109 protein-coding genes, 1 tRNA gene and 3 pseudogenes (2 of these 113 running past the window's edge) are annotated in these 111,511 nt (G+C 66.2%); 60 read left to right on the top strand and 53 right to left on the bottom strand.

Annotated elements, in window-relative coordinates; translation table 11 throughout:
* The 8 genes and pseudogenes from B0920_RS23295 to B0920_RS23330 all read right to left on the bottom strand — a co-directional run.
* A protein-coding gene (locus B0920_RS23295; RefSeq protein ID WP_078035085.1) for a LysR family transcriptional regulator crosses the window boundary here: on the bottom strand, positions 1–718 show its 5' portion. 188 nt of this gene lie to the left of the window's left edge; the window shows 718 of its 906 coding nt (coding positions 1–718); it begins with the start codon at positions 716–718; its stop codon lies beyond the left edge, outside the window.
* A 349-nt stretch (positions 719–1,067) separates the two neighbouring features.
* A pseudogene (locus B0920_RS23300) lies at positions 1,068–1,832 on the bottom strand (N-acetylmuramoyl-L-alanine amidase); the annotation flags it as partial.
* An 18-nt stretch (positions 1,833–1,850) separates the two neighbouring features.
* Positions 1,851–2,783, bottom strand: a complete 933-nt coding sequence (locus B0920_RS23305) for an N-acetylglucosamine kinase (RefSeq protein WP_078035332.1) — start codon at positions 2,781–2,783, stop codon at positions 1,851–1,853.
* A gap of 75 nt (positions 2,784–2,858) precedes the next feature.
* Positions 2,859–4,475 (bottom strand): glycoside hydrolase family 10 protein, encoded by a 1,617-nt coding sequence (locus tag B0920_RS23310; RefSeq protein WP_078035087.1) that lies wholly within the window; start codon positions 4,473–4,475, stop codon positions 2,859–2,861.
* Positions 4,476–4,498: 23 nt separating this feature from the next.
* A complete protein-coding gene (locus B0920_RS23315; protein ID WP_078035088.1) occupies positions 4,499–5,641 on the bottom strand; it encodes an acyltransferase family protein in 1,143 nt (380 codons plus the stop codon).
* 16 nt (positions 5,642–5,657) lie between these two features.
* Positions 5,658–6,935: an MFS transporter gene (locus B0920_RS23320; RefSeq protein ID WP_078035089.1), complete on the bottom strand. Its 1,278-nt coding sequence runs from the start codon at positions 6,933–6,935 to the stop codon at positions 5,658–5,660.
* A gap of 49 nt (positions 6,936–6,984) precedes the next feature.
* Positions 6,985–7,863, bottom strand: coding sequence for an N-acetylmuramic acid 6-phosphate etherase (locus B0920_RS23325; protein ID WP_078035090.1), 879 nt, complete (start codon positions 7,861–7,863; stop codon positions 6,985–6,987).
* A gap of 126 nt (positions 7,864–7,989) precedes the next feature.
* A complete protein-coding gene (locus tag B0920_RS23330) occupies positions 7,990–8,730 on the bottom strand; it encodes a GntR family transcriptional regulator (protein ID WP_078035333.1) in 741 nt (246 codons plus the stop codon).
* A 220-nt stretch (positions 8,731–8,950) separates the two neighbouring features.
* Between B0920_RS23330 and B0920_RS23335 the strand changes: the two genes are divergently transcribed.
* Together B0920_RS23335 and B0920_RS23340 are read left to right on the top strand one after the other, a co-directional pair.
* Positions 8,951–10,291, top strand: coding sequence for a serine hydrolase (locus tag B0920_RS23335; protein WP_229455917.1), 1,341 nt, complete (start codon positions 8,951–8,953; stop codon positions 10,289–10,291).
* Positions 10,292–10,394: 103 nt separating this feature from the next.
* Positions 10,395–11,633: a D-amino acid dehydrogenase gene (locus B0920_RS23340; RefSeq protein ID WP_078035092.1), complete on the top strand. Its 1,239-nt coding sequence runs from the start codon at positions 10,395–10,397 to the stop codon at positions 11,631–11,633.
* Between the two features lie 33 nt (positions 11,634–11,666).
* On the opposite strand, the gene B0920_RS23345 is transcribed toward B0920_RS23340, so the two are convergent.
* Positions 11,667–11,981, bottom strand: coding sequence for a DNA-binding transcriptional regulator (locus B0920_RS23345; protein WP_078035093.1), 315 nt, complete (start codon positions 11,979–11,981; stop codon positions 11,667–11,669).
* A gap of 302 nt (positions 11,982–12,283) precedes the next feature.
* Between B0920_RS23345 and B0920_RS23350 the strand changes: the two genes are divergently transcribed.
* From B0920_RS23350 to B0920_RS23395, 10 genes are all read left to right on the top strand, one after another.
* A complete protein-coding gene (locus tag B0920_RS23350) occupies positions 12,284–12,730 on the top strand; it encodes a YchJ family protein (protein ID WP_078035094.1) in 447 nt (148 codons plus the stop codon).
* Positions 12,731–12,753: 23 nt separating this feature from the next.
* Positions 12,754–14,361: a carboxyl transferase domain-containing protein gene (locus tag B0920_RS23355; protein WP_078035095.1), complete on the top strand. Its 1,608-nt coding sequence runs from the start codon at positions 12,754–12,756 to the stop codon at positions 14,359–14,361.
* Positions 14,362–14,371: 10 nt separating this feature from the next.
* Positions 14,372–15,157, top strand: a complete 786-nt coding sequence (locus B0920_RS23360; RefSeq protein ID WP_078035096.1) for an enoyl-CoA hydratase/isomerase family protein — start codon at positions 14,372–14,374, stop codon at positions 15,155–15,157.
* Positions 15,158–15,169: 12 nt separating this feature from the next.
* Positions 15,170–16,510 carry an adenosylmethionine--8-amino-7-oxononanoate transaminase gene (gene bioA, locus B0920_RS23365; protein ID WP_078035334.1) on the top strand — a complete coding sequence of 447 codons (1,341 nt, stop codon included), beginning with the start codon at positions 15,170–15,172 and terminating at the stop codon, positions 16,508–16,510.
* 7 nt (positions 16,511–16,517) lie between these two features.
* Positions 16,518–17,705, top strand: coding sequence for an 8-amino-7-oxononanoate synthase (gene bioF, locus B0920_RS23370; protein ID WP_078035097.1), 1,188 nt, complete (start codon positions 16,518–16,520; stop codon positions 17,703–17,705).
* On the top strand, positions 17,702–18,526 hold the full coding sequence (gene bioD, locus B0920_RS23375; RefSeq protein ID WP_078035098.1) for a dethiobiotin synthase: 825 nt from the start codon (positions 17,702–17,704) through the stop codon (positions 18,524–18,526). Before bioF ends, bioD begins: the two co-directional genes overlap by 4 nt.
* A gap of 21 nt (positions 18,527–18,547) precedes the next feature.
* A complete protein-coding gene (gene bioB / locus B0920_RS23380; RefSeq protein ID WP_078035335.1) occupies positions 18,548–19,573 on the top strand; it encodes a biotin synthase BioB in 1,026 nt (341 codons plus the stop codon).
* A gap of 85 nt (positions 19,574–19,658) precedes the next feature.
* Positions 19,659–21,680 (top strand): acetyl/propionyl/methylcrotonyl-CoA carboxylase subunit alpha, encoded by a 2,022-nt coding sequence (locus B0920_RS23385; protein ID WP_078035099.1) that lies wholly within the window; start codon positions 19,659–19,661, stop codon positions 21,678–21,680.
* A gap of 26 nt (positions 21,681–21,706) precedes the next feature.
* Positions 21,707–22,636: a glyoxylate/hydroxypyruvate reductase A gene (locus B0920_RS23390; RefSeq protein ID WP_078035100.1), complete on the top strand. Its 930-nt coding sequence runs from the start codon at positions 21,707–21,709 to the stop codon at positions 22,634–22,636.
* A 1-nt stretch (position 22,637) separates the two neighbouring features.
* Positions 22,638–23,558 (top strand): hydroxymethylglutaryl-CoA lyase, encoded by a 921-nt coding sequence (locus tag B0920_RS23395; RefSeq protein WP_078035101.1) that lies wholly within the window; start codon positions 22,638–22,640, stop codon positions 23,556–23,558.
* 104 nt (positions 23,559–23,662) lie between these two features.
* Here B0920_RS23395 and B0920_RS23400 read toward each other — a convergent pair.
* Positions 23,663–23,739, bottom strand: a tRNA-Pro gene (locus B0920_RS23400).
* A 163-nt stretch (positions 23,740–23,902) separates the two neighbouring features.
* On the opposite strand from B0920_RS23400, the gene B0920_RS23405 reads away from it, so the two are divergent.
* Complete coding sequence (locus B0920_RS23405; protein ID WP_078035102.1) at positions 23,903–24,457, top strand: hypothetical protein; 555 nt, start codon at positions 23,903–23,905, stop codon at positions 24,455–24,457.
* A 12-nt stretch (positions 24,458–24,469) separates the two neighbouring features.
* Here B0920_RS23405 and B0920_RS23410 read toward each other — a convergent pair whose 3' ends face one another.
* Positions 24,470–25,189, bottom strand: a complete 720-nt coding sequence (locus B0920_RS23410) for a hypothetical protein (RefSeq protein WP_078035103.1) — start codon at positions 25,187–25,189, stop codon at positions 24,470–24,472.
* Positions 25,186–26,052, bottom strand: a complete 867-nt coding sequence (locus B0920_RS23415; RefSeq protein WP_078035104.1) for an alpha/beta fold hydrolase — start codon at positions 26,050–26,052, stop codon at positions 25,186–25,188. Before B0920_RS23415 ends, B0920_RS23410 begins: the two co-directional genes overlap by 4 nt.
* Positions 26,053–26,258: 206 nt before the next feature.
* Here B0920_RS23415 and B0920_RS23420 point away from each other — a divergent pair, with 206 nt between their 5' ends.
* Positions 26,259–27,212: a GlxA family transcriptional regulator gene (locus B0920_RS23420; protein ID WP_078035105.1), complete on the top strand. Its 954-nt coding sequence runs from the start codon at positions 26,259–26,261 to the stop codon at positions 27,210–27,212.
* A gap of 14 nt (positions 27,213–27,226) precedes the next feature.
* Here the strand turns inward: B0920_RS23420 and rsmI are convergent, their stop codons facing one another.
* Positions 27,227–28,132 (bottom strand): 16S rRNA (cytidine(1402)-2'-O)-methyltransferase, encoded by a 906-nt coding sequence (rsmI, locus tag B0920_RS23425; protein WP_078035106.1) that lies wholly within the window; start codon positions 28,130–28,132, stop codon positions 27,227–27,229.
* A gap of 14 nt (positions 28,133–28,146) precedes the next feature.
* Here rsmI and B0920_RS23430 point away from each other — a divergent pair, with 14 nt between their 5' ends.
* The 5 genes from B0920_RS23430 (at position 28,147) to B0920_RS23450 (ending at position 31,691) form a co-directional block, all read left to right on the top strand.
* A complete protein-coding gene (locus B0920_RS23430) occupies positions 28,147–29,436 on the top strand; it encodes a penicillin-binding protein activator (RefSeq protein WP_078035107.1) in 1,290 nt (429 codons plus the stop codon).
* Position 29,437: 1 nt separating this feature from the next.
* Complete coding sequence (locus B0920_RS23435) at positions 29,438–29,803, top strand: YraN family protein (RefSeq protein ID WP_078035108.1); 366 nt, start codon at positions 29,438–29,440, stop codon at positions 29,801–29,803.
* A 63-nt stretch (positions 29,804–29,866) separates the two neighbouring features.
* Entirely contained in the window at positions 29,867–30,463 is a 597-nt protein-coding gene (locus tag B0920_RS23440) for a phosphoheptose isomerase (RefSeq protein WP_078035109.1), read from the top strand.
* The gene (locus B0920_RS23445; RefSeq protein ID WP_078035110.1) at positions 30,456–31,097 is read left to right on the top strand and encodes a BON domain-containing protein; all 642 of its coding nucleotides are present in this window, start codon (positions 30,456–30,458) and stop codon (positions 31,095–31,097) included. The genes B0920_RS23440 and B0920_RS23445 overlap by 8 nt, the downstream gene beginning before the upstream one ends.
* A gap of 75 nt (positions 31,098–31,172) precedes the next feature.
* Positions 31,173–31,691 (top strand): TlpA disulfide reductase family protein, encoded by a 519-nt coding sequence (locus tag B0920_RS23450; RefSeq protein ID WP_078035111.1) that lies wholly within the window; start codon positions 31,173–31,175, stop codon positions 31,689–31,691.
* Between the two features lie 10 nt (positions 31,692–31,701).
* Here the strand turns inward: B0920_RS23450 and B0920_RS23455 are convergent, their stop codons facing one another.
* Complete coding sequence (locus tag B0920_RS23455; RefSeq protein WP_143745892.1) at positions 31,702–32,124, bottom strand: PaaI family thioesterase; 423 nt, start codon at positions 32,122–32,124, stop codon at positions 31,702–31,704.
* A 231-nt stretch (positions 32,125–32,355) separates the two neighbouring features.
* Positions 32,356–34,344 (bottom strand): helicase-related protein, encoded by a 1,989-nt coding sequence (locus tag B0920_RS23460; RefSeq protein WP_078035113.1) that lies wholly within the window; start codon positions 34,342–34,344, stop codon positions 32,356–32,358.
* A 187-nt stretch (positions 34,345–34,531) separates the two neighbouring features.
* On the opposite strand from B0920_RS23460, the gene B0920_RS23465 reads away from it, so the two are divergent.
* Positions 34,532–35,407, top strand: coding sequence for an alpha/beta fold hydrolase (locus tag B0920_RS23465; protein WP_229455920.1), 876 nt, complete (start codon positions 34,532–34,534; stop codon positions 35,405–35,407).
* Between the two features lie 42 nt (positions 35,408–35,449).
* Here the strand turns inward: B0920_RS23465 and lipA are convergent, their stop codons facing one another.
* From lipA to B0920_RS23500, 7 genes are all read right to left on the bottom strand, one after another.
* Complete coding sequence (gene lipA, locus B0920_RS23470; protein ID WP_078035115.1) at positions 35,450–36,448, bottom strand: lipoyl synthase; 999 nt, start codon at positions 36,446–36,448, stop codon at positions 35,450–35,452.
* A 24-nt stretch (positions 36,449–36,472) separates the two neighbouring features.
* On the bottom strand, positions 36,473–37,177 hold the full coding sequence (gene lipB / locus B0920_RS23475; RefSeq protein ID WP_078035116.1) for a lipoyl(octanoyl) transferase LipB: 705 nt from the start codon (positions 37,175–37,177) through the stop codon (positions 36,473–36,475).
* Between the two features lie 81 nt (positions 37,178–37,258).
* On the bottom strand, positions 37,259–37,525 hold the full coding sequence (locus tag B0920_RS23480) for a DUF493 family protein (protein WP_179119273.1): 267 nt from the start codon (positions 37,523–37,525) through the stop codon (positions 37,259–37,261).
* A gap of 251 nt (positions 37,526–37,776) precedes the next feature.
* Positions 37,777–39,768 (bottom strand): FecR family protein, encoded by a 1,992-nt coding sequence (locus B0920_RS23485; protein ID WP_078035118.1) that lies wholly within the window; start codon positions 39,766–39,768, stop codon positions 37,777–37,779.
* 148 nt (positions 39,769–39,916) lie between these two features.
* Complete coding sequence (locus B0920_RS23490; RefSeq protein ID WP_078035119.1) at positions 39,917–40,561, bottom strand: LysE family transporter; 645 nt, start codon at positions 40,559–40,561, stop codon at positions 39,917–39,919.
* Between the two features lie 108 nt (positions 40,562–40,669).
* Positions 40,670–40,954, bottom strand: coding sequence for an HU family DNA-binding protein (locus tag B0920_RS23495; protein WP_078035120.1), 285 nt, complete (start codon positions 40,952–40,954; stop codon positions 40,670–40,672).
* A gap of 77 nt (positions 40,955–41,031) precedes the next feature.
* Entirely contained in the window at positions 41,032–41,244 is a 213-nt protein-coding gene (locus B0920_RS23500) for a BrnA antitoxin family protein (protein WP_229455922.1), read from the bottom strand.
* A gap of 199 nt (positions 41,245–41,443) precedes the next feature.
* Between B0920_RS23500 and B0920_RS23505 the strand changes: the two genes are divergently transcribed.
* On the top strand, positions 41,444–42,379 hold the full coding sequence (locus B0920_RS23505) for a DUF808 domain-containing protein (RefSeq protein ID WP_078035121.1): 936 nt from the start codon (positions 41,444–41,446) through the stop codon (positions 42,377–42,379).
* Positions 42,380–42,389: 10 nt separating this feature from the next.
* On the opposite strand, the gene B0920_RS23510 is transcribed toward B0920_RS23505, so the two are convergent.
* Complete coding sequence (locus tag B0920_RS23510) at positions 42,390–42,899, bottom strand: hypothetical protein (RefSeq protein ID WP_078035122.1); 510 nt, start codon at positions 42,897–42,899, stop codon at positions 42,390–42,392.
* A gap of 16 nt (positions 42,900–42,915) precedes the next feature.
* Complete coding sequence (locus tag B0920_RS23515; protein ID WP_078035123.1) at positions 42,916–43,392, bottom strand: hypothetical protein; 477 nt, start codon at positions 43,390–43,392, stop codon at positions 42,916–42,918.
* A 39-nt stretch (positions 43,393–43,431) separates the two neighbouring features.
* Here B0920_RS23515 and B0920_RS23520 point away from each other — a divergent pair, with 39 nt between their 5' ends.
* Genes B0920_RS23520 through B0920_RS23530 form a run of 3 tightly spaced genes read left to right on the top strand, consistent with a single transcriptional unit; the run spans position 43,432 to position 46,241 of the window.
* On the top strand, positions 43,432–44,721 hold the full coding sequence (locus tag B0920_RS23520; RefSeq protein ID WP_078035124.1) for an SDR family oxidoreductase: 1,290 nt from the start codon (positions 43,432–43,434) through the stop codon (positions 44,719–44,721).
* Positions 44,721–45,185 carry a DUF2269 domain-containing protein gene (locus B0920_RS23525; protein ID WP_078035125.1) on the top strand — a complete coding sequence of 155 codons (465 nt, stop codon included), beginning with the start codon at positions 44,721–44,723 and terminating at the stop codon, positions 45,183–45,185. The genes B0920_RS23520 and B0920_RS23525 overlap by 1 nt, the downstream gene beginning before the upstream one ends.
* 30 nt (positions 45,186–45,215) lie before the next feature.
* On the top strand, positions 45,216–46,241 hold the full coding sequence (locus B0920_RS23530; RefSeq protein ID WP_078035126.1) for an NAD(P)-dependent alcohol dehydrogenase: 1,026 nt from the start codon (positions 45,216–45,218) through the stop codon (positions 46,239–46,241).
* Here B0920_RS23530 and B0920_RS23535 read toward each other — a convergent pair.
* The 4 genes from B0920_RS23535 to B0920_RS23550 all read right to left on the bottom strand — a co-directional run bounded on the left by B0920_RS23535 (position 46,238) and on the right by B0920_RS23550 (position 48,513).
* Positions 46,238–47,008, bottom strand: a complete 771-nt coding sequence (locus B0920_RS23535) for a glutaminyl-peptide cyclotransferase (protein WP_078035127.1) — start codon at positions 47,006–47,008, stop codon at positions 46,238–46,240. The two genes, B0920_RS23530 and B0920_RS23535, sit on opposite strands and share 4 nt — an antisense overlap.
* 45 nt (positions 47,009–47,053) lie before the next feature.
* A complete protein-coding gene (locus B0920_RS23540) occupies positions 47,054–47,533 on the bottom strand; it encodes a DUF6644 family protein (RefSeq protein ID WP_078035128.1) in 480 nt (159 codons plus the stop codon).
* Positions 47,533–47,871, bottom strand: coding sequence for a DUF6152 family protein (locus B0920_RS23545; protein WP_078035129.1), 339 nt, complete (start codon positions 47,869–47,871; stop codon positions 47,533–47,535). Before B0920_RS23545 ends, B0920_RS23540 begins: the two co-directional genes overlap by 1 nt.
* 72 nt (positions 47,872–47,943) lie before the next feature.
* Complete coding sequence (locus B0920_RS23550; protein ID WP_078035130.1) at positions 47,944–48,513, bottom strand: histidine phosphatase family protein; 570 nt, start codon at positions 48,511–48,513, stop codon at positions 47,944–47,946.
* A 131-nt stretch (positions 48,514–48,644) separates the two neighbouring features.
* Here B0920_RS23550 and B0920_RS23555 point away from each other — a divergent pair, with 131 nt between their 5' ends.
* Positions 48,645–49,124 (top strand): GNAT family N-acetyltransferase, encoded by a 480-nt coding sequence (locus B0920_RS23555; RefSeq protein ID WP_078035131.1) that lies wholly within the window; start codon positions 48,645–48,647, stop codon positions 49,122–49,124.
* Positions 49,125–49,137: 13 nt separating this feature from the next.
* Here the strand turns inward: B0920_RS23555 and B0920_RS23560 are convergent, their stop codons facing one another.
* From B0920_RS23560 to B0920_RS23575, 4 genes are all read right to left on the bottom strand, one after another.
* On the bottom strand, positions 49,138–49,899 hold the full coding sequence (locus B0920_RS23560; RefSeq protein ID WP_078035132.1) for an SDR family oxidoreductase: 762 nt from the start codon (positions 49,897–49,899) through the stop codon (positions 49,138–49,140).
* A gap of 117 nt (positions 49,900–50,016) precedes the next feature.
* Positions 50,017–50,832 carry an SDR family oxidoreductase gene (locus B0920_RS23565; RefSeq protein WP_078035133.1) on the bottom strand — a complete coding sequence of 272 codons (816 nt, stop codon included), beginning with the start codon at positions 50,830–50,832 and terminating at the stop codon, positions 50,017–50,019.
* 510 nt (positions 50,833–51,342) lie between these two features.
* Positions 51,343–51,996 carry an oxygen-insensitive NAD(P)H nitroreductase gene (gene nfsB / locus B0920_RS23570; protein WP_078035134.1) on the bottom strand — a complete coding sequence of 218 codons (654 nt, stop codon included), beginning with the start codon at positions 51,994–51,996 and terminating at the stop codon, positions 51,343–51,345.
* A 47-nt stretch (positions 51,997–52,043) separates the two neighbouring features.
* Positions 52,044–53,051: a zinc-binding alcohol dehydrogenase family protein gene (locus B0920_RS23575; protein ID WP_078035135.1), complete on the bottom strand. Its 1,008-nt coding sequence runs from the start codon at positions 53,049–53,051 to the stop codon at positions 52,044–52,046.
* Positions 53,052–53,256: 205 nt separating this feature from the next.
* On the opposite strand from B0920_RS23575, the gene B0920_RS23580 reads away from it, so the two are divergent.
* Entirely contained in the window at positions 53,257–54,186 is a 930-nt protein-coding gene (locus B0920_RS23580; RefSeq protein WP_078035136.1) for a LysR family transcriptional regulator, read from the top strand.
* On the opposite strand, the gene B0920_RS23585 is transcribed toward B0920_RS23580, so the two are convergent.
* Positions 54,187–54,801, bottom strand: coding sequence for a LysE/ArgO family amino acid transporter (locus tag B0920_RS23585; protein WP_179119274.1), 615 nt, complete (start codon positions 54,799–54,801; stop codon positions 54,187–54,189). It abuts the gene before it with no gap.
* Positions 54,802–54,896: 95 nt separating this feature from the next.
* Here B0920_RS23585 and B0920_RS23590 point away from each other — a divergent pair, with 95 nt between their 5' ends.
* The gene (locus B0920_RS23590) at positions 54,897–55,790 is read left to right on the top strand and encodes a LysR family transcriptional regulator ArgP (RefSeq protein ID WP_078035137.1); all 894 of its coding nucleotides are present in this window, start codon (positions 54,897–54,899) and stop codon (positions 55,788–55,790) included.
* Positions 55,791–55,794: 4 nt separating this feature from the next.
* On the opposite strand, the gene B0920_RS23595 is transcribed toward B0920_RS23590, so the two are convergent.
* From B0920_RS23595 to B0920_RS23605, 3 genes are all read right to left on the bottom strand, one after another.
* Positions 55,795–56,190: a hypothetical protein gene (locus B0920_RS23595; RefSeq protein ID WP_078035138.1), complete on the bottom strand. Its 396-nt coding sequence runs from the start codon at positions 56,188–56,190 to the stop codon at positions 55,795–55,797.
* Positions 56,191–56,425: 235 nt separating this feature from the next.
* Complete coding sequence (locus B0920_RS23600) at positions 56,426–58,699, bottom strand: PhoX family phosphatase (RefSeq protein ID WP_078035139.1); 2,274 nt, start codon at positions 58,697–58,699, stop codon at positions 56,426–56,428.
* A gap of 97 nt (positions 58,700–58,796) precedes the next feature.
* Positions 58,797–59,705: a LysR family transcriptional regulator gene (locus tag B0920_RS23605; RefSeq protein ID WP_078035140.1), complete on the bottom strand. Its 909-nt coding sequence runs from the start codon at positions 59,703–59,705 to the stop codon at positions 58,797–58,799.
* Between the two features lie 100 nt (positions 59,706–59,805).
* Here B0920_RS23605 and B0920_RS23610 point away from each other — a divergent pair, with 100 nt between their 5' ends.
* Both B0920_RS23610 and B0920_RS26365 read left to right on the top strand, forming a co-directional pair.
* Positions 59,806–60,630, top strand: coding sequence for an SDR family oxidoreductase (locus B0920_RS23610; RefSeq protein WP_078035141.1), 825 nt, complete (start codon positions 59,806–59,808; stop codon positions 60,628–60,630).
* 237 nt (positions 60,631–60,867) lie between these two features.
* A pseudogene (locus B0920_RS26365) lies at positions 60,868–61,188 on the top strand (DUF2726 domain-containing protein); the annotation flags it as partial.
* A 45-nt stretch (positions 61,189–61,233) separates the two neighbouring features.
* On the opposite strand, the gene B0920_RS23620 reads toward B0920_RS26365, so the two are convergent.
* From B0920_RS23620 to tssE, 5 genes are all read right to left on the bottom strand, one after another.
* Complete coding sequence (locus B0920_RS23620; protein WP_218669410.1) at positions 61,234–61,581, bottom strand: YnfA family protein; 348 nt, start codon at positions 61,579–61,581, stop codon at positions 61,234–61,236.
* A 69-nt stretch (positions 61,582–61,650) separates the two neighbouring features.
* Entirely contained in the window at positions 61,651–62,055 is a 405-nt protein-coding gene (locus tag B0920_RS23625; RefSeq protein WP_078035143.1) for a DUF2750 domain-containing protein, read from the bottom strand.
* A 124-nt stretch (positions 62,056–62,179) separates the two neighbouring features.
* Positions 62,180–63,250 (bottom strand): type VI secretion system baseplate subunit TssG, encoded by a 1,071-nt coding sequence (gene tssG, locus B0920_RS23630; RefSeq protein WP_078035144.1) that lies wholly within the window; start codon positions 63,248–63,250, stop codon positions 62,180–62,182.
* Positions 63,214–65,058, bottom strand: coding sequence for a type VI secretion system baseplate subunit TssF (gene tssF, locus B0920_RS23635; RefSeq protein ID WP_078035145.1), 1,845 nt, complete (start codon positions 65,056–65,058; stop codon positions 63,214–63,216). Before tssF ends, tssG begins: the two co-directional genes overlap by 37 nt.
* Positions 65,059–65,060: 2 nt before the next feature.
* Positions 65,061–65,576: a type VI secretion system baseplate subunit TssE gene (gene tssE, locus B0920_RS23640; protein WP_078035146.1), complete on the bottom strand. Its 516-nt coding sequence runs from the start codon at positions 65,574–65,576 to the stop codon at positions 65,061–65,063.
* Positions 65,577–65,709: 133 nt separating this feature from the next.
* Here tssE and tssK point away from each other — a divergent pair, with 133 nt between their 5' ends.
* Complete coding sequence (gene tssK / locus B0920_RS23645; RefSeq protein ID WP_078035339.1) at positions 65,710–67,044, top strand: type VI secretion system baseplate subunit TssK; 1,335 nt, start codon at positions 65,710–65,712, stop codon at positions 67,042–67,044.
* An 81-nt stretch (positions 67,045–67,125) separates the two neighbouring features.
* Entirely contained in the window at positions 67,126–68,661 is a 1,536-nt protein-coding gene (locus B0920_RS23650) for a hypothetical protein (protein ID WP_078035147.1), read from the top strand.
* A 22-nt stretch (positions 68,662–68,683) separates the two neighbouring features.
* On the opposite strand, the gene B0920_RS23655 is transcribed toward B0920_RS23650, so the two are convergent.
* The 3 genes from B0920_RS23655 to B0920_RS23665 form a co-directional block, all read right to left on the bottom strand.
* Positions 68,684–70,015 carry an alginate export family protein gene (locus tag B0920_RS23655; RefSeq protein ID WP_179119275.1) on the bottom strand — a complete coding sequence of 444 codons (1,332 nt, stop codon included), beginning with the start codon at positions 70,013–70,015 and terminating at the stop codon, positions 68,684–68,686.
* Between the two features lie 29 nt (positions 70,016–70,044).
* Entirely contained in the window at positions 70,045–71,850 is a 1,806-nt protein-coding gene (locus tag B0920_RS23660) for an amidohydrolase (protein WP_218669411.1), read from the bottom strand.
* Positions 71,851–72,161: 311 nt separating this feature from the next.
* Positions 72,162–72,566 (bottom strand): GFA family protein, encoded by a 405-nt coding sequence (locus B0920_RS23665; RefSeq protein ID WP_078035150.1) that lies wholly within the window; start codon positions 72,564–72,566, stop codon positions 72,162–72,164.
* A gap of 644 nt (positions 72,567–73,210) precedes the next feature.
* On the opposite strand from B0920_RS23665, the pseudogene B0920_RS23670 reads away from it, so the two are divergent.
* Positions 73,211–74,827 (top strand): annotated as a pseudogene (locus tag B0920_RS23670) (CocE/NonD family hydrolase); the annotation flags it as partial.
* A gap of 195 nt (positions 74,828–75,022) precedes the next feature.
* Positions 75,023–75,598: a DNA-3-methyladenine glycosylase I gene (locus B0920_RS23675; protein ID WP_078035152.1), complete on the top strand. Its 576-nt coding sequence runs from the start codon at positions 75,023–75,025 to the stop codon at positions 75,596–75,598.
* A 74-nt stretch (positions 75,599–75,672) separates the two neighbouring features.
* Here B0920_RS23675 and glmS read toward each other — a convergent pair whose 3' ends face one another.
* Complete coding sequence (gene glmS / locus B0920_RS23680; protein WP_078035153.1) at positions 75,673–77,502, bottom strand: glutamine--fructose-6-phosphate transaminase (isomerizing); 1,830 nt, start codon at positions 77,500–77,502, stop codon at positions 75,673–75,675.
* Between the two features lie 161 nt (positions 77,503–77,663).
* Here glmS and B0920_RS23685 point away from each other — a divergent pair, with 161 nt between their 5' ends.
* Positions 77,664–78,134: an Lrp/AsnC family transcriptional regulator gene (locus B0920_RS23685; RefSeq protein WP_078035154.1), complete on the top strand. Its 471-nt coding sequence runs from the start codon at positions 77,664–77,666 to the stop codon at positions 78,132–78,134.
* A gap of 165 nt (positions 78,135–78,299) precedes the next feature.
* On the opposite strand, the gene glmU is transcribed toward B0920_RS23685, so the two are convergent.
* On the bottom strand, positions 78,300–79,676 hold the full coding sequence (gene glmU, locus B0920_RS23690) for a bifunctional UDP-N-acetylglucosamine diphosphorylase/glucosamine-1-phosphate N-acetyltransferase GlmU (protein WP_078035155.1): 1,377 nt from the start codon (positions 79,674–79,676) through the stop codon (positions 78,300–78,302).
* A gap of 25 nt (positions 79,677–79,701) precedes the next feature.
* Between glmU and B0920_RS23695 the strand changes: the two genes are divergently transcribed.
* From B0920_RS23695 to B0920_RS23710, 4 genes are all read left to right on the top strand, one after another.
* Positions 79,702–80,595 (top strand): DUF6279 family lipoprotein, encoded by an 894-nt coding sequence (locus B0920_RS23695; RefSeq protein WP_078035156.1) that lies wholly within the window; start codon positions 79,702–79,704, stop codon positions 80,593–80,595.
* 41 nt (positions 80,596–80,636) lie between these two features.
* Entirely contained in the window at positions 80,637–81,293 is a 657-nt protein-coding gene (gene rsmD, locus B0920_RS23700) for a 16S rRNA (guanine(966)-N(2))-methyltransferase RsmD (protein WP_078035157.1), read from the top strand.
* A gap of 106 nt (positions 81,294–81,399) precedes the next feature.
* A complete protein-coding gene (coaD, locus tag B0920_RS23705) occupies positions 81,400–81,900 on the top strand; it encodes a pantetheine-phosphate adenylyltransferase (RefSeq protein WP_078035158.1) in 501 nt (166 codons plus the stop codon).
* 20 nt (positions 81,901–81,920) lie between these two features.
* On the top strand, positions 81,921–82,208 hold the full coding sequence (locus B0920_RS23710) for a YfhL family 4Fe-4S dicluster ferredoxin (protein ID WP_078035159.1): 288 nt from the start codon (positions 81,921–81,923) through the stop codon (positions 82,206–82,208).
* A gap of 1 nt (position 82,209) precedes the next feature.
* On the opposite strand, the gene B0920_RS23715 is transcribed toward B0920_RS23710, so the two are convergent.
* A complete protein-coding gene (locus tag B0920_RS23715; protein ID WP_078035160.1) occupies positions 82,210–82,431 on the bottom strand; it encodes a ChaB family protein in 222 nt (73 codons plus the stop codon).
* A gap of 59 nt (positions 82,432–82,490) precedes the next feature.
* On the opposite strand from B0920_RS23715, the gene B0920_RS23720 reads away from it, so the two are divergent.
* Complete coding sequence (locus B0920_RS23720) at positions 82,491–83,003, top strand: DUF1003 domain-containing protein (RefSeq protein WP_179119277.1); 513 nt, start codon at positions 82,491–82,493, stop codon at positions 83,001–83,003.
* 552 nt (positions 83,004–83,555) lie between these two features.
* On the opposite strand, the gene B0920_RS23725 is transcribed toward B0920_RS23720, so the two are convergent.
* On the bottom strand, positions 83,556–83,840 hold the full coding sequence (locus B0920_RS23725; protein ID WP_078035162.1) for a hypothetical protein: 285 nt from the start codon (positions 83,838–83,840) through the stop codon (positions 83,556–83,558).
* 141 nt (positions 83,841–83,981) lie between these two features.
* On the opposite strand from B0920_RS23725, the gene B0920_RS23730 reads away from it, so the two are divergent.
* Positions 83,982–84,938 (top strand): LysR family transcriptional regulator, encoded by a 957-nt coding sequence (locus B0920_RS23730; RefSeq protein WP_078035163.1) that lies wholly within the window; start codon positions 83,982–83,984, stop codon positions 84,936–84,938.
* A 36-nt stretch (positions 84,939–84,974) separates the two neighbouring features.
* Here B0920_RS23730 and B0920_RS23735 read toward each other — a convergent pair whose 3' ends face one another.
* Complete coding sequence (locus tag B0920_RS23735) at positions 84,975–85,430, bottom strand: Lrp/AsnC ligand binding domain-containing protein (protein ID WP_005664065.1); 456 nt, start codon at positions 85,428–85,430, stop codon at positions 84,975–84,977.
* 216 nt (positions 85,431–85,646) lie between these two features.
* Here B0920_RS23735 and putA point away from each other — a divergent pair, with 216 nt between their 5' ends.
* Both putA and ald read left to right on the top strand, forming a co-directional pair.
* Positions 85,647–89,291, top strand: a complete 3,645-nt coding sequence (gene putA / locus B0920_RS23740) for a trifunctional transcriptional regulator/proline dehydrogenase/L-glutamate gamma-semialdehyde dehydrogenase (RefSeq protein ID WP_078035164.1) — start codon at positions 85,647–85,649, stop codon at positions 89,289–89,291.
* Between the two features lie 129 nt (positions 89,292–89,420).
* Positions 89,421–90,536: an alanine dehydrogenase gene (ald, locus tag B0920_RS23745; RefSeq protein WP_078035165.1), complete on the top strand. Its 1,116-nt coding sequence runs from the start codon at positions 89,421–89,423 to the stop codon at positions 90,534–90,536.
* Here the strand turns inward: ald and B0920_RS23750 are convergent.
* The 3 genes from B0920_RS23750 to B0920_RS25815 all read right to left on the bottom strand — a co-directional run bounded on the left by B0920_RS23750 (position 90,506) and on the right by B0920_RS25815 (position 92,190).
* Positions 90,506–91,300, bottom strand: a complete 795-nt coding sequence (locus B0920_RS23750; RefSeq protein WP_078035166.1) for a 5'-methylthioadenosine/adenosylhomocysteine nucleosidase — start codon at positions 91,298–91,300, stop codon at positions 90,506–90,508. The two genes, ald and B0920_RS23750, sit on opposite strands and share 31 nt — an antisense overlap.
* 9 nt (positions 91,301–91,309) lie before the next feature.
* Complete coding sequence (aac(6'), locus tag B0920_RS23755) at positions 91,310–91,768, bottom strand: aminoglycoside 6'-N-acetyltransferase (protein WP_078035167.1); 459 nt, start codon at positions 91,766–91,768, stop codon at positions 91,310–91,312.
* 215 nt (positions 91,769–91,983) lie between these two features.
* Complete coding sequence (locus B0920_RS25815; protein WP_143745894.1) at positions 91,984–92,190, bottom strand: hypothetical protein; 207 nt, start codon at positions 92,188–92,190, stop codon at positions 91,984–91,986.
* A gap of 856 nt (positions 92,191–93,046) precedes the next feature.
* Here B0920_RS25815 and B0920_RS23760 point away from each other — a divergent pair.
* The 7 genes from B0920_RS23760 to B0920_RS23790 all read left to right on the top strand — a co-directional run bounded on the left by B0920_RS23760 (position 93,047) and on the right by B0920_RS23790 (position 100,409).
* Positions 93,047–94,672 carry a GMC family oxidoreductase gene (locus B0920_RS23760; RefSeq protein ID WP_078035168.1) on the top strand — a complete coding sequence of 542 codons (1,626 nt, stop codon included), beginning with the start codon at positions 93,047–93,049 and terminating at the stop codon, positions 94,670–94,672.
* A gap of 163 nt (positions 94,673–94,835) precedes the next feature.
* A complete protein-coding gene (locus B0920_RS23765; protein ID WP_078035169.1) occupies positions 94,836–95,606 on the top strand; it encodes an ABC transporter ATP-binding protein in 771 nt (256 codons plus the stop codon).
* Complete coding sequence (locus tag B0920_RS23770) at positions 95,606–96,313, top strand: ABC transporter ATP-binding protein (protein ID WP_078035170.1); 708 nt, start codon at positions 95,606–95,608, stop codon at positions 96,311–96,313. The genes B0920_RS23765 and B0920_RS23770 overlap by 1 nt, the downstream gene beginning before the upstream one ends.
* Positions 96,314–96,333: 20 nt before the next feature.
* Positions 96,334–97,542 (top strand): ABC transporter substrate-binding protein, encoded by a 1,209-nt coding sequence (locus B0920_RS23775; protein ID WP_078035171.1) that lies wholly within the window; start codon positions 96,334–96,336, stop codon positions 97,540–97,542.
* 118 nt (positions 97,543–97,660) lie between these two features.
* Positions 97,661–98,545 carry a branched-chain amino acid ABC transporter permease gene (locus B0920_RS23780; protein ID WP_078035172.1) on the top strand — a complete coding sequence of 295 codons (885 nt, stop codon included), beginning with the start codon at positions 97,661–97,663 and terminating at the stop codon, positions 98,543–98,545.
* 10 nt (positions 98,546–98,555) lie between these two features.
* Positions 98,556–99,536, top strand: coding sequence for a branched-chain amino acid ABC transporter permease (locus B0920_RS23785; RefSeq protein WP_078035173.1), 981 nt, complete (start codon positions 98,556–98,558; stop codon positions 99,534–99,536).
* Positions 99,537–99,569: 33 nt separating this feature from the next.
* Entirely contained in the window at positions 99,570–100,409 is an 840-nt protein-coding gene (locus tag B0920_RS23790) for an alpha/beta fold hydrolase (protein WP_078035174.1), read from the top strand.
* Here B0920_RS23790 and B0920_RS23795 read toward each other — a convergent pair.
* The gene (locus B0920_RS23795) at positions 100,391–101,548 is read right to left on the bottom strand and encodes an iron-containing alcohol dehydrogenase (RefSeq protein WP_078035175.1); all 1,158 of its coding nucleotides are present in this window, start codon (positions 101,546–101,548) and stop codon (positions 100,391–100,393) included. The two genes, B0920_RS23790 and B0920_RS23795, sit on opposite strands and share 19 nt — an antisense overlap.
* A 125-nt stretch (positions 101,549–101,673) precedes the next feature.
* On the opposite strand from B0920_RS23795, the gene B0920_RS23800 reads away from it, so the two are divergent.
* The 11 genes from B0920_RS23800 to atpA form a co-directional block, all read left to right on the top strand.
* Positions 101,674–102,444 carry a TSUP family transporter gene (locus tag B0920_RS23800; protein ID WP_078035176.1) on the top strand — a complete coding sequence of 257 codons (771 nt, stop codon included), beginning with the start codon at positions 101,674–101,676 and terminating at the stop codon, positions 102,442–102,444.
* Between the two features lie 192 nt (positions 102,445–102,636).
* Positions 102,637–104,568: a tRNA uridine-5-carboxymethylaminomethyl(34) synthesis enzyme MnmG gene (mnmG, locus tag B0920_RS23805; RefSeq protein WP_078035177.1), complete on the top strand. Its 1,932-nt coding sequence runs from the start codon at positions 102,637–102,639 to the stop codon at positions 104,566–104,568.
* Entirely contained in the window at positions 104,565–105,212 is a 648-nt protein-coding gene (rsmG, locus tag B0920_RS23810) for a 16S rRNA (guanine(527)-N(7))-methyltransferase RsmG (protein ID WP_078035178.1), read from the top strand. Before mnmG ends, rsmG begins: the two co-directional genes overlap by 4 nt.
* Positions 105,213–105,334: 122 nt before the next feature.
* Positions 105,335–106,105: a ParA family protein gene (locus B0920_RS23815; protein ID WP_078035179.1), complete on the top strand. Its 771-nt coding sequence runs from the start codon at positions 105,335–105,337 to the stop codon at positions 106,103–106,105.
* 20 nt (positions 106,106–106,125) lie between these two features.
* On the top strand, positions 106,126–107,001 hold the full coding sequence (locus tag B0920_RS23820; protein WP_078035180.1) for a ParB/RepB/Spo0J family partition protein: 876 nt from the start codon (positions 106,126–106,128) through the stop codon (positions 106,999–107,001).
* A 365-nt stretch (positions 107,002–107,366) separates the two neighbouring features.
* Positions 107,367–107,705 (top strand): ATP synthase subunit I, encoded by a 339-nt coding sequence (locus B0920_RS23825; protein ID WP_078035181.1) that lies wholly within the window; start codon positions 107,367–107,369, stop codon positions 107,703–107,705.
* A gap of 1 nt (position 107,706) precedes the next feature.
* Complete coding sequence (gene atpB / locus B0920_RS23830; protein ID WP_078035182.1) at positions 107,707–108,540, top strand: F0F1 ATP synthase subunit A; 834 nt, start codon at positions 107,707–107,709, stop codon at positions 108,538–108,540.
* 85 nt (positions 108,541–108,625) lie between these two features.
* The gene (atpE, locus tag B0920_RS23835; protein WP_078035183.1) at positions 108,626–108,868 is read left to right on the top strand and encodes a F0F1 ATP synthase subunit C; all 243 of its coding nucleotides are present in this window, start codon (positions 108,626–108,628) and stop codon (positions 108,866–108,868) included.
* Between the two features lie 78 nt (positions 108,869–108,946).
* Positions 108,947–109,417: a F0F1 ATP synthase subunit B gene (locus tag B0920_RS23840; protein ID WP_078035184.1), complete on the top strand. Its 471-nt coding sequence runs from the start codon at positions 108,947–108,949 to the stop codon at positions 109,415–109,417.
* Between the two features lie 2 nt (positions 109,418–109,419).
* Positions 109,420–109,953, top strand: a complete 534-nt coding sequence (locus B0920_RS23845; RefSeq protein WP_078035185.1) for a F0F1 ATP synthase subunit delta — start codon at positions 109,420–109,422, stop codon at positions 109,951–109,953.
* 69 nt (positions 109,954–110,022) lie between these two features.
* Positions 110,023–111,511, top strand: the 5' portion of a protein-coding gene (gene atpA / locus B0920_RS23850) for a F0F1 ATP synthase subunit alpha (protein ID WP_078035186.1). It continues 53 nt past the right edge of the window; 1,489 of the gene's 1,542 nt are visible here — the first part of the coding sequence; its start codon is at positions 110,023–110,025; its stop codon lies beyond the right edge, outside the window.

Raw genomic sequence — 111,511 nt, forward strand, 5'->3', positions numbered from 1 at the left:
CCGCGGTGCCGGCGCCCGCTTCCACCAGCGAGCGCGCGATCTGGTAGGTCTGCACCACGGTATTGAAGACCGGATGCACGTCCTGGGACTCGCAGGCCGAGACCACCATCTCGCCCAGCGGGTCGCCGTCGGCCAGGCCGATCAGCTCTCCGCTCAGGCCGTCGGCCGAGATCGGCCGCCTGCATTCTTCCTCGCTCCAGGTGCCGGCCGGCGCCATCACGGTCAGCTTGCCGTGGGCGATCGGCTCGGCCACGATGCCGGGGTGGCGCGGGTCCTGCAGCGACAGCGCCAGGTCGGCTTCGCCCAGGCGCAGCACGTTCACGATCTCGCTGGTGTGGTGGGTGGCGAGCTCGCAGCGCGCCTTCGGGAAGTCGCGCCGCCACAGGGTCATGGCCTCCGGCAGGACGCTGATCGCGATGGTCGGGGTCGACACCAGGCGCACGGTTTCCACCGCGCGGCCCTTGAGGCTGGCGGCCAGGCGGCGGATGCCCTGCAGGTCGCGGTTCAGCTTCTCGGTTTCGGCGAACAGGCGGTGGGCTTCCGGTTTCGGATACAGCTTGCCGCGCACGCGCTCGAACAGCGGCATCCCGAGCTGCAGCTCGGCGTGCTGGAGCACCTTGGTCACCGCCGGCTGGGAAATGTGGAGAACCTGGGCGGCACCGCTGATGGTGCCGACCTGCATGATGGCGTGGAATACTTCGATATGACGCAGGCGCATCGCTAATCCTTCTGTGAAAGCTTCCGCGGCGGGCGCGGAATTCCCGAAGGATACAGCGAAAACGGGCGCCGGGCGACCGTCACGGCGTGTTCACGATCGCCGGGCCGGCCGGCGTCTGCGCTGCGGGCGCCGGCGTTGGCGCAGGCGCCGGTGCAGGCACTGGAGGCGGTGGCGGCGCGGCCGGCGCGGGGGCGGTCTCGGGCACCGGCAGGACCGGGGTCGTCGGCGCGGGCGCGGCCGGTGGCGGCACCTGCGGCGCCGGCGCGGTGATCGGCGCGGATGCGGGCGCGGGCGCCGTCAGGACCGGCTGCGGCGGCGGCACCGGCAGCGGCGCATTGGCCGGCGTGGTCAGCACCTCGAGCAGGGTCGCGGTCTCGGCGTCCGGGTTGCCGGAAAAGTCCGCCGGGCGGTATTTCATCTGGAAGGCGCCGAGCGTGGTGCGGGTGGCCTCGTCCAGCACGCCGGTCTGGGGCAGCGCGAAGCCGTGCGCCACGAGTTTGCGCTGGAACCAGGCGACGTCGGGCAGCCAGGCGTCGAAGACCGGGCGCACCGCCGCCACGCGCGCCGCGTCCGGCCACTTGACCAGGCCTTCCTGGGCCAGGCGCGCCCAGGGGAAGAGCGGACCCGGGTCCTGCTTGCGCAGCGGTGCGATGTCGCTGTGGCCGACCACGTTTTCCGGCGCGATGCCGTGGCGCTGGACGATGTCCTTCACCAGCGGCACCAGGGCGTCGACCTGGGCTTGCGGGAAAGGCGCGTAGACGCGGCCGTTGGGGGTGTCCTTCCAGCCGGCGTTGACGATCTCGATGCCGATCGAGCTGTTGTTCAGCTGGGTGTAGTTCTTCCAGCTCGACACGCCCGCATGGTAGGCCGAGCGGTTCTCGTCCACCAGGCGGTAGACCACCGGCTGCGGATCGTCGGTGAGCAGGTAGTGAGCGCTCACCTGTTGCTCGGTCAGGATCTTCAGCGAGGCCGGCTTGTCGGCCACGGTGTAGTGCAGCACCAGGAAACGCACGCGGCTCGACTGGCCCTTGGCGGTGTAGCTGGTGTCATAGCGCGGGCCGGTGGCGCAACCGGCCAGCAGCAGGAGGGTCAGGGCGGCGATCGAAGTCTTCATTGTCATTCTTCTCTGGGGTTAGTCGATCCCGGGCAGCGGGCCGGCCGCCAGCCTTGCGGCCGCGTAGTGGGCGCGCTGGCCGGTCTGGCTCAGGGGGGTGCCGGGCGGCAGGGCGGCGCGCATGGTCTCGACGATCACCGGGTGCAGCTCGGCGGCGCGGCCGGTGAGCGCCACCGGGCGCGGGCCGAAGCGGCGGATCAGGGCCAGAGCCAGGCGCGCCAGCTCGCTGCCCGCTTCGCGCAGGATGGCGGCGGCGGCCGGGTCGCGCTCGGCGCTGGCGGCGACGGCCAGCGCAAGCTTGCCGATCTCGCCGCGTTCGCGGTGGTAGATGAACTGGCGCGAGAACGACCAGTCGCTGCCGCCGATGTGCTGGAACACCGCCTGGGCCATGGGCGAGGATTCCCACGCGCCGGGATGCTCGTCCTCGTTGCGCCAGATGTGGCGCAGGGCCTGGCGCGCGATCCAGAAACCGCCGCCGCCGTCGTCCAGCACCACGCCGCGCCCGCCGGCGCGGTGCAGCACGCCGCCTTCGTCGATGAAGGCGCCGATCGAGCCGGTGCCGGCGTAGACCACATAGCCTTCGCCGGGACTGAAGCTGGCCAGGTAGGCGATCTCGATGTCGTTGCACAGCGTGATCGCGCCCGATTCGATGCCGAGGAAGCCCGCCAGCCAGCGCGCCAGCTGCTCGCCCTCGCCGCCGAAGCCGGTCAGGCCGGCCCGCACCGCCACCGGGCGGCCGTGTTCGAGCACGGCCTGGGCCATGCCGGCGAAGGTGGCGCGCACCGCGCCGCGGCCTTCGCTGCTGGCCATCTGCAGGGCCGACAGGCCGTCCACCGTGCCTTCGGCGACGATGCGGCCGCCCGGCGCGGCCAGGGCCCAGCGGGTCTGGGTGCCGCCCGCGTCGATGCCCAGGCCCAGGCCCTCGTGTGTGGTCGTGTTCGTGGTCTGCATGGCGTTCAAGTTTACTCCTCCGTCACGCTGGCGCGAATGAATGCTGGCGGGAAATGCATGAGCCAGGGTTATGCGTCACGACTTGCCCCACACCCGCAGGCGCTCGCTCTCGATGCCGAGGCGGTCGACCGCGCTCACGAACACCAGGTTGGCGGCGCCCAGGCGGTCGTCGTCGGGGATGCTCCAGTCCACGCGCGCGGCCGGGACCACCGCGAAGCGCCACTCCTCGCCGTGGCGGGCCCAGATCGCGTACAGGGCGTTGGCCTGGCCGGCCTTGAGCTTGAGCTGGAGCGCCTTGCCGCGGCGCTCGGCCGCCACCTGCGGCAGGCCGGGCGCGCCGCTGCCGAGCCAGGGCGTGGCCGGCACCAGGGCCGGGCCCGTGTAGCGGGTGGCGCGCAGCTGGTCAGCGATGCCTTTGCGGTTCTGCATCAGGGCGATCATGCTGAAGTGGACGTGGCCGGTGGCCTGGGGCCGCGCACGGGTCACGCTGATCTGGTTCAGCACCTCTTCCGGCTGGTAGTCGCGGGTGGGCGCGCCGATGCGGCTGGTGTACAGGCCCGGCCACATGTGGCGGCCCATGGTGTTCTGCGAGATCCAGTAGTCGAGCAGCACGTCGTAGGCCTGGCCGGCCTGGGACAGCGGCCAGTAGAGCTGGGGCGTGAAGTAGTCGAGCCAGCCCTTCTGCAGCCACAGTTCTGCGTCCGCGTACAGCTTGTCGTACTGCGAGAAGCCGGTGATGCCGGGCGGGCGGCGGTCCGGGCGGCCCAGGCCGAAGGGGCTGATGCCGAAGCGCACCCAGCTCTTCTCGCGGTGGATGCCCTGGTAGATGTTTTCGATCAGGCGGTTGACGTTGTCGCGGCGCCATGAGGCGCGATCGAGCTTGCCGCCGCCGGCCAGGTAACGCTCCCAGGCCGGGCCGTCCGGGAAATCGAGTTCGGTCTTGCCGGTCTTGCCGTCCAGCGCCGCCTGGTTGCCCGCCACTTCGGGCGTGGCTTCGATCGGGTAGGGATAGAAGTAGTCGTCGATGTGCACGCCGTCGATGTCGTAGCGGCGCACCACGTCCAGGATCACGTCCAGGGTCTGCTGCGAGGCCGCTTCCTCGGCCGGGTCCATCCACATGAACTTGCCGTAGCGCTTGACCGCCTCCGGCTTGCTGTTGGTGATGTGGTTGGGCGCGGCCGGCGAACGGGCGCCGTCGTGGCGCGCGCGATAGGGGTTGAACCAGGCGTGCAGCTCGAGGCCGCGGGCGTGGGCCTGCTCGACCCAGAACTTGAGCGGGTCGTACCAGGGCTGGGGGGCCTTGCCCTGGGCGCCGGTGAGGTATTCGGACCACGGCTCGATCTTGGAGGCGTAGATGGCGTCGGCCGAGGGGCGCACCTGGAGCACGATGGCGTTCAGGTTCATGGCCTTGGCGCGGTCGAGGATGGCCACGGCTTCGGCCTGCTGCTGGGCGGCGCCCAGGTTTTGCTTGCTGGGCCAGTCGATGTTGGCCACCGTCGAGACCCAGGCGGCGCGGAATTCGCGCGGGGCCGGCGGCGGCTGCTCGCCGCCCAGGGCCACCGCGCCGTCCGGAAGCGCGCCGGCCGAGGAGGCGCTGGGCTGGGTGGTGCAGGCGGTCATCAGGCCGCCGAGGGCCAGGGCGCCGGCCACGCCGGCAAGCGCGAAGGCGCGTTTTTTCAGGTCAGGCTGCAAAAGCGGCTCCTATATTCTTCTCGTTAGACTTTGACGAACCAGCGCCGCCGCCACATGAACCAGGCGATCCCGAACATGCAGGCGTTGAAGGCGATGGCGTACAACAATGAGGTGTTGACCGCGCCGATGGGCAGCGCCGCGATCGGCGCGTACAGGCTGCGGCCCAGCGACACCTGGCTGCCGTCGGGCTGGGCCAGCTTGATAAAGCCCAGCATCTTGGCGACGAAGCCGGAGAACGCGAAGATGAACAGCGCATTCATCCCGTAGATCAGGAAGGGCTTGCTCCAGGCGGCGGCGCGCGCGCGCAGCGCGGGGTGGGGGTTGGCGTCCAGCAGCCAGTAGCTGGCGCCGAAGGCGAGCAGCGCCCAGCCGGTCATCAGGAAGCAGTATGACGGCGTCCACAGGCTTTTATTGATCGGCATGAGGACGGCGTCCAGGGTCGAGCCCAGCGCCAGGCACGCCAAGCCGCCCAGCATCAGCCACACCACCTGTTCGCCGCGCGGCAGCGCCGACAGGAGCAGGCGCCCGGCCAGCACGCCGAACAGCTGGCTGCACAGGGCCGGCAGGGTGCTGAGCAAGCCTTCCGGGTCCCAGGTCTTGGCCTGCACCCAGAGGTGGCCGTCGAGCAGCATGCGGTCGATATAAGCGCCGAGGTCCTTGCCCGGCTCCAGCACGCCGGCGCCGACGCCGGGCACCGGCACGCACAACATCAGCAGGCTGTAGAGCGTGAGCAGGATGGCGATCGCCGCCGCTTGCCCGCGCCAGCCGAGGTAGACCACCAGCGGCGCGGCCAGCAGGGTGCACAGGGCGATCCGCTGCAGCACGCCGGGGATGCGCACGGTGTCGAAGTCGAAGCGCGGGATCAGATTGAGGGCGAAGCCGATCAGGAAGATGATCGCGGCGCGCACGGCCAGCTTGCGCAGCAGGCGCGGCTTGTCGGCGCCGGCGGCGGCCAGGCGGCCCAGCGACAGGGCCATCGCGACCCCGCCGATGAACAGGAAGAAGGGGAAGATGGTGTCGGTGAAGGTCCAGCCGTGCCAGGCGGCGTGGGCCAGCTGCGGATACAGGTTGGCCCAGTCGCCCGGATTATTCACGAGCACCATCGCGGCGATGGTGAAGCCGCGGAAGGCGTCGAGGGAAGTCAGGCGCAGCGGGGCGTCGTTCATGTCCTTCGCGGTCCGCTTACTTCTTGCCGAACTCGGGATCGATCTTCACCAGGGCCGCCATGATGAAGGCCGGGATGGTGGCCAGGCAGGTCCAGATGAAGAAGTTCTTGTAGCCCAGGTACTCCTGCAGGTCGCCGCTCCACATGCCGGGCACCATCATGCCTAGGGCCATCAGGCCGGTGCAGATCGCGTAGTGGGCGGTCTTGTGTGCGCCGTCCGAGACCATGATCATGTACATCAGCATGGCGGTGAAGCCGAAGCCGTAGCCGAACTGCTCGATCGCCAGGAACACCGAGACCGTGGCCAGGTCGGTGGGCTGGGCCTGGGACAGGTAGACGAATACCAGGTCCGGCAGGTGCACGGCGAACACCATCAGCCACAGGCAGCGCTTCAGGCCCAGGCGCGAGATCAGCCAGCCGCCGGCCAGGCCGCCCAGGGTCAGGGCGATGATGCCGACCGTGCCGTAGGCGATGCCGTATTGCGCGGTGGTGAGGCCCAGGCCGCCCTCGCTCACCGGGTCCTTCAGGAAGGGCGCGACCAGCTTGAGGAGCTGGGCTTCGCCCAGGCGGAAGGTGAGGATGAAACCGAGGATCAGCCAGATGTCGCGCTTGCCGAAGAAGGCGCCGAAGGTGCCGAAGAAGTCGCGCAGCGGATTGCTCGACGAGGGCGCAGGCTTGTCGCTCTCGGGCACAGGCAGGATGAACTGGTGCCAGGCGAAGGCCGCGGCGAATAGGCCGGCCAGCACGAAGAACACGATCGACCAGGCCTGGTGCACGTCGCCCATGCTCACCGCCAGGTAACCCGCCAGCACCACCAGCGGGCCCTGGCCGGCCAGGGTGGCCAGGCGGTAGAAGGTCGAGCGCACGCCCACGAAGGCGGCCTGCTGCTGCTGGCGCAGGCCGAGCATGTAGAAGCCGTCGGCCGAGATGTCATGGGTGGCGGAGCTGAAGGCCATCAGCCACATCACCGCCAGGCTGACCGCGAAGAAGGCCGGCAGGTGCAGCACCAGCCCCACGGCCAGCAGCGAAGCCGCCACCACCAGCTGCAGCAGCACGGTCCAGCGGCGCTTGGTGCCGAACATGTCGACCACGGGCGACCACAGGGGCTTGATCACCCAGGGTAGGTAGAGCAGGCTGGTATAGAAGGCGATGTCGGAGTTCGACACCCCCATGTCCTTGTACATGATGACCGACAGGCTCATCGCCACCACGTAGGGGATGGCCTGGGCGAAGTACAGGGAGGGTACCCACAGCCAGGGACTGCGCCCGGCGGAATTCACTTGCGAAGTTTGCATGACTCTTTCGTGTGCCGGGCCGGAAAAGCGAGGGAGCGGACGGCGCCGCTCAGGCAAGCGCCTGGCGCACGCTGCCGTGCGCCGCTTCCAGCAGCGCTTGCGCCTGCTCGACACTGGTTTGTTTGGACAAGGCCACGATCGCGGTCTTGACGTGGAACCCGCACTGCTCCAGCACCGCGCGCGCGGCATCCTCGTCGGCGCCGGTGGCGAAGGAGGTCAGGCGGATCGCACGCCGCACCAGCTTGGCGTTGGTAGCCTTCAAGTCTACCATCAGGTTGCCGTAGACCTTGTTCAAACGCACCATCAGGGCGCTGGAGAAGGTGTTCAGGGCGATCTTCTGCGAGGTGCCCGCCTTCAGGCGGGTGCTGCCGGAGATGACTTCGGGGCCGGTATCCAGCGTCACGCCGATCTCGGCCTCAAGCGCCACCGGGGCGTCGGTGTTGTTGGCGAAGCCGACCGTCAGCGCGCCGGCGACGCGCGCGGCGCGCAGGGCGCCCAGCACGTAGGGGGTGCCGCCCGAGGCCGCGATCAGGAGCACCACGTCGTCCGGACCCACGTTCACGCTCGCCAGGTCGGCCGCGCCCTGCGCGAGGTCGTCCTCGGCGCCTTCGACCGCCACGAACATGGCGTCGCTGCCGCCGGCCAGCAGCGCCACCGCGCGGCCGTGCGGCCAGGAGAAGGTCGGATACAGCTCGACGCTGTCCAGCACGCCCAGGCGGCCCGAGGTGCCGGCGCCCACGTAGACCAGGCGGCCGCCCGCTTCCATGCGCGGCAGCGCGGCGTCGACCGCGCGCGCGATGGCGGGTGCGGCGGCGCGCACGGCGTTCACGGCATGGATCTGGTCGTCGACGAAGACGCCGACCAGATCGTCGGTGGCGTACTGGTCGAGGGCGGCGTGGGCCTGGGAGGGGGATTCGGTTTTCAGCATGGCTCGCTCTGGATGATTCTTGCGCAGTAATCGATAAAACCAGTGTAGTACCAATTCGGCGAGCGATCTTATGAAAGGATCGGCTGCCGTCATGCCAAAAGGTTATGCGGAGCGGCTGGGAGAACCCTAGACCGCCCGTCTCAACTCGGCCACGAAGTCGTAATGGTCGCTGCGGCAGTAGGAGTGGGTCAGCTCGACCGGTTCGCCCGATTCGAGGTAGCCGACCCGGGTGATGAACAGCACCGCCCTGCCCTCCGGGATGTCGAGGCGGGCCGCCAGTTCGCCGGAGGCGTTCATGGCGCGGATGTGCTGCAGCGCGCGCACCGGCATGTGGCCAGTCTTGGCCAGGTGGGCGTAGAGCGAGGCCGTCACGCCCTCGGGGCGTGGCAGCACGCTGGCCGGGATCACGCTCACCTCGTAGGCCATCGGCATCTCGTCCGCCAGGCGCAGGCGCTCCAGGCGCGCCACCCGGGCGCCCGGCGAGAGGCCGAGCGAGAGCTGCTCGTCGGCGTCGGCCAGCACCACCTCGCGCCGCAGCCAGTGCGAGCCGGGGCGAAAGCCCCGCTGCTGCAGCTGCTCCGAAAAGCTCGACAGGTTGGACAGCGGCTGCTCGATGCGCGGCGCGATGTAGTTGCCCGAGCCGCGCCGGCGCACCACCAGGCCCTGCTCGACCAGCTGGTCGATGGCCTTGCGCGCGGTGACGCGCGAGACGTCGAGCTGTTCGGACAGGGTGCGTTCGGAGGGCAGGGCCTGGTCGGCCTGGTAGCGGCCATCGCGCACGTCCTGCGCCAGCTTGCGCGCCAGCTGCATATAGAGCGGCGAATTGTCGTTCAGGTCGACCTGGAAGCCGGTGCCTGTTGTCATCATGTTCATGCGGGGAGTGTAGCGCCTGCGTCCGGGGAAGAACCAGCCTGCGCCATGAAAAAATCTTGTCGTCGCATGCGGCGCGGTTATGAGCATACCACTTGATGCCAATACAAAACGGTTATGCCCCTCTGATCGCTATTCATTTGGCAAGGATTCCAGCCAGTCCGTATGCTCATCCGACAAGGGACATCACGCGCACGAAGAGAGGACGGGAGAAAACATGAACCAGGTCAGGCGATCCATGCTGGGAATGGTGTTGCTGGGCGCGGCGCAGCCGCTGTTCGCGGCCCCGGCGCAGGCCGGCGCGCCGCTCGCGCCGGGCGCCAGGCGGCGCCTGGACGCCGAGCTGGCCGCGGTGCTGGAGGATCCGGCCATGCGCCTGGCCAGCCTATCGGTGCTGGCGATCCGCGCCGGCCAGCCGGTCTACGAGGCCGCCTTCGGACGCCGCTTCATCGGCGCGAACGGCCTGCCGGACCGCCCGGCCACGCCGGACACCCTGTACCGCATCGCCTCGGTCTCCAAGATGATGACCACGCTGGGCCTGATGCGCCTGGTCGAGGACGGCAAGCTCGATCTCGACGCCGACGTCTCCGGCTACCTCGGTTTCCCCCTGCGTAACCCGCATTTCCCGCAGCAGCCGATCAGCCTGCGCCTGCTGCTCACCCATACCTCCTCGCTGCGCGACGACGCCGGCTATTCCTGGCCCAACGCCACCGCCCTGAAGGACGTGCTGGTTCCGGGCGCGCCCCTGTACGGCGAGGGCCGCATGTGGTCGGGCAAGGCCGCGCCGGGCGAGTACTTCAGCTACTGCAACCTGGCCTGGGGCGTGATCGGCACCGTGATGGAAAAGGTCAGCGGCGAGCGCTTCAACGCCCTCATGCAGCGCCTGCTGTTCCAGCCGCTCGGCATCGAGGCCGGCTACCACCCGTCCGAACTGGCGCCCGCCGCCCTCGGCCGGCTCGCGACCCTGTACCGCAAGCGCACCACCGACACCGAAATCTGGGATGCCGCCGGGCCCTGGATCCCCCAGGTCGACGACTACAGCCAGCGGCCGCCACCCAGCCTGGCCGGCTATGTGCCGGGCGTGAACGCCACGCCCTACAGCCCCACCGGCGGCCTGCGCATCTCGGCCCAGGGCCTGGGCGTGGTGATGCGCATGCTGATCGCCGGCGGCGTCCACGAGGGCAAGCGCCTGCTGCGGCGCGAGACCCTGGAGCGCATGTTCGCGCGCCACTGGACCTTTGATCCCGCGCGCGCCAACGGCGACACCCTGAACGGCTTCTATGGCGCCTGGGGCCTGGGCAACCAGCACTTTCCGCCGACATCCGGCACCCGCCTGGTGGAGAGCGGCTTCGACGCCCTCGGCCACCTCGGCGAAGCCTATGGCCTGCGCTCGGTGTTCGCCTTCGACCGGGCCAGCGGCAACGGCCTGGTAATGCTGGTCGGCGGCAGCTCGGCCGATCCGGACGCCCAGCGCGGCAGCTACTCGGCGCTGGCGCCTTTCGAGGAGCGCATCCTCACGGCTTTGTACCGGCGCGCCATCGAAGCGCGCACCGATTGACACTTGCATATACCCCGGTTATGAGCCTCGGCTCAGCATTCATTGGCCCCTCGGGCAGCGAGCGCCTAAGCTCACTACCCGTACCTGAGAAAAAGAGTTTGGAATGCAGCAGCATGTAATCGTCATCGGCGGCGGCGTCGTCGGCCTGACCTCCGCCTGGTGGCTGGCCGAGGCGGGCTACGACGTCACCCTGCTGGAACGCGCGCCCGAGGTGGGCAGCGGCGCCAGCTACGGCAATGGCGGGCAGCTCAGCTACCGCTACGTCTCGCCGCTGGCCGACGAAGGCGTGCCGCTCAAGGCGATCCAGTGGCTGTTCCAGGAGAACGGCCCGCTGCGCTTCAAGCCGGAGGCCGACCTGCGCCAGTACCGCTGGCTGGCCAGCTTCCTCGCCCACTGCCGCGCCGACGTCAACCGCCGCACCACCGCCAAGCTGCTCGAACTGGGCGAGCTGTCGCGCCAGTCCATGAAGGCGCTCGAACTCGCCGTGCCGCTCGAGGCCTTCAACTGGCGCGACGCCGGCAAGCTGGTGGTCTACCGTTCGCGCGCGCTGTTCGAGAAGGCGGCGGCCAAGAACGGCGCCGGCCAGGTCTGGTCGGCGCGCGACTGCGCCGAACGCGAGCCTGCGCTGGCCGCGGCCGAGCCGCTGCTGGCGGGCGGGATCTACAACGCCGGCGAGGCGGTGGCCGATTGCCATGCCTTCTGCCAGGCCCTCGCCGCCCAGCTGGGCCGGCATCCGCGCTTCCAGGGCATCGTGCACGGGGAAGCGCGCCGCCTGCTGAACGAGGGCGGGCGCATCACCGGCGTCGAGACGAGCACCGGGGTGGTGCGCGCCGACGCCTACGTGCTGGCCGCCGGCATCCAGAGCCGCGACCTGGGCGACACGGCCGGCATCCGCCTGCCGCTCTACCCGCTCAAGGGCTACAGCCTGAGCGCGCCGATCCGCCAGGACGACCTTGCCCCCGAGATCAGCGTCACCGACTTCGAGCGCAAGGTGCTGTACGCGCGCATCGGCGACAAGCTGCGGGTGGCGGCCATGGTCGACATGGTGGGGGAAGACCTGAGCCATGATCCGAAGCGGGTCGACAGCCTGACGCGCCAGGTGCGCGAGACCATGCCGCGCGCGGCCGACTACAGCAAGCTCGAGGTGTGGGCCGGGCTGCGCCCGGCGACGCCGAGCAGCGCGCCCATCATCGGCGCCACGCCCTATGCCAACCTGTGGCTGAACGTGGGCCACGGCCCGCTCGGCTTCACCTTCGCCTGCGGCACGGCCGCGCTGCTGGCCGGGGCGATGCAGGGGAAGGCGCCGCCTTTTGCGCTGGATGGCTTGACTCTGCGCACCTGATACGCACAGTACGCTTTCGCGCTCGCCTGGGCCTCAGAGCGCTGCGATTTCTTCGAGCAGTTTGGGATTGCGCTCGATCAGGCTGATGAGGATGGCTGCCTGATCATTCGGCTTGGAGATGCCCTGTTCCCAATTCTTCACGGTTTGAAGTTTGATACGAAGGTAGCGTGCGAATACAGGCTGGGAAACATGCAGCTTCCTGCGCACTGCGCGAACTTTCTCGGGGGTCATTTCCGGAGCAGCTTTGAATTCGACTTCCGTCGTGCGCAGCGTCGCCTTTCCCTGACGCTCGCCTTCCAAGGCGTCAAAGCCTTCCCTCAGCTCAGAGAAGATATCGCGTTTGGTCATTTCTTGGTGCCCCTTGCCTTAAGTTCCGCCTCTAGGCGCTGTTTCAGCATATTCCGTTGGTTTACAGCGTGAAATGCGATTCCCTGAACGATGCGTCGCGATGGAGATCGCCCCTCCTACAAGTCTACCTATTTTGGGTAGATTTTTGTCGTCGACATCAAACAAATCGACGCCTTGCTTGTCGTCGCAATAACAAACCCGCCTTAAAAGGCGAACCGACCACAATCATCGTGCATATGCCGATTGCGCGCTTTCCGCTCCACGGCTCTCGGCCTTGCGTGAAATCGCGGATAATTGCCGCCATGTCTACCCGCCCTGCCTCTTCCACCTGCCCCTGCGGCGGCCCTGCTTTCGACACCTGCTGCGCCCCTTTCCTCTCGGGCGCGGCGCTGCCGCCAACGGCCGAGACCCTGATGCGCTCGCGGTATACGGCCTATGTGCTGAAGGACGAGCCGTATTTGTTGTCGACCTGGCATCCCAGCACCCGTCCCGCGGAGGCGGTCATCGATGAGAAAGAGCCGATCCGCTGGCTCGGGCTTGAGGTAAAATCTGCTTTACGTTTACGTCAACGTAAAGTAAATTTGCCGGACGATCCAGACTCCGACACGGTCGAATTCGTCGCCCGTTTCAAGGTCGGCGGACGCGCGCACCGGCTGCACGAGGTGAGCCGCTTCCTGCGCGAACCCGATCCGGACAGCGGCGCCCCGCGCTGGTACTACCTGGACGGCAGTTTCCCCGAGAAAAAATAGAGCAGAGACAGTGAGGACGGCACATGCCCCAGATCGAGAGCAAACTCAACCCGCGCAGCGAGGATTTCAAGGTTAACGCCGCCGCCATGCAGGCGGTGGTGGACGACCTGCGCGCCAAGGTCGCGCTGATGGCCAAGGGCGGCGGCGAAGCGGCGAGCGCCAAGCACGTCGCGCGCGGCAAGCTGCTGCCGCGCGAGCGCGTGGAGAATCTGCTCGACCCCGGCACGCCCTTCCTCGAGTTCTCCCAGCTGGCCGCCTACGAGATGTATGACAATGCGGCGCCGGCGGCCGGCATCATCACCGGCATCGGCCGCGTGGCCGGCCAGGAATGCGTGATCGTCTGTAACGACGCCACCGTCAAGGGCGGCACCTATTACCCGATGACGGTCAAGAAGCACCTGCGCGCCCAGGAGATCGCCGAGCAGAACAACCTGCCCTGCATCTACCTGGTCGACTCGGGCGGCGCCAACCTGCCGAACCAGGACGACGTGTTCCCCGACCGCGACCACTTCGGCCGCATCTTCTACAACCAGGCCAACATGTCGGCCAAGGGCATTCCCCAGATCGCGGTGGTGATGGGTTCCTGCACCGCCGGCGGCGCCTACGTGCCGGCCATGAGCGACGAGTCGATCATCGTCAAGGAACAGGGCACCATCTTCCTGGGCGGCCCTCCCCTGGTGAAGGCGGCCACCGGCGAGGTGGTGAGCGCCGAGGACCTGGGCGGCGGCGACGTCCACACCCGCCTGTCGGGCGTGGCCGACCACCTGGCGCAGAACGACCTGCACGCCCTCTCGCTGGCGCGTAACATCGTCTCCAACCTGAACCGCGGCAAGCCGGTCCAGGGCGTGCTGCGCGAAAGCGTGGAGCCCAAGTACGCGCCGGAAGAACTGTATGGCGTGATCCCCGTCGACACCCGCAAGCCCTTCGACGTGCGCGAAGTGATCGCGCGCGTGGTCGACGGCAGCGAGTTCGATGAGTTCAAGGCGCGCTACGGCACCACCCTGGTGTGCGGCTTCGCCCACATCTACGGCATGAAGGTCGGCATCATCGCCAACAACGGCATCCTGTTCTCGGAGTCGGCGCTCAAGGGCACCCACTTCATCGAGCTGTGCTGCCAGCGCAAGATCCCGCTGGTCTTCCTGCAGAACATCACCGGCTTCATGGTCGGCCGCAAGTACGAGAACGAAGGCATCGCCCGCAACGGCGCCAAGATGGTGACGGCCGTGGCCACCGCCTCGGTGCCGAAGTTCACCGTCATCATCGGCGGCTCCTTCGGCGCCGGCAACTACGGCATGTGCGGCCGCGCTTTCTCGCCGCGCTTCCTGTGGATGTGGCCGAACGCGCGCATCTCGGTGATGGGCGGCGACCAGGCCGCCTCAGTGCTGGCCACCGTCAAGCGCGACGGCATCGAAGCCAAGGGCGGCAACTGGTCGCCCGAGGAAGAAGCCGCGTTCAAGCAGCCGATCAAGGAGCAGTACGAACACCAGGGCCACCCCTACTACGCCTCGGCGCGCCTGTGGGACGACGGCGTGATCGACCCGGCCGACACCCGCATGGTGCTGGGCCTGGGCCTCTCGGCGGCGCTCAACAAGCCGATCGAGGACACGAAGTTCGGCGTGTTCCGCATGTAAGGAGACGAGCATGGATTACCAGACCCTGACCGTCGCCATCGACGACAAGGTGGCCGCCGTCACCCTGAACCGCCCGGAACTGCGCAATGCCTTCAACGAACAGGCCATCGCCGAGCTGGCCCTGGCCTTCGACGAACTCGGACGCATCGATACGGTGCGCGCCATCGTGCTGGCCGCCAACGGCCCGGCCTTCTGCGCCGGCGCGGACCTGAACTGGATGAAGAAGATGGCCGGCTACTCGCACAGCGAGAACCAGGAAGACGCGATGCGCCTGGCCGACATGCTGCGCACCATCTACCTCTGCCCCAAGCCCACCGTGGCCAAGGTCCAGGGTGACTGCTACGCCGGCGGCATGGGCCTGGTGGCGGCCTGCGACATCGTGGTCGCCAGCGAGGTGGCCCATTTCTGCCTGTCCGAAGTGAAGCTGGGCCTGATCCCGGCCACCATCTCGCCCTATGTGATCAAGGCCATGGGCGAACAGGCGGCGCGCCGCTACTTCCTCACCGCCGAGCGTTTCGACGCCCCGGAGGCGCGCCGCATCGGCTTCGCCCACGAGGTGGTGGCGGCCGAACAGCTCGACGCCACGGTGGCGGGCATCGTCAACAACCTGGTCAACAACAGCCCGAACGCGGTGCGCGAAGCCAAGGCCCTGGTGCGCGAGATCGTCGGCCAGCCGGTGAACGACGCCCTGCTGGCGGACACCGCCGGCCGCATCGCCGCCATCCGCGCCTCGCTCGAAGGGCGCGAGGGCGTGGCCTCCTTCCTTGAAAAACGCAAGCCCTCGTGGCTGACTTGAAGTACTGAGATGATGAAGCAACAGACCTCCTCCGATTGGATCGCACGCAGCCTGCGCAGCGTGTGGCACCCGTGCACCCAGATGCAGCACCACGAGGAGGTGCCCCTGATCGCCGTCAGCCGCGCGCAAGGCGCCTGGCTCTACGACCACGAGGGCCGGCGCTACCTGGACGGCATCAGCTCCTGGTGGGTCAACCTGTTCGGCCACGCCAACCCGCGCATCAACGCGGCCCTGAAGGACCAGCTCGACCGCCTCGAGCACGCCATGCTGGCCGGCTTCACCCACGAGCCGGTGATCGAGCTGTCGGAGCGCCTGGCCGAGCTGACCGGCCACGCCCTCGGCCACGCCTTCTACGCCTCGGACGGCGCCTCGGCGGTCGAGATCGCGATGAAGATGTCCTTCCACGCCTGGCGCAATGCAGGCTACCCGAACAAGCAGGAGTTCGTCTGCCTGCAGGGCAGCTACCACGGCGAGACCATCGGCGCCCTGGCCGTCACCGACGTGCCCCTGTTCAAGGACGCCTACGGCCCCCTGCTCAAGGCCTCGCACGTGGTGCCGGCGCCGGACGCGCGCAACGCCGCCGAGGGCGAATCGGCCCAGGACGTGGCGCGCCGCGCCATCGCCGAGGTCAAGGCCTTGTTCGAGCAGCGCGGCGAGCGCATCGCCGCCATCATCGTCGAGCCGCTGGTGCAGTGCGCGACCGGCATGGCGATGTACGACCCGCTCTACCTGGAGCTGCTGCGCGAGCTGTGCGACCAGCACCACGTGCACCTGATCGCCGACGAGATCGCGGTCGGCTGCGGCCGCACCGGCACCTTCTTCGCCTGCGAGCAGGCGGCGATCTGGCCGGACTTCCTGTGCCTGTCCAAGGGCATCAGCGGCGGCTACCTGCCGCTTTCGCTGGTGCTGAGCACCGACGAAATCTACCAGTCCTTCTACAGCGAGGACATCACGCGCGGCTTCCTGCACTCGCATTCCTACACCGGCAATCCGCTGGCCTGCCGCGCGGCCCTGGCCACGCTCGACATCTTCCGCGACGACGATGTCCTGGCGCGCAACCGCGAGCTGGCCACCAGGCTGACCGTGGCCCTGGCCCCGCTGGCCGAGCACGAGCGCGCGCGCCACTTCCGCCAGCGCGGCATGATCTTCGCCTTCGACGCCGTCGAGCCGCACCCGCAGCGCGCCTCCACCTTCGCGCGCCGTTTCTTCAGCACCGCCGTGGAAAACGAGCTGCTGCTGCGCCCGATCGGCCGCACCGTCTACCTGATGCCGCCCTACGTGCTGGACGACGAGGAAGTCGCCGGCCTGGCCGCGCGCACGCAGAAGGTGTTCGAATCGGTGATCGCGGGTTGAGGCCATGATGGATCTGATCGCAGGCATCGACCGCAAGCTCGGGCAACTGGCCGAGCAGAGCTTGACCCGCAAGCTGCGCGTGGCGGACAGCGCCTGCGCGCCGCGGCAGGTGGTGGACGGCCGTCCCATGCTGGCCTTCTGCAGCAACGACTACCTGGGCCTGGCCGCGCATCCGCAGGTGGTGGAGGCCTTGCGCGAGGGCGCGTCGCGCTACGGCGCCGGCAGCGGCGCCTCGCACCTTGTCAGTGGCCACAGCCGCGCCCACGCGCTGTTGGAAGAACGCCTGGCCGGCTGGATGGCCCCCCACCTCGAACAGCCGCGCGCGCTCTACCTGTGCACCGGCTACATGGCCAACCTGGCGGTGCTCACCGCGTTCGGGGCCGACGCCGACGCGATGATCTTCTCGGAAGCGCTCAACCACGCCTCCCTGATCGACGGCGCGCGCCTGGCGAAGGCCGGCGTCAGCGTCTACCCGCACGGCGAGGTCGCGGCGCTCGAACGCCAGCTCGCCGACAGCAGGGCGGCCACGAAGATCGTGGTCACCGACAGCGTGTTCAGCATGGACGGCAATCTCGCTCCCCTGCCCGAACTGCTGGCCCTGTGCGAACGCCACGGCGCCTGGCTGGTGGTGGACGACGCCCACGGCTTCGGCGTGCTGGGCGAGAACGGCCGCGGGGCGCTCGAGCACTTCGGCCTGCGCTCGCCCAACCTGGTCTACATGGGCACGCTCGGCAAGGCAGCCGGCGTGGGCGGCGCCTTCATCGCGGCCCATGCCAGCGTGATCGAGCTGCTGGTGCAGCGCGCAAGGCCCTACATCTACACCACGGCCGCCCCGCCCGCCCTGGCCCATGCCCTGCAGGCCAGCCTTGATATCATTGCGGGTCCCGAAGGCGCCGAACGGCGCGCCCACCTGGGCGCGCTGGTGGCGCAGCTGCGGGACGCCCTGCGCCTGCGCGACTGGCGCCTGATGGCGTCGAACACGGCGATCCAGCCGGTCGTGATCGGCGCCAACGAGGACGCGCTGCGCGTGGCCGCCGCCCTGCACGAGCAGGGCCTGTGGGTGCCCGCGATCCGTCCGCCGACCGTGGCGCCGGGCACGGCGCGCCTGCGCGTGACCCTGTCGGCCGCGCACACCTTCGATGAGGTGGCGAGGCTGGCGCGCGCACTCAACGAACTGGAAAAGACCGCACCATGAAGAACCTGAACGAACCCGAGCAAGCGGTGGCCGCGCCGCTGGCCGCGCCGAAAGCGACGCAGCGCCGCGTCGCCGCCGAGCCGCAGCCGGAGCCGCGCGCCGTCGAGAACAAGCCGCCGCGCTTCTGCTGCTTCGTCACCGGCACCGACACCGAGATCGGCAAGACCCTGGTCTCGGCCGCCATCCTGCACAAGCTGGTGAGCAGCGGCCGGCGCGCCTGCGGCATGAAGCCGGTGGCGGCCGGCGCCGAGATGCGTGACGGCCGCCTGCACAACGAGGACGCCGACATGCTGGCCGCCGCCGGCAACGTCAACCTGCCGTCCTCGATCACCACGCCCTACATGCTGCGCGAACCGGCCGCGCCCCACATCGCCGCCGCGCGCGAAGGCGTTCGCATCGACCCGGTGCCGATCATCGCCGCCTATGCCGAGATCCAGGCCGCCTCCGACGCGGTGGTGGTCGAGGGCGTAGGCGGCTTTCGCGTGCCTTTCAACGACGACTTCGACAGCGCCGACCTGGCCGCCCAGCTCAACCTGCCGGTGATCCTGGTGGTGGGCCTGCGGCTGGGCTGCATCAGCCACGCGCTGCTCACCGTCGAAGCCATCGTCGCGCGCGGCCTGGTGCTGGCCGGCTGGGTCGCCAACACGGCCGACCCGGACATGCGCTTCATGCGGGAGAACATCGAAGCCCTGGAGCAGCGCATTCCCGCGCCGCTGCTGGGCCACGTGCCGCGCCTCGAACAACCCACGGCCGCCGCGGCGGCCGAATTCATCGATCTTGCGGGGCTGCCTGGCTGGCCCTCCCCGCGCGTCCAGACCTAGAAGGAAACACCCATGTCCAACATGAACACCGTCGCCCTGCACCGCCCCGTGGCCCCGATCAAGCAGGCCGAGAACGCGACCTGGCCCGTGGCCGACGTGCTCGCTCTGTTCGAGCTGCCCTTCCCCGAGCTGATGCACCGCGCCCAGACCGCGCACCGCGCCAGCTTCCCGGACGGCGACGTCGAACTAGCGACCCTGCTGTCGATCAAGACGGGCGGCTGCGAAGAGGACTGCGGCTACTGCCCCCAGGCCGCGCGCTACGACACCGGCGTGGAGGCCAAGAAGATCCTCGACCTCGACACCGTGCTGGACGCGGCGCGCCAGGCCAAGGCCAGCGGCGCCACCCGCTTCTGCATGGGCGCCGCCTGGCGCAGCCCGAAGGAGCGCGACATGGAAAAGGTCGAGAACATGGTGCGCGAAGTGAAGGCCCTGGGCCTGGAAACCTGCGCCACCCTGGGCATGCTGGAAGAAGGCCAGGCCGAACAGCTTAAGAAGGCGGGCCTGGACTACTACAACCACAACATCGACACCGCGCCGGACTTCTACAACAACGTGATCTCGACCCGCGAATACCAGGACCGCCTGGACACGCTGGGCCGCGTGCGCCAGGCCGGCCTGAAGGTCTGCTGCGGCGGCATCGTCGGCATGGGCGAGACGCGCGAGCAGCGCGCCGGCCTGATCTCGCAGCTGGCCAACCTGAACCCCTACCCGGAATCGGTGCCGATCAACCACCTGGTGCAGGTGGAAGGCACCCCGCTGCACGGCATCGACAAGCTCGATCCGCTGGAGTTCGTGCGCACCATCGCCGTGGCCCGCATCACCATGCCGCAGGCGCGCGTGCGCCTGTCGGCCGGCCGCCGCGAGCTGGGAGAGGCGGTGCAGGCGATGTGCTTCATGGCCGGCGCCAACTCGATCTTCTACGGCGACAAGCTGCTCACCACCGGCAACCCGGAAGCGGACGACGACCGCGCGCTGCTGGACAAGCTCGGCCTGAAGACCCGCGCCGCCACGCTGGAATCGGCGCCGAAGGAAGCCTGCGGCTGCTGATCCAGGCTGGCAGCGCCCGCGCGGCCGGGGAGACACGGCCGCGCCCACGACACTCACGAACAACCATAAGCGAAAGACAACCCGCATGTTCACCAAGATCCTCATCGCCAACCGTGGCGAAATCGCCTGCCGCATCGCCGCCACCGCGCGCCGCATGGGCATCCGTACCGTGGCCGTCTACTCGGAGGCCGATGCCGGCGCCAAGCACGTGGCGGTGTGCGATGAGGCGGTCCTGATCGGCCCCGCCGCGGCCAAGGACAGCTACCTGCGCGGCGACAAGATCATCGAGGTGGCCAAGGCCACCGGCGCCCAGGCCATCCATCCGGGCTACGGCTTCCTGTCCGAGAACGCGGAGTTCGCGGAAGCGGTGCAGGCCGCCGGCCTGGTCTTCATCGGCCCGCCGGGGTCCTCGATGCGCGCGATGGGATCGAAATCGGCCGCCAAGCAGCTGATGGAAGGCGCGAACGTGCCGCTGGTGCCGGGCTACCACGGCGACGAGCAGGATCCCGCCTTCCTGCGCCAGCAGGCCGACCGGATCGGCTACCCGGTGCTGCTCAAGGCCAGCGCCGGCGGCGGCGGCAAGGGCATGCGCGTGGTCGAGCGCTCGGAAGATTTCGAGGCCGCGCTGGCTTCCTGCAAGCGCGAAGCGATCAGCTCCTTCGGCGACGACAAGGTGCTGGTCGAGAAATACCTGATCCGTCCGCGCCACATCGAGATCCAGGTGTTCGCCGACACCCACGGCAACTGCGTCTACCTGCACGAGCGCGACTGCTCGGTGCAGCGCCGCCACCAGAAGGTGCTGGAAGAAGCGCCGGCCCCCGGCATGACCCAGGACCGCCGCGCGGCCATGGGCGAGGCGGCCGTCAACGCGGCGCGCGCGGTGGGCTACGTGGGCGCCGGCACGGTGGAGTTCATCGCCAACCAGGACGGCTCCTTCTACTTCATGGAGATGAACACCCGTCTGCAGGTCGAGCACCCGGTCACCGAGATGATCACCGGGACCGACCTGGTCGAGTGGCAGCTGCGCGTGGCGGCTGGCCAGCCGCTGCCGAAGAAGCAGCACGAGCTGGGCATCCACGGCCACGCGATCGAGGCGCGGGTCTATGCCGAGAACCCGGAAAAGGGCTTCCTGCCCTCGATCGGCCTGCTGCGCCACATGGACGCGCCGCGCGCCGTCGAGTTCGAGCTGGGCGCCGACGGCGCCAACCCGGCCGCCGTGCGGGTCGATTCCGGCGTGCGCGAAGGCGACGCCATCTCGCCCTTCTACGACCCGATGATCGCCAAGCTCATCGTCTGGGGCGCGGACCGCACCCAGGCCCTGGCGCGCCTGTCGCAGGCCCTGGCCGAGTTCCGCATCGTCGGCCTGGCCACCAACATCGCCTTCCTGAAGCGACTGGTCGATGGCGAGGCCTTCTCGACGGCCGACCTGGACACCGGCTTGATCGAACGCAACAGCGCCGCCCTGTTCCCGCCGCCCGGACCGGCCCCGCTGGGCGCCCTGGCCCTGGCCGCGCTCTCGCTGTCGCTGGGCGAGACCGTGCCTGGCGGGGCCAACCCGGCCGACCCCTGGAGCCAGGCGCGCGGCTGGCGCATGAACGGCGACTACCGCCGCCTGCTGTCCCTGCGCGACGAATTCACCGGCGAAGGCGCCTACCGGCTCGGCCTGACCTACCGCCATGACGGCTGGGAGATCGACCTGGACGGCCGCCGCGAAAAAGTCGAGCTGGTGGCCAGCGCCGGCGCCGAACTGTCGCTGCGGGTGGGCGAGACCTCGCTGCACGGCAGCGTGCGCAGGGACGGCGAACTGTTCCACGTGTTCACCGGGGGCCGCCATTACACCCTGTCGTACAATGACCCGATGGCGCACGCCGGCGAGCAAGAAACGGCCGGCGGTCGGCTGACGGCCCCGATGCCGGGCAAGGTGGTCGCGGTGCTGGCTTCGTCCGGAACCCAGGTGAAGAAGGGCGAGCCGCTGGTGATCATGGAAGCGATGAAGATGGAACACACGATTTCCGCGCCGAGCGACGGCCTGGTGGAAGAAGTGCTGTACCAGGTCGGCGACCAGGTGGCGGACGGCGCGCCGCTGCTCGCATTCAAGGCGGCGTAACCCTGACAACAAGAAGAGGGGGAGACATGCGCATACTGCTGTACCGTGGAGACGGTGTGGTCGAGCCGTGGGTGCGCGAATTCGAGGGCGTCATGCCGCAGGTGGAGGCGGTGACGTGGAAGGAAGGCCAGGTCCTGCCGCCCTGCGACTACGCGGTGCTGTGGAACCCTGCCCTGGGCCTGCTCGAGCAGCTCGCACAAGTCAAGGCGATCTTCCTGATGGGCGCCGGCGTGGACGCCCTGCTCAAGTTCGGCGAAGCGCTGCCCGACGTGCCCCTGATCCGCCTGGGCGACGCCGGCATGGGCGTGCAGATGGCGGAGTACGTGACGCACGCGGTGCTGCGTTACTTCCGCCGCTTCGACGAATACGAGCAGCAGGCGCGCCACGGGGCCTGGAACCCGCTGCCGCAGATCCCGAAGGAGGAATTCGCGGTCGGCGTCATGGGCCTGGGCAAGCTGGGGCAGCCGGTGGTCGAGGCGATGCGCCATTTCGGCTTCCCGGTGCGCGGCTGGAGCCGCACGCCCAAGGACATCCCGGGCGTGGAGACCTATGCCGGCATGGAGGGGCTGGACCCCTTCCTGCGCGGCACCCGGGTGCTGGTCAGCATGCTGCCGCTGACCCCGGACACGGCCAACCTGCTGGACCGCCACAACCTGGGCAAGCTGCAGCCGGGCGCCTACCTCATCAACGTCTCGCGCGGCGCCATCATCGCCGAGCCCGATCTGATGACCCTGATCCGCTCCGGCCACATCGCCGGCGCCACGCTCGACGTGTTCCGCCACGAGCCGCTGCCGGCGCCGCACCCTTTCTGGAACGAGCCGCGCATTTCCATCACCCCGCACATTTCGGCGCTGACCATGCGCCACGACGCCGTGCGCCAGATCGCCGACAAGATCGCGGCGCTGGAGAGCGGCCAACCGGTCGACGACCTGGTCGACCGCAGCCTAGGATACTGACATGAACCAGCAAGCCGACCTGCCGAAAAAGGTCAAGATCGTCGAAGTGGGGCCGCGCGACGGCCTGCAGAACGAGAAGGAAGCCATGAGCGCCGAGGTCAAGGTGGAACTGGTCGAGCGCCTGGCGCGCGCCGGCTTCGCCAACGTCGAAGCGGCGGCCTTCGTCTCGCCCAAGTGGGTGCCGCAGATGGCCACCAGCGCCGAGGTGCTGGCGCGCATCGAGCGCCGCCCGGGCGTGATCTACTCGGCCCTGGTGCCGAACATGCAGGGCTTCGAGGCCGCGCTGGCCGGCAAGGCAGACGAAGTGGTGGTGTTCGGCGCCGCCTCGGAAGCCTTCTCGCAGAAGAACATCAACTGCTCGATCGCCGAGTCGATCAAGCGCTTCGAGCCGGTGGCCAAGGCCGCCAAGGAGCACGGCCTGCGCCTGCGCGGCTCGATCAGCACCGCCTTCGGCTGCCCCTACCAGGGCGAGGTGCCGCTGGACGCGGTGGCCGACGTGGTGGCGCGCATGCGCGACCTCGGCTGCGACGAGATCGACATCGCCGACACCATCGGCGTCTCGACCGCGCGCAAGACCCAGGCGGTGATGCTGCGCGCCGCCCGTGAATTCCCGATCGAGAAGCTGTCGGGCCACTTCCACGACACCTACGGCCAGGCCCTGGCCAACATCTACGCGGCCATGGAAGTGGGCGTGGCGATCTTCCACTCCTCGGTGGCGGGCCTGGGCGGCTGCCCCTTCGCCAAGGGCGCCACCGGCAACGTCGCGACCGAGGACGTGCTCTACCTGATGCAGGGGCTGGGGATCGAGACCGGCGTGGACCTGGACGCGGTGGTCGACACCGGCCTGTTCATCTCGGAGAAACTGGGCCGCAAGAGCGTCAGCCGCGCGGGCAACGCGATCGCGGCCAAGCGGGCGGCCTGAAGCGACACAGCCGGCGTTTCCGCTTTGCGGGGAACGCCGGCGGTGCGCGTTACGGAAAAAGAAAAGGCCGACAACTCTCGCTGTCGGCCTTTTCTCTTGAAACTTGGTCGGAGTACAAGGATTCGAACCTTGGACCCTCTGCTCCCAAAGCAGATGCGCTACCGGGCTGCGCTACACTCCGAAGAAACGCATCATAGCTGTTTTGGCGTGACCCGGTCAAGGATTCGCGGCAAAATAGCGCCACTTGTCGCGTTCTTCGACACAGATGAGCTGAGGGTATTGTGAGTTTGGCAGCAAGCGTCGCACAAGGTCCGGGTAACGGACGCCTACTTCTCGGCATCGCCGTGTCGCTTGCCGTGCACGCCTTGTTCGTGCTCGCCTATCGCGGCCTGGGGCCCGGCGCGCCGGTGTTCGACCCGCCGGCGCCGACCTCGATCGCGATCACCATCCGCCCGCCAGCTCCGCCTCCTCCACCGCCGGAACCGGAAAAAGAACCGCCAGCGCGCGTCCAGCCCAAGCGCGAACAGCCCGCCACCCCGACGCGCACGGCGCCGCCGCGCCGGGTCATCGCCGTGCCGCCCGCGCCGCAGCGCGAGACGCCCGCCGATCCCTTCGTCGTGCAGCAACCGGAATCGCCGCCCCCACCCGCCGACTCGCCGCCGAAGTTCGACATGGAGGCGGCCAAACGCATCGCGCGCGAAAACGCCAACTTGCGCGACCCTTTCAAGGAGGGCACGGCGCTGGCGCAATTCCCCGAAGCGCCCTTGCAGACCGAATCGAAGCTGGCGCGCGGCATCTCCGCAGCCAAGCGCAGGAACTGCAAGGATGGCCTGCCCGGCGGGCTGCTGGCCCCGCTTTACCTCATGATGGAGAAGAAGGACAGCGGCTGCAAATGGTGAGCCGCCCCGGCTTCAGGCGAAGGCGACCTCGCTCAGCCTGATCGACACCACCAGCGGTTCCGGGTCGTGGCTGCCGTCCGGCTTGCGCACGTAGATCATGTGCGTGGTCGGCAAGGTGATGCCCTGGACCGTGAGGTGGTCCGACAGGTAGTGGACCGCCGGCGCGCCGCCGCTGATGTCGACCTCGTAATCGTGGCGGCGCAGCAGGCCGTCTTCCGAAAAATAGAAAGTCTGCACCGGGCTGTGCGTGGCCAGGCGCTCGGGGAAGCGCACCTGCAGGCGGCGCAGGCTGCGGCCATCTTCCTGGTGCGGCGGGAGCTCGGCGATCTCCAGGTCGGGCACGGCCAGCGTGAAAGGCATGGTCAGGTAATTCCAGATCGCATAGCCGACGAAATAGGCGAGCTGGGTGTCGCTCCACGGCGTATCGAGCGCGTGCCCGGCGAAGCTGGCGCGCGGATCGCGTAGTTCCTCGATCGGCGCGCCCTCCGTGGTCTCGATGGCCGCGCGCTCGGGCGTCACGGCGCTGCGCCGGCCGGCGCCGCCGAAGGGGCTGTGCGAGGTCCAGGGGCGGTGCAGCTCGAGCTGGACATCGACTTCGTCGAGCATGCCGGGCTTGCCCTTCAGGTGCCACAGCACCCCGCCCTGCGAGAGGTGGGCGCGCATGGTGCTGAAGCCGTTCCAGCGGTGCAGGCCGCCGTGGGCCTCGAGGATGTGTTGCAGCAGCGCGTTCATGGGTTTTCCTTGGTGGCGGTGGGGATGGCGAGGAAGCTGGCGATATGGCCGGCGGCCGCCTCGGGATATTCAAGTTGCGGGCCGTGCCCGGTGCGCGGGAAGGTCACCAGGTGCAGGGTCGGCAGCTGGCCGTTCAGCGCGTACCAGTTCTCCACCGGGAAGGCGATGTCGTGGTCGGCGCCCAGGTGCAGCACCGGTATCGTGGTGTGCTTGAGCGCCTGCAGCACCGCGTCCGACGGGAACATCGGATTGCGCGGACCGTCGCCCAGTTGCTGTCTCGCCCATTCGTGGGGCACTGCCGGGCTGGGATCGCTGCGTTGGGCGATGCGCCCGGCCGAGCGCGCGGCGGCCTCGCGGCTGGCGGGCGAGGACGGCTCGAAGAACAGGCCGACGAAATCCTCGAAACCGTTGTCGCGCTTGGCCAAGGTGTAGAACAGCTGCTCGCCGCTGCGCGCCAGCGGGCCGGGCGGCGTGGTGGCGATCAGCACCGCGTGGCTCACCAGCTGCGGCGACTGGGCCAGCACGATCTGGGCCGCGATGCCGCCCACCGACCAGCCGCCGATCACCACCCGCTCCAGGCCCAGGGCCGCGATCAGGTCGATCGCGTCGCGCGCCAGCGAGGCCGGGTTGTAGGTCGGCTCGCCGCTGGACAGGCCCAGGCCGCTGTAGTCGAACACGATCACCTGCAGGCCGCGCGCGGCCAGGCTGTCGAGGAACAAGGGGTCCCAGCTGTCCATGGTGCCGCGAAAACGCACGCACAGCACGATCGGCCGGCCGCTGCCGATGCTGCGGTAGGCCAGTCGCCGTCCAGGCACCTCGGCATAGCGGGTGACGGCGCTCAGGCTGGGAGAGGAGTCGCTCATGATGGTCTCTTTCTTTCGGGTTAGGTTGAAGAGCGGCAGCGCCGGCGATCGCCCGCATCCGTGCGCAAAAGCGGCCGGATCGGTGGGTTCCGGCGATGCGGGCGGCGCAGCGCGCACGCCGCGAAGAACGCTTATCTTCACCGCTCCCGGCGGCAGCGCCGCGACATTTATAATCGGGTTTTGGGACACGGCAGGAGGGAAGGCAGATGCACCGGATCGGCTATTTTCTGACCGATGGCTTCCAGGTCATGGCGCTCGGCACGCAGTCCATTTTCGAGTTCGCCAACCTGGTCGCACGCGAGCAAGTGTACGAGGTCACCAACTACTCGCTCGCTGGCGGCGAGACGCGTTCATCGCAAGGGGTGGTGGTGAAGACCCGGGCCGTGGGCGACGGCACCGAGGCCGATTCCTGGCTGGTCAGCGGAGTGGTCAACCCGACCGCGCACGTGTCGGATCCGCGCGAGCTGGACTTCGTGCGGCGCGCCGGCGCCAGCGCGCGCCGCACCGTGGGGCTGTGCACCGGGGCCTTCGTGCTGGCCGAAGCCGGGCTGCTGGATGCGCGCCGCGCCACCACGCACTGGGCCTATATCGAGGCGCTCGGCCAGCGCTATCCGCGCACCCGCGTCGATGGCGACCGCCTGTATGTCGAGGACGGTCCGGTGTGGACCTCGGCCGGCCTGACGGCGGCCATGGACCTTTCGCTGGGCCTGGTCGAGCGCGACCTCGGTCCCGAGATCGCGACCCGTGTCGCGCAGGTGATGGTGATGGACGGGCGCCGCTCCGGCAAGCAATCGCAGCAATCCGAAATGCTCAGGCTCGCGCCAAGGTCTGACCGCATCCAGCTGGCGCTGGACTACGTGCGCAAGCATTTGTCGCATCCGCTGCGCGTGGAGGACCTGGCCCAGGCGGCCAACCTCAGCGCGCGCCAGTTCGGGCGCATCTTCCGCGCCGAGACCGGACAGTCGCCGGCCAAGGCGATCACCCGGCTGCGCATCGAGGCGGCGCGCAACCTGATCGAGCGCGGTCGCCATTCGCTGGAAGTGATCGCGCGCGAAACGGGCTTCCGCGACCGCAACCACCTGCGCGAAGTCTTCGTGCGCGAATGCGGGGCCGCGCCGCGCGTCCTGCGGCGCGATGCGCGCTCCGGCGACGCGCACTGAAGCCAGCCGGCGGCTTATTCGCCCTTGATCTGCAGGGCGCGCTCGTAGAGCGCGTTCTTCTTGCGCCCCGTGATCTGGGCCGCCAGGTTGGCGGCCTGCTTCACGCTGCATTCGCAGAGCAGGATCTGCAGGATGCGCTCGGCCTCCGCGTCCTGGGCGTCGGTTTCCAGCACCGCGCCTTCCACCAGCACCACGAACTCGCCGCGCTCGCGGTGCTGGTCGGCCGTCACCCAGGCTTTCGCGTCGGCCAGCGCGCAGCGGTGCACTTCCTCGAACATCTTGGACAGCTCGCGCGCGAACACCACCTGGCGGGTCGGCTCGAAGGCGCTCGCCAGCGCGTCGACGCATTCGACGATGCGGTGCGGCGCCTCGTACAGCACCAGGGTCGAGGTCTCGCGCGCCAACTCAGCCAGCGCGGCCTCGCGCTGCTTGGGCTTGGCCGGCAGGAAGCCGACGAAGTGGAAGCGGTCGTTCACCAGGCCGCTGGCCGAGAGAGCCGCGATGGCGGCGGAAGGCCCCGGCAGCGGCACCACGTTCAGGCCCGCCGTGCGCACCGCATCGACGATGCGGGCGCCGGGGTCGGACACCGCGGGCGTGCCGGCGTCGGACACCAGCGCCACCCGCTGGCCGGCGCGCAGGCGCTCGATAATCTTGTCGGCCACCTCGCGCTCGTTGTGCTGGTGGGCGGCCATGGTCTGCTTGCTGAGCCCGAAACGCTGCAGCAGCGCGCCGGTCTTGCGCGTGTCCTCGCAGGCCACCACGTCGGCCAGCGCCAGCAGGTGCAGGGCGCGCAGGGTGATATCGGTCACATTGCCAATCGGAGTAGCCACGACATACAGCGTTGCGGTAGGATAGGACTGCTGGGCCGCCTCGCCCATGACGGGAAGCCGGGCGATGTCGGTGGTCTGCTGTTCTGTCATAAAAAGAGGTTCCGATGCTGAAGAAGAATAAACTCAAGGGCCTGACTGCAGGGTTTGCGTCTACCCTTGTTCCCGCCTTTGCACTAGCGCTGCTGGCAGGCTGCGGCAGCACTCCCTTGCCGCCCGATACCGGTTGCGGCGTACCGGGCGGATTGTGCGCGCCCGCGACGCCGGTGACAAGTGCGCCGCCTCCCGAAGCCAGCTATACGCCGCCGCCGCCGGAAGACAGCGGCGTGCGCACCAACCCGGTCGAGTTGCCGCCCGGCGTGGGCGGCGCGCCGTCGGCGGCAGTGCCGGCAGGCGGCGGCACCCGCATCGCCCTGCTGCTCCCGCTGGAATCGCCCACCCTGTCCCAGCCCGCCGAAGCGGTGCGCGCCGGCTTCATGGCCGCGTACGAACGCGACCGCGCCGGCATCACCGTGAACCTGGTGCCCACCGGCGACTCGACCGAATCGGCGCTCGAAGCCTACACCCGCGCGGCCGCGCAGCACGACGTCGTGGTCGGTCCGCTGGCGCGCAACGCCGTAGCGGCCCTGGCCACCAGCGGCAGCGTCAGCAAGCCGACCGTGGCCCTGAACCATCCGCAAACCACTGCCCCGCTGCCGCGCCGCATGCTGGCCGTGGGCCTGGCGCTGGAAGACGAGGCGCGCCAGGTGGCCGACTGGGCCGCCGCCGAACAAGCGGTCGGCCGCGCCCTCGTGCTCAGCGGCCCCGCCGCCTGGCAACAGCGCCTGTCGGGCGCCTTCACGGCGCGCTGGTTGCAGCTGGGCCGCGCCCACACCGTGGTCGAACTGCCGATCGCCGACGGCTATGTCGACGGCAACGCCCTGGCAGAGCTGCGCGCCCGCCTGCAGGCCGATCCGCCGCAACTGGCCTTCGCCGCGCTCGACGCCACCCAGCTGCGCCAGGTCAGGAGCGCCCTCGGCACCTCGCTGCCGACCTACGGCACCGCCTCGGTCAATCCGGGCCGCGAGCCGGGCGTCACCGCGCCCGAGCTGGCCGGCGTGCGCATCCTCGACTTGCCCTGGACCGTGCAGCCCGAGCATCCGGCGGTCAGCGTCTATCCGCGCTGGACCGGCGCCAGCGACGGTTTCGACATGCAGCGTCTTTACGCGCTCGGCATCGACGCCTTCCGCATCGCCCGCGAACTCGGCCAGCGCCCCAACGGCGCCTTCGAGATCGACGGCGTCACCGGCCGCCTGAGCGTGGACATGAACAATCCGAATTCCAGCTTCCGCCGCGTCGAGACCGGCGTCGTGTACCGCGACGCCGGCGTCTTCGAGACGGCCGCCTTCGGCCGCTGACATGTGGCTCGGGCGCCTGTCTCCCCGGCAGGCCCAGGGCCACGACTGGGAGGGCGCCGCCCTCGCCTACCTCCAGCGCCGCAAGCTCGCCCTGGTCGAGCGCAACTTCCGCTGCAAGGCCGGCGAAATCGATCTCATCATGCGCGACGGCGCCACGCTCGTCTTCGTCGAGGTGCGCCAGCGTTCCTCGCCCGGCCAGGGCGGAGCCGCCGCCAGCCTCACCCCGGCCAAGATGCGCAGGCTGGCCCGCGCCGCCCGGTTCTACCTGTTGCGTTTACCCGTCACCCCGCCCTGCCGCGTCGATGTCGTCGCGATCGACGGCGAGCGGATCGAATGGTTGCCGAATGCATATGATTTAGTTCATTGAGTTGTAAGCAATTTTTAAAGCGCTTGCCCGCCCCGGCTTGCCACTGCACTATAATCGTCGGTTATGAATACTCAACGCATCCTTGCTCACTTCCAGGAGAGCGCCGATCTCAAGATGAAGTCGGCCGCGGCTCTGTCCCCCTTCATTTCGCAGGCGGTTGAACTGATGTTCAGCGCCCTGTCCAACGGCAACAAGATCCTGGCTTGCGGCAATGGCGGTTCGGCCGCCGACTGCCAGCACTTCGCTGCCGAACTCGTCGGGCGCTTCGAGCGCGAGCGTTTCCCGCTGCCGGCGATCGCACTGACCACCGACACCTCGATCATGACGGCGGTGGGCAACGACTACAGCTTCAAGGACATCTTCTCGAAGCAGGTGCAGGCCTTCGGCCAGGCTGGCGACATCCTGCTGGCGATTTCGACCTCGGGCAATTCGGCCAACGTGCTGGCGGCCGTCGAGGCGGCGCTGGAGCGCGAGATGCGCATCGTGGCCTTCACCGGCAAGGACGGCGGCGCCCTCGGCAAGCTGCTGACCGACGCCGACGTGCACATCAACGTCCCGCACAACCGCACTGCCCGCATCCAGGAAGTGCACCTGCTGGCCATTCACTGCATCTGCGACGGCATCGACGTCGCCCTGTTCGGAGGAGAAGAGAATGCGTAATTCGCGCCGGCCGCTGGCCGTGCTGTTGACGAAGGTGGTACTCGGTTCGGCGCTGCTGGCGTCGCTGCAAGGCTGCGTGGCCCTGGTGGCCGGCGGCGCGGCGAGCGGCGTGATGGCCTCGCTGGACCGCCGCACCCTGGGCATGCAGACCGAGGACAAGTCGATCACCCTCAAGGCCGAGCTCAAGATGCCGCAGATCACGGGCGAGAACGGCCACGTGAACGTCACCAGCTACAACCGCCGCGTGCTGCTGACCGGCGAAGTGCGCGACGAGGCGATGAAGCAGGCGGTCGAGCGCGAAGTGCGCGGGATCGCCAACGTGGTCTCGGTGATCAACGAGCTGGAGATCGCCGGCCCGTCGAGCTACACCTCGCGTTCCAACGACGCCCTGATCACCACCAAGGTCAAGGCCAGCCTGGTCGACATGAAGACCATCTCGGCCAACTCCTTCAAGGTCACGACCGAGCGCGGCGTGGTCTACCTGCAAGGCCTGGTGACCCAGCGCGAAGGCAACATCGCCGCCGACGTCGCCAAGGGCGTATCGGGCGTGAACCGCGTGGTGAAGGTGTTCGAGTACATCAGCGAAGAGGACGTGAAGGCGATGCAGGGCTCCAACGCCCAGGCCGCGCAATAAGTCTCCCAGCGCGAGAGAACACGGAAACGGCGGCAGGACTATAATGGTCCTGCCGTTTTTTTATCCATCACGACCATGACCGCTTCGACCTCTACCCGTTCCTGGATCAAGCCCGCCGCCATCGGCGCGGTGGTGCTGGCGCTGGCCGGCATCGGTTACGCCTCCTTCAGCAGCGCCACGCCGGCGCCGGACGTGACCTTCATCGGCATCGACGGCGAGAAGATCAGCACCCAGTCGCTGCGCGGCAAGGTGGTGATGGTGAACTTCTGGGCCACGTCCTGCGTCACCTGCGTCAAGGAGATGCCGGCGATGGTCGAGACCTACAACAAGTACAAGGGCAAGGGGCTGGAGTTCGTCGCGGTGGCGATGCAGTACGACCCGCCCAACTACGTGCTGAACTTCACCGAGACGCGCAAGCTGCCGTTCAAGGTGGCGATCGACTCGGCCGGCGACATCGCGAAGCAGTTCGGCGACGTCACCCTGACGCCGACCACCTTCGTGATCGACAAGGACGGCAAGATCATCAAGCGCTACGTGGGGGAACCGGAGTTCCCCAAGCTGCACGCGCTGATCGAGAAAGAGCTGGCCGGCTGAGGCCTTTCCCTTACTGCTTCGGGTAGAGCACCATCTGGGTGCAGCGGAACAGGGCGATGGTCTTGCCGCTGGCCGCGTCCAGCACGGTCGCGTCCCAGACCTGGGTCGTGCGGCCCAGGTGCACGGCGGTGGCCACGCAGCTGATCAGGCCTTCACGCGCGGTGCCCAGGTGGTTCGACTTCAGTTCGATGGTGGTGAAGCTGTGCGCGCCTTCCGGCAGGTTGCTGATGCAGCCATAGCCGGCGCAGGTGTCGGCCAGGGTGACCACGCTGCCGGCGTGCAGGTAGCCGTTGGGGGCCAGGAGGTGGGGCTCGACTTTCATCTCGGCGGCGACCTTGCCGGGGCTGACCTCGAGGATGCGGATGCCCAGGTGGCCGGGGAGGAAGGTGGAGCCGAACTGGTTGAAGGATTCTGGGGTGTGCTTGGTGGTCACGGTGTGCGTTGATCGGGTTGCAAAAACGGGATCGTACACGGAAGCGGGTGTTTACGCTGGAGGGTGTACTCGAAAGCTGGTGGCTGGGCGTGCAAACTTGGGTTCCCGCCTGCGCGGGAACGACGTGCGAGCGCAGCATGTCAGAAACCAGGAGATCGACCTTCCACTCGACCCCAACAACGTCGTTCCCGCGCAGGCGGGAACCCAAGTTCGTCGAGCAGCCGCCCCCGCTTACCGCACCCGCCCCCGCTTCCCGCCCTGCCCCCCATGCCGTTTGCGCGCCGCCGCGTTCTGCTGCTGCAGCAGCGAGTCCACCCGCTCCGAGGCCTCGCGCGCCAGCTCCTGCGCCTCGGCGATGCTCGGAAAATACTCTGGCTCCCGGTAACCCAGCCAGGCATAGGCCGAATACATGCGGCAGGTATCCTCGACCTCCTGCAGGTTCATGTAGAACAGCCCTTGCGGATGCGGCGACAGCCTGCACACCTTCTTCTTGGCCAGCGACAGCGCCCAGTGCTCCCACGCGCTTTGCAGGATCGGCACCTTGCTCGAAATCGGCACCAGCGACAGCATGAACTTTTCCGCCACCGTCAGCGGCAGGGTGTCCAGCCACTCGGCGCGCTCGTTCTGCTCCTCGGTGATGCGCGGGTAGAAGAAGCCGTCCGGCACGTCGATGTTGTGCACGAAGCGCTTGAGCAGCTTGACCAGCGAGGTCTCGCCCGTCACCGAGGAAATGCGGTGCAGCTGCTCCAGCGAGGGCGCGACCGCGAAGCCGGTGGCCGGCACCGGCGGGATTTTTTCTTTCATCAGCGAACGCATCACCGCGTGGGTGTCGTCGTCGTAACCCGCGACGAAACCTTCCTCGTGCACGCCGTAGCGCCCCGCCCTGCCCGCGATCTGCTTGGCCAGCGCGGCCGATATCTCCTCTTCCTCGTAGCCGTTGTACTTGACCGCGGTGGTCATCACGATGCGCGCGATCGGCATGTTCAGGCCCATCGCCAGGGCGTCGGTGCCGACCACGATGTCGGCCTGGCCTTCGCGGAAGCGCTCGGCCTGGGCCCTTCTCACTTCCGGCGACAGGTTGCCGTAGACGGTGGCCACCGACAGGCCCTTCTCGGTGATCATGTCGCGCCACATCAGCACGTCGCGCCGCGAGAAGGCGATCACGGCGTCGCCGCGGCGCAGGTTGGAGAGTTTGCGCACCGGCGAAGGCTCCATGGCCAGCGGCGCCATGCGCTTGAGGACATGCACTTCGAGCGGCACCTCGAGGCGCTCGGCCAAGGCCTCGATCGCACGCCGCGCCTCGGGCGCGCCTACCAGGTAGACGGTCGCCGCCGGCGCGCCGCAGACGGCCGTGGTCCAGGCGGCGCCGCGGTCGCGGTCGGCCAGCATCTGGATCTCGTCGATCACGGCCACCTCGACCTGGCGCTTGGTGTCGAGCATCTCGACCGTGCTGGCCACGTGGGTCGCGCCCTCGACCAGGCGGCGCTCCTCGCCGGTGATCAGGTTGACCTTGATCTCCTGGCCATGCGGACGCGCGGCCTGCAGGCGCTCGTAGTTCTCCAGCGCCAGCAGGCGCAGGGGCGCGAGATAGACGCCGCTGGAAGCCTTGGCCAGGGCCTCCATCGCGCGGTGGGTCTTGCCCGAGTTGGTGGGGCCGAGCAGGGCGATGAACTTGCGCGGCATGCGGCTGGCCACCTCGAAGGACTGCGGGTACTCGGCCAGGTTGATGCTTTCCTTGGTGCGCGCGGCGTGGCGCTCTTCCTGCTCGCGCTCGACCGCGTGGGTCAGGCGCTGCGAGATGCGCTGGAACACGAATTCGGCCGGCTCCGAGGTCTCCAGTTCGTCCAGCACCTCGAGGAAGAGCATGGGGCTCCATCCGAAGTCGTCGGCCTCCTCGGCGATGTCGCGCACGAATTCCTCGGTCTCGCTGTGCAGGCGGGCCAGGTCGGCCTCGGTGGTGCGCTCCTCGATCAGTTCACGGCGCGCCAGCAGGTCCATCTTGCGCCACTTGCTCGGCTTGGCCAGCACGCCGCGCGCGGGCACCAGGCGGTAGGGCACGCGCAGGCCCTCGTAGCGCACCTCGCCCGAGAAACGCAGGAAGACCCGGCCCTCCATCTTGACCAGTTCGATGCCGCGCCTGTCGAGCTCCAGTTCGCGCTCGAGGAAGGCGTCGTCGTCTTCGGTATTGTCGGCAGGGGGGAAATCTCGGTGGTTGCTCATGGTCGTTTGAACGATGTCTTCTTGCCAGCACTATAGCGGGAATGCGCGGGCCGCATTGTACGATGCGGGAAGGCATCAACCCGAGTGTCGTGGGCCGCGCCCGATCAGGACAGGGACGCAGGGCCGGGCCGGCGCATCCGAAGCGCCGTTCCAGGCGTAGCTATCCGGCTATCAGCCGATAGCGCTCTTGGAAAGGAAGGCAATGAACAACCCTGAACAGGCGAGCCACGCCGCCGATGCGCCGCGTACGTCCGCGTACCGGTTTGCATCCATCGGCGGCAGGCGGCTGGCCTACCTGGATGTGGGCGAAGGATTTCCCGTGGTGCTGGGCCACAGCTACCTGTGGGATGCGCAGATGTGGCGGCCCCAGATCGAGGCACTGTCCCGGCATTTCCGCGTCATCGTGCCCGAGCTGTGGGGACATGGGCGCTCGGAGGCGCCGCCGCCCGGCACCACCGACCTGGAACACCTGGCCGCCCACCATCTGGCGCTGCTGGACATTCTGGACATCGAGGAGTGCCACCTGGTCGGTCTCTCGGCCGGCGGCATGTGGGGAGAAGCGCTCGCCCAGCGCGCGCCGCAGCGGGTACGCAAGCTGGTGCTGATGGACACCTTCGTTGGTGCGGAGCCGGCGCCCTCGCAGATCCGCTATTTCGGCATGCTCGACATGATCGAACGCGAGGGGGTGATTCCGCCGCAGGTGTTGGACGCGGTGGTGCCGCTGTTCTTCCACCCGGCGGCCGACCTGGACTCGCCGCTCGTGACGGCGTTCCGCGCGTCCCTGCAGGCCTTCTCGCCGCAGCAGCTGGTGGAAGGCATCGTGCCGATGGGACGGATCATCTTCGGTCGCGAGGACCAGCTGGCGCGCCTGGGCCGGCTGGACGAGGAACGTACCTTGGTGACGGTCGGCGAGGGCGACATCCCGCGCCCGCTCGAGGAAGCCAGGGCGATGGCGGAAATCATCCGCTGCCCGTTCAAGTCGGTGCCCAAGGCAGGCCACATCGCCAGCCTCGAGAATCCGGCCGTGGTGAACCGGATTCTGCTCGACTTCCTGCTCGACTGACTTCCGGACGGCCGGGGAGGCCGTCCGTACAACGCGCAGCGCTCAGGCGCTGGCCGCGACGCCCGCTTCGTGGGCCTGCTGGTCGGCGTGGTAGGACGAACGCACCATCGCGCCCACGGCCGCGTGCACGAAGCCCATCTCGTAAGCCTTCTCCTCGAACATCTTGAAGGTGTCCGGGTGCACGTAGCGGCGCACCGGCAGGTGCGAGTTCGACGGCGCCAGGTACTGACCGATGGTCAGCATGTCGATGTCGTGCTCGCGCATGTCGCGCATGACTTCCAGGATCTCTTCGTCGGTCTCGCCCAGGCCCACCATGAGGCCCGACTTGGTGACCGCGCTCGGATAGCGCTTCTTGAAATCGCGCAGCAGCACCAGCGAATGCTTGTAGTCGGCGCCCGGGCGCGCTTCCTTGTACAGGCGCGGCACGGTTTCGAGGTTGTGGTTCATCACGTCCGGCAGGCCGTTCGCGAAGATGTCCAGCGCCTTGTCCAGGCGGCCGCGGAAGTCCGGCACCAGGACTTCGATCTTGGTGTTCGGGCTCAGTTCGCGGGTCTTGGTGATGCACTCGACGAAGTGGGCGGCGCCGCCGTCACGCAGGTCGTCGCGGTCGACCGAGGTGATCACGACGTAGGACAGGCGCAGGTCGGCGATGGTCTTGGCCAGGTTGCCCGGCTCGTTGACGTCCAGCGGATCCGGACGGCCGTGGCCGACGTCGCAGAACGGGCAGCGGCGGGTGCACTTGTCGCCCATGATCATGAAGGTCGCGGTGCCCTTGCCGAAGCATTCGCCGATGTTCGGGCAGCTGGCTTCCTCGCACACCGTCACCAGGTTGTTGGCGCGCAGGATGTCCTTGATCTCGTAGAAGCGCGACGAGGCGGTCGCCGCCTTCACGCGGATCCAGTCCGGCTTCTTCAGGCGTTCGGCGTCGCCGATCGGCACGATCTTGATCGGAATGCGCGACGTCTTGCTGGCGCCTTTCTGCTTTTCGCTGGCGTTGTAGGCGGATGCGGAGGCGATGCCGTTGTCGATTTCGGAAGTCATGTGGCTCAGTGCCCGCAAGGGGCGTCAGTTGGGGTTGTTCGTTGCCAGGGCGGCATCCTGGACATCGGAGACGTCGCTGGCGAGCTGGCGCACCAGTTCGCGCGCCAGCGCCTGCTGGACGTCCGCCAGCGGCGGCTCCACGTCCATCGTGCGCATGTCGACCGTGGCCAGCCCGGAATAGCCGCAGGGGTTGATCCAGGTGAACGGGGCCAGGTCCATCGCCACGTTCAGCGACACGCCGTGGTAGGTGCAGCCGTTGCCGCGCACCTTGAGGCCGAGGGCGGCGATCTTGGCGCCCTTGCGCGGACCGTCGGCGATATAGATGCCGGGCGCGCCGGCGACGCGCTCGCCCGCAAGATTATACGCCGCCAGCACGTCGATCACCGCTTGTTCGATTTTTGCAACAAACTGGCGCGCGTAGAGCTTGCCGCCCGGCTTGTTGCGGCGCAGGTCCATCAGCAGGTAGATCACGACCTGGCCGGGCCCGTGGTACGTCACCTCACCGCCGCGGTCGGTCTGGATCACCGGGACGTCGTGCGGCGCCAGCACGTGGGCGCGGTCGGCGCCCAGCCCGAGGGTGAACACGGGCGGGTGCTCGACGATCCACAATTCGTCCCGGGTCTCGGGCGTGCGCGCATCCGTGAAGGCGCGCATGGCGGCGAACACGGGTTCGTAGTCGGCGCGGCCGAGTTCGCGGATGATCGGCGTGGCGGGACGGGTCGATGACATGAAGGTATCAAGCGGGAATATGGGCAGCCCCGCCATTATAAGCCAGCGCGATCCCTCGCGCCGGCGGGGCCCCGCTCGCGCTTACAGCACCATCTTGACCATCTCGTGGGTCGAGAGGGCGCGGTAGACGTCGTCCAGCATCTCGCGGCTGGTGGCGCGCACGATCACGGTCAGGCCGGTGTAGTTGCCCTTGGCCGAAGGACGGCTCTGCATCTTGCCTTCATGGAAAGTTGGATCGAAGCGGGTGACGACCTCGAGGATCGTGGCCGCGAAATCGGCGTGCGTCGCGCCCATCACCTTGATCGGGAAGTCGCTCGGGTATTCGATGAGGGATTCTTTCGGGTCCATGGTCCTAGTCCTGTCTTTGTAAAGGCGCATTGTAGCCAAACCCGCAGATGGGGTCGGCCGGCCGGAAAAAAAAGGCCGGGCCACGCCGCGATGTCATTCAGCCAAGCGCGACACCGTCGTTCCCGGCAGGGTCGGGAAGGACTTCCGGCGAAGGATGGAACCCAGGTTCGGGTGCATGGCCATTTACGCAAACTTGGATTCCGGCCTTCGCCGGAACGACGTGTTTAATTCAACTAATACGGGACGAGGCCTCAGCGCTTGGAATGGAAGCCGCGCTCCTGGGCGTCGTCCTGGCCGCGGTGCTCCATGCGCGGGCGGCTCGGCGCCGAGGGCATCGCCTGCGGCGGGGGCGGCGCCACCGCGGTCGGCGCGGGCGAGGGCGCCGGCATGCTCGGGCGGGGCGCGGCCAGCTGCATCGGCGCCTGGGACGGCGGCGCCGGACGCGGGGCAGCCTGCATCATGGGCGCGGGCATCGCCGCGACCGGATGCGGCCGCGAGCGCGGACCCTCGTCGCCATCGCGTCCGCCGCGCCATTCGCGTCCGCCGCGCTCTTCACGCTCGGCGCGCTCCGGCCGGAACCAGGGGCGCGGCTGCTCGGGGCGGTCGGCCTGCGGCGGCCGGATGTTCGGCACCGGCGCGCCCAGGGGCGCGGGCGCGGTGGTGATGCGTCCCGGCGGCAGCGGCGCGGCCAGCGGGGCGGCGGCGTTCTGCGGCCCCGGATCGGTCGCCAGGATGGGCGGGCGCTGGCCGCGCTGGAAGCGGTCACGGTCACGGTCACGGTCACGGTCACGGTCACGGTCACGGTCCCGGTCCCGGTCGCGCTCCGCACGATCGCGGTTCCACTCGGCGCGGTCGCGGTTCCATTCGTTGCGGTCACGGTTCCATTCGTTGCGCTCACGGCTCCATTCGCCGCGCTCGCGCTCTCCGCGATTGCGCTCCAGGCGGTCGCGCCAGGCGGCCGGCGGCGGCGGCGCGCTGGCCATGCCCAGTCCGCCAAGCGCCGGGCTGCTCGCCTTCGGCAGGCTGGACACCACCACCGGCCCGCGCTGGCCGAAATGTGCATGCGGCACCACGGTCAGGCCAGGCGGGCGGTAATCCGGCCGGCGGTCCGGGCCTTTCTGGTCGCGCGTGCGCCAGCCGTAGCTGTTCAGGCGGCGCAGGCGCTCGTCGGACAGGCGGTAGTGCGGCACGTAGCGGTCGTGCGGCCCGAGCGGATACCAGCCCAGGGCCGGCTGGCTGCGCGAATGGAAATGCGCGTTCCAGCCGCCGCCGCCGACCCAGCCCACCAGGGCCGGCGCCCAGATCGGACGGCGCTCGTGGCGGCCGGGCGCCCAGGCCCAGCGGTTCCTGACCTGCACCCAGCGGCCGTAATGGAAGGGCGCATAGCCCCAGGGCGCGTTGTCGACCCAGGTCCAGCCCCAGGGCGCGATCCAGGTCCAGCGTCCGTCCTGGTAGGGCGTCCAGGTGCTGACCACGGTCGGGATCCACAGTGCGCCGTATTCCGGGTCCTGGCTCCAGCTGCCGTGGCGGTCGAGTTCCTCGTAGCCGGTCATCTCGGTGGTGACGTAGCGCGCCGAGGCAGCGTTGTCGAGCAGGCGGTCGCGCCCCAGCGCCCAGTCGTCGAAGGCGTCACGGCGCGCCTGCAGGGTGCGGATATCGTATTCCTGCACCTCGGCGCTGCGGCCGGCGCGCACGGTGAGCTTGGCGCCGGCGCCGTCGACCTGGGCTTCGCCGTCGAACACGCTCACCAGGCTGGTGTCGCGGCTGCGCTCGGCGTCCACGCGCAGGCGGCCGGCGCGGCTCATGCGCACCCGCGCCTGCGGCGTGGCAAGCTCGAATTCGGGCGCCACCTCGTCGCTCAGGATGCGGATGCTGGCGCTGCCGTAGTGCAGGCGCAGGCGCAGGCTGTCGTCGTCCAGTTCGGTCACGGCGAGCGAGCTGTCGCCGTCCAGGCGGATCGAGGTCGAGCCGATGCGCAGCTCGGTGCGCGCGCCGGGCGCGGTGGTGATCAGGTTGTCGGTGGTGACGGGCCAGTTGACCAGGGCCTCGCTGGCGGTCTCGCCGACCTCGCTGCTGATCGTGACCTTGCCCTGGATCAGGGAGACGCGGCCGACCCGGCCCGGAGGCTCGGTCTCGATCCAGCGCCCGCCGCTGTCGACCTCCTGCACGTCTTGGGTCATGGCGCACGCGGAAAGCGTCGCCAGAGCAAGCGCGACGGAGGTCTTGGCGAAACGGAAGGTCATGGCGGGCTCCAGCGAGGAAGCGGACTAGGGAATTCCAGCCGCAAGGGGCTATCGTCGGTATAACGCGCAAGCCGCCCTGTGGACAACGCGGGTTACAGAAAGTTGCAAGTCAAGCGTAGCGCATAAACGGCGCCGCCGCCAAGGGGCTTCAGGCCGGCTGGCCGCCGCGCTTGACGAAGAACAGCATCGAACCGATCACCATCAACACCAGGCCGAAGAAGCGGTTCTGCAGCTTCATGGCGCGCGGATCGCGCAGGAAACGCTGCATCGAGGCGGCCAGGGCGGCGTAGCCGTGCATCACGATCGAGTCGATGGTGACCATGGTCACGCCCAGGATGGCCAGCTGGGGCAGCAGGGGAGCGTCCTTGGAAATGAACTGGGGCAGCACCGCCACCATGAAGATGATGCCCTTGGGATTGGTGGCATTGGTCAGGAAGCCGGTCAGCACGCGCTTGCCCAGCGAAGGGTGGGCTTCCAGGCCTTCGGTCGAGGCCAGCGGGCCGCTGGTGGCGGCCGCGCGCCACTGCGCGATGCCGAGGTAGATCAGGTAGAGCGCGCCGACCACCTTGACCACGGTGAAGGCCAGCGAGGAGGCCAGCAGCAGGGAGCCGACGCCGGCGCCGGCGATGAGCAGCACCAGGATCAGGCCCAGCTGCAATCCCAGCACGGTGCCGCTGGCCTTCTTCAGGCCATAGGCCAGGCCGTGGGACATCGACAGCACGGCGCCGGAGCCGGGCGAGATGGCGATCACGGTGCCGGCGATGACGAAGGCGAACCAGGTGGCGAAGCTCATGCTGGGACGGGAATAGGGGAAACGGGGAGAGGGGAAAACCAGCCTGCGCACGCGGCCGCCTGTAAGCCAGGCAGGACCGCGGCGCAAGCCGTGGGATGCTGCTTCTTCTTACTTCTTCTTCGGATTGACGGCGGCCTTCAGGGTGGCGCCGGCAGCGAAGCGCGGGGTCTTCGACGCAGCAATCTTGATCACTTCGCCAGTAGCCGGGTTACGGCCCTTGCGAGCGGCACGCTTGGTCACCGAGAAGGTGCCGAAGCCGGTGATGCCGACCGTGTCGCCTTTTTTCAGGCGTTCGGTGATGATGTCGATGATGGTGTTGACGGCGTCGCCAGCGGCAGCGCCGGACATCTCAGTGCGCTTCGCGAATTCCGCGATCAGTTCACCTTTTTTCATAAGTCCCTCCGGGTTAAAAGAGCGGGAAGATTAGCACAAATATTTCTTTGTGTAATCTCGCTCTGCCCAAGGAGGCCTTATGCGACGCCAGTTTCGAGTGCCGGACCACCCAGACGGTTGCGCAGGGCGGCGTTGATCAGGGTCTGGTAGCCGGTGCCGCAGCGCTCGGACAGGGTGCGGAATTCCTTCAGGACTTCGTCATCCAGGTAGATCGTGATGCGGGTCTTGCGTTTCGGCGGACGGGTACGGCGAACCGGTGCGGCTGGCACGGTCGAATCGGTATTCATCATGGCATCTCCTTCGTTGGACGAGGCTGCAGTACCGCAGTCCTCTGATTGCACTATACGTATGCGAGGGGGCAGCCGCCCGCCAAAAGCGACGAGATGCAGATTTTCAGGGCTGAAATGCAAAAAGCCGCGCTGAACCGTGTGCCTCTCCTGGCCCGGTCGGTTAATATCATGTGGTTTTGACATGACAGGAGCGTGACTGATGGCTGCAGGCAGTTTGCTGGCACTACTGGACGATATTGCGACCGTCCTCGACGACGTATCGGTGATGAGCAAGGTCGCCGCCAAGAAGACCGCCGGTGTGCTGGGCGACGACCTGGCCCTGAACGCCCAGCAGGTGACCGGCGTCAATCCCGAGCGCGAGCTGCCGGTGGTATGGGCGGTGGCCAAGGGTTCGCTCAAGAACAAGGCGATCCTGGTGCCGGCCGCGCTGGCGATTTCGGCCTTCGTTCCCTGGCTGATCACCCCGCTCCTGATGATCGGCGGCGCCTTCCTGTGCTTCGAGGGTTTCGAGAAGCTTGCTCACAAGTATTTACACAGCAAGGAAGAGGACGAGCGCCACCACGCCGAGCACGTCGAGGCGCTGGCCAATCCGGCGGTGGACGTATGCGAGGTCGAGAAGGACAAGATCAAGGGCGCGGTGCGCACCGACTTCATCCTGTCGGCGGAGATCATCGTGATCTCGCTGGGCACGGTGGCCGCCGCGCCTTTCGGCCAGCAGGTCGCAGTGCTGGTCACGATCGCGCTGGCGATGACGGTTGGCGTGTACGGCCTGGTGGCCGGCATCGTCAAGATGGACGACGCCGGGCTCTACCTGAGCCAGAAGCAGAACGGCGCCGCGCGCGGCCTCGGCAAGGGCCTGCTGGCGCTGGCGCCGAAGCTGATGAAATTCCTGTCGGTGGCCGGCACGGTGGCCATGTTCATGGTCGGCGGCGGCATCGTCAGCCACGCGGTGCCCTTCCTGCACCACCTGGAGGAAGGCGCGGCCCACGCGGTGGAAGGCGTGCCGGGGGTCGGCGGCCTGCTGGCCGCGATCGCGCCCTCGGTCACGAGCGCCCTCATCGGCATGGTGATCGGCGCCGCCGTGCTGCTGGTCGTCACCCTGGTGCAGCGCCTGCGCGGCAAGAAAGCGCACTGAGCCGGCCGGCTCAGCCGCCGGTCGCCAGGCGCTGCAGGCGCAGCGCCGCCATCCCATCCCTGACCGCCCAGGCCAGCGCCCCCAGCGCCATGGCGGTCAGCACCCAGCTTCCCCAGCCGTGATCGACGGGCGCCAGCCCGGTCGGCAACGCCTGCCACGCGTAGAGCGCCTGCCCGGTCAAGGTGTACATCACCCCCAGGTTGGCGAACAGGAAGAGGTGCAGCACCCGCTCGCTCGCCGGCAGCACCCGGGTGTCGCCCTCGATCACCACGTCGCGCGCCGAGACCGCCAGTTCCAGCGCGAACAGCGCGCCGATCCACCATGCCAGCCCACCGTGCCACTCGAACCAGGCAAGCGAGATGAACAGCAGTGCGAACACCAGTTCGCGCGCGCTGTGCATGCGCTCCTCGGCGGCGCCGTCGGCGCGCGCCGGTACCCGCGCCAGCAGCTCGTGATTGAGCAGGACGTCGATGCCGCCGAGGATGCCGTGTGCGATTACCGCATAGACATAGAGCGGCACGTTTTTTCCTTCTGCTCTAGACTTTGTAGGTCTCGGAGCGCCGGCTCAGGACAGCGCCCAACGCCAGGCCGATCGCGAAGCCGCCGTAGACGACCGCCAGCGAGGGCTTGGACAGGCGCTTCTCGTAGCCCGGATGCAGTCGGCGGGGCGTGATCTTGTAGTCGGTGAAGGCGGCCAGGGCCGAGGTTGCCGCCGCCGCGGCCAGGGTGCCGACCGGACTTTTCTTGTCCAGCACGCCGCCCATGAAGCGCTCGAACACGAAGGACCAGAAGGTGGCGCTGGCGTGGTGGATCAGGTAGCCCGGGACCGTATAGCGCAGCGACAGGCCGTCGTGGCGCGCCGCTTCCTTGCCATAGACGTAGTGGCTGACCGCATTGGTCGGCGCATAGGGGCTGCCGGTTTCCTTCTTGCCCATCAGCGCCAGGGCGGCGGTCGAGAGAATGCTGGACGCGGTGCCTGACACCAGGGCGCGCTGTAGTGCCGAATTGTGCATGGGACCCTCTTTGTGTAATTGATGCGAAAGGAAGCGTGGATGCGGATCTTGCTGACGGGCGCAAGCGGTTTCATCGGACAACACCTGCTGCAGGCGCTGCTGGCACAAGGCCACCACGTGACCTGCGCCACGCGCAAGCCCGGGGCCGCCAGCGCCGACCCGCGCCTGTCCGCCATCCAGGCTGACTTCGCCAACGATACCGACAAATCCGCCTGGCTGGCGCGCCTGTCGAACATCGACGTGGTCATCAACACAGTCGGCATCTTCCGCGAGAGTGGACGCCAGACTTTCGCCCGCCTGCATACCGAGACGCCGCGCGCCCTATTCGCCGCCTGCGCCGAATCGCACGAGGTGCAGATGGTGATCCAGCTCTCGGCCCTGGGCGCTGACGAAGAGGCGCAGACCCGCTACCACCTGTCCAAGAAGGCGGCCGACGACTACCTCGCTTCGCTGCCGGTGCGCGCCTACATCGTCCAGCCCTCGCTGGTCTACGGCCCCGAGGGCGCCAGCGCGCGCGCCTTCCGCACCCTGGCCAGCATGCCCTTCACCGTGCGCTTCGGCAGCGCGCCCCAGCTGGTGCAGCCGATCCACATCGACGACCTGGTGGCCGCGATCCTCGGCCTGCTCCAGCATCGCCTGCCGCTGCCCCACGGCCGCACCGCGCTGCGCCTGCCCCTGGTCGGGCTAGAAGCCATGCCCTTCACCGACTACCTGACGGCGCTGCGGCGCGCCATGGGCATGGGACGGCTGCGCGTGCTGCCGCTGCCCGACGGCGTGGCGCGGCTGGTGGCGAAGATGGGCAGGGTGGTGCCGGGCGCCCTGCTCGACGAGGACGCGCTTAGCATGCTCAACCGCGGCAACACCGCCGACCCGGGCCTCACCACGCGCCTGCTCGGCCATCCGCCACGGCCGGTGACCCAGTTCATCACCAGCCCGGCGGCCGAGCGCGCGCACGCCAAGCTGGGCTGGCTGCTGCCGGTGCTGCGCGGCAGCATCGCCACGGTCTGGATCCTGACCGCCCTGGTGTCCTACGGGCTGTATCCGGTCGAGGACAGCTACGCCCTGCTGGCGCGCACCGGCATTCCCGCCGAGCTGCAGCCGCTGATGCTCTACGGCGCCGCCAGCTTCGACCTGCTGCTGGGCCTGGGCATCCTGTTCCTGAAGCGGCGCCGCTGGCTGTGGCTGGCGCAACTGGCCCTGATCGGCTTCTACACGGTGGTGATCGCCATCAAGCTGCCGGAATTCCTGCTCCACCCCTACGGGCCGCTGACCAAGAACCTGCCCATGCTCGCGGCCATCTGGCTGCTCTACGAACTCGAGGAGAAATGATGGAATACGTCGTCGTGAAGTGGCTGCACATCCTGTCCTCGACCTTCCTGTTCGGCACCGGCATCGGTTCCGCCTGGTACATGCTGTTCGCCAACGTCAGCCGCGACGTGCGCGCCATCGCGGTGGTGGCCAAGTACGTGGTGATCGCCGACTGGCTGTTCACCGCCACCACCGCCGTGCTGCAGCCGGCCACCGGCTTCTACATGGCCCACCTGGCCGGCTATCCGCTGCACAGCAAGTGGATCATGTGGTCGGTGATCCTGTACGTGATCGCCGGCGCCTGCTGGCTGCCGGTGGTGTGGCTGCAGATGCGCATGCGCGACCTGGCCCAGGAGGCGGCGCGCAGCAATGGCGAGCTGCCGGCGCAGTACTGGCGTTATTTCCGGATCTGGGTCACGCTCGGGGTGCCGGCCTTTATCGCTTTCGTCGTGATCTTCTGGCTGATGGTGGCCAAGCCCATGTAATTCCACAAGTACACTGAAAGAGAGGAACAGATGCGCGCTTACCAAATCCTGCCCGGCGCCAATATCGACGGGCTGCAATGCGTCGACTACCCGGACCGCGAGCTGGGCACCGGCGAAGTCCGGATCCGGGTGCATGCCGTATCCCTGAACTACCGCGACCTGATGGTTGCGAGCGGCAATTACCTGGTGACCGTGGATGACCCGATCATCCCCTGCTCGGACGGCGCCGGCGAGGTGCTGGCCACCGGCCCCGGCGTGACCCGGGTGCAGAAGGGCGACCGCGTGGTCGGCTCCTTCTTCCCCTTCTGGTTCGACGGCGGACCCACGCCGGAAAAGGTGCGCCACGCCCTGGGGGGCGACATCGACGGCATGCTGGCCGAGGAAGTCATCCTGCACGAGGATGCGCTGGCCAGGATTCCGGCCGGCCTGAGCTTCATCGAGGCCTCGACCATGCCCTGCGCGGCGGTCACCGCCTGGAATGCGATCTTCGTGTCCAGCAATGGGGTGAAGCCGGGCGACACCGTGCTGCTGCTGGGCACGGGTGGCGTTTCCATCCTCGGCCTGCAACTGGCGCGGGCGGCCGGCCTGCGCACCATCATCACCTCGTCCAGCGACGAGAAGCTGGGACGGGCGCGCGAACTGGGCGCCCATCACACGATCAACTACCACAGCATTCCCGAATGGCATAACGAGGTGCTGCACCTGACCGGCAACCTGGGCGCGAAGGTGGTGCTGGAAGTGGGCGGGCAGGGCACGGTGAACCGCTCGGTGTCGGCGGCGGCGATGGGCGGCACGATCGCCATCATCGGCGGGGTCAGCGGCTTCGGCGGCGAGGTGAATCCGGCTTCGCTGCTGGCCACCGCCAAGCGCATGGTCGGGATCTACGTCGGCAGCCGCAGCATGCTGGAGGACGTGATGCGTTTCGCCGAGGTGGGCGGCATCGCGCCGGTGATCGATCGCGTCTTCCCGTTCAGCCAGGCGCAGCAGGCCTACCGCTACATGGAATCCGGCTCGCACTTCGGCAAGGTGGTGATCGCCGTGACCGACCCGTCTTAAGGTTTCAGGGGCACCAGTTCGATCTCGAACAGCTTGGGCCACAGCTTGCCGGTGACGAACAGGCGCTTGCTCTTGGCGTCCCAGGCGATGCCATTGAGCACGGCGTCCGGGTCGCTGGTGCCGCGCTGCGGGCGCGGCAGCAGGCCGGTGAGGTTGATCCAGCCGACCACCTTGCCGCTGTCCTTGTCGATGCGGGCGATCACGTCGGTGCCCCAGATGTTGGAGTACAGCTCGCCGTCGACCACTTCGAGCTCGTTGAGGCGGTCGATCGGCTGGTTATCGGCCGTCACCTGGATGCGGCGCACTTCCTTCATCGTCTTGGGGTCGAGGATGCGGATGAAGGAGCTGCCGTCGCTCATGTAGAGCTGCCTGGCGTCGCTGGCCAGGCCCCAGCCTTCGCCCTCGTACTTGAAGCTCTGCTTGAGCGTGAAACTCTTGAGGTCGAAGACATAGCCGACCTGCGAGGTCCAGGTCAGGCCGACCAGGTGGTTGCCCACCGCCGCCGCGCCTTCGCCGAATACCTCGGGCGGCAAGTCCTTCTTCTGCACCACCTTGCCGCTCTTGAGCTCCACCTTGCGTATGGCGGAAAGACCTTGTCGCCCGGTACTTTCGTACAAGTAACCGTCACGGAAAAACAGGCCTTGGGTAAAGGCTTGCGGATCGTGGGGATAGGTATTCTTGACGACGTAGCCGTAGACCGGAATCGCCGCCTGGACGGCGCCCGCGACGGTCCAGGCGAGGGCGAGGGTGGTGAACTGTTTCAGCATGGCATGTTCTAGATAGGCAGGCGCAGAGGGTAGCACGAAGCCGGTTCAGACGTAGGCCAGCAGGCGGCCGCAGGCGATGACGGCGATCCAGAGCAGTATGGACAAGGCGGCATGGAATTTCGCCCGTCCCGGCGCCTCCGTGTGCCAGGCGTCCGCACTGCGATAAGGACCGGTGTGGAACAGCAGGGCGTTCAGGCCCGCGGTGGCGAGCAGCGCCAGCTTGAGCTGGAAAGCGCGGTTGCCGAGCAGGTCAAGCGGCTGGGTGGCGAACATCAGCAAGCCGGTCGGCACGATGAGCAGCAGACTGCCCACCGACCACGGCAGCAGGTAGCGCGCCAGCGTGCGCACCGGCAACTCACGTCCGAAGCCCAGCACCCTCAGGTCGAACATCGCCACCGCGCCCACCAGCACGGAAAAGCCGACGATGTGGGCCGTCTCGACGATCGGATACAGCCAGGGATCGTCGCGCATGGCGCTGACCAGGGGCAGCGACGCGGCAATATCTGCCACGCCCTGTGCCGCCATCAGCGCAGCTCCGTCGTCTTGTCGCCGATGGTGATGCGTTCGGCGCGCAATTCGTCCGGTTTATTGCGGTTGGGATAGCCGTAGACGCTGGCCTTGCCGCCGGTGGCGAGCATGTCCTTGGCCAGGCCGCGGTTTTCCATGCGCGAGGGCGGAGCCAGCACTACCAGCCAGGTCTTGTCAGCCGTTTTCAGGCGGACATAGCCGTGCGGCTGGATATAGCCGGATTCCTCGATGGTGCCGGTCAGCTGCAGCGGCTGGTCGGCCTTGTATTCACTCCAGCCATGATGGGCGGAAGCCGTGGTGGCCACCAAGGCGGCCAGCAAAAACAGACGTTTCATGGGCACACTCCGGTTGAGGACAACGCGACGATTGTACTCCCGCTGGCGGCACTGGCTCGCGCAATCCCTGCGCTAGGCGTGCGCGCGCAACACGCCCAGCTTGGCGAGACGCCCGCCGGCCGGGCGCGCAACCACGATCTCGCCCTGGGCGACATATTCGCTCACCAGGGCGCGGATGTTGACGTCGTGGGTGACCAGCACCAGGTTGTCCTTGCCGGCATAGGCGCCGGCCCGGGCCAGCACCTGGGCCAGCTTCTCGCGTTGCGACGCCTCGCCATCCTGGAACATCGAGTCCAGCATGGGAGCCGGCTCGACCCGGCCGAAGGCCAGGCGCGCGGTGTCGAGGCAGCGGCACCAGCGGCTGGACAGGACCTCGCCAACCGGGATCTTACGGCTGCGAAAGGCTTCGCCGATGCGGCGCGCGTCCTTGCGGCCGGCCTCGGACAAATTGCGCTGGGTCTTGCATTCGGTCAGCACGAAGCCGGGCGGGTCGCCGATGCCCGGGTGGGTGGCGGCGTGGCGCATCAGGAGCACGTGGCCGCCCTCGCCCAGGCGCTGCCAGAGCGCGGCGGGGTCGGCGTCGGCCCAGAGGGGCGGGCTGGCGCCGGCGGCGAGCAGCGCCAGCACATGTCGTCGGTCCATGGTCGTCTCCGCAAGAAGATGTCTGGGAATTATCCGTCGCCACGGCCGAGCCGGGCGCACAAGTTAGCTGCCAGGATATCTTGTCTTGGGGAATGCTATGCTGGAGTCAACGCCACAGGAGGAGAGCCCTCATGCCGATGCGACGCACGGCGGTCAGCGCCGATCTTGCCGAGCTTTGGGCCTTGCGCACCAGGGCCGTGCGGGCCAGCTGCGCCACCCATTATCCTCCCGACATCATCGACACCTGGTGCGCCGCGCCACCGCCCGCCACGCTGCCCCTGCTGGTGCAGGCCGGTGGCGGTCTGGTGGCCGAGGAGGATGGCCGGGTGATCGGCTACGCCATCCTCAACCAGGAAACGGGCGAGGTCGACGCCGTCTTCGTCGAGCCCGAGCACCAGGGCCGGGGCATCGCGCGCGACCTGATGCAGCGCCTGGAGACGCTGGCGGTGGCGCGCGGCCTGCCGCGCCTGTTCCTGTCCGCCTCGCTCAACGCCGTGCCCTTCTACGAGCGCGCGGGCTTTCGCTCGCTGCGCGAGGAGATCTATTCACACCGCAGCGGCATTGGCATTCGCTCGGTGTTCATGGAAAAGCCGCTGGCCCGCCACGCTTGATGGGTGCCCGCTCTCAGTACACGGGGATCGGGTTCGCCTGCAGGTAGGCGTTGAACTCGTTGACCAGTTTGTGCTCATTGGGACCGGCGTTGTCGCGCATTGGCTTGGCCGCTTCGACCACCACTTCTTCCTTGTCGCTTGCCAGCGCCGCCATGGTCTGCTCGATGAAGGCCTCGAGCGGCATGGCGCGCGGATCGTCGCCTTTATAGACCAGGTCCGTGTTGACCCAGGGCGGGGCGATTTCCTGCAGCTTCACAGAGGTGTCGCGCAGCATGAAGCGTTGCGACAGCGTGTACGAGTGCAGGGCGGCCTTGGTGGCCGAGTAGACGGCGGTCGAGGCCAGCGGCACATAGGCTAGCACCGAGGTGTTGTTGATGATGGTGGCGCGCGGCTGCCGCTTCAGGTGGCCGACCAGGGCGGCGCTCATGCGGATTGGGCCGAGCAGGTTCGTGGTCACGGTGGACAGCATCACCTCTTCGTCGATCTCGCCGGCGGCGTCATCGAAAGGCATGATGCCGGCGTTGTTGACCAGCACGTTCAGCGCGGGGAAGTCCCTGGTCAGCTGGCCGGCCACGCGCTTGATGCTGGCCGGGTCGGCGATGTCCAGTTCCACCGCGTGCATTCCAGGGTTGGCCTTCACGACTTCATCGAGCAGGGCCTTGCGGCGGCCGGCGATGATCACGGTGTTGCCCAGCTTGTGGAAGGCTTCCGCCAGGCCGCGTCCGATGCCCGAGGTACCGCCGGTGATGAGGATGGTGTTGTCGGTGAGTTGCATGGTCTTCTCCTTGTTCGATGATGTCGTTCGGTGAATGCTGCGTCGTGTCGGAACTATAGGTTGCGGCGGGGCGGCCGGCCGGTCGAATACGCCTCGATTCCGGCCAAGGTGCGCGCCTCAGGCGGCCTTGGGAGCCAGGTAGCGCGGCGCCGGGGTGCTGCGCGACAGGTTGGGGCCGAGCGCCAGGCGGGCGGCTTCGAACTTGTCCCAGTCGGCGGCTTCGGGCAGGGCGGGGATGGTGATCACTTCGCCCAGGTCCAGGCCGGCGAGGGCGGCGTCGACCAGGTCGTTCACGTGCATCACGATGTCCTGCGGAAGGTGGGCCACCGGCACGCCGGCGTGGTCCCAGAACTCGGTGGCGGTGGCGCCCGGCAGGACGGCCTGGACCCGCACGCCCTTGCTGCCGACTTCGTGCTGCAGCGACTGGGTCAGGGCCAGCACGAAGGCCTTGCTGCCGCCGTAGGTGCCGTTCAGGACTTCGGGGGCGACGGCGACGATGGACGAGATGTTGATGATGGTGCCTTGGCCGCGCTGGACCAGGCGCGGGGTGACGGCGCGGGTCAGGCGGGTGAGCGCGGTGACGTTCAGGGCGATCATGCGGTCCAGGTCTTCGGGCGAGGAATCGAGCATGCTGGCGGTGGCGCCCAGGCCGGCGTTGTTGAGCAGCAGGGTGATCGACTCGTCGCTGGCCAGGCGCTGTTCGACGGCGCGCAGGTCTTCGGTGCGGGTCAGGTCGGCCGGCAGGATGTCGATCTTGCGGCCGGTGGCGGCGCGCACGCTGGCGGCCACCTGTTCGAGGCGCTCGCGGTTGCGGGCGACCAGGACCAGGTCGTAGCCGCGTTCGGCCAGGCGCTGCGCGTAGCGCGCGCCGATGCCGGTGGATGCGCCGGTGATCAGGGCGGTGCCGGTTTGTGCGTTGGTGGTGGTGTTCATGTCGCTCTCCTTGGGTTGGTTGTTCAGGTTGGTATTTCCTTGCTCGATGTGAACAGTCTACGGAGGAGAGGCATGGCCAGTTGGCCGTATATCCCTCGATTTGGGACATCTTGGCGATGGCGGAAAAGGTGGGATTGCGGACATGGGGTGGAACATGGCCGTGATACGCCAGTCCGCACCTGCGCAGGTCAGTGGGTCGCTGCGCACCTCAGTCACGCATCTTCAGCACGCGAGTCACGCAACTCCAGCACGTCAGTCCCGCGACCTATACACGTCATTCCGGCGAAGGCCGGAATCCAAGTTTTACGCGCCGCCATCCACATCGAGCGCAGTGGGAACGCGGCGGACTTGGATTCCGGCCTTCGCCGGAATGACGTACTGGAGGCGCGGGACTGACGTGCATAGACGGCGGAACCGCCGTGCATAAGAGGGTGCAAAAAAAACGGCGTGCACAAGGCACGCCGTCGACATAGCCGCCCAGTCAGGACGGCCGATGGACCGTTGAAAGAATCACAGGAAAGTGAACACCTGTTCCTGCGTCAGCCGCGATTTCGGCAGCCCCGCGTTGAAGTCGGCGTCCGAGGAATAACCGAAGCTCGCCAGCACCAGGCTGCTCAAGCCCTTCTCGTTCAGCCCCAGTTCCGCGTCCAGGATCTTCTGGTCGAAACCTTCCATCGGGGTCGCATTGATTTCCAGCGTGGAGGCGCCCAGCAGGGCGGTGCCCAGCGCCAGGTAGACCTGCTTTTCGAGCCACTGCGCCACGTCCTTGCTGCCGTAGCGGTGCTGGCGCACGTAGCCGCGGCGGCCGGCGTCCTGGCCGGCGCGGGCGGCGGCGTCGCGGAAACGGCCGTCGCGGCCTTCCTGCTCCAGCAGGCGGTTCAGGTGCTCTTCATCCATGTCGATGCGGGCGCACAGCACGATCACGTGCGAGGCGTCCAGGATCTTCGACTGGTTGTACGAATAGCCACCCGCCGCCGCCTTGGCGATGCGCGCCTTGCCTTCCGGGGTGTTGGCCACGACGAAGTGCCAGGGCTGCGAGTTCACCGACGAGGGGCTGTTGCGCAGCAGGTCGTAGACCTTCTGCATCACCTCTTCGGGGATGCGGCGCTCGGCATCGTAGGCTTTGGCGGTATGGCGCTTCTTGGCGGCCGACAGAATATCCATGGTGTGATCCTCTTGCGATAAAACGAAAATGGTAAGCGATCTGCGAATTAGAAGTGTTCGAGCACGATTTTTCCGTGCGCCTTGCCGCTTTCGACCAGGGCATGGGCGCGCCGCAGGTTGGCCGCGTTGATGACGCCGAAATGCTCGCTGACCGTCGTCTTGAGCACCCCTTGGTCCACCATCTGCGCCACCCGGTCCAGCAGCTCGTGCTGGCGCACCATGTCGGCGGTCTGGAACATCGAACGGGTGAACATCAGCTCCCAGTACAGCGAGATCGACTTGCGCTTGAGCGGCATGGCGTCCAGGGTCGCCGGATCGTCGATCAGCGCCAGCTGGCCCTGGGGCGCCAGCGCCTCGACGATGTCCTGGTAGTGGTGGTCGGTATGGGTCAGGCTGATCACGATATCGACCGCGTCCAGGCCCAGCGCCGCCAGCTGCGGCTGCATCGGCCGGGTATGGTCGATGGTATGGTGGGCGCCCAGCTCTCGCACCCACTGGCGGGTGAGGTCGCGCGAGGCGGTGCCGACGATGGTCAGCTTGGTCAGCTGGCGCGCCAGCTGGACTAGGATCGAGCCCACGCCGCCGCCGGCGCCGACGATCAGCACCGACTTGCCTTCGCACCCGCCTTCCTCCACCTTGAGGCGGTCGAACAGGAGTTCCCAGGCCGTGATCGAGGTCAGCGGCAGGGCGGCCGCTTCGGCGAAGCCCAGGCTGGCCGGCTTGCGGCCGACGATGCGCTCGTCCACCACCTGGAACTGGCTGTAGGAACCCGGACGGGTGATCGAACCGGCGTAGAACACTTCGTCGCCCGGCGCGAACAGGGTCACTTCGGCGCCGACGGCGCGCACGATGCCGCTCGCGTCCCAACCCAGCACGCGCGGCTCGCTCACGGCGGAGCCGCGGCGCACCTTGGTGTCGACCGGGTTGACCGCGACCGCGCGCACTTCGACCAGCAGGTCGTTGGGGCCGGCGAGCGGCATCGGCAGCTCGCTGTCCTGCAGCGCGTTCGGGTCCTCGATCGGCAGGCCGTGTTGGGTGTAGACGATGGCTTTCATGCTCTTCCTCCAGGGTGGATGGTCGGGTGTATCGTGAGCAGGCATTCTAGGGACAGCGGCGGCCTGGAAACACCGGCATGGCCGGATTACACTTTCACGGCTGGAGTGAAAATACCGGTCCTCCGGAGGAGGGGGACGAAGACGGGCAGGGCGAGGCCCGGTTACACTCGGCGTTTCGCGTTCCACTTTCACATACAGGAAGAAAATGATCCGGCTCGACGACCTGGCCCTCTTCGTGCGCTCCGCGGCGCTCGGCAGCTTCTCGCAGGCGGCGCGCGAGGTGAACCTGCTGCCGGGGCAGGCCAGCGCGGCGATCCAGCGCCTGGAGCGCGAGCTCGACATCCGCCTGTTCGCGCGCTCCACCCGCAGCCTGCGCCTGACCGAGGAGGGCAAGCGCTACCTGCCCTACGCCCAGGACGCCCTGCAGGCGCTGCGCGACGGCTACGAAGGCATGCGCGGCGAGAGCGCCGCGCTGAGCGGCATGCTGCAGATCGCCGCTCCATCGGACCTGGGCCGCAACGTCCTGCTGCCCTGGATCACGGAGTTCCGCCGCAATCACCCCGGCCTGGACATCCAGCTGCTGGTGTCGGACCAGGTGGCCGACGTGTTCCGCGATCCGGTCGACATCGCCCTGCGCTATGGCCAGATCGAGGACGCCAGCTTCATCGCACTGCCGTTGGCGCCGGATAACCGGCGCGTGCTGGTGGCTTCTCCCTCCTATCTGGCGCGCCGCGGCCGGCCGGGCGCGCTCGCCGACCTGTCCGGTCACGACTGCCTGGTCTACCGCCTGCGCGGGCGCACCTACGACCGCTGGGGCTTCCCTACGCCCGAGGGCGAACACACGGTGCAGGTCAGCGGTTCCCTGGTGAGCGACGACGCCGACGTCGTGCGGCGCTGGGCGGTGGCCGGCGAAGGCATCGCCTACAAATCCTGGCTCGACGTGCATGAGGACGTGGCTGCCGGCCGGCTGGAGGTGCTGCTGCCCGAGGTGCAGGGACAGGCGACGCCGCTCAACCTGGTGTGCCCGCACCGCAAGCAATTCTCTCCGGCCGTGAAGCTGCTGCACGCCATGCTGGCGGAGCGTTGCCTGCCCCTGAGCGCAGGCCTGCAGCGGCTGCGCGAGCCGGCCGGGTGATCAGGTCGAGCGCAGCAGCAGATAGGCCAGCAGCAGCATCAGGCTGCCGGTGAAGGCCTCGATCAGGCGCCACACCTCGGGACGCGAGAGCAGCGGCGCGGCGCGGCGCGCGCCGAAGCCCAGCATCGAAAACCACAGCACCGAGGCCGTCATCGCCCCCAGCGCGAAGGACAGGCGCTGGCCGGCCGCGAAGCCGCCGCCCACGGCGCCCAGCAGCACCACGGTGTCGAGGTAGACGTGGGGGTTGAGCAGCGAGATCGCCAGCACGGTGGCCAGCGCCTTGCCCAGGGTCTCCAGGCGCTGGCCGCCGAGCTCCAGGGCCGCGCCGCCGCGCGCGCTGCTGGCGAAGCAGCGCAGGCCATACCAGACCAGGAAGGCGGCGCCGCCGTATTGCGCAAGGCCGAGCAGGAAGGGCGAGGATTCGACCAGCGCCCCCAGCCCCGCCATGCCGAGCGCGATCAGCACGACATCGACGAGGATGCAGGTGGCGACCACCGGCAGCACGTGCTGGCCGCGCACGCCGGTACGGATCACGTGCGCGTTCTGCGCGCCGATCGCCATGATCAGGCTGGCCCCCAGGCCCAGCCCCTGAAGAAACACCTGATGGGACAGCATTGTGGACTCCTTGGGAAAGACTCCATGATCCCGGCCGCCGGCTTTAAATTCAATTATATTGATGAAATCTAATCCTCCTTAAGCAGAACTGAATCATGAAGATCGATCCGCGCCGCAGCAGCGCCTTCATCGCCGCCGTCGATGCGGGCAGCCTGGAGCTGGCCGCGGTCCAGCTCAGCATCACGCCTTCGGCGGTGTCGCAGCGGATCTCGGCGCTCGAGCAGGACCTGGGCACGCCGTTGCTGGTGCGCAGCCGCCCCTGCCGCCCGACCGGCCCCGGCATGCGCCTGCTGCAGTACCTGCGCCGCTCCGCCCTGCTGGAATCAGAATTCCTGGCCGAGATGGGCATGGACCCCGGACCGGTGCGGGTGGCGCTGGCGGTCAACAACGACACCCTGGCCACCTGGCTGCTGCCGGTGCTGGCGCCGGTGCTGCAGGAAGAAGAGCTGCTGGTGGAGTTCGTGCTCGACAACCAGGGCCATACCTTCACGCTGCTCGAACAGGGCAGGGCCGTGGCCTGCGTCTCGGGGGAGGCCGAACCGATGAACGGCTGCATCGCCAGCCCGCTGGGCGTTATGCGCTACCGGCTGGTGGCCTCGCCCGTGTTCGCGCGGCGCTGGTTCCCTGACGGCTTCACGCGCGCCGCCGCCCAGCACGCGCCGGTGATGGTGTTCGACCGCAAGGACTCGCTGCAGTCGGTGTTCCTGATGCAGCACTTCGGCCTGCCCGACGGCGCCTACCCTTTCCATTACGTGCCGGCCAGCGACCCTTACGTGGGCGCGATCCGGGTCGGCATGGGTTACGGCCTGCTGCCGCAGGAGCAGTGCGCGGCCCTGCTGGCCTCCGGCGAACTGGTCGACCTCACGCCGGCGCTGCACGTCGACGTGCCGCTGTACTGGCACGCCTGGCGTATCCAGCCGCCGCGCCTGGAGCGCATGGGCGCGGCGCTGGTGAAGGCGGCGCGCGAGGTGCTGCTGCCGCTGGCCTGAGCGCCTATTCGACGCGCCACCACTCGGCCACGCCCCACAACAGCTCGGGGATGAGGAAGAGCCAGAGCACCGGCAGTTCGGCCTCCAGCATGGCCCAGGCCAGCCAGACCGCGAACAGCAGGCGCCCGGTGGCATCGAAGCGGCCCAGCTTCAGGCTCGGGCCGGTGAGGCGGCAGGCGGACCAGAGCAGGACCAGGGTGCCGAGCAGGCTGGCGAGCAGGAAGTGCAGGGTGGCGAAGGGCGGCAGCGCGCCGGCGCCCAGCAGCTGGTTGATGCTTGAAAGCTGACCGTGGAGCAGGGCGAAGGTCCAGGGCGTGGCCAGGGGGAAGACCACCAGGATGTCGTAGAGGGCGCTGGCGCGGGTGAGGCGGAGGTAGGCGGGTAGCGGCAAGGCGGGCATGGGGTTCTCCTGCGGGTTGCCAGGAGATAGTGGCAGCTCTCGGCACGATGCTGCTTGAGCTAACGCGGGTTCGTGCGAACTTGGATTCCGGCCTGCGCCGGAATGACGCTTCGAGGCCGCAGGCCCACCGGGAATGAGCACCGGCGCGCTCCTGCGGCTTGCCCGCACCGTATAAAAAAACGGGTGCCCGCGAAAGCGGCGCACCCGTCAAGCGGAACAGCGCAGGGTAAAGCGGTCAGGTGCCGATACGGCCGCCGTCGTTCTTGGTGATGACGATGGTCGCCGAGCGCGGACGCTTGCCCGCGCCGTAGCCGGCATTCGACGGCCACTGGCTGGTGTACTTGCTCGGGTCGCCGACGTTGGCGGCGGCGGTGCCTTCGCCCGGGTGCTGGATGTTCACGAACAGCGCCTTGCCGTCCGGGGTCTCGGCGATGCCGGTGATCTCCGAGCCGACCGGGCCGACCAGGAAGCGCTTGAGCGTGTCCGGGGTCGCGGCCTTGCCGACGTAGGTGTCGAGCGCCAGGTTGGCGGCGCCGTTCGCGCGCGGGTAGCTCAGGGTGACCTTCTTGCCGTCGCCCACCTGGCCCGGCAGGCCGGCCAGCATCATGCAGTTGGTGACGTCGGTGTAGGCGCCGTCGTCGGTCTGGATCCAGCAGATGCCGGTGGCGGCGCTGAAGGCCAGGCCGTCGGGGCTCGAGAAGTCCTGGTCTTCGCTCAGGCCGGACAGGTTGATGCTGGCGGCGGCCGCCTTGGCTTCGGCGCCGAACAGGTAGACGTCCCAGGTGAAGCCCAGCGCGGTCGAACCGGCCGCGCCTTCCTTCACGCGCAGGATGTGGCCGTTGACGTTGCCGGCCTGGGTTGCCGTGCCTTTCTGGTCGGTGTAGGCGCGCGGGTTGGCGGCGTCGGGAGCGGCCTGGCTGGAGCCGCTCGGCTCCACGCGGCGGTTGCTGTTGTTGGTCAGCGAGAAGTAGATCTCGCCGTTGGCCGGGTTCACCGAGCACCACTCCGGGCGGTCCATCTTGGTGGCGCCCACGGCGTCGGCCGCCAGGCGGGCGTTGACCACGACGTCGGCCTGGTCGGCGAACTTGTAGCCCGCATAGCCGGCGATGGCGCTGTTGGTGACCGACAGCTCGATCCACTGGCCGCTGCCGTCGGCGTTGAACTTGGCGACGTACAGCTTGCCGTTGTCCAGGTACTTGTCGCCGGTGGCGATGCGGTCGGCCGGGTTGGCGTCGGCGGTGGCCCAGGCGGCGTTCGAGACGTACTTGTAGATGTATTCGTTACGCGAGTCGTCGCCCATGTAGACGGCGAGCGGCTGGCCGGCGACCGGCTTGCCGAAGGCCGCGCTCTCGTGCGCGAAGCGGCCCAGCGCGGTGCGCTTCTTGATCGCCTTGGTCTTGTCATAGGGGTCCATCTCGACGATGTAGCCCATCGCGTTCATCTCGTTGCGGTAGTCGTCGCTGCCGTCCAGCGAAGTACCCTTCCTGCTGTTGTTCCAGCGCTGGAAGCGGTCTTCGGCGCCGCCGGTTTCCCAGCCGTGGCGCGAAGCGTCGCCCTGGTTGCGGCCGTAGCGCTTGAGCGCGGCCACGCTCTTGTCGTTGCCGCGCGCGGCGTCGTCGGTGGCGGAGCGGTTGAAGTAGCCGGACCAGTTCTCTTCGCCCGACAGGTAGGTGTTCCACGGGGTCTTGCCGGTGCCGCAGTTGTTCAGGGTGCCGCGGGTCTTGGTGCCATTGGTCGAGTACTTGGTGACCATCAGGGCGTTGCCGCGCGCCGGGCCGGCGATCTCGATCTCGGTCTGCTGGTGCACGCGGCGGTTCAGCGCCGAATCCTTCAGGTATTCCCACTTGCTGCCGTTCTTGCGCACTTCGACGGTGGACAGGCCGTGCAGGGCCATTTCCTTGTCCACTTCGGCGGCCGGACGCGGCAGGCTCATGGTGCCGCCGTTGGCGTGCACGAAGAAGGAGGACAGCTTCTCGTCGGTGGTGGCTTCGTGGTTCATCGCCAGCACGCCGCGGTCGTTGACCGTGGTGGCCGGGCCGTTGGTGGCCGACAGGGCGAAGAATTCCATGCCGTCGTGGTGGTCGCCGGCGCGGTTTTCCCAGTCGCCGTCGGTGCCGTCGTTCTTGAAGGCCGGGGTGTTGGCGGTGAGCGGATCGCCCAGCGCGTACAGCACGGTGGCGGTGTAGCCGGCCGGGACCACGACCGCGTCGGCCAGGCTCTTGGACACGGCGGTAAAGCCGAGCAGCTTCTCGGCCGGCGGGGTGGCAGGGGTGTTGCCGGTCGGCGGGTTGGGCGAGGTGGCGACGTTGTCGTTATCCGAGCCGCCGCAAGCGCTCAGGCTCACGGCGCCGAACAGTGCGGTCGCGGCCGAGGCGGCGCCGCCGCGCAGCAGGCTGCGGCGGCTCATGCGGGCCTGGACGACGGCGCTGAAGTGTTCGTTCGGCGAATCGTTCGTATCGATGTCGTCGTGGTCGACAGGGATGCGGGCGAGATCAAGCGGCTTGTTCACGGAAAGTCCTTCGTCAGGTGTGGAAAGTCCGTGCATGGTAAGCAGCGAAGATGACGAGTATGTGACTCCCTGATAACAGTTCGATGACATCGGCGTGTCAATACGCCCTGTCGCGCACAGCGTTCGCCTCGCGCAGCATGGCCACGAAGGCGCGCATCCCGGCCGGCAGGTGGCGATGGCTGGGGTAGTACAGGCACAGGGGCGGCAGGGCCTGGGCCCAGTCCTCCAGCACCTCCACCAGGCGCCCGGCGGCCACCAGGTCGGCCACGCTGAAGGCGTCGACCCAGGCCAGGCCGAAACCGTCCAGCGCCGCGCGTATCATCAGGTGGTGGTTGTCGAGGGTGAGCCGGCCTTCGGGCGTGAAGTCGATTCGCTCGCCCGCGCGCACGAATTCCCAGTCGTACAGGACACCGCCCGGCAGGCGGCAGCGGATGCCCGAGTGGTTCTGCAGTTCACCAGGGTGGCGCGGCCGGCCATGGCGTGCGAAGTAGGCTGGCGACCCGACCAGGGCGAAGCGCACCGGCGCGCTGCAGGGTACGGCGATCATGTCGCGCGGAACCAGGTCGGCGGTGCGAATGCCGGCGTCGAAGCCGTCGGCCACGATGTCCACCAGCCGCCCTTCGGTCACCAGGTCGACCTGCATCTCGGGGTAGCGGCGCAGGAACTCGAGCAGCAGGGGCGCCAGCACCATCGCGGCCGCGCCTTCCGACGCATTGATGCGGATGGTGCCCGAGGGCGTATCGCGCAGGTCGCCGATGCCGGCCACCGCCTGCGCGATCTCGTCCAGTGCCGGGCGCACGCGCGCCAGGAATTGCTCTCCCGCCTCCGACAGGGCGACGCTGCGGGTGGTTCGGTTGAACAGGCGCACGCCCAGGCGCTGCTCAAGCGCCGACACGGCATGGCTGACGCTCGAAGGCGACATGCCGAGTTCCGCCGCCGCCTTGCGAAAACTCTGCTGGGCGGCAACCGCCACCACCACCGCCATCTCGTTGAGTCCCTGTCTCATTGTTCGATTTTGTTCATCAAATCATGCAGATTTTAGTGGATTGTCGGGGCAAGCGTGGGCCATTAATCTGCCTTTCCCAACAATCGACTATCGACTGATTATGACCAAGACCGTTCTCATCACTGGCTGCTCGTCCGGCTTCGGCAAGGCCACTGCCCTTACCTTCGCCCGCGAGGGCTGGAACGTCGTCGCCACCATGCGCGACCCGACCAAGGCAGGCGAGCTGGCCCTGCACCCCAACATCTTCGTGACGCGGCTCGACGTGCAGGAACAGGACTCGATCGCGCAGGGCGTCGGCGCCGGGATCGGGCGCTTCGGCGCCATCGATGTCCTCGTCAACAACGCCGGCTTCGGCCTGTTCGGGGTGTTCGAGGCGACCCCAAGCGACAAGCTGCGCGAGCAATTCGAGGTCAACGTGTTCGGCGCCATGGAGGTGACGCGCGCACTGCTGCCGCACTTCCGGTCCCGGCGCGCCGGCCTCGTCGTCAACATCAGCTCGGGCGCCGGCGTGTTCACCCTGCCGCTGCTGGCGCCCTACTGCGCCAGCAAGTTCGCGCTCGAAGGCTTCTCGGAGGCGCTCAGCCACGAGCTTGCGCCGCTGGGCATCGCGGTGAAGATCGTGGAACCGGGCGGCGTGCTGGACACGAACTTCGGTGCACGCAGCGGGGCGGAAGCGGCGCGCACGCCGACGCCGGCAGACTACGACGGCGTGGCGGAAGCGACCGCCCGCCTGTATGCGCGGCTGAGCGCGCAGGCGACCAGCACCCAGGACGACGTGGCGCGCGTCATCTTCCAGGCGGCGACCGATGGCAGCGACCAGTTGCGTTACGTGGCCACCGAGGACATCCAGCCGCTGGTGCGGGCGCGCCGCGAAACCTCCGAGGCCGCCTATCTGCACTTCCTGCGCGCCCGCATCGCGGGTTGATCCAGGTCGCCGTGGCTCGGCTACAACAATGCAGGGCGAATGCGCTGCCTCGTTACAGTGCGTGACGCTCCCGGGAGAATGTTTCCTATAGGATATAAAAACCGTTCACCCGAGTCCCGTCCCATGAAATCACCCCTGGCACTGGCCGCCCTGGTCCTGATTCTCCTGGCATTCGCCGTCATTGCCCTGCGCCTGGGCGCGCGCAGCGACACCGGCAGCTATCGCGGGCGCAAGCTCATGACGGAGAACGAACGCGAATTCTTCTGGCGCCTGCGGCGCGCCCTGCCCGGCTACCACGTGTTCCCCCAGGTGGCGATGACCGCCCTGCTGGAGCCGGCCAGCCGCAATCGGCGCCAGGCCCATGCCGACCGCCTGCGCATCGCCCAGCAGCGGATCGACTACGTGGTGTGCGACCCCAACTGCGAGGTGGTGGCGGTGATCGAGCTGGACGACCGCACCCATTCGGCGGCGCGCGACCTGCGCCGCGACGCGCGGCTCGAGCAGGGCGGCGTGCGCAGCATCCGCTTCCAGTCGCGCCACAAGCCCACGGTCGAAGCGATCCGGGCGGCGGTGCTGCCGGCGGAGCCCAGCCTGTTCCCGGGATCAGCCCGGCCGATGCCCCAGGCCGATGCAGGCCGCGCCGAGCAGCGCCAGGCCCACGCCCAGGTAATCGGTCCAGAGCGGCTTGACGCCGTCGACCACGGCCAGCCAGGCCAGCGCGGTGGCGATGTAGACCGCGCCATAGCTGGCGTACACCCGGCCGCTGGCGGCGGGGTGCAGGGTCAGTAGCCACACGAAGACGACCAGGCTGAGGGCGGCCGGCAGCAGCAGCCAGGCGGAGCCGCGACCACTAAGCCAGAGCAGGGGCAGGTAGCAGCCCAGCAGCTCGGCGATGGCGGTGACGAAGAACAGGCCCAGCATGCGGGCGTGGAAGGGCAGGTCGATGGGCATGGGCGGGATCGTGGTCGCGAGCGCACGATCCTAGCGGAGTTCAGCGACCCGGCCAAGCCCGGCAAGCCTTCAGCGGCCCAGCTCCCCGGCCAGGTCGGCGCGCAACTGGGCCACCGAGGGCGTCACGCCCTTGTCGCCGGGGGTGTAGAAGATGCCCGGCAAAACCCGGTCCTGCTCCAGCTGGGGCAGCAGGTCGTCCAGCAGCTCCTCGATCGAGAAGGCCTGGGCGTCGTAGCCGTCCCATTCGTATTCGGCGCACAGGCTGGCGTAGTCGCTTGCCGGCCACATGGGAAAGACCAGGGTGCCGTCGTCGGTCTTGGCCAGCGCCCAGCCGTCCTGGTACAGCCCCCATACTTCCTGCGAGTCGGCCACGCGCTTGACGAAATACTCGTAGCGGTCGCGGCCCGGCAGGGTGACCACGGCCGCCAGCTGCTGCGCGCCGAGCTTGATCGCCGAAATGATCCTTTCGCTCATCACTCTTCCCGTGGGTGCAGGCGAGATGCCTGTGATGCTCAGGATACGCCAACATGGCCGATCGGGGCAGAAATCTAGCGTGCGCGCCCCGCTTCCTTGGGACAGGAGTAATACTAGGTGGCGCTTACAGGCTGTGCAGGGCGTAGCGCACGTCGCGCCGGTTGCGCGTCTGCGGCCCCTCGACCAGGAAGGCGTCCCAGCCCAGGCGCACCGCCGGCCCCGCTTCGTCCAGGGCCGCGCAGCGCACGTCCAGGGCGCGCAGCTCCAGCTCGATCTCGTAGGCCAGCGCGACCCCGGTGAACATCGACAGCAGGCTGGTCAGGGCGCGCGCCGCCAGGCCGCCGGGCAAAAAGGCGTCGAAGCGGGACCGGTCCAGGGGACCGACCACCAGCCGCAGGCGCAGGTCGCGCTGCCAGACGCGGGCGCCGGCGATCGCGCGCGCGCCGAGCACCGCGTTGTCTTCGCCCAGCACGGTCTGCTGCTCGCGCGGCACGGCGTACCAGTCGCCCACGAACTGCTCCACCTCGACCGGCAGGCCGAAGTACTCCGACAGCACGCGCCCGATCTGGGCCGCCGAGGCGGGACGGTGGCGGATGCTGGCGGCGAAGTAGCCGAGGCTCTCGTCCAGCACCGCGCCCCGCTCGGGGCTGGACAGGCGCCGGCGCAGGGCGGCGTCGCCCAGGCCGGCCAGGGACAGCAGCAGGGGCAGGAAGGCGTCCTGGCCGCCGGGCTGGTAGTGCAGCGCCAGCCGGTACTTGCGCCAGGCCGCGTAGAACAGGGCCAGCGAGCGGTTCGAGAAGGTGTCGAGGAAGGCGCGCGCGCCCTCGTCCTTCTCCTGGGCCTGGTGCTCGGCGATGCGTTCGGTGTAGTGGAAGGGCAGCACGCCGTGCCCGCCCAGCAGGCCCATGAAAGCGGGCGTGAGGCGCACGTAGCGCAGCGGCGCGGCCTCGGTGTCTTGCCCGGGCTCGGGTTCGTGGCGTTCGACGCGCACCGCTTCCAGCTCGCTCGCCGGAAAGCCGAGCGAAACCGGGTTCTGGAAGCGCAGGTGGGAGGCGACCAGGTCGCGCTGCGGCCGCCCGCTCCTGCGCAGCCACAGCTCGAGCAGGCGCACCGCCTGGAAGAAGCCGAAGCGCCAGGGCTCGCGCAGCAGGCGCTCGATTACAGGAGGCTCAGGTCGCCGGATCGGGGCTGGCATGTGAACAAGTCCTCTCCTGACTGGCGCGACACGATCACCAGCCGCGTGAAGCTGTTGGCGTGCACGTACAGGGCCAGGAAGCGCTCGACGACGTGGGCGAAGGCGTGGATGCCGCTGCCGACGAAGGCCTCTTCGTCGATGGTGAGGCGGACCTCGACGCCGCCCACCAGGCAGTTGAAGGGATTGCCCGGCAACCAGGCGCTGGTGGGGCGGTAGTCGATGGCGGCGATGCCGCCGATCTGGCGCTGCGAGGAGGCCGAGCGCGGCAGGTCGTGCAGCGCCAGCATCTCGCGGAAGGCGTCGACGCCGCCGTCGGCCAGCGACAGGTGGTTCAGCGAGAGCAGGGAGATCAGGCGCCAGTGCGCGTTGCGCCCGCTCGGGAAACGCCACGAGGCGCTGGGTTTGCGCAGGAAGGAGATCGCCTTGACGCTGGAGCCGCCTTCCAGGAACAGGTCGCCGCCCGGCTGGCCGTAGCTCAGTTGCGCCGGCAGGTCGCGGTTGGTGCAGGTGAGCTCGATGTTCAGGGTGTCGGTTTCCACTGCGGCGGGGTCGAAGTCGATGTCGACGATCGAGACCTGGGTCTCGAAGCCGGGACTCTGTTCCAGCAGCGCCTCGTCGCGCCGCAGCGCGTAGTAGTGGCCGTGTTCGTCCGGCGTCTGGGCGTGGCCCAGCGAATAGAAGGGGCGGAAATCGACCAGGGTCTCGCCTTGCGGGGTCTGGCGCACCATGCGCAGGGCGTCGACCGCGTAGACCTCGTAGGCGTAGGCGCGGCGCGCGTCGGCCAGCACCGGATAGCTGGGCGCGGTGTGCTTCATCTGGATCGGCTCGCCGCGCTGGCGGAACAGGTTGACCACCGGCGTGCAGCCCAGCAGCACGTTGTTGGTCGACAGGGTGCCGAGCATGCGCGCCAGGTTCGAGTCGGGGCGGATGCCTTCCAGCCCCAGGTGCAGGGTGAGCGCGCGCGTCCCGGGCGGCAGGGCGGCTGCCAGGGCGGCCAAATCGATGTCGACGAAGTTGAATTTCTCGGGAAAGCAGAAGTATTCGGTCAGCAGGCGGTAGGCGGTGTGGGAGCGGGCCGGGAAATCGATCAGCGCTTCGTCGTCCGCGAAGCCGGCGGGCCGCAAAGGCACGGTGGGCAGGGCCACCCAGCGTCCGCTGTTGTCGGCTTCGACCCAGGCGCACACGGTGCGCATGAAGAGTGCGTCGCGTAGGGCGGCGCAAAAGGAGGGTTCGCCGTCGAGGAAGACGCGCAGCACGGGCAGCCCGAGCTGGCCCAGGCCGCCCTGCTCGGAGGTGGCGGCCACCGCGAGGCTGATGCTGGAGGATGCCGTCGGCGGCAGGCGCACCGCGTCGGGCGCGCTGATCAGGGCGTTATAGCCGGCGCGCGTGATCTCCACCGGCGCCACCTGCACCGGGTAGACGGTGCGGAAGCTGCAGGCCACGCCGCGCACCACCCGCGTGTTCAGGCGCGTGCCGCGCGCCAGGGTGCTTGCGCCGGTCTGCTGCCTGGCAGCGGCGGCGACATCGAGCTGGGCGATCGAGCAGGACGGGAAGGGCCGCAGGTAGTGCGGATAGAGCACCTCGAACAGGGACTCGGTGAATTCCGGGTAGTCGTCGTCGAGGCGCTTGGCGATGCGCGCGTTGAGCAAGGCGAAGGCCTCGATCATCCGCTCGGTATGCGGGTCTTCGCACACCTCGCCGCTGATCAGGAGGCGCCCGGCGATCTTGGGATAGCGTTCGGCGAACTCGCGCAGGTTGCGGCGCAGGTAACCGAGCTCGCTCTCGTAATAGGGCAGCAGCTGTTCCACGTTCAGGCTCCCGGTGCGCCGCGGGCGGGTGCGCGGCCGGCCTTGCGGATGCTGTACTGCAGGGTGGAGGGCGTGAGCACGGCGTCGAAGTTGACCGCCTCCTGCGACACGCTGACCACCAGCAGGGCGGTGATCGAGAAGTTCAGGCGGTTGACCGAGCGGTCGACCGATTCTTCGCGCATCTCCAGCAAGGCCTTCACGTTGCGCAGGCGCGGCTCGTGGCAGGCGATGGTCTGTTCGATGCAATTGCAGATGTAGGCCCGGTCGGTGGGGCTGGACAGCGAGCGGTCGGCGAAGTCGCACAGGCCGTAGGTGACCATCGACTTGCTGCATTCGGGGTAGCCGTCCAGCTTGCCCTCCGCCACCACCGAGCGCGTGTTGAGCAGCGCTTCGAGGTCGCGCGCGACGGCGTCCTTCATGTCCTCGGCGCTCAGGCGCGCGCCGGAAGCGCCGTGGGCGGCGGCGCGCAGTGGCATGCCCATGAGGCGGTCGAACAATCCCGGCGTAAAACCTTTCATCGGCTCCCCCCGCAGTGAAATCGCATGGTGCCACGTTGTCTGTCGCAAATATTTGATCAAGTTCACATGGGGGTCCGCTGTGCATTGTTATTGTTTCCCGACGCGAAACCTGACGATGAAGGAAGCCAGCGACATGACGAGCAAAGTTCTCTGGGGCGAAGGCCTGCTGTTGCGCCCCCAGCATTTCCAGCGCCAGGACGCCTATCACGAGCACTGCCTGCACAAGAGCATCCGGGCGGTCCATCCTTACGCCTGGGGTGTGGACAAGCTCGAGGTTGACCGCGACGCCCTCGGCAACGGCGTGCTGCGGGTGCTCGAGCTGTCGGCGCGCTTCCAGGACGGCGCCCTGGTCGATGCGCCCGGCATCGACGCTCTGCCGGAGACGGTGGACCTGAACGGCTTGCAGCAGCAGAGCGTCACCTATTACGCGGCGCTGCCCGGCATGAAGCCCTTCAGCGGCAACTTCGCCCCGCCCGGGCAGGCCGGCAACACGGCGCGCTTCGTGCAGGCCAACGAAGAGACGCCGGATCTGTACACCCAGGCCTCGGCGGTGCAGCTGGCCTACTTGAAGAACACGGTGCGGCTGGTGTCGGAGTTCGAGCCGCGCGACGCCTACGTGCACTTCCCGCTGCTGCGCGTGCGGCGCGCCGCTACCGGGGGCTTCGAGCTCGATACCGGCTTCGTGCCGCCGTCGCTGTCGGTGGGCGCGGCCCAGCCCCTGTTCCTGCAGTTGCGGCGGCTGCTCGACGCGCTGCAGGCCAAGGTGAGCGCGCTGTACGGCCACCACCGCGAGCCGAGCCGCAACGTGGTCGAGTTCCGCTCGGGCGACATGTCCTCGTTCTGGCTGCTGCATACCGCGAGTTCGGCCTATGCGGCCCTGGCCCACCATTACCAGCATCCGGCCCTGCATCCGGAGCGCCTGTTCGCCCAGCTGCTGGACGTGGCGGGCGGGCTGATGACCTTCTCGAAGAGCTGGACCCTGGCCGACCTGCCGGTGTACCAGCATGCCGACCCGGGGCCCGGCTTCGCCAAGCTGCACAACATCATCCGCGAGCTGCTCGACACCGTGATCTCGTCCAAGTACTTCGCGATCGCGCTCAGCGAGACGCGGCCCTGCTACCACCTGGGCGCCCTCGACTCGGGCAAGATCGACGAGGACACCACCTTCTACATCGCGGTATCGGCCGACATACCGGCGCTCGAGCTGGTGGACATGGTGCCGGTGCGCTTCAAGGTGGGCGCGCCGGACGACGTGGAGAAGTTCGTGCTGTCGGCGCTGCCGGGCGTGCGCCTGCAGTATGCGCCACAGGTGCCGGCGGCGGTGCCGGTGCGTCCCGATACCTGTTACTTCCTGCTGGAGGCGAAAGGGCCGATGTACGAACGCATGCTCAAGGCGCAGTCGATCTCGATCTACGTCCCGGCGGGCATGAAGGAGCTTAAACTGGAACTGCTGGCCGTGGCGGCGTGAAGCGGCATCCCCGTGCGCTCGCCCTGACCACGTCTTCGCATACACTCGGTTCGCACACCATTCTCCCGAAGGAGACAGCCGATGCATGATCGCCCACATGCGAGGAGCCCATACTACGAGGCTTCAGGCCGGGTGCCTCTGAAGCTCATTCCAGTCACGCTGGCGGGGACCGTCGTCACGCTGTTGCTGGCCTGGGCGTACGGGTGGATCTCCGCCTTCCTTCCCAAAGCCATCACCGCGATGGCTGTCGTCCTCTTCGCGGCGGCGACCGGGTTCAACGCATGGTGCGTGGCCAGGATAGCGAAAGTGCGACATCCGCGCTGGATGGGCAGGCTTGGATTAGTGATCGGCTTTTTCGCCTGGTACTTGCAATGGGCGGCCTTTCTCGTCCTGGCGAGCGATGACGGGTCGGTGGCCATCGTGAACGGATTTCTGCATCTGCTGGCGAATCCCCGCGACATGGTCACACTCATTGCAACCCTGGCCAAGATGCGTGCGCACGCCAGCCTGGTCACCGGCGCTTTTTTCGACACCACGTTCATCGGCTGGTGTATCGAATTCGCTTTGCTCCTCACCCTGCCGTCCTTGTTCGGCAAGCTTGCCGCAGCCGAACCGTTCTGCGAGGTATCTAACAACTGGATGGAAACCAGCAGGATTGCCGGTCGGTTCAGGCATATCGAAGCGGCCGAGGATGTACGCAGCCTTCTCGAAACCCATCCGCTCGATCTGTTCTCGATCCTCGCACCCCATGTGGAAGGGCAATCACCGCATCACGCGCTTGTGGAAATCCATCACGCTTATCCACAAGGGGATTTCTTCGTGTCGATCATCGATGTCGAAGTCAGAAACAACAAGCAAAAGCTGGAAGCCAGGAAAACGCCGGTAACATCGTTCTTGAGGATATCCGACATGAGCGCAGACGACGCCATCCGCAAGCTCACGAGCTTGAGTTCCCATATTCCCGCACCGGCTTCGGCGCCCGAGGATCCTCCGGAACTGGAACTAGCGATCCGGCATCTGAAGGCCAGCGAATTCGAGGCCGTCATCGTTGCGGCGCAGCCTTTTGTCAAGGCGGAGCGAGCGGACTTGCGCCGCGATGCGAACCGCCTGTGCGCCTTGTCGACAGCGCGCCTTGGCCGCTGGGACGAATCGCTCGTCTACTGGAAAGCCCTGTTCGCGGACGAACACACGGCACACAACGCCCTGCAGTTGGCGTCGACCAGCGCCATGGCGGGAAAGCTCGACGATGCCGAACACTGGATCGAAGAAACCCGGGAAATCAACACGAGCACACGCGAACTGCCCGGACTGATGATGCAGACAAACTTTATCACCGCACTGTGCCAGTCCGGACAAGCGCAGGCAGCCTTGCCCTACCTGGACGAAATCAAGTCAGTCTACGAACAGGTCGGGATTACCGATCCGACTCACCTTTGCCTGCGCAAACTGCCGATGTTCGATTTCTTCCTGCAGAACAGTGCGCCCGTCATCCGTGCCGCCCTGGGTCCCGAAAGCGGCCGCGCGTGGTACCAGTCCATGCTCCCGCATCTCGACGATCATGGCCAGTCTTGCTTGAAGGACTGGCTCGATCGGCATTTCTTCGGCGCCGCAAGCTGATCGCCCCGGTTGTCCAGCCAACTCAGAACCGGTACTGCGCACTGAGGTTGATGAAGCTCAGCGCATCGCCGGCGCCAGTCTCGCGCAGGAAGGCGCCGGGCTTTGCGTAAGCGGCAACCCCAACCGCTGACCAGCCTGGGGCCAGGTTCCACGTAAGCCCGACCGAGGCGATGGTCGCCACATAGCGGGCGCGACTATTTCCAGCGGCCCGGATCAAGGACCCGTTGGGCGCATACACGCCGTCGCGGGTGCTTTGACGCCAGAACAAGTCCAGGCTCGCGTTCAGTTGGACGCGCGGCGCGAGCTGCACGCCGAGGGCCGGGTGGATGTTGAAGAAGTTGCGCGGTCCCAGCGTGGCTTCGTCGCCGAAGTAGTTACCGCGTGGGTAGAGGGCATTGACGGCATCGAGGCGCTTGTCGCCGGGGTCCTTGTCGCCGCTGGCGACCGCAAGCAGCAGAGCCGCCCTCGGTTTGCCAGCCACGCCTTCAAAGGTGTAGCCAGTGTCGGTGGCAAGCGACCAGGCGCGGATATCGGCGTCGCCGAAGCGACCGCCCTGCACCGCGAGCTCCCAGTTCCAGTCCCAGGCATTGCGCGCGCCAAACAGGCGGGATCCTAGCGTCCAGCGGCGCTCGTGCGCCTCGCCCTGGACGTAGCGCGCGATACGGTCCTCGTAGTGCAGCGCGTAGACGTCCCAGGAGTTGAGGCCTCCATGGCGGGTCGCATAGACGCCGCGCAGTGCCTGGGTGCGCGAGCGAGCGTCGTCGAAGCTGCCTTGGCGATTCAGCCGCGGCGCCGCGGCGAAGGCGTCGATGCGCCAGGCGCCGTGAGTCGCATACACGCGCACGGCGTCGAAGCTGCGCCTGACGTTGGGTCCCTCGCGGGCATCGATGGTGCGCCCCGATCCGAACTGCAGCTCCTGGACGCCGGCGCGCACGCCAATGCGGGCCTCGCCTTCCCGCGCAGAGCGCCACTCCACGAACAGATTGGTGGGGTCGAGCCGGTTCTCGTCCACCGGGCTTGGCCCCCCGGCGCGGCCATTGGTCAGGGAGCTGGCCAACTGGGCGAAGCCGCGCCAGTGATCACCCAGGCGCAGGTCCGCGAAGACGGAGGCGCGCTGCATCAGCACGCCCCACCGGTCCTGGACCAGCAGGCCATAGCGCGGGTTGTCGACGTACTCGTAGCGCCAGCGCAGATCGCCACCGACGCTCAGGCGTACACCATCCGCCACCGGGCGGTCCTTCCAGCATGCGCCGCTGTCGTCCTTCGCCAGGCATGCCTTGCGCTGGGCGCCGACATCGTCGTCGTAGCGCAAGGGACGGATCTGCGCGAGCGCGGCGCCGGCCGCCAGCAGCAAGGGGAGGCCGAGCCAGGCCGCGCGCACCCTCACTTGGCCTGGTAGTAGCCGCCGAAATGCTTGATCGGCGACCAGGCGGGCAGGATCTCGGGCAGCACCGGCGACAGCGACTGGTAATCCTGGGCGCCATACACCACCCGGCCGTCCATGACGGTCAGGACCGAGGACACGGATTTGATCTGCGACTCCGGTACGGTGAAATAGTCGCGGTCCAGCAGGACGAAGTCGGCGAGGTGGCCTGGAGCGACCATGCCCATCTCGGTTTCCGCGTTCAGGAACCATGCCGGACTGCGGGTGAACAGTTTCAGGGCTTCGGCGCGCGACAGGCGGTTGTCCTTGGCCAGCACTTCGGCGCCGGAAATCGACTTGCCCGTCACCATCCAGCTGATGCCGATCCAGGGATTGAACGAGGCTGCGCGGAAGGCGTCGGTGGTCATGGCCAGGGGGATGCCGCTGTCGACGAGCTGGCGCAGGCGCGGGGTCTGCAGGGCCTTCTCGAGACCGTAGGTCTTGACGAAGCCGTCCGCGTGCAGGGCCATCTTGGTGTCCAGCGCCACGCCGCCGCCCAGCGCCTTGACCCTGGCGATGTTGGCGGGGCTGATGGTCTCGGCGTGTTCGATGCTCCAGCGCAGGCCATCGAGCGGCATCTTCTGGTTCAGCTTTTCGAGCGCATCGAGGAACGGCGTGATGTTTTCGTCGTAGCTGATGTGCATGCGGAAGGGAATCCGGCGCTGGACGAGCTTGGAGACGTCGCGCTCCACCAGTTCGCGCATCTTCTCCGGCGCGATGACGACCGCAGGACGGTCGAAGTTCTCGTGGTCGTGCACCTCGGCGGACAGCAGCTCGCCGGCGCCCCAGTAGGTGTGGCCATGTTCCAGCTTGGGGTGCAGGTTGTGCCCCGGACTAATCGGCGCCATCTTCGTGATCGCGTTGATCTGCATGTCCACCGAATTAACACTGCCATCGCCGAACTGGATGTCCATGAAGGGCATGCGGATGTTCAGGCGGTTGTCGCGGATGAGGGTGTCCACGAGCGGCCGCGCCTTGGGATAGCCGCGAAAGCCCGTGCCGCCATCGACGATGGAGGTGATGCCGACCCGGTTGAGCGTGTGCACGGTCTGGATCAGCGAACTCACTTCTTCATCAAAAGTGAGCTGGGGGACCATGGCTTCCATGGCGATGAAGGTGAAGGTGAAGGCCTGGACCATGCCGGTGTAGCGGCCCTGCGCATCCTTTTCGAATTCGGTGCCCGGGATGGACGGGAACCTGGCGGTGCCCACGCCCAGGGCGTCCATCGCCAGCTGGTTCATGAAGCCGCGGTTGTAGGCATACTGCACCAGCAGCGGGCGGTTGGGGACCGCACGGCGCAGTTCCTCGATGGTGGGGAAGCGCTTTTCCTCGAACTGGTAAGGCGACCAGCCGCCGATCACCTTGACCCAATGGCCCTCGGGAGTGCGCCTGGCCTGCTCGCTCAACATCTCCAACGCGCGGCGCAGCGTCGGAACGCCGTCCCAGCGCAAGGTATAGGTATAGCTGCCCTCGTTGAGCACGTGGGTGTGTGCGTCGATGATGCCCGGGATGAGCCTTCGTCCTCGGGAATCGATCACGCGGGTGCTGGCGCTCTTCAAGGCCAGGATCTCGTCATCGGTGCCGACCGAGTAGATGCGCCCGTTCTTGACCGCCAGCGCCGACGCCGCGGGCTGCGCCGCGTTACCTGTGAAAATCCTGGCGTTGTGGACGATCAGGTCGGCGCCCGCGGCCTCCTGCCTTGTTTGGGCGTGAGCGTAGCCCAGGCCATTCACTACCATCAGTCCGATCAGTAATATCCGTTTCACTGCGATTCCCCATGTATTGGATTGGAAGGAACACGTGCTGCGCCGATGCCGATCGGCTGGCCGAACTGCGCAGCGGTACGCGTCGAGCGAGGAAAATGTTACCGACGGGGGGAGGCGGAGTCACTGATCGATCCTGCTGTCGATAGGACGAACCGCGCATGGCGTTGAGGATTTCGCATTCATGCGGCGATTCTGCGTACCGGCGGCAGGAACGCTGCTGGCAGCCGCAAAAGCAAAAGCCTGTGGACTGCGAGGCTATGGCTGCTGGTGCGGTAGATGTGAACGAACAGGGTTGCGCGAAGAGCCGATGCTCAGTCCGGATCGCGCTCGAACGCCCGGGTTGCGGGAGGCAGCTGGACCCAAGGATGGCGGCGACAGTCGTACACCGATATCGACGGCTCCGGGAAGGCGGGATCGGCGAATGCGCCGACCGCCACGAATATTTCGTCGTCCACATCGTCTTCCGTGTGAAAGACCGTCGTGCCGCACACCGGGCAGAAATGGTAGACGAAGCCACACCCGGCATCTCCGGTGCGCACGTAGGTGGTGGATTGGCCGCTCACCCTATAGGGAAGGGGAAACCCTGCCACCGGAGCGAACACGCTGCCGGTGCGCCGCTGGCAGGCCAGGCAATGACAGATGCCGACGCCGTTCGGCTCGGCGGCCACTTCGATCTGCAACTGGCCACAGCAGCAGGATGCCGTTCTCGTCGCCATTGTGCCCTCCGGAGAGTGAGTACTCAAACGTCACCATGTTGGCGAGCCGCCAATCCTAACTTCGCGAGCTGAGGTCCGCGGCCACCAAGATTGTGCACCCGTCTCTACACAGCCCATGCGAATACTAGCGTATTCCCGAAACTATCAGCGCCCCGCATGATAAGCATAACTTACCGAATCCGTCCGCATTATGCAGTAATTTCGATTTGGGAATTGCTACTTGGTAGCGTCAGCAAAGCTGAATATCAGAGGGTGTAAGCCCCTTCGTTAAAGAGCCACGCAGAACTCAATCACAAGATCGCTGTCGCGGCGCGTGGGATAGTCCGTTGAAATTTCTGAGAAATGGGAGACACCATGCTACGCATCACAGCCTTTACCACGCCAGTGATTATTTCGGCGTTCCTGGTCGCGTGTAGTTCCGGCGCTAAAGAAAAGCCTATGGTTATTGAATCTTTCACCTCCGAAAAATACCCTGGATTAGTTTGCGAGCAACAGATGGTCGCAATGCGGGATGGCACGAAGTTGAACACTTTTGTCTACCGAAATAGTAAAGAGCTTGCAAAAAGTCCTGTCATTTTGATGCGAACCCTTATGGATGGCAATTTGGGGATAAGTGTTTCAACGATCAGGGTTACACCTTCGCAAGCATCATTAGCTATGTGCAGAGTGGCTACGTCGCAGTTATACAGAATGTTCGAGGAACCTTCCTGTCAGAAGGCACGTTCGACCCTATGTATCAAGAGGCCGACGACGGTTACGACGCCGTTGAATGGGCAGCGGCTCAACATTGGTCCAACGGTAGAGTGGGTATGAAAGGCGCCTCATATCTTGGGTTAACCCAATGGCAAGCCGCTTTGGCTAAACCACCGCATCTCGTCGCCATTGCTCCCGATATCACAGCATCCGATTACCACGACAACTGGTTATACGTGAACGGCGTTCTTGACCTCTGGTTCGCGATGACCTGGCCGGCAGGCTCATTTGAGCCCGATCAGATTACGCGCAACCTGAGTAAGTCCGGAGCGACTTCAAAAGATATTGATGCGAATGTCCAGGCTTGGTTGAAGAAATATGGTGATCATTCGGACTCGATTTGGCCAAAGACCCTGCCGGTAACTTCCATTCAAAGCTTATTGCCGAATTCCCCGTACTTTTCCAGATGGCTCGGCAACCCGACATATAATTCAGATTGGGATAAGCTCGACGTCGAGGGCAAATACGGCTCGCTATCGATTCCTACGCTGAATAGTGGCGCGTCATACGATATTTTCAGTGTCGGTACGGTGCGAAACTTCAAGGGAATGCGCTCGATGTCGTCTACTGAGGTTTCACGAAAAGGCGCTCGCCTCGTTTTGCGCGCCTATGGGCACGCAGGAGACAGCGGCATGCCAACATTCGGAGACGACACGCCGGATGCGGCAATTGAGGCACGGTTTTTCGAACGGTACTTGAAGGGCGTTGCCAACGGATTCGAGAATGACCCGGTGGCGAATATCTTTGTGATGCTGCCGCCTGATCAAGGACAATCGGGCACTGGCTTCTGGGTACAGGGTGACGATTTTCCTTTGCCTGGCACCATCCAGAAGCGCTATTACATCGGAAGCCGCACCAGCGCGAACAGCATGAATGGCGATGGCTATTTGTCCACGTCCATCGTCGATAGTGGGACCGCGGCGGACAACTTTGTGTACAACCCAAACGATCCGGTGCCTACCACTGGCGGAAATCTATGTTGTAACCCCGCCAGTGCAGTTGTCACAGCGGGCGCCCGCGACCAGGAGCGCGTCGCAAGTCGCACAGATGTCCTTGTTTACACAAGCGAGCCCATGGTAAGCGACATGGCTATCATCGGAAACGTCAAGGCTTCTTTCTGGGCAAGCTCAACCGCAATCGATACCGATTTTACTGTGAAAGTGGTTGGCGTCAGGCCGGACGGAAAAACCCATAACATCGTTGATCGGATTGTTCGCGCCTCTCTACGTGCGGGGTCGAAATTGCCTTCCCAGGCTGTGAGCTTACGTCAACCGACTAATTTTGAGCTCGATCTTGGGCCAACCGCCATGATGATTCCTAAAGGGCACAAGCTTCGCGTGCAGGTTTCCTCTTCGGATTTTCCTCATTATGCGCGCAACCTGAATACTGGCAAAAACAACTATACCGAAACCGAAGCTGTTATTGCTCAGCAGAGCATTCTTCATGATGCCAAGTATCAGTCATATATCGAGATACCGATTGCGCCGGTTGTTCGGCCAAAGACATGAGAGTAAGGCCCTGCAAGCCATCAGTATCAAAGACACTTCGGTATTTGAGCGAATGCGCCTTTCAAATGAAGGCCGCTTGTTCATCGCAGCAGGCGGCCTGCTTTATCGATGAGAACCGTGATAATCCCAGCCGATGTTCCGCGAATCGTTGAGCCTGCTGGGAAATATCAGATAAAAGTTTGGAGTACAGCGACAATGACAAGACAAGAGATTCGGTGCGCTTGGTCAGAAACGAACTCTTTGATGCGTGATTATCACGACACGGAGTGGGGAAAACCTGAGAAGGACTCGCGTATGCTGTGGGAAACCCTCATGCTTGAGGGGTTTCAGGCGGGGCTTTCATGGGAGATCATTCTGCGAAAGCGAGAAGCATTTCGCGAGGCATTTGCAATGTTTGACCCGCTCCTTGTTGCTAAATTTGGCGAGGAGGACATCGCAAGATTGATGAATAACGCCGGGATCGTCAGGTCCCGCGCGAAAATCGAGGCGACGATCAAGGGAGCGCAAATCTTTTGCAACATGCAGGCATCCGGCGAGGATTTCGCCGACTATTGCTGGTCTTTCACTGAGGGTCGAGCACTGCAATGTAACGAAGGGCCGTTAGCAAAAGAGATTTCAGAGAAGATCTCGAAAGATTTAAAAGGCCGTGGCTTTAAATTTGTCGGTCCAACAATTGTCTACGCATGGATGCAAGCGATCGGCATAATCAATGACCATACCGATGCTTGCTTTCGCCAGAGCGAAATACAGCAACTGGCTGTAAATAAGTAGTTCGGGCAGACTTTCTTAGCTTGTGGCGCACTCCATCAGCGCGCAACAAGCTACCGCGCACGCGCGCGGCCGGCTTACTCCACCGTCACCGACTTCGCCAGGTTACGCGGCTTATCCACATCGGTGCCGCGCGCCAGCGCGGTGTGATAAGCCAGCAGCTGCAGCGCCGCCACGTGCAGGATCGGCGACAGGTCGCCATAGTGTTCCGGCAGGCGGATCACGTGCAGGCCATCGCCCGAGGTGATGCGCGAATCGACGTCGGCGAACACATAGAGCTGGCCGCCGCGGGCGCGCACTTCCTGCATGTTGGACTTGAGCTTTTCCAGCAGCGCATCGTTGGGCGCAATCGTCACCACCGGCATTTCTTCGGTCACCAGCGCCAGCGGTCCGTGCTTCAGTTCGCCCGCCGGATACGCCTCGGCGTGGATGTACGAGATCTCCTTGAGCTTCAGCGCGCCTTCTAGCGCGATCGGATAGTGCATGCCGCGGCCCAGGAACAGCGCGTTTTCCTTGCGCGCGAATTCTTCGGCCCAGGCGATGATCTGCGGCTCGAGCGCCAGCACGGAGGACAGCGCGACCGGCAGGTGGCGCATCATCTTCAGGTGCTCGGCTTCTTCCGCGTCCGTCAGGCGGCCATTCACTTGCGCCAGGGTCAGGGTCAGCAGGAACAGGGCAGCCAGCTGGGTGGTGAAGGCCTTGGTCGAGGCCACGCCAACTTCGACGCCGGCGCGGGTGATGTAGGCCAGCTTGCACTCGCGCACCATGGCGCTGGTGGCGACGTTGCAGATGGTGAGCGTGTGCGGCATGCCCAGGCTGCGCGCGTGCTTCAGCGCGGCCAGGGTGTCGGCCGTCTCGCCGCTCTGCGAAATCGTCACCACCAGGGTCTGCGGGTGCGGCACGCTGTCGCGGTAGCGGTATTCGCTGGCGATCTCGACGTTGACCGGGACCTTGGCGATGCATTCGATCCAGTACTTCGCCGTGAGGCCGGCGTAATAGCTGGTTCCGCAAGCCAGGATCAGCACGCGGTCGATTTCCTTGAACACGCCATACGCGCCATCGCCGAAGAGCTCGGGCATGATGCCGGTCACGCCTTCGAGGGTGTCGCCGATCACGCGCGGCTGCTCGAAGATTTCCTTCTGCATGTAGTGGCGGTAAGGGCCGAGCTCGGCCGCGCCGGTGTGGGCGTGCACGGTCTTGACCTCGCGCTCGACCGGACGGCCGTTGGCGTCGACGATCCAGTAACGGGCCAGCTGCAGGTCGACCACGTCGCCCTCTTCGAGATAGATGATCTGGTCGGTGGTGCCGGCCAGCGCCATGGCGTCGGAAGCAACGAAGTTCTCGGTCTGGCCCACGCCGACGATCAGCGGCGAGCCCTGGCGCGCGGCGATCACGCGGTGCGGTTCCTCGCGGCAGAACACGGCGATCGCGTAGGCGCCGTGCAGGCGCTTGACGGCCTGCTGGACGGTCTCGAACAGGTCGCCGTTGTACATGTGGTCGACCAGGTGGGCGATGACTTCGGTGTCGGTCTGGCTCTGGAACTTGTAGCCCAGATCGCTCAGTTCGCGGCGCAGCTCGTCGTGGTTCTCGATGATGCCGTTGTGGACAAGTGCGATGCGGGCGTTTTCTTCGTTCGGCGAGAAGTGCGGGTGGGCATTGTGCGAGGCCGGGGCGCCGTGGGTGGCCCAGCGCGTGTGGGCGATGCCGGTGAAACCGTCCAGGCGGGCTTCGCGCACCTGGGATTCGAGATCGGCCACGCGCGAGGTGCTGCGCGAACGGGTCAGGCGACCGTCGAGGTGGACGGCCACGCCGCACGAGTCATAGCCCCGGTATTCGAGCCGCTTCAGGCCTTCGATCAGGACGGGAGTGATGTTGCGCTGGGCGACCGCGCCGACGATACCGCACATGGCTTACCTCGTTTAAAGAGTGATAACGAATCCTATCGTAGAGCAAGCATGATGAAATAAGCTTTCAGAATCCATGCAAATTTGTTAGATTATTTCATGCCCCAACGGACATGAAATTTTATTTCATTCAGGACTAAAAATTTGAAGAATATTTCGAGCTAATGACAGAAGCGTATGTACTCGACGAGCTAGATCGTCGCATCCTCAACACACTGCAGACTGACGCATCGCATACGAATGCCGAGCTGGCGGAGCTGGTCCACGTGTCGCCGCCGACCTGCCTGCGCCGCGTCAAGCAGTTGACCGACAGCGGCGTCATCCAGCGCCAGGTGGCGATCGTGGCGCCCGAGAAGGTCGGCCCGAGCCTGACCGCCATCGTCGAGATCACGCTCGACGTCCAGGCCGCCGAGCGCATGGACGAGTTCGAGAAGCTGGCCGCGGCCGAGGCCGCCGTCCTGCAGTGCTACCGCGTCACCCCCGGCCCGGACTTCGTGCTGGTCGTGCAGGTTGCTGATATGCCCGCCTACCACGCGCTGGCCCACCGCCTGTTCACCTCGCACGCCAACGTGCGCAACGTCAAAGCCTACTTCTCCACCCACCGCAGCAAATTCGACACCCGGGTTGCCGTTTAAAGCGGCAGCGCTCGTTGAAGACGGCCCGGAGGAACAGGCCGTTTTCGTCTCGATGACTGTGGATAACTTTGTGGAAGACCGCTTGGCAAGGCCAGGGATAAACCGTGGAATACCCTGTGTTTATCCTGTGCCTTTCCTGTGACTAGCCTGTCGGTAAGCGGTGGATTACTTCTTCACCTTGACCGGACGCTTCCAGCCTTCGATGGTGATCTGCTTGGGACGCGAGATGGTCAGCTTGCCCGCCGGCGCATCCTTGGTGAGGGTGGTGCCCGCGCCCAGGGTCGCGCCCGCGCCAACCGTCACCGGCGCCACCAGCTGGCTGTCGCTGCCGATGAAGGCGTCGTCTTCGATCACCGTGCGGAACTTGTTCGCGCCGTCGTAGTTGCAGGTAATGGTGCCGGCGCCGATGTTCACGCGGGAACCCACGGTGGCGTCGCCCACGTAGGCCAGGTGATTGGCCTTCGAGTGCGCGGCCACGGTGCTGTTCTTGATCTCGACGAAGTTACCCACATGGACGTCTTCGCCCAGCTGGGTGCCCGGACGCAGGCGCGCATAGGGGCCGATCTGCGACTTGTCGCCCACCACCGCGTCCTCGATGTGGCAGAAGGGCTTGATGTTGGCGCCGGCGCCGACCTTGGCATTGACCAGCACGCAGTTCGGCCCGACCGTCACGCCGTCGGCCAGCTCCACGCGGCCCTCGAACACGCAGCCGACGTCGATCACGACATCGCGCCCGCACACGAGTTCACCGCGCACATCGATGCGCGCCGGATCCATCAAGGTCACGCCTTTTTCCAGAAGGGTATTGGCGATATTCAGTTGATGACGACGCTCGAGCTCGGCCAGCTGGACTTTGCTGTTGACGCCAGCCACTTCCCATTCCGCCGACGGCTGGCTCGAGACCACCGGCACGCCCTCGGCCACGGCCTTGGCCACGATATCGGTCAGGTAGTACTCGCCCTGGGCGTTATTGTTCGACAGCGATTCCAGCCAGCCCTTCAGGCGTTTGGTCGGAATCACGAGGATGCCGCTGTTGATCTCGCGGATCGCCCGTTCTTCCGCGCTCGCATCCTTTTCTTCGACGATGCGGCGGATCTGGCCGTTCTCGCGCACGATGCGGCCCAGGCCGAAGGGATTGGCCTGCTCGACGGTCAGGATGGCAAGCTTGTCGCTGCCGGCGACCTCGACCAGGCGGCGCAGGGTGTCGACGGTGGTCAGCGGCACGTCGCCATACAGCACCAGGGTAGGCACGCTGTCGTCGAGCTGGGGAACGGCTTGCATCACGGCATGGCCGGTGCCCAGCTGCGGCTGCTGCAGGGCGGTGTCGATGCGCGTGCCGGTGGCCTCGGCCAGCTTGCCGACCATCTCAGGCACCGCTGCGCCCCCGTGTCCGTAAATCACGCATAATTTGCTCGGCTGCAGGCTGCGGGCGGTGTCGATAACATGCTGCAACAGCGGCTTCCCAGCCAGTGGGTGCAGGACTTTCGGCAGTGCGGATTGCATGCGCTTTCCCATGCCGGCGGCGAGGATCACTACGTTCATGAGCCGTTCTCGAAAAGTTGAAATTATGAAAAATTTTAGCACGCCGACTTTGCTCTTCCAGCGCACGCTAGGCTTGATCGCGATCGCATTGCTGGCGCTGGTGGCGGGCTGCAGCACCATCCGGTTCACCTACAACCAGGGCGACACCTTACTGTATTGGTGGATGGATTCCTATGTCGATTTCGAGGGCCAGCAGGCCGACGTCACCAAACGCGACATCGGCAGGCTGTTCCAGTGGCATCGCCAGACCCAGCTCAAGGACTACGCGGCGCTGGCGGCAGGCTTCCAGCGCCAGCTCGCCGGCAATCCCACCCAGGCCGATCTGGTGAACGCCTACCGCGAGCTGCGCCTGCGCGGCGAACGCATCGCCCTGCATGCCATCCCCGAGATGACCACCCTGGCCATGTCGATCACGCCCGAACAGATCGGCAATATCGAACGCAAGTTCAATACCAAGAACGAGGAATACCGGCGCAAGTTCATGAGCGGCGACGTCGAGAAGCGCCAACGCGCCCGCTACAAGAAATCGATGGAGCAGTTCGAGCTGTGGTTCGGCAATTTCAACAGCGAACAGGAAGCCGTGATGCGCCGCGCCTCCGACGCGCGCCCGCTCGACAATCAGGTCTGGCTGGAAGAACGCCAGTACCGCCAGCGCCGCATCCTCGCCACCTTGCGCAAGGTTCAGCAAGAAAAACTGAACCGCGACCAGACCGCGGCGCTCCTGCAGGGCCTGGTGCGTGAATTCTTTGGCCGCATGGAAGCCCCGGAACGCAAGGCCTTCTACGACGCCTACCTCGACCAGACCACGAAATACATCCTCACCGGCATCAAGCTCGCGACCCCGGCCCAGAAGCAGCACGCCCAGGAGCGGATCGGCGGCTGGATCCAGGATTTCAACGCGCTGGCAGCCGGGAAATAGCGCGGGCAGGGGCCATATTGGCCCATGTTATAGTGCCCGCCATGCAGAAAAAGTCCTCTTCCAAGCCGTCCGGCCCCAAGCCGCACGGCGCGCCGCGCATGGCGCAACACCAGGTCCGCATCATCGGCGGCGCCTGGAAACGCACCCCGCTCCCGGTCCTCGACGCCCTCGGCCTGCGCCCCACGCCCGACCGCGTGCGCGAAACCGTGTTCAACTGGATCAACCACCAGCTCGCCAGCGACTGGGACGAGGCCGCCGTCCTCGACCTGTTCGCCGGCTCCGGCGCCCTCGGCTTCGAGGCCGCCAGCCGCGGCGCTGCCTCGGTGACCATGATCGACAACCATGGCCCGGCGGTACGCCAGCTCGAAGCCAACCGCGACAAGCTCAAGGCAAGCAAGGTGACCATCCTGCGCGCCGATGCCCTCGCGCTGGCGCGCGACCTGGCGGCGCGCGGCCAGCGCTACGACGTGATCTTCCTCGATCCGCCCTACCAGCAGGACTTGCTGGCCCAGGCCTTGCCGCTGTGTCCGGCCCTGTTGAAAGAGGGCGGCATGGTCTACGCTGAAGCGGAAGCGCCGCTCACCAGGGCGGAAGGCGAAGACACGCCGGAATGGCTGGATGGCTGGGAGATCGTGAGGGCCGACAAGGCCGGGATGGTCTATTACCACCTGCTCAAGTTGTACAAAAACAAAAACTGAACGGATAAGCTGCACAAGAAGCGGGCGAAGACCGCCCCATGCTGGGGCGGCTGCCGGAATTTCAGGCATAATGCGCGTTCCAACAGGGAGATTCTCAGGAGCCGCAATGGTAGTAGCCGTATATCCAGGTACTTTTGACCCGCTGACCCGCGGCCACGAGGATTTGGTGCGTCGCGCATCCGGCCTGTTCGACCGCCTGGTCGTGGGCGTTGCCGACAGCAAGAACAAGCGTCCGTTCTTCACCCTCGACGAGCGCCTCGATATCGCCAAGGAAGTACTCGGCCACTACCCGAACGTCCAGGTCGAGAGCTTCTCGGGCCTGCTCAAGGACTTCGTGCGCAAGCACGACGCCCGCGTGATCGTGCGCGGCCTGCGCGCCGTGTCCGACTTCGAATACGAGTTCCAGATGGCGGGCATGAACCGCTACCTGCTGCCCGACGTCGAAACCATGTTCCTGACCCCGTCCGACCAGTACCAGTTCATCTCCGGCACCATCGTGCGCGAGATCGCGCTGCTGGGCGGCGACGTGTCGAAATTCGTCTTCCCCTCGGTGGACCGCTGGCTGCAGAAGAAGATCGCCGCCATGGCGGCCCAGCCGAAACCGTAAAAGCCGCAAGACTGCTTATCATGGCCCTCCTCATTACCGACGACTGCATCAACTGCGACGTGTGCGAGCCCGAGTGCCCGAACGAAGCCATTTCAATGGGCGCGGAGTTCTACCAGATCGATCCGCACAAGTGCACCGAATGCGTCGGCCACTACGACGAGCCGCAGTGCGCCCTGCTGTGCCCGGTCAGCTGCATTCCGCTGCATCCCGACTGGCGTGAATCGAAAGAAGAACTCCAGGCAAAGTACGAGCGCCTGACCTCCGCCAAGGCGGCAGCCGAAGCCGAAGCCAAGGCAAAGGCCGCCTGATTCAATGGGGCGGCGCGCCGTCGCCGCCTGACTCCACGATCCCTATCCGGTTCTTGATCGCGCTCTTCCATGCGAAGCGATGCGCGATGCCTTCGCGCGCCGCTTCTTCTTCAGTACATTGTTCCCAGGCGATGTTGAACGCCTCCCGGTAAACCGCTTGCGCCTGCTGCGGCAGGTTGTCGCGCACCGTTGGCGGCAGCTCGCGGATCGATCGATAGGGCATGCTACATTCCTCCCATGGATGCTCTCGACGACGAACTGAAGCGCAGGATTCCGTCTTCCGTGCATGAAAACATCAGCACGATCGCGGAGTACTACGAACGACATCAGGAACATACCTCGCGCGCCCAGCGCTGGGCCGAACGCGCCAGCCTCATCCTTGGCAGTCCCGGCTACGTCATCGCCAATCTGGTGTTCATCGCGCTCTGGATTCTCTGGAATACGGCCGGCGCCGCATTCCTCGATCTCGAGCAGATCGACGAGCCACCTTTCTTCTGGCTCCAGGGCCTGATCGGCCTGAACGCCTTCATCATTTCCACCACCGTGCTGATTCGCCAGAACCGCATGTCGAAGCTGGCGAACAATCACGCCCACCTTGACCTCCAGGTCAGCCTGCTGGCGGAAGAGAAGACCAGCAAGATCATCGAGATGCTGGAAGACCTCCGCCGCGATCTGCCCAATGTCGACAACAAGGTGGACCGCGAAGCCGACGAACTGGCCAACCCTACCGACACCAAGGCGGTCCTGTCGGTCATCGAGCAGGAAGCCGACGGCTTCAACTGCGAGAAAAAATAAACTCGCTGGTACCCGACCCTATGTGCCCGGCCGAAAACGGCATGGCGGCCCGTTTATGCGCTCGACCGCATTTTTTACCAAGTATTACGCTTGTCTATCTCTACAATGTGAAGTTCGTGTAATCGATATCTATCTTACATAAAGCGTAGAAGATCCTGCGCACATCTGTCGCTAACTCATCCGTATTTTATGCCGCATGGGCAGCGTGCGCTATCTCATCCATATTCGCTCAACCTTCGCCGAATCCCGTCCATTACTCCTTCTTCTTCTTGCTAAACTACTAAACTGACCGCAAACCTTCCTGCGCCGCTTTTTAACTAAATGTGAGATTTGTTAAATAGAATAGCCGAGAGAAGCCGCGTGACGAAGAGTCACCAGCTCACCCGACCGTCAAGGTCGAGATCCAATCGAGGGAAAAGCTGCGTAGCCCTGGAAAAAGGCGAAAAGCGGCTGCGTCGCGTGCCACGGCAGGCCATTCCAGGCTTAGGGACGAAAAAAAACGCGGTACCCGCTGCCGGATACCGCGTTACACGGAGGAATCGGTTAATCTTGTCAGTGACGGCAAGCCAGGGCGCGCACTTCGGCGGCTTCGACTTCGCTCAGGCTGAGGGCGGCGCGCTGGCGCTCGAGGGCGTCGCGGCTGGCCTGGCGTGCAGCCAGCTCGGCCTTGGTACGGCGCGGGCGCACGGTCAGGAACAGGGCGCGGCCAATGCCGACCAGCAGCGGACGGAAGAACAAGGCGGTGCCACCCAGCAGCGACAGGTACACGGTGGTACTGAACACTTGGCCGACCGGCACGGAGGCGGCGGTCTGGAGGAGGGTGGTGGTGGCAGACATGTTGGGCTCGCTGTGGTATTGTGGAAACTATAGTGCAACGCAACATATAAATCTAATTTTGTCTGCTGATGGCACTTATACTGTTTGTGAATGATTTGATGTACACTTCTATTCACACAACAGTTCCCGTTCCGAGTTCCCATGAGCTTTCTCACGCTTGACCTCAACCTGCTGCGTGTCTTCGACGCAGTGATGACCGAGCAAAACCTGACCCGCGCCGCCGGCCACCTGGCGATGACCCAGCCCGCCGTGTCCAACGCGATCAAGCGGCTGAGAGAAAGCCTGGGCGACGAACTCCTGATCCGCACCGCCTACGGCGTCAAGCCGACCCCGCGCGCAGAAGCGCTGTGGCCGGCCGTACGCCAGGCCCTGGCGGCCCTGGAAGCAGCGGTGATGCCGGAAACCTTCGACGTGTCCAAGGCCCAGGCCACCTTCCGGATGGCGATGGCCGACGCGACCGCGGCCCTGTGGCTGCCTTCGCTGATGCGCTCGATCGAAAGCGAAGCGCCCGGTGTGAACATCCGCATGGTGCCCCTGACCACGCGCGAGCCGCGCCCCATGCTGCTGCGCGGCGACATCGACCTGGCGGTCGGCTTCTTCCCGGGCGTTGCGGCCCAGCTCTCCTACGAGACCGGCTCGCCGATCCGCCACGAGCGCCTGTATTCCGGCGTCTACGTCTGCGTGATGCGCAAGGACCACCCGCTGGCCAAAGAGAAACTGACCCTGGATACCTACTGTAAGGCCAACCACCTGCTGGTGAGCTTCTCGGGCCGCGCCCATGGCTTGGTCGACGAAGCCCTGGCCCAGATCGGCCGCGAGCGCCGCATTCTGCTGACGGTGAACCAGTTCTTCACAGCAGGCCGCGTGGTCGCGAACTCCGACCTGATCACCGTGCTGCCCAAGCACCTGATGGTATCGACCGGCATGACCGACGCGCTGATCTGGCGCGAACTGCCCTTCCAGCTGCCGGCCGTGCACCTGGACATGCTGTGGCACGAGCGCGATGGCCGCAGCCCGGCCCACCGCTGGCTGCGCAAGAACCTCGAAACAATGGCGGAGACCGCGTCGCCGAAGACCGGCGCGCGCAAGGTCGTATAAGAAGGTGGACGGGAACCCGTCCACCGGAGAAGCTGATTAGCGGATCGGCAGCTTGGTCGTGTTCTTGACCTCTTCCATCACCGCATAGGTGTGCGTCTCGCGCACGCCTTTCTGCAGCAGGGTCTTGCCGAGGAATTCACGGTAGGCCGCCATGTCCTTGACCCGCGCCTTGACCAGGTAATCGAAGCCGCCGGCCACCATATGGCACTCGAGCACCTCGGGGATCATCTGGACGCTTTGTTTAAATGCATCAAACACCTCAGGAGTGGTACGATCCAGTACCACCTCGATAAAGACCAGCAGCGACACATCGAGGAGTTGGGGATTCAGCTGGGCGGTGTAGCCCATGATGTAGCCGGACTCATGCAGCTTGCGTACGCGTTCCAGGCAGGCGGCCGGCGACAGGTTCACGCGCGCGGCGAGTTCGACGTTGCTGATGCGTCCGTCGTTCTGCAGTTCCGCGAGAATCTTCTTACTGATCTTATCCAGCATCGGCGTCATTCTCCGTTATAAATATTATTCGGTCAGATTGTCGCACCAAAAACTATCTATTGCTAGTCTGTCGTAAAAACAGAATTAATCCAGAAGATTTCCTTCTACAATCGAATCAATTCACCGTGTCATGACATGCGCCGGCCGCGATACAAAGCGGTGCGGCGCTTTTGCTGCACCCGGTACCGGAATCCACCATTCGATTGAAGACTAGCCATGCAGATTGCCGCCTCCCCGGCCTCCACCTTTGTTCCTTTCGACGCCCTCCAGGCTGAAATCAAACGCGAACAGTCGCCGCTGCGCGCGGCCATCACCGCCGCCTACCGCCGCGACGAAACCGAAGCCGTCCAATGGCTGCTGGCCCAGGGCGCCAGCGCCAACGGCGACGCCTACATGCTCGCACACCGCCTGGTGTCGAGCGTACGCGAAAAACGCACCCGCGCGTCGGGCGTGGACGCGCTGATGCACGAATTCTCGCTCTCGTCCGAGGAAGGCGTGGCGCTGATGTGCCTGGCCGAAGCGCTGCTGCGCATCCCGGACAGCGAGACCGCAGACCGCCTCATCGCCGACAAGATCAGCAAGGGCGACTGGCGCAAGCACCTGGGCGAATCGCCTTCGCTGTTCGTCAACGCCGCCACCTGGGGCCTGCTCATCACCGGCAAGCTGGTCAACACCAACAGCGAGAAGGGCCTGGGCTCGGCGCTCACCCGGATGATCGCCAAGGGCGGCGAACCGCTGATCCGCAAGGGCGTGGACCTGGCGATGCGCATGCTGGGCAACCAGTTCGTCACCGGCCAGACCATCGACGAAGCGCTCAAGAACAGCCGCGAGAACGAAAGCCGCGGCTACCGCTATTCCTATGACATGCTGGGCGAAGCCGCGCTCACCGAAGCCGACGCCCAAAATTACTACGCCTCCTACGAGACCGCGATCCACGCGATCGGCAAGGCCTCCAATGGCCGCGGCATCAAGGACGGCCCCGGCATCTCCATCAAGCTGTCGGCCCTGCACCCGCGCTACAGCCGCGCGCAGTACGCCCGCGTGATGGGCGAGCTGCTGCCGCGCGTGCGCAGCCTCGTCCTGCTGGCCAAGCAGTACGATATCGGCATCAACATCGACGCCGAGGAAGCCGACCGCCTCGAGATTTCGCTCGACATGCTGGAAGCCCTGGCCTTCGATCCCGAACTGGCCGGCTTCGAAGGCATCGGCCTGGTGGTCCAGGCTTACCAGAAGCGCTGCCCCTTCGTGATCGACTTCGTGGTCGACCTGGCCAAGCGCAGCGGCCGCAAGTTCATGGTGCGCCTGGTGAAGGGCGCCTACTGGGATGCCGAGATCAAGCGCGCCCAGGTCGAGGGCATGCCCGGCTATCCGGTCTACACCCGCAAGGTCTACACCGACGTCTCCTATCTGACTTGCGCGCGCAAGCTGCTGGCCGCCGCCGACCTGATCTATCCACAGTTCGCGACCCACAATGCGCACACCCTGTCGGTGATCTACACCTGGGCCAAGGCCGAAAACGTCAGCAACTACGAATTCCAGTGCCTGCACGGCATGGGCGAGACCCTGTACGACCAGGTCGTCGGTCCGCGCAAGCTGGACAAGGCCTGCCGCATCTACGCGCCGGTCGGCTCGCATGAGACCCTGCTCGCCTACCTGGTGCGCCGCCTGCTGGAAAACGGCGCCAACTCGTCCTTCGTGAACCAGATCGTGGACGAGAGCGTGCCAATCGACACCTTGCTGGCCGATCCCTTCGAGCAGGCGCGCCTGCACGCCGGCCGTCCGCACCCGGCGATCGCGCAGCCGCTGCAGCTGTTCGGCGAAGAGCGCAAGAACTCGGCAGGCATCGACCTGGTCAACGAAGACAGCCTGCGCCAGCTGGCCGATGCGCTGTCCATGCAGCGCCAGCACCGCGCCGCGCCGCTGATCGCCGGCGCCGTCGAAGCCAGCGTTACCGCCAAGGTGATCAACCCGGCCCAGTCGGCCGACGTGGTCGGCGAAGTGGTGGAAGCGACCAGCGCCGACGTCGCCACCGCCCTCGCCGCCGCCAGCGCCTTCGCCGGTGAATGGGAAGCCCTGGACGCCGGCAAGCGCGCCGCCATGCTGGAGCGCACCGCCGAGCTCTTCGAACAGAACGGCGCCGAACTGATGGCCCTGGCCGTGCGCGAAGCCGGCAAGTCGCTGCCGAACGCGATCGCCGAACTGCGCGAAGCGGTCGACTTCCTGCGCTACTACGCGGTGCAGATCCGCAGCGCGCAAGCCGCCGGCGCCCTCGGTCCGGTGACCTGCATCAGCCCCTGGAACTTCCCGCTCGCGATCTTCACCGGCCAGGTGGCCGCCGCCCTCGCGGCCGGCAACGTGGTGCTGGCCAAGCCCGCCGAGCAGACCCCGCTGATCGCCGCCCGCGCAGTGGAGCTGTTCCACGAAGCCGGCGTCCCGCGCGCCGCCCTGCAGCTGCTGCCGGGCCGCGGCGAAGTGGTCGGCGCGGCGCTCACCGCCGACGCGCGCGTCAAGGGCGTGATCTTCACCGGTTCGACCGAAGTCGCCCAGCTGATCAACCGCACCCTGGCCGCGCGTGCCGAAAAAGAAGGCATCGACATCCCGCTGGTGGCCGAAACCGGCGGCCAGAACGCCCTGATCGTGGATTCCTCGGCGCTGCCGGAACAGGTGGTGCAGGACGTCCTGAGCTCGGCCTTCGATTCCGCCGGCCAGCGCTGCTCGGCCCTGCGCGTGCTGTTCCTGCAGGAAGACATCGCCGACAAGACCATCAAGATGCTCAAGGGCGCGATGCAGGAGCTGCGCGTCGGCGCGCCGGACCGCCTCGCCACCGACATCGGCCCGGTCATCGATGCCGAAGCCCAGCGCAACCTGCTGGCCCACATCGAGCGCATGAAGCCGAAGGCGCGCAGCCATTTCGCGCTGGAGCTGCCGGCCGCGGTCGCCGAACACGGCACCTTCGTGCCGCCGACCGTGCTCGAAATCGCTTCGCTGTCGGAGCTCAAGCAGGAAGTCTTCGGTCCGGTGCTGCACATCGTGCGCTATCGCCGTTCCGAGCTGCCGCAGGTGATCGATGCGGTCAACGCCACCGGCTACGGCCTCACCCTGGGCGTGCACTCGCGCATCGACGAGACCATCGACTACGTCGTCGAGCGCGCGCACGTGGGCAACATCTACGTGAACCGCAACATCGTCGGCGCGGTCGTGGGCGTGCAGCCTTTTGGGGGCGAAGGCAAGTCCGGCACCGGCCCCAAGGCCGGCGGTCCGCTCTTCCTCAAGCGCCTGCAGCGCGGCGCCGCGCCGCTGCTGCAGCACGGCCGCGCGGCCGACGCGCGCCTGGAAGCCCTGACCGGCTGGCTGCGCACCAACGGCCACCAGCAGTTGGCGGCGCTGGCCGAAGGCTATGGCCGGGTGGCGCTCAACGGCGAATCGATCGCGCTGCCGGGTCCGACCGGCGAGCGCAACACCCTGGCCTTCACGCCGCGCGGCGCGGTGCTGTGCGCGGCGCACAGCGCGGCCGGCCTGCTGAACCAGATCGCGGCGGCGCTGGCGACCGGCAACCGCGCCCTGGTGCTGGCGGCGCCCGAGGTGGCCCCGGCCAACCTGCCGGCGGCGGTGAAGGATGGCGTGCGCTTCATCGGACCGAACGAGCTGGATAATCAGGACTTCCAGATCGCCCTGGTGGAGACCGGCCTGGCGGGCACCCTGCGCGCCCGGCTGGCGGCCCGCGACGGCGCCATCGTCGGCATCGTCGATACCTCGGCGGCCGAGCCGGTGGCCCTGTGGCGCCTGGTGGCGGAACGCGCGGTGTGCGTCAACACGACCGCGGCTGGCGGCAACGCAAGCCTCATGACGCTGGGCCTGTAACAATTACACAGGCATCGGCGCAGGGATCAACGCAACAAGAAGGAGCAGCACAAGACGTATTTCGACGAGAGCCGGGGCGGGGCGGCATGCAGCTTCGCCGCCCACGGCTCCACACACATGGAGGTAGACATGCTGGTTGGCGTTCCGAAGGAAATCAAGAACCACGAATACCGCGTGGGGCTCACGCCCCCGTCCGTGCGCGAACTCACCGCGCGCGGGCACCAGGTGCTCGTGCAGAAGAACGCGGGCGGAGAAATCGGCCTGCTCGACGAGCAGTACGTGGCCGCCGGCGCCACGATGGTCGAGACGGCGAAGGAAATCTTCGAGCGCGCGGACATGATCGTCAAGGTCAAGGAGCCGCAGCCGGCCGAATGCGCGATGCTGCGCCCGGGGCAGGTGCTCTACACCTACCTGCACCTGGCGCCCGATCCCGAGCAGACCAAGGCCCTGGTGAAGTCGGGCGCCGTCTGCATCGCCTACGAAACCATCACCGGCCCGGGCGGCGGCCTGCCGCTGCTGGCGCCGATGAGCGAAGTCGCCGGCCGCATGGCCATCCAGGCCGGCGCCAGCCATCTCGAGAAATCCAAGGGCGGCATGGGCCTGCTGCTGGGCGGCGTGCCGGGCGTGGCCGCCGGCCACATCGTCATCATCGGCGCCGGCGTGGTGGGCACCAACGCCATGCAGATGGCGGTCGGCACCGGCGCGCGCGTCACGGTGCTGGACAAGAACGTCGATCGCCTGCGCCAGCTCGATCTCATCTACGGCAACCGCATCTCCACCCTGTACTCGAACGCGCATGCGCTCGAGGAAGCGGTATTGACTGCCGATTTGGTGGTCGGCGGGGTGCTGGTGCCGGGCGCCGCGGCGCCCAAACTGGTCACCCGCGACATGGTGTCGCGCATGAAGAAGGGCTCGGTCATCGTCGACGTGGCGATCGACCAGGGCGGCTGCTTCGAGACTTCCCACCCGACCACCCATGCCGATCCGACCTTCGTGGTCGACGGCGTGGTGCATTACTGCGTGGCGAACATGCCGGGCGCGGTGGCGCGCACTTCCACCTTCGCGCTCAACAACGCCACCATCGGCCATGCCGTGGCGCTGGCGTCCAAGGGCTGGCGCAAGGCGCTGGCGGACGACGTCCACCTGCGCAATGGCCTCAACGTTTGCCAGGGCAAGGTCACCTACGAAGCGGTGGCCAGGGACCTCGGCTACGACTACGTGCCGGCCGAATCGCTCCTGGGCTGAAGCGGGGCCTGGCCCAGATCCCGGCACAGGCGCCGGGTGATGTGAAAAGCGTACTGCGCGGCGACCGATTTCACGAAACGCATGAAATCCGTCGCCGCGTGTTCATTGGCGTTGTCGGAAATCGCGCGGATCACCGCGCAGGGCACACCGAGTTCATGGCAGACCTGGGCCACCGCGGCGCCTTCCATCTCCACCGCCACCAGGCCGGGCAGGGCGCCGTTCAGGGCGTCCAGCCTGTCCACGTCGTTCAGGAACTGGTCGCCGCTGGCCACCAGGCCGCGGTGCACGCGCGGCTGCGCGAGGCGGAAGGTTTGGCGTTCTCCCTCGCTGATTGCATCCAGGAAGTCCAGTTCGAGGAAATCGTGAGCGGCCTGCGACAGGCGCATCGACAGCGGCTGGTCGGGCGGGAAGTGCGTGCGGCCCGTGAGCGGCACCTCGAAGCGCGGGAACAGGGGACTGGCGTCCATGTCGTGCTGGACCAGCGATTCGGCGATCACGATATCGCCCACATTCACCGTTTTATCGCCCGCGCCGGCCACCCCGGTAAAGAGGATGTGGGTAACTCCGAACTTCTCCACAAGCGTGGTGGCAGTCATTGCCGCGGCAACCTTCCCAATTCGCGATAAAACGCACACAGCGTCGATTTCCCACAGCTGTCCGGCAACGTACTCGCGCATGCCGTGCGTGACCCTGGCGGCCCCTCTCATGGCTTCCACGAGCCCTGCCTGTTCTTCGAGCAGTGCGCTGATGATCCCTAATCGCATAATTCCTGTCTATTTTTTGTGCATGTACAGCGGTTTTCGGAAGTACACCACGCGTTCCGTTTCCTCGAAACCCAGCGCCAGGTGCATCGCTTGGCTGTCCGTATTGTCGAGCAGGGCGTCGGAAGCCATCTCGCTGCAGCCTTGCTCGCGCGCCCAGCGCATGGCCTGGTCGACCAGCGCGCGTGCGATGCCCTGCTTGCGCCAGCCAGGCAGCACGTACAAGCCTTCCAGGAAGCCGACAGGAGAAGTCTCGGTGCCGTTGACGTAATCGTTCCTGAGCGCGATTTCGACCAATCCCTGCGCCTCGCCGGCATCGGAATAAGCAAGGAACTGTGCATAACGATCGGGTTGTGCACAGAGCTCCCGCATTTCGGGCAAATGTTCGCTGCTTTCTGCGGGCCATAAGGCCATGCGCAGCGCCAGCCAGCCCGCTTGTTCAGGGCTTGTACAGCGCTTGATCGAGGTCATCGGGAAGTCCAGCGTAGTGTTTTAGCCTTGAAGATTAGCAGAACTGCATTCCCTGGCGGCTGGTTTCCTGCGCTTTCGCTTCTGTTGTTTACCTAAAGAGTGTGTATACAAAGTTGGTAGTGATAGTAAACGATCAATGTGCTGTGGATAAGTTGAGTTTACTCCACAGTATCAATCGTTTACGACGCCGTTTACCTGCTGGACAAAGCTTGCGTTCAGCTTGCACGGAACTTGGACAAAAAACGGAAGCGCTTGCTAACAAGACTTTCTGCACACTTGATCCTGTGGATATACATGAGCTTGTCCACAGCTGAACTTGTTTTGGTCTTCCAGAACGCTGGCGACTGGGTGATCAGGCGATGCAAAAGTGATCCCTGGGTTGCAGCGATCCGGTTTGTATCCATCGCCACGAGGGTTTGCATGCCGTTTTTTTTGGCAGACGCTTTTTAACGCGTTTTTCTGACGCGCGGTATGCGATTTCACGGGCAGGCAAATGCTTTTGTTGTTGTATCCAAAAGTATGTATACAAAGTTGGTAGTAATAGTAAACGTGCCGCGCTTTGTGGATAAGTGCGGTTTTTTCCGCAAGATCAGTGGTTTATGGTCGCGTCAACCGGCAGGAAAACAGCTGCCTTTGCGCTGTAGGAAACTTGGACAGAAATCCCGACCTCATCGTTAACAGCGCTTTCTGCACATTCGATCCTGTGGATATTCATCAGGTTGTCCACATACGCTTGCAGGGAGCCGGTTCTTCGCTTGTCGGGCCGGTATCGATCACGGCGATGCAGGCGCGTCTCATCCAGGTTCGAGGAGTAAGCAAAGTAGCAACAGCCGACCACGAAAATTTTTTTTTCGCGAGCTCCTCAGGTTTACAACCAAGATCTGTATACCACGCTGGTAGTAGTGGTTAACGCCTGTCCTCTTCTGTGGACAACCCGGTTAACGTGTAGAAAATCAGTTGCTTACGCGCCGGATAAGCTGGTGCACTGTTGAGCAAAATTCTTGGTGGCAAATCTGAACAACAAATTTGCCTGTGTAAAAAAGCCGAGTTCTGCACAAACGATACCTGTGGATATTCAGGGACTTATCCACAGTTGGGGTCTGGACTTCCGTTTACGATCTGGTAAGCTTGCTTCATTGAACTACGGACGGAGGGACGTTGGAGCTCTTTGCGCTGTTGTGCCTGCTCGCTTTTCGCATGCCGGAGCCCAGCGGTATGCGCATGCCGAGGACATTCCGCCAGGTGGCTCACTCCTCTTGCGTTCGAGTTCGCTAGCCCATGGAATCGGCGGGCGAGTACGACTACATCATCGTCGGCGCCGGCACGTCCGGCTGCGTGCTGGCCAACCGGCTGACCCAGCGCAAGGACCTCAACGTCCTCCTGATCGAAGCCGGCGGCAAGGATGACTACCTGTGGATTCACATCCCGGTGGGCTACCTGCACTGCATCGGCAATCCGCGCACCGACTGGCTGTTCCGGACCGAGCCGGACGCCGGCCTGGGTGGCCGTTCGCTGATCTACCCGCGGGGCAAGGTTCTTGGCGGCAGCTCGTCGATCAACGGCATGATCTACATGCGCGGCCAGAAAACCGATTACGACCGCTGGGCGGAGCTGAGCGGCGACCCGTCCTGGCGCTGGGACGGGGTGCTGCCGCTGTTCAAGCGCAGCGAGGATCACCATGGCGGGGCGAACGAGATCCACGGCGCCGGCGGAGAGTGGCGGGTCGAGCGTCAGCGCCTGTCGTGGAAAATACTGGACGCCTTCCGTGAAGCGGCGGCGGAGCAGGGCATCCCGAAAATCGCCGACCTGAATGCCGGCGGCGGCGAAGGTTCCTCGTATTTCGAGGTCAACCAGCGGCGCGGCATTCGCCTGAACACGGCCCGGGCCTTCCTGGCGCCGGCCGCGCAGCGTCCGAACCTGACGGTGATGACCGGCTGCCACGTCGAGCGCCTGCTGTTCGAGGACACGGACGCGGGCAAGGTCTGCCGCGGCGTGCAGTTCACGGGTGGCGGCCGCGCCTTCACCGCCACCGCTCAGCGCGAAGTCCTGCTCGCGGCGGGCGCGATCGGCTCTCCGCAGATTCTCCAGCTGTCGGGGATCGGTCCCGCGGCGCTGCTGCAGGAGCACGGCATCGCGCCTTTGGTCGACTTGCCCGGCGTCGGGGAGAACCTGCAGGACCATCTGCAACTGCGGATGATCTTCAAAGTGAAGGGCGCGCCGACGCTCAATACGAGGGCCTCGAACTGGTTCGGCAAGCTGTGGATAGGTCTGGAGTACGCCCTGTGGAGAACTGGGCCGATGTCGATGGCGCCATCGCAGTTGGGCGCCTTCGCGCGCTCCCGGCCGGACCTGCCTGCGCCGGACTTGCAGTTCCATGTCCAGCCCCTTTCGCTGGACAAATTCGGCGACCCCTTGCACCGCTTCCCGGCCTTCACGGCCAGCGTTTGCAACCTGCAGCCGAGCTCGCGCGGCCACGTGCGCATCGCATCGAAAGACACCTATGCCGCACCCAAAATCGTGCCGAATTACCTGAGCACGGAAGACGACCGGAAGACCGCCGCCTCCGCGCTCGGATTGACGCGCCGGATCGTCGCTTCCCCTGCACTGGCGCGCTTTCAGCCCCAGGAATACCTGCCCGGTCCGCAGTACCAGACCGAGGAAGAATTGGCCCAGGCCGCCGGCATGATCGGCACCACGATCTTCCACCCGGTCGGCACCTGCCGCATGGGCAGAAGCGAGGATCCGACGGCCGTGGTGGATAGCCGCCTGCGTGTGCGCGGCGTCAAAAATCTGCGCGTGATCGACGCATCGATCATGCCCTTCATCACATCGGGGAACACCAATTCGCCGACCATCATGATTGCTGAAAAGGCCGCCGAAGACATCCTGGCGGGCTCTGGATAACTTTGTGCATAAGCTGCTGCGCGGGCTGTGCACCAGCCTGTGCAAAACTGCACAGTTAGCGTGCGTGCTGCCTGCCCCATGAGGGGGCGCACGCCTGCCTTGCCGAGTTGTGACCCTGCCGCCTTGTATGTATTATTGTTAAATCAATGTTGCGGGAGTACCAATGGCGGATGTCATCCTGGAGACTCGGGACCTGAGCAAGGAATTCAAGGGATTCACGGCAGTCAGCAAGGTCAATCTGCAGGTAGAGCGCGGACATATCCACGCGCTGATCGGCCCCAACGGGGCCGGCAAGACGACCTGCTTCAACCTCCTCACCAAGTTCCTCGTTCCGACTTCCGGACAGATTCTGTTCAACGGCAAGGACATCACGGCCGCCCGACCGGCCCAGATCGCCCGCATGGGGGTGATCCGCTCCTTCCAGATTTCCGCCGTCTTCCCCCACATGAGCGTGCTCGAGAACGTGCGCATCGGCCTGCAGCGCCGGCTCGGGACCAGCTTCCACTTCTGGCGCAGCGAACGCAGCCTGGACAGCCTGGACGCGCGCGCCATGGAACTGCTGGCCGAAGTGGGCCTGGAGCGCTTCGCCACCACGCTCACGGCCGACCTGCCTTACGGGAGCAAGCGGGCGCTCGAAATCGCCACCACGCTGGCAATGGAGCCGGAACTGATGCTGCTGGACGAACCCACCCAGGGCATGGGGCATGAAGACGTGCACCGCGTCACGGAGCTGATCAGGAAGGTGTCGAGCGGGCGCACCATCCTCATGGTGGAGCACAACATGCAGGTCGTGTCGGGCATCTGCGACCGCATCACGGTGCTCCAGCGCGGCGCCGTGCTGGCCGAAGGCAGCTACGCCGAGGTGGCGCGCAATCCCCAGGTGATGGAGGCCTACATGGGCAGCGCCGACGGCCAGCTGCAGGGGGCGCACTGATGGCGGCCGCCCTCGAGATCCGCGACCTGCACGCCTGGTACGGCGAATCGCACATCCTGCACGGCGTCGACCTGGGGGTGAACACGGGCGAAGTCGTCACCCTGCTGGGCCGCAACGGCGCCGGCCGCACCACGCTGCTGCGCGCCATCATGGGCCTGACCGGGCGCCGCAGCGGCTCGATCCGCGTCCATGGTACGGAGGCGATCGCCCTGCCGACCCACCGCATCGCCCACCTCGGCATCGGCTACTGCCCGGAAGAGCGGGGCATTTTTTCCTCGCTCTCGGCCGAGGAGAACCTGCTGCTGCCGCCGCGCCTGAAGAGCGCGGAAGGGGGCATGACGCTGGACGAGATCTACACGATGTTCCCCAACCTCTACGAGCGCCGCCACAGCCAGGGCACGCGCCTGTCGGGCGGGGAGCAGCAGATGCTGGCGGTGGCGCGCATCCTGCGCACCGGCGCGCGCCTGCTGCTGCTGGACGAGATATCGGAAGGCCTGGCGCCAGTGATCGTGCAAAGCCTGGCGCGCATGATCACCACGCTTAAGGCCAAGGGCTACACCATCGTCATGGTGGAACAGAACTTCCGCTTCGCCGCCCCGCTGGCGGACCGCTTTTACGTCATCGAGCACGGCCAGGTGGTGGAAACCATCGCCGCGCCCGAACTGGACACCAGGATGCCGGTGCTGACCGAGCTCCTGGGGGTATGACTCACGATAACGGAGACCACATGAAACGACGCGCACTCACCCTCGTCCTCGCCGGCGCCTTCGCGGCCGGCGCGACCCTGCCATCCCACGCCCAGATCTCGGGCGACGTGATCAAGATCGGCTTCATCAGCGACCTCTCGGGCGTGTATTCGGACATCGACGGCAACGGCGGCGCCGAGGCGATCCGCATGGCGATCGCCGACGCCGGCGGGGCGGTCAATGGCAAGAAGATCCAGCTGCTGGTGGCCGACCACCAGAACAAGCCCGACATCGCGGCCTCGAAGGCGCGCGAATGGTTCGACCAGCAGGGCGTCGACCTGCTCATCGGCGGCACCAATTCCGGCGCCAGCCTGGCGATGGCCAAGGTGGCGGCGGAGAAGAAGAAGGTCTTCATCGCGATCGGCTCGGGCACCGCCCAGCTGACCAACGAGCAGTGCACGCCCTACACCGTGCACTACGCCTACGACACCGTGGCGCTGGCGCGCGGCACCGGCGCGACCATGATCAAGCAGGGCGGCAAGTCCTGGTACTTCCTGACCGCCGATTACGCTTTCGGCCAGTCGCTCGAGAAGGACACCGCCGACGTGGTCAAGGCCAACGGCGGCACCGTGGTGGGCAGCGTCAAGCACCCGCTGTCGGCCTCGGACTTCTCGTCCTTCCTGCTGCAGGCCCAGTCGTCCAAGGCCCAGGTGCTGGGGTTGGCGAACGCCGGCGGCGACACGATCAACGCGGTCAAGGCGGCCAATGAATTCGGCCTGTCCAAGAAGATGAAACTGGCCGGCCTGCTGGTCTTCATCAACGACGTGCACACCCTGGGCCTGAACACGACCCAGGGCATGTACCTGACCGACGGCTGGTACTGGGACATGAACGCCGACACGCGCGCTTGGTCGAAGCGCTACTTCGCCAAGATGAAGAAGCAGCCCTCGATGCTGCAGGCGGGCGATTACTCGGCCGTGAACCAGTTCCTGAACGCGGTGAAGGCCACCGGCACCGACAACGCCGACAAGGTGATCGCCCACATGAAGAAGACGCCGATCAACGACATGTTCGCCAAGAACGGCGTGATCCGCCCGGACGGCCGCATGGTCTACGACATGTACCTGATGCAGGTGAAGAAGCCGTCGGAATCGAAGTACCCCTGGGACTACTACAAGGTCGTCGCCACCATCCCCGGCGACCAGGCCTACACCAAAAAAGCCGAAACCAAGTGCTCCTTGTGGAAATGAGCGCCTGGCAGCGCCTTCGATAAGCGTTAGCCAAAAAACCGTCGTCCCGGCGAAGGCCTCGGCGGCCCCGCCGGGATCCAAGTTCCGTCGATCCTCCCGGAACCCAGCAAAGCGACCCATGGACATCTTCGGCATCCCCCACCAAGCCCTGCTCAGCCAACTCCTGCTCGGCCTGGTCAACGGCTCCTTCTACGCCATGCTCTCCCTGGGCCTGGCCGTGATCTTCGGCCTGCTCAACGTCATCAACTTCTCCCACGGCGCCCTGTACATGGTCGGCGCCTTCACCGCCTACATCGGCGCCACCAGCTTCGGCCTGAACTACTGGGCCATGCTTCTGATCGCCCCGCTGCTGGTCGGCCTGTTCGGCATCCTGATCGAACGCTCCATGCTGCGCTGGCTGTACAAGCTCGACCACCTCTACGGCCTGCTGCTCACCTTCGGCATCACCCTGCTGCTGGAAGGCGTGTTCCGCTCCTTCTTCGGCGTCTCCGGCCAGACCCTGGACGTGCCCGAGCAACTGACCGGCGCCACCGACCTGGGCTTCATGATCCTGCCGAACTACCGCGCCTGGGTGGTCGCCGCTTCGGTCGTGGTCTGCCTCTCGACCTGGTTCGTGATCGAGAAGACCCGCCTGGGCGCCTACCTGCGCGCCGGCACCGAGAACCCGCGCCTGGTCGAGGCCTTCGGCGTCAACGTGCCGCTGATGGTCACGCTCACCTATGGCTTCGGCGTGGCGCTGGCGGGCTTCGCCGGCGTGCTGGCCGCGCCCGTGATCAACGTGACGCCCCTGATGGGATCGAACCTGATCATCGTGGTCTTCGCGGTGGTCGTGATCGGCGGCATGGGCTCGATCCTGGGTTCCATCCTCACCGGCCTGGCGCTGGGCGTGATCGAGGGCCTGACCCGCGTGTTCTACCCGGAAGGTTCGGAAGTGGTGGTCTTCGTCGTGATGGTCATCGTGCTGCTGCTGCGCCCGGCCGGGCTGTTCGGCAAAGAGAAATAGGAGGGCGCCCGTGAACAAGAAAACTGCTTACCTGATCGTTCTGGCCTTGGCCTTGGCGCTGGCCGCGCCCTTCCTGGCCTATCCGGTGTTCCTGATGAAGCTCCTGTGCTTCGCCCTGTTCGCCTGCGCCTTCAACCTCCTGATCGGCTTCACCGGCCTGCTCTCGTTCGGCCACGCGGCCTTCTTCGGCGCGGCCGGCTACACCACCGGCCACCTGCTGGCCGTGGCCGGCCTACCGACGCCGGTCGGCATCCTGCTCGGCGTGCTGGCCAGCGGTGTGCTCGGCCTGGTGATCGGCGCGCTTGCGATCCGCCGCCAGGGCATCTACTTCTCGATGATCACGCTGGCGCTGGCCCAGATGGTCTATTTCGCCGCCCTGCGCGCGCCCTTCACCCACGGCGAGGACGGCCTGCAGGGCGTGCCGCGCGGGACGCTGCTGGGCCTGGACCTGTCGAACGACCTGGCGATGTACTACGTGGTGCTGGCCATTTTCGTCGCCGGTTTCGCGCTCATCGTGCGCACCGTGCATTCGCCCTTCGGCCAGGTGCTCAAGGCGATCAAGGAGAATGAGGCGAGGGCGGTCTCGCTGGGCTACGAGGTGGACCGCTACAAGCTGCTGGCCTTCGTCCTGTCCGCCGCCCTGGCAGGGCTCGCAGGAGCCACCAAAACGGTCGTCCTGGGCTTCGAGACGCTTACCGACGTCCACTGGACCATGTCGGGCCTGGTGGTCCTCATGACCCTCGTAGGGGGCATGGGAACGATGGCCGGGCCCATCCTCGGCGCCTTCCTGGTGGTGGCGCTGGAAAACAAGCTGGGCGACCTCGGCGCCTGGCTGGCGGAGTCGCTCGGCATCGCCTGGTTCGGGACCCTGGGCGAGTCGGTGGGCATGGTGACCGGCCTGATCTTCATTGTCTGCGTTCTCTTGTTCCGGCGTGGTATTGTTGGGGAAATTGGTGTGCTGCTAGGAAGGAGCTCAAAAGCAAGTTCCTGACGAGCGGACACGTTTGCCTGCGTCGGAGGGAGCATGAGCGTCGAATCGCACTATGCCGTCGTCAACGGCCTCACCATGCACTATGTGAGCATGGGCGAGGGCCCGCCCGTCTTCCTGCTGCACGGTTTTCCGGATACCCACGAGATCTGGCGCAAGCAGATCCCGGCCCTGGCGGCGGCCGGCATGCGCGTCATCGCTCCCGACCTGCGCGGCTACGGCAAGACCGATGCACCGACCAGCACCGGTGCCTACGCCATCGAATTCCTGTGCGCCGACGTGATCGGCTTGATGGACGCGCTCGGCATCGAGAAGGCGGCCGTGGTCGGCCACGACTGGGGCGGCCTCGTCGGCTGGCAGCTGTGCATGGACGCGCCGCAGCGCGTCGAGCGCTTCGCCGCCTTGTCCACAGGTCATCCCGCCGCCATCGCCCACGCTGGCGCAGCCCAGCGGATGCGCTTCTGGTACATCCTGGGCTTCATGATGCCGGTGGTGGCCGAGCACGCGATCAAGGCCAGGGACTGGTACTTCCTGCGCCAGATGACCCGCAACAGGGAGCAGCAGGCTATCTGGCGCAAGGCGCTGGAGCCGGAAGGGCGCCTGACCGCGGCGCTCAACTACTACCGCGCCAACCTCAAGCTGGGTTCGCCGCGCCGCTGGCATCCGGTCGAGGTGCCGGTGATGGGCGTGTGGAGCGACCGCGATCCGGCGCTCGGCGAAAAGCAGATGCTGGATTCGGCCGAGCACTGCCAGGCCGGGTTCCGCTATGAGCGCCTGAGCGGGGCAGGGCACTGGATGCAGCTTTCGGCCACCGATCGCCTCAACGCCCTGCTGATCGATTTCCTTACCAGCGCGCCCTACAAGGCGGCGGCGTAGATCGCCCGCGCGTGCTCGCGCGTGACTTCGCGCGGGTTGTTGCCGAGCAGGCGGGTCTGGAGCATGGCGTCGTCGGCCAGGCGGTCGAGGTCGCTTTCCTCGATGCCGACCTGCCGCAACATCGTCTCGATCCCGGTCATCTTGGCGGTTTGTTGCGCCGCAACAATCAGCGCCCTCGCCCTCGCTTCGCTGCTGCCGCTCGCGTGCGGGACCACGATGCCGGCCAGTTCGGCATACGGCGCCTCGGCCTGCGGCAGGTTAAATTCGAGCACATGTGGCAGCACCAGGGAGTTGGACAGCCCATGCGGCACATGGAAGATGCCGCCGATGGGATAGGCCAGCGCGTGCACCGCTGCCACCGGGGCATTCGAGAAGGCCTGTCCGGCGAGACAGGCGCCAAGCAGCATCGCCTGCCGGACCTCGAGGTCCCGGCCGCGTTCGCAGGCCGGCAAGAGGTTGCGCGACAGCAGGCTCAAGGCTTCCCTGGCGAGCGCGTCGGACAGCGGGTTCTTCCTGTGCTTGCTCGTATAGGCTTCGATGGCGTGCACCATCGCGTCGATGCCGGTCGCGGCCGTCACTTTGGGCGGCAGGCCGAGGGTCAGGGTGGCGTCGAGGATGGCAAGGTCCGCGTAGAGCTGGGGTGCGACGACGCCCATCTTGGTGGTCGCGCCGGTGGTGACGATGGCGATGTTGGTCACCTCGGAACCGGTGCCGGCGGTGGTCGGCACCTGGACCAAGGGCAAGCGCCCGCCGACGACCTTGCCGATGCCGTAGATGTCGGCCAGGGCCTGCGCGCCGCCGGTCAGCACGGCGACGAGCTTGGCGACGTCCATCGAACTGCCGCCGCCAAAGCCGATGACGAGGTCGGCCTCATGGCGGCGCGCCGCCTCGACCGCGTCAAGCACGACCAGTTCTGGAGGATCGGCGACCACGTCCGACCAGACTGCCGGCTGCATGCCGCACGCCGCCATGTCCTGCCGTGCCGGTTCGATCAGGCCGGTGCGCAGGAAGCCGGGGTCGGTCACGATCAGCGGACGTCGCGCATGCGGGAAACGCTCGGCCAGCACCCTGCCGAGCTTCGAGGCAAGGCCGGCTTCGGACAGGATGCTGGCGACGGTCTGGAAGGCGAAGGCGGTCATGCTGGTCTCCTCATGGCGTGATTGGTCTAGCTTACCGCATTCAGTTTTCCGCCGACAGTGCGGGTTGCATCTGGGAAGTTAGCTTGCCGTACAATTCACGGTCTGCACTCATCCGAAAGTTCCCCATGATCGACTTTGTGTGGCTCGGTGGCGCTGCCTTTGCCGCCGGCCTGGTCGACGCCGTTGTCGGCGGCGGCGGCCTGATCCAGATTCCTGCCATGTTTTCGCTGCTGCCGAGGGAGGCGCCCGCCACCCTGCTGGGCACCAACAAGTTTGCCGCGATCTTCGGCACCGGGTCGGCGGCCCTCAATTACGCGCGCCGTGTGCGGGTGGCCTGGAGCACGGCGGCGCCGGCGGCGATCGCTGCCTTCGCCCTCTCCTTTGCCGGCGCATGGACCGTCACGCGTGTCCCTGCAGACTTTGTACGTACACTCTTGCCCTTCATCTTGGTTGCGGTTGCTGTCTACACTTTCAGGAAGAAGGACCTGGGTGCGGTGCACGCACCTGTGCACAGCGGCTTGGCGGAGCGGTACTGGGCGATCGGTATTGGCGCCGCCATCGGTTTCTATGATGGCTTCTTCGGTCCGGGCACCGGCAGTTTCCTGATCTTCCTCTTCGTTCGCTTCTTCGGGTTCGACTTCCTGAGTGCCTCGGCCGCCGCCAAGATCGTCAACGTGGCCTGCAATCTCTCCGCCCTGATGTGGTTCGGCTATAGCGGTCACATCCTGTGGCAGATCGGTTTGCTCATGGCTGGCTGCCAGATTGCCGGGTCGCTGGTGGGCACCAAGCTGGCGCTGAAGCACGGCAGCGGCTTCGTTCGCAAGCTCTTCCTGTTCGTCGTGAGCGCGCTGATCTTGAAGACGGCTTACGATGCCTTCACCAAGCTAGGCTGGTAGAAGTCTGTTCCACGTGAAACAAAACCGGGCCGACACCCCGGCTTTTTTATTGTTTCACGTGGAACCATGTCGGCATACAGCTGAGCACTGTTTCACGTGAAACAAAATTCGTCGTTTTCCGGATCCATCGAGAGTCTGCCGAGAAAAAAGAATCTATAATCGCGCATTAGCCTTCCTCGCATTACTCCCATCATGCTATTTCCTACCGAATTCGACGTCATCGTCGTCGGCGGCGGCCACGCCGGAACCGAGGCCGCGCTCGCGTCCGCACGCACCGGTCAAAAGACCCTGCTGCTCACGCACAACATCGAAACCCTGGGTGCGATGTCCTGCAACCCATCCATCGGCGGCATCGGGAAGGGCCACCTGGTCAAGGAAGTCGACGCCCTCGGCGGCGCCATGGCCATCGCCACCGATGAAGCCGGCATCCAGTTCCGCATCCTGAACTCGTCCAAGGGCCCGGCCGTGCGTGCCACCCGCGCCCAGGCCGACCGTGTCCTGTACAAGGCCGCCATCCGCTCGCGCCTCGAGAACCAGCCGAACCTGTGGCTGTTCCAGCAGGCCGTGGACGACCTGATGGTGGAGGGCGACCGCGTGGTCGGTGCCGTCACCCAGGTCGGCCTCAAGTTCCGCGCCCGCGCCGTGGTGTTGACTGCTGGCACCTTCCTGGACGGCAAGATCCACGTCGGCCTGCAGAACTACTCGGGCGGCCGCGCGGGCGATCCGCCGGCGGCCTCGCTGTCCGCGCGCCTGAAGGAACTCAAGCTGCCGCAGGGCCGCCTGAAGACCGGCACGCCGCCGCGCATCGACGGGCGCAGCATCGATTTCTCGGTGCTGTCCGAGCAGCCCGGCGACCTCGATCCGGTGCCGGTGTTCTCGTACATGGGCAACGCCGCCATGCACCCGCGCCAGGTGCCGTGCTGGGTCACCCACACCAACGAAAAGACCCACGACATCATCCGCTCCGGCCTGGACCGCAGCCCGATGTACACCGGCGTGATCGAAGGCGTCGGCCCACGCTATTGCCCCTCGATCGAGGACAAGATCCACCGCTTCGCCTCGAAAGAGTCGCACCAGATCTTCCTCGAGCCGGAAGGGCTCACCACCAACGAGTTCTATCCGAACGGGATCTCGACCAGCCTGCCGTTCGACGTGCAGCTGGAACTGGTGCGCTCGATGCGCGGCCTGGAAAACGCCTTCATCCTGCGCCCCGGCTACGCCATCGAATACGATTACTTCGACCCGCGCGGCCTCAAGGCCTCGCTGGAAACCAAGGCGATCAAGGGCCTGTTCTTCGCCGGCCAGATCAACGGCACCACCGGCTATGAAGAAGCCGCGGCCCAGGGCCTGCTGGCCGGCCTGAACGCCGCCCTGCAAACCCAAGGCAAGGACGCCTGGACGCCGAGCCGCTCGGAAGCCTACCTCGGCGTGCTGGTCGACGACCTCACTACCCAGGGCGTGGCCGAGCCTTACCGCATGTTCACCAGCCGCGCCGAGTACCGCCTCTCGCTGCGCGAGGACAATGCCGACATGCGCCTGACCGAGATCGGCCGCCAGCTCGGCGTGGTCGGCGACGCCCAGTGGGAAGCATTCGAGAAGAAGCGCGAATCGGTGGCGCGCGAGCTCGAACGCCTGCGCTCGACCTGGGTCAACCCCCGCATCCTCGCCGCGGCCGAATCCGAGCGCGTGGTGGGGCAGGCCATCGAGCGCGAATACAACCTGGCCGACCTGCTGCGCCGTCCGGGCGTCGAATACGACACCCTGATGAGCATGACCGGCAATGAAGGCCAGGCGCTGGCCGGCCCCGGCGTGGAAGACCCGGCGGTGAAGGAGCAGGTGGAAATCCAAATCAAGTACGCAGGCTACATCGACCGCCAGGCCCGCGAAGTGGAGCGCCACGAGCACTACGAGAACCTCAAGCTGCCGGAGAACCTGAACTACCTGGAGATCCAGGCGCTGTCGATCGAAGTCCGCCAGAAGCTGGACAAGCAGCGTCCGGAGACCCTGGGCCAGGCTTCGCGCATCTCGGGTGTGACCCCGGCGGCGATTTCGCTGCTGCTGGTGCACCTGAAAAAGCGCGGCGCCAAGGGCTTCACCAGCGTGCCGGCGGAGCAGGCCGAATGAGGGGGTTCGATCGCGCGCTCCTGAGCAAAGTGCTGGCGGACGGCATCATCGAGATGAAGCTCGACGTCAGCGAGGCCCAGCAGGGCCAGCTGATGGATTACCTGGCGCTGATGGCCAAGTGGAATTCGGTCTATAACCTGACCTCGCTGCGCGACCCGATGCAGATGGTGACCCACCACCTGCTCGATTCGCTCGCGGCCGTGCCGGCCTTCGCCGGCGCGCGCAAGGTGCTGGATGTGGGGGCAGGGGGCGGATTGCCGGGCATCGTGCTGGCGATCAGCCGGCCGGACATGAAAGTGTCCATGATCGACACCGTGCACAAGAAAACCGCCTTCCTCACGCAGGTGAAGGCGGAGCTCGGCCTGGCGAACGTCAGCGTGCACACGAAAAAGGTGCAGGACCTGGAGGTGAGCGACAAATTCGACGTGATCACCTCGCGCGCGTTCGCCGACCTGTCCGATTTCGTGGAGTGGTCCGGCCACCTGCTGGCCGAGGGCGGGCGCTTCATCGCCTTGAAAGGGGTGGCGCCGAGCGAGGAACGCGAGCGGCTGCCGGCAGACTGGAAAGTGACCGGTTTGCAGCCCCTGCAGGTGCCCAGGCTGGGAGCGGAGCGGCACCTGGTGTTCATCGAACGAAACCACTAAACGGTATAGCTCGAATAAACTGAATAAATAGTTTATACCGTTTAAACCGTATAAATAGTTTTATCGATTTGTACGATATGAACGGTATAGCGTCTTGTTGTCGGATCCACGGATAAGAATAGATGGCGAAGATATTTTGCGTTGCTAACCAAAAGGGTGGGGTCGGCAAGACCACCACCACCGTCAACCTGTCGGCCGGCCTCGCCAAGCTGAACCAGCGCGTGCTGCTGGTCGACCTCGACCCGCAGGGCAACGCCACCATGGGGGCGGGCATCAACAAGGCGGAACTCGACGCCTCGATCTACCAGGTGCTGCTGGGCGAGGCGGAAGTGGCGGCGGCGCGCCGGCGCTCGGAGTCCGGCCGCTTCGACGTGCTGCCCGCCAACCGCGAGCTGGCCGGCGCCGAAGTCGAGATGGTCTCGCTGGAGAACCGCGAGAAGCGCCTGAAGGACGCGCTGGCCAAGGTCGACGCCGACTACGACTTCATCCTGATCGACTGCCCGCCGGCGCTGTCCCTGCTCACGCTCAACGGCCTGTGCTCGGCGCACGGCGTGATCATCCCCATGCAGTGCGAGTACTACGCGCTCGAAGGCCTGTCCGACCTGGTCAACACGATCAAGAAGGTGCACGCCAACCTCAACACCGAGCTGCGCATCATCGGCCTGCTGCGCGTGATGTTCGATCCGCGCATGACGCTCTCGCAGCAGGTCTCGCTCCAGCTCGAGCAGCACTTCGGCGACAAGGTGTTCAAGACCATCATCCCGCGCAACGTGCGCCTGGCCGAGGCCCCGTCCTACGGCATTCCCGGCGTGGTGTTCGATCCCTCGTCCAAGGGCGCCCAGGCGTACATCGCCTTCGGCGCCGAGATGATCGACCGCATCAAGACAATGTAACTTCATAGAACCAGACCAAGATGGCAACCAAAAAACTGAAAGGACTCGGCCGCGGCCTCGACGCGCTGCTGGGCGGCGACAGCGCACCGGCGCCGGTCGCGAACAATCCCTCGGCCCTGCCGGTCGGCGAGATCCAGGCCGGCAAGTACCAGCCGCGCACCCGCATGGACGAAGGCTCGCTGAGCGAGCTGGCGACCTCGATCAAGACCCAGGGCGTGATGCAGCCGGTGCTGGTGCGTCCGCTGCCCGCCGGCTCGCCGGCGCGCTACGAGATCATCGCAGGCGAACGGCGCTTCCGCGCGGCCCAGATGGCCGGCCTGGAAGAGATCCCGGTGCTGGTGCGCGATGTCGACGACCAGGCCGCCGCGGCCATGGCCCTGATCGAGAACATCCAGCGCGAGGACCTCAACCCGCTGGAAGAGGCGCAAGGTATCCAGCGCCTGATCTCGGACTTCAACTTCACCCACGAGCAGGCCGCGGCCGCGGTCGGCCGTTCGCGCAGCGCCGTGTCGAACCTGTTGCGCCTGATCAACCTGGCCCAGCCGGTCCAGACCATGCTGATGGCCGGCGACATCGACATGGGCCATGCGCGCGCCCTGCTGGCGGTCGACAGCGCCAACCAGATCACCCTCGCCAACCACGTGGTCGCCAAGCGCCTGTCGGTGCGTGAGACCGAAAAGCTGGTCGCGCGCGCGCTCGAGGAACAGAACGCGCCGGCAACGCCCGCCCGCGCCAAGGAAAAGCCGGGCGACATCGTGCGCCTGGAAGAAGAGCTGTCCGACCACCTCGCCACCCCCGTCATGTTCAAGATGGGCGCGAAAGGGAAGGGGCAGCTCATCATCGACTTCGCCGACCTCGACATCCTCGACGGCGTGTTGGCCCGCCTGCGCGCCTGAGCCAGAAGGTCCTGCCAGCGTGTGGAAGCCCCGCTTTCCACGCGCTGGCAATCCGCGCTAAAGCGCTTCCTCAGAGTAATCCTGCCTTACAGAAAAACAACGTCCGCAGCGCGTCAGCCTGCCTCAACTCTTGTATAAAACCCCACAGATTGTTAACTCTGGCCGCGTCAGAGGTCGTTCAGTAAGTATCTGAAAAGATTGCAGAATTTGTCACGGATACGTCACATTTGCGGGGTCTTTACACGGCAGTTATAAGCGGAGAATCGTTTGACTCACGTCCGTATAACCACTTATAATCCCGCTGATTCATGTAATTACCACATCGTTAACCGTCCCAAATGCGCTGGCGCGAGACTTAGAAAAATATGCTGCGCATCGTTTCCCTGCAGTTGATCGCAACGGTAGTCGTCGGCCTCATCGCCGCACTGCTGGGGGGCCGGGCTGCGATGTTTTCGGCGGTACTGGGTGGTCTGTGTTGTGTCCTGCCCAACGGCATCATGGCCTTCCGCCTGTTTGCCGCGTCATCGAAGGCGGGAGGGGCGAACCCCTTCACGTTTTTCATCTGGGAATTTGTAAAGATTGCATTGACGCTGGCGCTGCTGGGCGCGACGGCGTGGCTGTACCGCGATCTGAACTGGCTGGCCCTGCTGGGCGGGTTCATCGTGGCACTGAAGAGTTACATCATCTTATTATTTAGGCATTGACATGGCGACTCCAACCGAAGGCGCAGCACACGCGCCCACCGCTTCAGAATACATCCGGCACCACCTCGGCCACCTGTCGAACCAGCACCAGAACGGTCCTGTGGATTTCTCCGTGATCCACTTCGACACCCTGTTCTGGTCGATCGCCATGGGCGTGATCGGCTGCCTGATCATGTGGCTGGCCGCGCGCCGCGCCACTTCGGGCGTGCCGGGCCGCTTCCAGGCCGCCGTCGAGATGCTGGTCGAGATGGTCGAAGACCAGTCGAAGTCCATCGTCCACGGCGACCGCAGCTTCATCGCTCCGCTGGCCCTGACCGTGTTCGTCTGGGTCGCCCTGATGAACTCCCTGGACTTCCTGCCGGTCGACCTGTTCTCCTATGCCTTCAGCCTGCTGGGCGTGGAACACATCTTCCCCTACCACCGCGTGGTCCCGACCGCCGACCTCAACGGCACCATCGGCATCTCGCTGGGCGTCCTGGTCCTGATGCTCTACTACGGCATCAAGGTCAAGGGCCTGGGCGGCTGGCTCCATGAACTGTTCGCAGCACCGTTCGGCATCGCCATGGCGCCGTTCAACCTGCTCCTGAACATCATCGAATATGCAGCAAAAATGGTGTCGCTCGGTATGCGACTGTTCGGCAACATGTTCGCCGGTGAGCTGCTGTTCCTCTTGATCGCGCTGCTGGGCTCGACCGCCACCATCTTCGGTTTCGTCGGCCACGTGATTGCGGGCTCCATCTGGGCGATCTTCCACATCCTGATCGTGTTCCTGCAGGCATTCATCTTCATGATGCTGACGCTGGTGTATCTCGGTCAGGCCCATGAAGGCCACTGATCGGCGCCGCAAGCATCGAACAGATAGTGGTTGTAACGAAGTTGTAGTTTTTATCTAGTTTTTAAATTAACTTTTTGGAGTAATCATGACTGACGTTTCTTTTGTTGCACTGGCTTGCGGTTTGATCATCGGCCTCGGCGCTATCGGCGCATGTATCGGTATCGCTCTGATGGGCGGTAAATACCTCGAAGCCTCGGCACGTCAGCCTGAACTGATGAACACCCTGCAGACCAAGATGTTCCTGCTGGCTGGTCTGATCGACGCGGCATTCCTGATCGGTGTTGGTATCGCAATGCTGTTCGCATTCGCCAACCCGTTCACCGGCTAAGACCTGACGGCTTGAAGTCTTGAAGGGCCGAACCAGTTCCTGGTTCGGCATCCGTGTTTCTGTAAGAGGGAAAATACCGTGAACCTTAACGCAACGATGTTTGCACAGCTCGTGGTCTTCCTCATCCTGGCGTTCTTCACGATGAAATTCGTGTGGCCGCCACTGATGAAAGCGCTCGACGAGCGCGCCGAGAGGATTGCGAATGGACTGGCCGCTGCCGACCGCGGCAAGGCTGACCTGGCTGCCGCTGAAAAGCGTGTGCAGACCGAACTGGCGAGCGCACGTGACGAAGTCCAGAAGCGTATCGCCGACGCCGAGAAGCGCGCCGCCGCGATCATCGACGAAGCCAAGCGCACCGCCAGCGAAGAAGCTGCCCGTATCGTCGCCAATGCCAAGGCAGAGGCCGAGCAGCAAGTGACCCGTGCCCGCGAAGAACTGCGCGGCCAGGTGGCGACGCTTGCCGTCCAGGGCGCCGAGCAGATCCTGAAGCGCGAAGTGAACGCAGCGGCCCACGCCGACCTGCTGTCGCAACTGTCGACCGAGCTCTGATCATGGCAGAACTCGCAACCGTCGCCCGCCCCTACGCCGAAGCGCTGTTCCGTGTCGCCCAACAAGGCGACATGGCCGCGTGGTCGGCCATCGCTTCGGAACTCGGCCAGATCGGCGCGAACCCCGAAGTGCAGGCCTTCGCCAGCAACCCGAACGTCACCCACGCACAGCTGGCGGACACGATTGCGTCCCTGGTCAAGTCGCCGCTGAACGCTGAAGCGAAGAACTTTATTGCGATGTTGGCCGAAAACGGCCGCATCAACCTGCTGCCCGAGATCAGCGCGCAGTTCGCCGCCCTGAAGAACGCGAACGAAGGCGCTGCCGACGCGACGATCTACAGCGCGTTCGAGATCTCGGCCGACCAGCTGGCGCAGCTGGTCCCCACGCTGGAAAAGAAATTTGGCCGCAAGCTGAACCCCACGGTCACCGTGGATCCTTCGCTGATCGGTGGTGTGCGCGTGGTCGTTGGCGACGAAGTGCTCGATACCTCGGTACGCGCCAAGCTGCAACAGATGCATGTTGCGCTGGTGTCGTAAGCGTCGAGCACCCGCCGACCTCACGCCCTTGCCCTACGCATCAAGAAACTATTATTGGAGTTAGCAAGCATGCAACTTAACCCATCTGAAATCAGCGAACTGATCAAGAGCCGGATCCAGGGCCTGGAGGCTTCCGCTGATGTTCGCAATCAAGGCACGGTGATCTCCGTCGCCGACGGTATCTGCCGCATCCATGGCCTGTCGGACGTGATGCAGGGCGAGATGCTGGAATTCCCCGGCAACACCTTCGGTCTGGCGATGAACCTCGAGCGCGACTCCGTCGGCGCCGTGATTCTGGGCGCCTACGAGCACATCTCGGAAGGCGACACCGTCAAGACCACCGGCCGCATCCTGGAAGTGCCGATCGGTCCGGAACTGCGTGGCCGCGTCGTCAACGCACTGGGCCAGCCGATCGACGGCAAGGGCCCGGTCAACGCCCAGCTGACCGCCCCGATCGAAAAGATCGCTCCGGGCGTCATCGCGCGTGAATCCGTGTCGCAGCCGATGCAGACCGGCATCAAGTCGATCGACGCGATGGTGCCGATCGGCCGTGGCCAGCGTGAGCTGATCATTGGCGACCGCCAGACCGGCAAGTCGGCCGTGGCTGTCGATGCGATCATCAACCAGAAGGGCCAGGGCGTCACCTGCGTGTACGTCGCGATCGGCCAGAAGGCATCGACCATCAAGAACATCGTGCGTTCGCTGGAACAGCACGGCGCGATGGAATACACCATCGTGGTCGCCGCTTCCGCCTCGGAATCGGCTGCAATGCAATACATCTCGGCCTACTCGGGCTGCGCGATGGGCGAATACTTCCGCGACCGCGGCGAAGACGCGCTGATCGTGTATGACGACCTGTCGAAGCAGGCTGTCGCCTACCGTCAGATCTCGCTGCTGCTGCGCCGTCCGCCGGGCCGCGAAGCCTACCCGGGCGACGTGTTCTACCTGCACAGCCGCCTGCTCGAGCGCGCAGCCCGCGTGAACGCCGATTACGTCGAGAAGTTCACCAACGGCGCCGTCACCGGCAAGACCGGTTCGCTGACCGCACTGCCGATCATCGAAACCCAGGCTGGCGACGTCTCGGCCTTCGTGCCGACCAACGTGATTTCGATTACCGACGGCCAGATCTTCCTGGAGACCTCGCTGTTCAACGCCGGTATCCGTCCTGCGATCAACGCCGGTATCTCGGTGTCGCGCGTCGGTGGCGCCGCCCAGACCAAGGTCATCAAGGGCCTGTCGGGCGGTATCCGTACCGACCTGGCGCAGTACCGTGAACTGGCCGCCTTCGCGCAGTTCGCATCGGACCTGGACGAATCGACCCGCAAGCAGCTGGACCGCGGCGCCCGCGTGACCGAGCTGCTGAAGCAGCCGCAGTTCTCGCCGCTGTCGACCTCGCTGATGGCCGCATCGCTGTTCGCCGTCAACAAGGGCTACCTGGACGACATCGAAGTCAAGAAAGTGCTGCCGTTCGAGCACGGCCTGCACAACTTCCTGAAGTCGAGCCACGCCGCCCTGCTGTCGAAGATCGACGAAACCAAGCAACTGGACAAGGACGGCG

This window comes from Massilia sp. KIM, from assembly GCF_002007115.1.
In the GTDB taxonomy this organism is placed as follows: Bacteria; Pseudomonadota; Gammaproteobacteria; order Burkholderiales; family Burkholderiaceae_D; genus Telluria.

Excerpts from the sequence above, each read along its gene's own strand:
- B0920_RS23650 (WP_078035147.1), top strand. The coding sequence starts at position 67,126 with ATGCATGATCGCCCACATGCGAGGAGCCCATACTACGAGGCTTCAGGC.
- B0920_RS23355 (WP_078035095.1), top strand. The coding sequence starts at position 12,754 with ATGCCCCAGATCGAGAGCAAACTCAACCCGCGCAGCGAGGATTTCAAG.
- B0920_RS23595 (WP_078035138.1), bottom strand. The coding sequence starts at position 56,190 with ATGCCCGCCTTGCCGCTACCCGCCTACCTCCGCCTCACCCGCGCCAGC.
- B0920_RS23565 (WP_078035133.1), bottom strand. The coding sequence starts at position 50,832 with ATGAACACCACCACCAACGCACAAACCGGCACCGCCCTGATCACCGGC.
- B0920_RS23750 (WP_078035166.1), bottom strand. The coding sequence starts at position 91,300 with ATGCGATTAGGGATCATCAGCGCACTGCTCGAAGAACAGGCAGGGCTC.
- atpB (WP_078035182.1), top strand. The coding sequence starts at position 107,707 with ATGGCGACTCCAACCGAAGGCGCAGCACACGCGCCCACCGCTTCAGAA.
- putA (WP_078035164.1), top strand. The coding sequence starts at position 85,647 with ATGCAGATTGCCGCCTCCCCGGCCTCCACCTTTGTTCCTTTCGACGCC.
- B0920_RS23495 (WP_078035120.1), bottom strand. The coding sequence starts at position 40,954 with ATGAAAAAAGGTGAACTGATCGCGGAATTCGCGAAGCGCACTGAGATG.
- B0920_RS23555 (WP_078035131.1), top strand. The coding sequence starts at position 48,645 with ATGCCGATGCGACGCACGGCGGTCAGCGCCGATCTTGCCGAGCTTTGG.
- nfsB (WP_078035134.1), bottom strand. The coding sequence starts at position 51,996 with ATGGATATTCTGTCGGCCGCCAAGAAGCGCCATACCGCCAAAGCCTAC.
- B0920_RS23675 (WP_078035152.1), top strand. The coding sequence starts at position 75,023 with ATGACAAGACAAGAGATTCGGTGCGCTTGGTCAGAAACGAACTCTTTG.
- B0920_RS23410 (WP_078035103.1), bottom strand. The coding sequence starts at position 25,189 with ATGAACGCGCTGCTGCAACACATCCTCGAGGCCCACGGCGGCCTGCAC.
- B0920_RS23620 (WP_218669410.1), bottom strand. The coding sequence starts at position 61,581 with ATGCCCATCGACCTGCCCTTCCACGCCCGCATGCTGGGCCTGTTCTTC.
- B0920_RS23560 (WP_078035132.1), bottom strand. The coding sequence starts at position 49,899 with ATGCAACTCACCGACAACACCATCCTCATCACCGGCGGTACCTCGGGC.
- B0920_RS23800 (WP_078035176.1), top strand. The coding sequence starts at position 101,674 with ATGATCGACTTTGTGTGGCTCGGTGGCGCTGCCTTTGCCGCCGGCCTG.
- B0920_RS23440 (WP_078035109.1), top strand. The coding sequence starts at position 29,867 with ATGAATACTCAACGCATCCTTGCTCACTTCCAGGAGAGCGCCGATCTC.
- B0920_RS23820 (WP_078035180.1), top strand. The coding sequence starts at position 106,126 with ATGGCAACCAAAAAACTGAAAGGACTCGGCCGCGGCCTCGACGCGCTG.
- B0920_RS23520 (WP_078035124.1), top strand. The coding sequence starts at position 43,432 with ATGCGGATCTTGCTGACGGGCGCAAGCGGTTTCATCGGACAACACCTG.
- B0920_RS23450 (WP_078035111.1), top strand. The coding sequence starts at position 31,173 with ATGACCGCTTCGACCTCTACCCGTTCCTGGATCAAGCCCGCCGCCATC.
- B0920_RS23550 (WP_078035130.1), bottom strand. The coding sequence starts at position 48,513 with ATGGACCGACGACATGTGCTGGCGCTGCTCGCCGCCGGCGCCAGCCCG.
- B0920_RS23625 (WP_078035143.1), bottom strand. The coding sequence starts at position 62,055 with ATGAGCGAAAGGATCATTTCGGCGATCAAGCTCGGCGCGCAGCAGCTG.
- B0920_RS25815 (WP_143745894.1), bottom strand. The coding sequence starts at position 92,190 with ATGCAAACCCTCGTGGCGATGGATACAAACCGGATCGCTGCAACCCAG.
- B0920_RS23505 (WP_078035121.1), top strand. The coding sequence starts at position 41,444 with ATGGCTGCAGGCAGTTTGCTGGCACTACTGGACGATATTGCGACCGTC.
- B0920_RS23735 (WP_005664065.1), bottom strand. The coding sequence starts at position 85,430 with ATGCTGGATAAGATCAGTAAGAAGATTCTCGCGGAACTGCAGAACGAC.
- B0920_RS23765 (WP_078035169.1), top strand. The coding sequence starts at position 94,836 with ATGGCGGATGTCATCCTGGAGACTCGGGACCTGAGCAAGGAATTCAAG.
- B0920_RS23580 (WP_078035136.1), top strand. The coding sequence starts at position 53,257 with ATGATCCGGCTCGACGACCTGGCCCTCTTCGTGCGCTCCGCGGCGCTC.
- B0920_RS23445 (WP_078035110.1), top strand. The coding sequence starts at position 30,456 with ATGCGTAATTCGCGCCGGCCGCTGGCCGTGCTGTTGACGAAGGTGGTA.
- B0920_RS23825 (WP_078035181.1), top strand. The coding sequence starts at position 107,367 with ATGCTGCGCATCGTTTCCCTGCAGTTGATCGCAACGGTAGTCGTCGGC.
- B0920_RS23360 (WP_078035096.1), top strand. The coding sequence starts at position 14,372 with ATGGATTACCAGACCCTGACCGTCGCCATCGACGACAAGGTGGCCGCC.
- B0920_RS23395 (WP_078035101.1), top strand. The coding sequence starts at position 22,638 with ATGAACCAGCAAGCCGACCTGCCGAAAAAGGTCAAGATCGTCGAAGTG.
- B0920_RS23665 (WP_078035150.1), bottom strand. The coding sequence starts at position 72,566 with ATGGCGACGAGAACGGCATCCTGCTGCTGTGGCCAGTTGCAGATCGAA.
- B0920_RS23730 (WP_078035163.1), top strand. The coding sequence starts at position 83,982 with ATGAGCTTTCTCACGCTTGACCTCAACCTGCTGCGTGTCTTCGACGCA.
- B0920_RS23430 (WP_078035107.1), top strand. The coding sequence starts at position 28,147 with ATGCTGAAGAAGAATAAACTCAAGGGCCTGACTGCAGGGTTTGCGTCT.
- tssG (WP_078035144.1), bottom strand. The coding sequence starts at position 63,250 with ATGCCAGCCCCGATCCGGCGACCTGAGCCTCCTGTAATCGAGCGCCTG.
- B0920_RS23335 (WP_229455917.1), top strand. The coding sequence starts at position 8,951 with ATGAACCAGGTCAGGCGATCCATGCTGGGAATGGTGTTGCTGGGCGCG.
- bioF (WP_078035097.1), top strand. The coding sequence starts at position 16,518 with ATGGATCTGATCGCAGGCATCGACCGCAAGCTCGGGCAACTGGCCGAG.
- B0920_RS23685 (WP_078035154.1), top strand. The coding sequence starts at position 77,664 with ATGACAGAAGCGTATGTACTCGACGAGCTAGATCGTCGCATCCTCAAC.
- bioB (WP_078035335.1), top strand. The coding sequence starts at position 18,548 with ATGAACACCGTCGCCCTGCACCGCCCCGTGGCCCCGATCAAGCAGGCC.
- B0920_RS23345 (WP_078035093.1), bottom strand. The coding sequence starts at position 11,981 with ATGACCAAACGCGATATCTTCTCTGAGCTGAGGGAAGGCTTTGACGCC.
- B0920_RS23330 (WP_078035333.1), bottom strand. The coding sequence starts at position 8,730 with ATGATGACAACAGGCACCGGCTTCCAGGTCGACCTGAACGACAATTCG.
- lipB (WP_078035116.1), bottom strand. The coding sequence starts at position 37,177 with ATGTCATCGACCCGTCCCGCCACGCCGATCATCCGCGAACTCGGCCGC.
- coaD (WP_078035158.1), top strand. The coding sequence starts at position 81,400 with ATGGTAGTAGCCGTATATCCAGGTACTTTTGACCCGCTGACCCGCGGC.
- B0920_RS23775 (WP_078035171.1), top strand. The coding sequence starts at position 96,334 with ATGAAACGACGCGCACTCACCCTCGTCCTCGCCGGCGCCTTCGCGGCC.
- B0920_RS23780 (WP_078035172.1), top strand. The coding sequence starts at position 97,661 with ATGGACATCTTCGGCATCCCCCACCAAGCCCTGCTCAGCCAACTCCTG.
- B0920_RS23340 (WP_078035092.1), top strand. The coding sequence starts at position 10,395 with ATGCAGCAGCATGTAATCGTCATCGGCGGCGGCGTCGTCGGCCTGACC.
- tssK (WP_078035339.1), top strand. The coding sequence starts at position 65,710 with ATGACGAGCAAAGTTCTCTGGGGCGAAGGCCTGCTGTTGCGCCCCCAG.
- B0920_RS23320 (WP_078035089.1), bottom strand. The coding sequence starts at position 6,935 with ATGCAAACTTCGCAAGTGAATTCCGCCGGGCGCAGTCCCTGGCTGTGG.
- B0920_RS23530 (WP_078035126.1), top strand. The coding sequence starts at position 45,216 with ATGCGCGCTTACCAAATCCTGCCCGGCGCCAATATCGACGGGCTGCAA.
- rsmI (WP_078035106.1), bottom strand. The coding sequence starts at position 28,132 with ATGACAGAACAGCAGACCACCGACATCGCCCGGCTTCCCGTCATGGGC.
- tssE (WP_078035146.1), bottom strand. The coding sequence starts at position 65,576 with ATGAAAGGTTTTACGCCGGGATTGTTCGACCGCCTCATGGGCATGCCA.
- B0920_RS23325 (WP_078035090.1), bottom strand. The coding sequence starts at position 7,863 with ATGCTGAAAACCGAATCCCCCTCCCAGGCCCACGCCGCCCTCGACCAG.
- bioD (WP_078035098.1), top strand. The coding sequence starts at position 17,702 with ATGAAGAACCTGAACGAACCCGAGCAAGCGGTGGCCGCGCCGCTGGCC.
- B0920_RS23525 (WP_078035125.1), top strand. The coding sequence starts at position 44,721 with ATGGAATACGTCGTCGTGAAGTGGCTGCACATCCTGTCCTCGACCTTC.
- B0920_RS23480 (WP_179119273.1), bottom strand. The coding sequence starts at position 37,525 with ATGGACCCGAAAGAATCCCTCATCGAATACCCGAGCGACTTCCCGATC.
- B0920_RS23695 (WP_078035156.1), top strand. The coding sequence starts at position 79,702 with ATGAAAAATTTTAGCACGCCGACTTTGCTCTTCCAGCGCACGCTAGGC.
- B0920_RS23515 (WP_078035123.1), bottom strand. The coding sequence starts at position 43,392 with ATGCACAATTCGGCACTACAGCGCGCCCTGGTGTCAGGCACCGCGTCC.
- B0920_RS23605 (WP_078035140.1), bottom strand. The coding sequence starts at position 59,705 with ATGAGACAGGGACTCAACGAGATGGCGGTGGTGGTGGCGGTTGCCGCC.
- B0920_RS23460 (WP_078035113.1), bottom strand. The coding sequence starts at position 34,344 with ATGAGCAACCACCGAGATTTCCCCCCTGCCGACAATACCGAAGACGAC.
- B0920_RS23315 (WP_078035088.1), bottom strand. The coding sequence starts at position 5,641 with ATGAACGACGCCCCGCTGCGCCTGACTTCCCTCGACGCCTTCCGCGGC.
- mnmG (WP_078035177.1), top strand. The coding sequence starts at position 102,637 with ATGCTATTTCCTACCGAATTCGACGTCATCGTCGTCGGCGGCGGCCAC.
- ald (WP_078035165.1), top strand. The coding sequence starts at position 89,421 with ATGCTGGTTGGCGTTCCGAAGGAAATCAAGAACCACGAATACCGCGTG.
- B0920_RS23760 (WP_078035168.1), top strand. The coding sequence starts at position 93,047 with ATGGAATCGGCGGGCGAGTACGACTACATCATCGTCGGCGCCGGCACG.
- B0920_RS23390 (WP_078035100.1), top strand. The coding sequence starts at position 21,707 with ATGCGCATACTGCTGTACCGTGGAGACGGTGTGGTCGAGCCGTGGGTG.
- B0920_RS23610 (WP_078035141.1), top strand. The coding sequence starts at position 59,806 with ATGACCAAGACCGTTCTCATCACTGGCTGCTCGTCCGGCTTCGGCAAG.
- B0920_RS23305 (WP_078035332.1), bottom strand. The coding sequence starts at position 2,783 with ATGCAGACCACGAACACGACCACACACGAGGGCCTGGGCCTGGGCATC.
- B0920_RS23490 (WP_078035119.1), bottom strand. The coding sequence starts at position 40,561 with ATGAGCTTCGCCACCTGGTTCGCCTTCGTCATCGCCGGCACCGTGATC.
- B0920_RS23575 (WP_078035135.1), bottom strand. The coding sequence starts at position 53,051 with ATGAAAGCCATCGTCTACACCCAACACGGCCTGCCGATCGAGGACCCG.
- glmU (WP_078035155.1), bottom strand. The coding sequence starts at position 79,676 with ATGAACGTAGTGATCCTCGCCGCCGGCATGGGAAAGCGCATGCAATCC.
- B0920_RS23500 (WP_229455922.1), bottom strand. The coding sequence starts at position 41,244 with ATGATGAATACCGATTCGACCGTGCCAGCCGCACCGGTTCGCCGTACC.
- B0920_RS23725 (WP_078035162.1), bottom strand. The coding sequence starts at position 83,840 with ATGTCTGCCACCACCACCCTCCTCCAGACCGCCGCCTCCGTGCCGGTC.
- B0920_RS23795 (WP_078035175.1), bottom strand. The coding sequence starts at position 101,548 with ATGACCGCCTTCGCCTTCCAGACCGTCGCCAGCATCCTGTCCGAAGCC.
- bioA (WP_078035334.1), top strand. The coding sequence starts at position 15,170 with ATGAAGCAACAGACCTCCTCCGATTGGATCGCACGCAGCCTGCGCAGC.
- B0920_RS23415 (WP_078035104.1), bottom strand. The coding sequence starts at position 26,052 with ATGAGCGACTCCTCTCCCAGCCTGAGCGCCGTCACCCGCTATGCCGAG.
- B0920_RS23845 (WP_078035185.1), top strand. The coding sequence starts at position 109,420 with ATGGCAGAACTCGCAACCGTCGCCCGCCCCTACGCCGAAGCGCTGTTC.
- atpE (WP_078035183.1), top strand. The coding sequence starts at position 108,626 with ATGACTGACGTTTCTTTTGTTGCACTGGCTTGCGGTTTGATCATCGGC.
- B0920_RS23715 (WP_078035160.1), bottom strand. The coding sequence starts at position 82,431 with ATGCCCTATCGATCGATCCGCGAGCTGCCGCCAACGGTGCGCGACAAC.
- B0920_RS23545 (WP_078035129.1), bottom strand. The coding sequence starts at position 47,871 with ATGAAACGTCTGTTTTTGCTGGCCGCCTTGGTGGCCACCACGGCTTCC.
- B0920_RS23790 (WP_078035174.1), top strand. The coding sequence starts at position 99,570 with ATGAGCGTCGAATCGCACTATGCCGTCGTCAACGGCCTCACCATGCAC.
- rsmD (WP_078035157.1), top strand. The coding sequence starts at position 80,637 with ATGCAGAAAAAGTCCTCTTCCAAGCCGTCCGGCCCCAAGCCGCACGGC.
- B0920_RS23535 (WP_078035127.1), bottom strand. The coding sequence starts at position 47,008 with ATGCTGAAACAGTTCACCACCCTCGCCCTCGCCTGGACCGTCGCGGGC.
- B0920_RS23815 (WP_078035179.1), top strand. The coding sequence starts at position 105,335 with ATGGCGAAGATATTTTGCGTTGCTAACCAAAAGGGTGGGGTCGGCAAG.
- rsmG (WP_078035178.1), top strand. The coding sequence starts at position 104,565 with ATGAGGGGGTTCGATCGCGCGCTCCTGAGCAAAGTGCTGGCGGACGGC.
- B0920_RS23420 (WP_078035105.1), top strand. The coding sequence starts at position 26,259 with ATGCACCGGATCGGCTATTTTCTGACCGATGGCTTCCAGGTCATGGCG.
- lipA (WP_078035115.1), bottom strand. The coding sequence starts at position 36,448 with ATGACTTCCGAAATCGACAACGGCATCGCCTCCGCATCCGCCTACAAC.
- B0920_RS23590 (WP_078035137.1), top strand. The coding sequence starts at position 54,897 with ATGAAGATCGATCCGCGCCGCAGCAGCGCCTTCATCGCCGCCGTCGAT.
- B0920_RS23350 (WP_078035094.1), top strand. The coding sequence starts at position 12,284 with ATGTCTACCCGCCCTGCCTCTTCCACCTGCCCCTGCGGCGGCCCTGCT.
- B0920_RS23435 (WP_078035108.1), top strand. The coding sequence starts at position 29,438 with ATGTGGCTCGGGCGCCTGTCTCCCCGGCAGGCCCAGGGCCACGACTGG.
- B0920_RS23385 (WP_078035099.1), top strand. The coding sequence starts at position 19,659 with ATGTTCACCAAGATCCTCATCGCCAACCGTGGCGAAATCGCCTGCCGC.
- B0920_RS23585 (WP_179119274.1), bottom strand. The coding sequence starts at position 54,801 with ATGCTGTCCCATCAGGTGTTTCTTCAGGGGCTGGGCCTGGGGGCCAGC.
- B0920_RS23710 (WP_078035159.1), top strand. The coding sequence starts at position 81,921 with ATGGCCCTCCTCATTACCGACGACTGCATCAACTGCGACGTGTGCGAG.
- B0920_RS23540 (WP_078035128.1), bottom strand. The coding sequence starts at position 47,533 with ATGGCGGCACAGGGCGTGGCAGATATTGCCGCGTCGCTGCCCCTGGTC.
- B0920_RS23485 (WP_078035118.1), bottom strand. The coding sequence starts at position 39,768 with ATGACCTTCCGTTTCGCCAAGACCTCCGTCGCGCTTGCTCTGGCGACG.
- B0920_RS23770 (WP_078035170.1), top strand. The coding sequence starts at position 95,606 with ATGGCGGCCGCCCTCGAGATCCGCGACCTGCACGCCTGGTACGGCGAA.
- glmS (WP_078035153.1), bottom strand. The coding sequence starts at position 77,502 with ATGTGCGGTATCGTCGGCGCGGTCGCCCAGCGCAACATCACTCCCGTC.